Below are 115,343 nucleotides of genomic sequence, written 5' to 3'. Positions count from 1 at the left end.
GATGATTTTACTGAAGGGGAATTTACTGAAGATCAAGTAGGTGAAAATTTTGTATTTGAGTTATGTACAAGGTATTTTGGAAAGCAATTGGATTTAGATGATGAGCTATTATTTGATACTAATTTTGAAGGGTATAGTTTTTCAAAAACACCTACTAGCGTAAGAAAAATTTCTTCTCCTCTTGATAACTTAAATAAAAACACTCAACTAAATACAAAATTTCTAAAGTATCTATTATTTATAGTTGCAATAATCATTATACGCCTAATTCTAAAAAACACATAAAAAATCCCGCTATTAGCGGGATTTTTTATTTTTTATCGCTCAACGATTTAAAAACTATATTCTGATAATGGCTTTGGAAAATCTTCTGGATTTGCTGCTAAATGATAACGAGGGTCATCTACCGCCTCTTCAATAACATCTGCAAAAATCGGGCTTGCTTTATAAAGTAATACCTTACAATCTTCACTTAAATGTTTTAAGGTTACCTTTTTCCCTGCCTTTTGATATTTTTCTACTAATATAAAAATAGCTTCAATAGCTGAGTGATCAGAAATACGTGATTCTACAAAGTCAATCTCCACATTATCTGGGTCATTCTTAATATCAAATTTTTCGTTAAAAGCAGTAATACTTCCGAAAAATAAAGGACCCCAAATTTCGTAAACCTTAGTTCCATCTTGTTTAAAACGTTTTCTCGCTCTAATTTTTTTAGCATTTTCCCAAGCAAAAACTAATGCTGAAATAATTACTCCAACAAATACAGCAATTGCTAAATCAAAAATCACGGTTACCGCTGATACTATAATTAATACAATCGCATCTGATTTTGGTATCTTGTTCATAATTCTAAAGCTCGACCATGCAAATGTGTCAATTACCATCATAAACATTACTCCTACTAAAGCTGCAATAGGTACTTGTTCAATATATTTATCTGCAAAAAGGATAAAAATTAATAAAGTAACCGCCATCATAACTCCTGATAAACGTCCTCTACCACCTGCGTTAATGTTAATTACTGTTTGACCAATCATACCACAACCACCAGTTCCTCCAAACAATCCACTCAACATATTTCCAGCTCCCTGAGCTACACATTCTTTATTACCATCACCTCTTGAATCTGTTAACTCATCCACTAAATTCATCGTCATCAACGTTTCAATCAATCCAACTGAAGCAGCTAAAAAGGCATACGGTGCTATAAACTTTAAAGTATCTAAGTTGAATGGTAAATTACTCCAAAGTTCTGCTAAATTCATTTTTTTAGAAATTTCATCAAAACCATTTAAACCTGCTCCTCCACCATCTCTAATAAAATCTCCAACATTGATAGACTCTAATCCTCCAAAAATAGACACAAACGTAACAATTAAAATAGCTGTTAACGCTGCTGGTACTTTTGTTGTTAATTTAGGAAGCAACCATATAATTAGCATTGTTAACAATACTAACCCAATCATAGTATATAGTTTTGTTCCTTGTAAAGTAGATTTTACTACTCCACTATCTTTTACTGAATAGAATCCGTCATTTTCTATATTAAAAACAACCTTTTTTGTTTTAGCATCAAAAACTTGTGTATCTGATTTTACAAAAACTTCTTGATTTGTTTGATTGTTAATTACTGAATTTCCTTTGATTGAAAATAATGCAGCATTTGATACTAGATCTTGTACTTCATTATCTGCTATTTTATAAACCAGTTCTTTCGATTCGGTTTTACGCATGTTTTGCCCGAAAATATCTTTCTTATTTTCTTTAAACATTCCTAATTGCGCTATAAAAATAACTACTGCTAAACCGTTTACGAATCCCATCATTACTGGATGTGGAATTAACCTAACTAATTTACCTAGTTTAAAAACTCCTGCTAACACTTGAATAACTCCCATTAAAACTACAGCTGCTAGTAAATAGAAGTAACCCATATTTTCTACAGGTGTATCAAACAACAGTCCTTTTGCGTGTCCTTCTTGTATCATGTTTACAAAAATTACAGCCACAGCTCCTGCTGCTCCTGAAATCAAACCTGGTCTTCCACCAAAAATTGCTGAAACAATTCCTACAACGAAAGCTCCAAACAGTGCTACAATAGGACTAATTTGAGCCACAAAAGCAAAAGCTACCACTTCTGGTATCATCGCTAACGATACTGTAATACCTGCTAAAGAATCGTCTTTTATGTTAATCTTCTTACTTTTAATGTATTTCATCATAATTTCTAAGAGTCTTTTGTAAAAGTGCGCAAATGTAAAGATAATTTTATAGACCTAGTTTTACGTTTCATTAAGTTTAATTTTGTCAGCGTAAATTTTTGCCTTAATTTTGAACGTTGAACTATCAAACCAATTTGGTAGCAACAAATGAGCAGAAAAACACTACTTACTTCGAAAGAAATTGAAATCATTCTGCATCGATTAGCGTGCCAGTTAATCGAGAATCACAACGATTTTTCTAACACCGTTTTAATAGGATTACAACCTAGAGGTTCTTATTTAGCAAATCGATTGGCTAAATTATTAAGAGAGGAATATCATATTAAAGACTTAAAATTAGGTTTGTTAGATATTACTTTTTATCGTGATGATTTTCGCAGAAGAGAAGAACCATTAGAAGCCACTTCCACACAAATTGACTTTTTAATTGAAGGAAAACAGGTGGTTATTATTGATGATGTATTATTTTCAGGAAGAAGCGTTAGAAGTGCTTTAACAGCACTACAATCGTACGGAAGACCTGATAATATTGAGTTATTAGTATTAATTGATCGTCGTTTTAGCCGTCATTTACCAATTCAACCTAATTATAGAGGAAGACAAGTAGATGCCATCAATGAAGAAAAAGTAGTTGTTAACTGGCAAGAAACTCATAAAGAAGATACAATTTACCTTGAACCCAAGCCCTCAAAGCTTGATTAGTTATGATTAAAAAAACAAACTAAAATGAAGCAGTTAAGTGTTGAACATTTATTAGGAATCAAATACCTTAACAAAAATGACCTTGAGCTTATTTTTGAAACTGCTGCTCATTTTAAAGAAGTCATTAACCGACCTATAAAAAAGGTTCCTTCATTACGTGATATTACAATTGCTAATTTATTTTTTGAAAATAGCACACGTACAAAACTTTCTTTTGAATTAGCTGAAAAGCGTTTATCTGCAGATGTTATTAATTTTTCTGCAGGACAATCTTCAGTAAAAAAAGGAGAAACTTTAATTGATACTGTAAACAACATTTTATCAATGAAAGTTGATATTGTTGTAATGCGTCATTCAAATGTAGGAGCAGGAATTTTCTTATCAAACCATGTAGATGCTAAAATTATTAATGCTGGTGATGGTACACATGAACACCCAACCCAAGCATTATTAGATAGTTTTTCTATGAGAGAAGCTTTAAATAGCGACTTAAAAGGAAAGAAAATTGTAATTGTTGGTGATGTCTTACATTCACGTGTAGCTTTATCAAACATATTCGCTTTACAACTACAAGGCGCTAAAGTAAAAGTTTGTGGACCAAGTACTTTAATTCCTAGATACATTTCTAGTTTAGGCGTTGAAGTAGAAACAAACCTTAAAAAAGCTTTAGAGTGGTGTGATGTTGCTAATGTATTACGTGTACAACATGAACGTATGGATATTAAATATTTTCCATCAACTAGAGAATACACACAACTTTTTGGTATTAACAAAGAAATATTAGACAATCTTGGTAAAAAAATTGTCATTATGCACCCTGGACCTATTAATAGAGGTGTAGAACTAACAAGTGATGTTGCCGACAGTGATCAATCAATTATTCTAAATCAAGTAGAAAATGGAGTTGCTGTTCGTATGGCAGTTATTTATTTGTTAGCACAACAAATAAAAAGATAGTCATGAACATAGTAGATAAAACTGATTACACTTTAATTACTTCTGATGAGAAAACATTTTCTAGTTTCTTAGAAAACTTTGATAATGAATATGTAAACCTTACAGGAAAAAACCTGATTATTGTAATTTCAGAAGAATTTAATGCCCCTAACAAAAATATTTTGCTATTTTTGAGATACGCGGAACAACATCAGAACAATGGCACATCTTTTGTAGTTGTGTCTAAAGATGTTACTATTGATGATTTTCCTGATACCTTTAACATTGTTCCTACATTAGTAGAGGCAGAAGATGTTATAGAAATGGAAAACATTCAACGTGATTTAGGTTTTTAACCTTATATTTTTAAATAATTATCCATCCCCTAAATGATAATTTATGGTAAAAAAAATACTATTTATAACTTTTTTCTTAGCTATTTCCGTTGGTTTTTCTCAAGAAAAATCAATTGAGAAGTTAGTAGCATCCCCTAACCCTTTTACTAATAATACTACTATTTATTTTAATGCAAAACACGATCAAACAGTTATCTTAACTGTTAGAAATGTATTAGGTAAAACTGTTTATAATAAAGAGCTTAAAGTGGTTAAGGGACGTAACTCTTTTCCGTTTCAACGTAACGACTTAAACTCTGGAATGTACATTTATGCAATACAAAGTAATAAAGAGATAATTTCAAAACGCTTTGTAATTAAATAAATGAGTTTACACTTAACTGTTTTAGGTTGTCATTCTGCTACACCAAGAGCTAATGCCTACCCAACCTCTCAATACCTAGAAATTAACAATCGTCATTTTTTAATTGATTGCGGTGAGGGTACACAACGTCAAATGAGAAAGTATAAAGTTGGTTTTTCAAAAATCAACCATATTTTCATTTCTCATTTACATGGTGATCACTTTTTTGGTTTGGTTGGACTTATTGCCACTTTTGGCATTCTAAACAGAGAGAAAGAACTACATATTTACGGACCAAAAGGTATTAAAGAAGTTACTACACTTCAATTAAAGGTTTCTAAATCGTGGACTAAATATCCTATTATTTTTCACGAATTAGAATCTAAAGAAAGTGAACTCATTTTTGAAGATGATAAAGTTTCTGTTAGAACTATCCCTTTAAATCATAGAGTGTATACTAATGGTTTTTTATTTACCGAAAAACCAAAACTTAGAAAATTACATATTGAAAATATTCAGCAATACAATGAAATAGAGACTTGTGATTTTCATAATATTAAAGCTGGTAAAGACTTTACACTCTCTACGGGAGAAGTGGTTCCTAATAAAGAATTAACCATTGACCCTCCTAAACCTTTAAGTTTTGCCTTTTGTAGTGATACTGCCTATAAGCCAGATATTATTCCTATAATTAAAGAGGTAGACTTATTATATCATGAAGCTACATTTTTAAAAGATAGAGAAGATTTGTGCGATAAAACAAAACACTCTACTGCTGAACAAGCTGCTTCTATTGCTAATCAAGCAAACGTAAATAAGTTAATTATTGGACATTATTCTAGCAGATATAAAAACATTAATGATTTTAAAATTGAAGCTCAAACAGTTTTCAAAAACACTGAATTAGCAGAGGCAGGAAAAAGATATAGTACTAATTCTTTTCCTGTTGAAGTTCTAAATTAATACTGCTTTGTTGATAGGAGTACTAAAGTACAAGCTATTTCGCTCTCAATCTCATTTTCTTTTAACAACTCTATAAACTCAATATTTTCAGTTCCAGGATTAAAAATTACTCTGCGAGGTTGTAGATTAATTATATACTCATAATACAATTTCTGACGCTCTGGATTTAAGTATAATGTTACAGTATCAATATTTTTTAAAAAAATATTTTCTGTTTCAATGGCTACATCTCCAACATTTCCTTTTTGTAACCCAATTGCTACAGTTTCTATATCATTATCTCTTAACTTTTTAATAGCAATATTAGAGTATCTAGAAGGCTTTAAAGAGGCTCCTAGCACCAAAGTACGTTTTTTCATTTTCTGTTAATAATACGTTAAACTCTCTTAAACTGAGTAACAAAGTTAGACAATTAAGAGTCTATTAAGCACCAAAACAATTCAAAAACAACAAAAATGAAAAACATATTACTAATACTTTTAGCTGTATTTACTACAAGTATTTATGCACAAATGCCTAAAAGTAGCCTACCTAAACCAGGAATTATTACTGGTAAAGTAGTCGACCAAGCAACCAAGCAACCTCTTCCCTATGTTAATATAATAATCAAAGATGCTGCCAAAAAAATTATTACTGGTGGAATTACTGATGACAACGGATTATTTTCTATAAAAAATATTCCTGAAGGAAATAGTATTGTAGAAGTCCAGTTTATAGGGTATAAAACTTTTTCAAAGCCAGTTACTGTAAGTCGTAAATCAAGTAAAGTTAATTTAGGAATCATCTCTCTTGAAGAGGATAGTACTACTCTAGATGAAGTAGAAATTCGTGCAGAAACTTCTTCTGTTACTCAAAAAGTAGATAGAAAAGTAATAAATGTTGGTAAAGATTTAACCTCAGCAGGCGCTACTGCTTCTGAGTTGCTAAACAATGTACAATCTGTAAGTGTTGATAGCCAATCTGGAAACATTAGCTTGCGTGGTAATGAGAACGTACGTGTATTAGTTGACGGAAAACCTACAAACATTCCTGCTTCTGAATTATTAAAACAAATCCCTTCTACATCAATTAAAAGTGTTGAGTTAATTACCAACCCTTCTGCTAAATATAATCCTGAAGGAATGAGTGGTATTATCAATATAATTCTTAATAAAAATGCCAACATGGGTTTTAATGGTTCTATAAATACAGGTGTTGAAGCTGGACATTATGTTCGTTACAACGCTTCAACAAATATGAACTATAAAACAGGAAAAGTTAACTTCTTTGGAAACTATGGATTCAATGGTGGAGATCGCTATAACTTTGGTTATGTAAATAGACCTGGAGTTAACAACCAAGACTTTGTTTTTATTAATGACAATGAATCTCATTTATTTAAAATTGGAGCAGACATTTATTTAGATGATAAAAACACCTTATCTCTTTACACTACTCAAAACTGGTTTGACAGTAATGCTAGCGGACGTGCTATAATTACAGATAATAATGGTGATTTAATAGAACATTCTCCTAACACACAAACAAATGAAAGTCATAATCAAGCTTATAATGTAAACTTTAAACATGATTTTGAAAAAGAAGGGCACAATATAGAGTTTGAAGCTAATTTCTCTAAAAATGACACACCTAGCTTTTTAGAAAATCGTTTCTTAGAAAACTCACAACCAGATTATTTCAATGACATCAATAATAAAAGAAAAAGCACTCTATTAAACTTAGACTATACAAATCCTATTTCTAAAAATGGAAAATTAGAATTAGGCTTAGAGTATAGAGTTAATAATACTGACAATACTAACTTAACAACACAAGCTAATTTTAATAACTCTTCTTTTAGTTACGATAGAGACATTTACTCTGCTTATGCTAACTACGGGCATAAATTTGGTAAGCTTACTATGCAGTTAGGTGCACGTTTAGAGCAGTATAAAATAAAAGGAGTGTTTAATCAAGAAGGTGAGCCTACAGAAACTGTTACAGATGATATCTTTAGTGTATATCCATCAGCTTTTCTTACCTATAATCCTTCTGAAAAGAATCAATTTCAATTAAGTTATAGTAAAAGAGTTGATAGACCAGGAATACAACAAGTAAACCCTATTAGAGAATGGAGTACTCCATTAATTACTTCGGTAGGTAACCCTGATCTTGTTCCTCAATTTACAAACTCAGTAGAATTTAACTATACAAGAAAAATAAAAGGCGGGTCGATAACTCTAGGTAGTTTTTACAGAAATATTAACGATGTAATTAATAGAGCTACATATAAAGATCCAAGTGATGCTAATGATGTGAGACAAATATTAACTTTTGCTAATTTCGATGACACAGATGCTTATGGTTTAGAATTCTCTGTAAACTATAAAATAGCTAAATGGTGGAGAGCTAATGCTAGTATGGACTACTATTCTCAAAAACAATTTGGAACCACTGATTTTAGCGACCCTAACGCTTCTACTACCGAAGTTAAAACAGACATTTTTAACGCACGTATAAGTAATAGTTTTACAGTATCTAAAAAGTTACGTTTACAATTATTTGCAATGTACAGAGGCCCAAGAGAAGACATTCAATGGAACGTAGATCCTATGAAAATGGTTAACATTGGTGCTAACTATAGTATTCTTAAAGGGAAAGGAAATATTACCCTTAGAGTAAATGATATCTTTAACGATATGAGATTTAAATTTAACTCTGAAAGACCTTTTGTTCAAAATGGACGTTTTAAATGGGAAAGCAGAACAGCTTATATTGGATTTAACTATAGGTTTGGTGGAGGAAAAAACAAAGCCCGCTCTCGTAAACAACGTGATAATAATGAAAAACAAGGAGGCGGAGGTTTCTTATAAAATAAGTTTTTAATTAATTATTTGAAAAAAACGAAGTATTTAACTTCGTTTTTTTATTTTAGCGCAATTTCATTCCCTTCAATATATGAAAAGATTGCTAATATTAATTTTATTTCTAGGCACTTATTTTTGTCAAGCACAAAATTTACGGCTTACCGGAATCGTTTTAGATAAAAAAAATAATCAACCACTACCTTTTGTCACAATTACTTGTAAAAATACTTCTAACCAAATACTAACAGGTAGCATTTCTGATGAAAAAGGTAATTTTAAAATTGAAAAACTTTCTAAAGAGAGTTTGCTCTTAACTTTTCAATTTATTGGTTACAAAACTTTTGAAAAGAAAATTGACTTAAAAAAGAATAGTAAAATAGGAACAATTTTTCTTGAAGAAAATACTACTCAATTAGATGAAGTTGAAATACAAGGAGAAACTTCAACTATTATTCAAAAAATTGATAGAAAAGTTATTAATGTAGGTAATGACTTAACTACTGCTGGAGCTACTTCATTAGAAATGCTTGAAAACATTCCTTCAGTAGATGTTAATCAACTTTCGGGAACTGTAAGTCTACGTGGTAATGAAAATGTTAGAGTTTTAGTGAATGGAAAACCTTCCAACATAAATACAGCTCAATTATTAAAACAAATACCATCTAACTCTGTAAAAAGTGTTGAAATAATTACAAACCCTTCAGCTAAATTTACACCAGAAGGCATGAGTGGTATCATCAATTTAATTCTTAAAAAGAATACAAAAATTGGTTTTAACGGAAGTTTATCAGCCGGAGCAACTCAAAGTAGAAATCTAAGACCCGAACTTTCCTTAAACACAAACTATAAAACAGGTATAACTAATTTTTACCTAAACTATAATACAAGTTGGGGAGATTATGAAACCTTTAACGATTTAAAAAGATCCGACATCAACTTAACCCAAGATATTGACTTTTTGAGTAACTCAAAGAATCACAATATTAAATTTGGTGTAGACATAGATGTTACTCCTAAAAGTATATTATCTATGTATACTTCTCTAAATTTTGATAATAATAGTTTAGCTACCAATACTCTTGTCCATGAAAACAACTCACTAGTTTTTAATAACAAAAGTTTTTCTGATTATGACCAAAAGGACAAAACTTATAACATTGATTATGTCTACAATTTTGATGATAAGGGTCAGAATTTAGAAATTGAACTCAACCATTCTCTCACAAGAAATCCTGAAAAAACTATTAATGAAGAACTTATCAATCCTAATTCAAAAGAATATAATTACACAAACAACATTAAAGATACACGAAAGTTATGGTTATTAAATATTGATTATGTAAAACCTATAAAATCTGGAAAATTAGAACTAGGATTTGAATTTAGAAAACAAGATTTTTATAATTTAATACTTACTGATAGAGAACACATAAATAATTCTACTGCTCTTGAACCCGTAGGAAATACAACTCTAAATTATGACAAAAATATTTATTCAGGATATCTAAATTTTAACAAGGAGTTCAAAAAAATTTCAATTCAAGCAGGTATAAGATTAGAACAATTTAATTTAGATGCTCTTTTTTCGAATACTGAACAAGGAAACACCATTTTAAAAAATAATATTTTTAATTGGTATCCTTCAGCATCAGTTCTATACAGCTTTACTGAAAAAGATAAGTTACAATTTGCTTATAGTAGAAGAATTGACAGACCTTCAGCTTACCAAGTAACTCCTATTCAAGAATGGTTTTCGCCTCTAACTATATCAAGAGGAAACCTTAATTTACAGCCTCAATTTACAAACTCTCTAGAGCTTAATTATACCAAAACAATTACAAAGGGCTATATATCGTTCGGAACATTTTATCGAAGAACAAATGATAAAATTGGTCGATTATTACAACAAGATGAACAAACTCCAGACAGAATCATTACTTCATTTACCAATTACGATTATGCCGATAGTTATGGTATTGAACTTTCTGCTAGTCTTAAACCAACCAAATGGTGGACGTTAAATCCTTCTTTCGAAACTTACATTCAAGACTCTCAAGGTGTTTTAAACGGTAACTTTGAAACGGTAAAAAACACCTTAGTAAAAGGACGTATAAGTAACTCTTTTAAAGCTTCAAAAAAACTGAGTTTCCAATTATCAGGTATTTTTAGAGGTAAAAGTGAAAATATTCAATACACAGTACAACCATATACAATGATTAATGCTGCAGCTAGATTAAAGATATTAAACGGTAAAGGAAGTATTACCTTGAGAGGTTCTGATATTTTTAATAATGTAAACTTTGATTACACATCAAATAATCCATTTATGCAAAAAGGAAAATACATCTTAGAATACAACTCAGTTTACCTAGGTTTTTCTTATAATTTTGGAAGTGGAAAAAATAAGAGTAAAAGTAGAAAGTACAGAGACGATAATGAATCTCAAGGAGGTATGTTTTAATAAAACATCTAGAACATTAATTATATACCTAAAACACTTAGCATTGGCACTTCTATCAAATATTGAATCTACCTCATAAATATTCTATTATTAACATAACATTTGGTTTTAGTAAACAAAATTACTATTTTGGTCAATAAATAAAATTAAAAAATGATGAAAAAAAAAGTAACAACTTTAGGGAGACAACTAAGTATTAATGAAAAAAAACAGGTTAGAGGAGCATACACCGATGATATTTGTTGCAAAAAACCAAGACTTGTTGTTTGTGAATGCAAAGATGACAATGATTTTGATAGAATTCAATAAGGATTAATCATTAATTAAATACAAAAAAATAGCTCTTATAAAATCAAAAAACTATTTTTAATAAAAATACCTAAACCCGAAGTCATAAAACTTCGGGCTTTTTATTTTATATACAGTAAGTAAAATTACCAACGAATCACTACTGATCCCCAAGTAAATCCACTACCAAAAGCAGCCAACACTACTAAATCACCTTCATTTATTTTTCCTTTTTCCCAAGCTTCTGTCAATGCTATGATAACTGAAGCAGCAGTAGTATTACCATACTTCATAATATTATTATATACTTTATCATCAGACAACTGGAATTTCTTCTGAATAAATTGTGCAATACGTAAGTTTGCTTGATGAGGAATTAACATATCAATGTCTTCTTTTTGCAAACCGTTAGCTTCTAAACCTTCCATAATAGCTTCTGAAAAACGAACTACTGCATGTTTAAATACAAATTGTCCATTCATATATGGATAATATGAAGTATCATCAGGGTCGTTTTCTTCAATAATAGTATCAACCCATCTTCCTGTTGATGGTCCTATTAATGCCAATTCTTTAGCATGCTTTCCTTCCGAATGTAAATGAGACGATAGAATTCCTTTTCCTTCTTCTTCACTACGAGATAAAACTGCTGCTCCAGCACCATCACCAAAAATTACAGTCACTCCCCTACCTCTAGTAGATTTTTCTAAACCTCCAGAATGATTTTCAGATCCAATTACCAAGATATTCTTATACATTCCAGTCTTAATAAACTGATCAGCAACAGACATTGCATAAATAAACCCAGAACATTGATTACGAACATCTAATGCTCCAATAGTAGGCATATCTAACAAGTCTTGAATTTGTACTCCTCCTCCAGGGAAATATAATTCAGGACTCAACGTAGCAAAAACAATAAAATCTATATCATCTTTTGTTAAACCAGCACGCTCTATAGCTATTTTAGCTGCTTTGGCACCCATAACTGATGTAGAGTCATCAGATGTTTTTGGATCAATCCAACGACGTTCTTTAATACCAGTTCTTTCTTGAATCCATTCATCACTCGTCTCCATGAACTGAGTCAAGTCATCGTTAGTCACTACGTTCTCAGGAACATAATAACCTAATCCTGTAATTTTTGAGTTATACATATTTTTTTATGTTGATTATTTTGTTGTTAACAAATTAAAAGCCTGTAAAAGTATGAATTTTATATAATTCGTACAAAAAGTGTCATCTTGTCACTATTTTTTATTTGGTATTTTTTTTGACTATTCATTCAACAGAAAATAATATCAATTAAAAATATATACTTATGAGTAAAGGAAACATTAATGTATCGGTAGAAAATATATTTCCACTGATTAAAAAATTCTTGTATTCTGATCACGAAATCTTCTTACGTGAGTTAATTTCTAACGGAACAGATGCTACTACTAAATTAAAACACCTTATTTCAATTGGTGAAGCAAAAACTGAATTAGGTGATGCTAAAATTGAAATTAGTATTGATAAAGAAGCAAAAACCTTAACTATAAAAGACCAAGGTATTGGTATGACAATGGATGAGGTTGAAAAATACATTAATCAAATTGCCTTTTCTGGAGCTGAAGAGTTCTTAGAAAAGTATAAAGATGATAAAAACGAGACAGGCGTTATTGGTCATTTCGGGTTAGGTTTCTACTCTGCATTTATGGTTGCTGATAAAGTTGAAATCTTTACCAAATCATTCAAAGATGAGCCTGCTGCTCACTGGGTTTGTGATGGTTCTCCTGAATATACTTTAGTTGAACATGACAAAGCTGACAGAGGTACAGAAATCGTATTACACATTGCTGAAGATTCTACAGAGTTTTTAGAAGAAGGTAAAATTCGTGGATTACTAACTAAGTACAATCGTTTTAACCAAGTACCAATTAAGTTTGGAACCAAGAAAATAAACGATCCTGACTTCACTCCTCAAACTACAAAAGACGAAGATGGTAAAGAAGTAACGGAACCTCACAAACAAATTGAAGTTGATAACATCATCAACAATACTGAGCCAGCATGGACTAAAAAACCAGCAGATTTAGAAGATGAAGATTATAAAAACTTCTACCGTGAGTTATATCCAATGCAATTTGAAGAGTCTTTATTCCACATTCACTTAAATGTAGATTATCCATTCAACTTAACAGGAATTTTATACTTCCCTAAGTTGACACAGAATTTGGATATGCAAAAAGACAAGATTCAATTATACCAAAACCAAGTATTTGTAACAGATAATGTAGAAGGAATTGTTCCTGATTTCTTACAAATGTTAAAAGGTGTAATTGACTCACCAGATATTCCTTTAAATGTTTCTCGTTCTTATTTACAAGCTGACGGAGCTGTTAAAAAGATTTCTGGATATATCACCAAAAAAGTAGCTGATAAACTTTCTTCTTTATTCAAAAACAACCGTGAAGACTTTGAGCAAAAATGGAACGATATCAAGGTTATTATTGAATACGGAATGTTATCAGAAGAAAAATTCTTTGATAAAGCAAAGAAGTTTGCCTTATATCCAACTGTTGATGGTAAATTCTTTACGTTTGATGAATTAGTTGAGAAAACTAAAGATACTCAAACTGATAAAGACGGAAATCACGTTGTTTTATATGCTGCACACAAAGATGCTCAACACAGTTATATTGAAGAAGCAAAAGCTAAAGGATATGAAGTATTATTATTAGATTCTCCTATTGTTCCGCATTTAATGCAGAAGTTAGAAACTGAATCTGGTGATGCCAAAGTACAGTTTAAACGTGTAGATGCTGACCATGTTGATAATTTAATTAAGAAAGATGACACTGTAATTTCTAAACTTTCTGACGAAGAAAAAGAGAAATTAAAACCAGTTATCGAAGGCGCTGTAAACAACTCTAGCTACACAGTACAATTAGAAGCTATGGACTCTAGTGCTTCTCCTTTCTTAATTACCGTACCAGAATTTATGCGTCGTATGAAAGAAATGAGTGCTACTGGTGGTGGAATGATGGGAATGGGTAACATGCCAGAAATGTACAACTTGGTAGTTAACACCAACCACGAGTTAGTATCAGAAATTTTAAATGCTGATGAAGACAAGCAAAAACAATTAGTATCACAAGCTTTTGATTTAGCTAAACTATCTCAAAACCTATTACATGGTGAAGAGTTAACAAACTTTATTAAACGTTCTTACGAATTAATTAAATAATGACGAATCGTCATAGATAAATTAGAACCCTCTTTCTAAAAAAAGGAGGGTTCTTTTTTTATAGTTGTCACCACAATGTTTATCCTACAACTAATAAATCATTTTACTACACCATTTAAATGCTATAAAAATTACAGGTAATTAACATTTAAAATCCCTTAATCATAAGCAAAGACTTTTGTTTTACAGTAAAATAAAAAAACGGAAGTTTCGTTTTAAACTGAATTAATTACTAATACCAATTAATAAAATCAATTATAGTTTACTATCTAACTAAAAAGGTATCTTCAACAAACTCAAAAAAAAGAAAACCACCATACTTATTACTTATATATACTTTTTTATAGTAATTTCCTTGGATATTAAACACCTTAAAAATAACACTAATTATAAAATTGTTTTTAACAAAAAAGAAAAAACCAAATGCTAGTATATCGAAAATCAACTATATCTCTACTTCTATTTTTATCTCAATTTTTATTTACCATTAGCTGTATATCAAATGACTCTATACATGTTAAGCTTATAAAAGAAATAAAAAAGAACAATGCTGATATCAGCGTAATTAAAAAGATAATTAAAAACGGGGCTAACGTAAATTATGAAGACGATTTACAAAATACTTCTTTGCATTGGGCATCATATAAAGGTCATTTAGAAATTGCTGAATACCTAATTAAATCTGGAGCTTTAATAAACAAAGTGAATAAAAATAATTTTACTCCATTAACAAATGCCATAAAAAATAAACATAAAGAGCTTGCTAAGATGCTTATTTTAAAAGGATCAAACGTAAATGAACCTAAAGAAAGCTTTTTAAAACCATTATCCTTAGCCATTGATAAAGGTTATATTGAACTTGTTGGTTTAATACTTTCAAAAGGTGCAGAAATTAATCATATTGATAAAAACAACTATACTCCTCTTTTATTGGCCGTTGAATCCAATCAATTAAATATAGTTGAACTATTAATTAATGCTGGAGCAGATATTAACTTAGTTGCTAAAATTTCGCCACTTTCTATGGCAGCTAGACAAAATTATAAATCTATAGTTAAATTATTACTTTCAAAAGGTGCTTCAGTAAATTTAACTGGCAAACTTGGTTTATCTCCCCTTTATATGGCTGTGTATAACAATAATTCAGAAATTATAAAAATATTGATTGAGGCTGGAGCAGATCTCAATTTATTAGATAGATTAGGTGAATCTGTTCTATACAGAACCGTTTCTCAAAACCAAAAAGAAATTGTAAAATTATTACTTGAAAAAGGTGCAAACGTTTTATTGAAATATAAGTCAAATAAAGATACAGCATTAATGATCGCTGCAGAAAATGGTTATTTAGATATTGTAAAACTCTTGGTTTTACATAAAGCCCCCATAAGAACAATTAATTTGATGGACAACACAGCTTTATTTTTAGCAACTCAAAATAATCACTTAGAGATCGTTCAGTTTTTAACTAAACAATCAGCAGATATAAACAAACAAAATATGTTTGGTGAAACTCCTATTTCTAAAGCAGCAGAAAAAGGTTATTTAGAAATTGTAAAATACTTGATTAAATCTGGCGCCGATATAAATATACCAAGGTTAGACAAACAAACGCCCTTACATTTAGCAATAAGAAAAGGCCATGATAAAGTAGCTAGTTATTTAATTAACAACAATGCTAATATAGAAGCTGTTAGTAATGATGGAGAAACTCCTTTATATCTTGCTATAAATAATTCGAGATTAAAAATTGCAGAACAACTTATAACTGCTAAAGCCAATGTAGACACATCAACTACTGAAGGTCAACCTCTTATACATACTGCTGCATACAAAGGAAATTTACAGATTTTAATACAATTAGTTAATGCCGGAGCTGATGTACACTCAGTTGAAGAATACTTTAAGATGACTACACTCCACTCTGCTATATTTTCAACAAAAATAGAAGTAGTGAAATACCTTCATAAAGCTGGAGTAAATCTAGATAAAACTAGTAAAAATGGAAGAACAGCTCTTCATTTTGCTTGTATTACAAACCAAAAAGAAATCGTAAAATATTTACTTTCTGTTGGTGCAGACACTACTATTAAAGATGATACAAAAAAACTAGCTATAGATTTAACAAATGATTCAGAAATAAAAAAACTCTTTAAATAAATTATTCAAAAACCTCTTTGTAAAAACAGAGAGGTTTTTTACTTTTCAATTATCTACAAAAAACATTAGCTTCGTTTCACTTAAAAAACTAATATCAATTTAAAACTATGACACATATTATTTGCTTTGGAGATAGTATTACCAGAGGTGAAAATGATAATGAAAAAGGTGGCTGGACAGATCGTTTGAAAGCTTACTGCATGGAACTTTTTCTAAAAAACAGAAAAGATGAAATTTGTGTTTTTAACATGGGAATTGGTGGAGAGACAACAGAAGGTCTAATTAAACGATTTGTAAATGAATTCGATACAAGGCTTTTAAAAGACGGAAATAATATTGTTACTCTAGCTTATGGTGCCAATGATATAGCTTCTTTAAATGGTAAAAACGCTGTTTCGATAGAAAAGTTTCGTGATAATCTCAACTTGTGTATTGACCATGCCTTAAAACACAATGCTACGGTATATTTAATCAATATACTTCCAGTCATAGAAGATGATAATAATACTAAAAAGAGGTCTTTAAAAGACATTTTAAGATACAACGATGCATTGTTATTAATAGCACAAAAACAAAACATTAATCTTATTGATGTACATAGCAAATTTGATATTACTAAAGAGAATTTACTCACCTACGATGGTGTTCACCCTAACGCTGAGGGACATGAAAAAATATCCAATATAATTAAAGAATCTATTTTACCTAATCACGATTAACAATCTACCCCTCTCTTTTTCTTTTTGGTATATTTGTTCACATTCAAAAATATAACCATGAAGAAAATCCTCTTAACCATAGTAGCTACAGCTACTTTCCTAGTTTCTTGTAAGCAAGAAAAAAAGGAAGTAGTAAGCATTCCTACTACAGAAAATACTGAATTCAATCAGTTATTAAAAGATTACAACGAAGGTAAACTACGATTAAATCCTGTAAGTGCGACTTTTGCAGGTGATAATCGTTTTAACGACCAGTTTCCTAATACGTTGTCTGATAAATATCAAGCAAAAAGTAATGAGTTTTTCAAAAATTATAAAGAAAAACTTAACAACTTTAAAGACGCTGACTTAAACGAAAGTCAACAAATGAGCAAAGCTGTTCTTGATTGGGATTGTGATATGGCATTGGCACAAGCTAGCTATAAAAATGATTTACTAATGCCAATCAACCAAATGTGGACAATTAACCTTACCATGGGACAATTAGCAAGTGGTAGTAGCGCACAACCTTTTAAAACAGTTGAAGATTACGACAATTGGTTAAGCAGATTAGACAAATACAATACTTGGTTACAATCGGCTAAAGAACGTATGCAGCAAGGAATGAATGAAGGGTATGTGTTACCTAAATCATTGATTAAAAAAGTAATTCCACAGTTTGAAAGCTTAACAATTGTAAAAACTTCTCCTGAAGGAATTACAGATTTTTCAGAGCATTTATTTTATTCTCCAATAAACACTTTACCAGCTGATTTTTCTGATGCTGATAAAACAAGGTTGACAGAAGCCTATAGCAACATGTTGAATGATAAATTAATTCCGTCATTCAAAGCCATGTATGAGTTTTTAAACTCAGACTATTTAGCTGCTGGTAGAGAAAGTAGTGGTATTTCTGATATTCCTAATGGAAAAGCATACTACCAACATGCTATTAAAAATTATACCACTACCAATATGAATGCTGATGAAATTCATGAATTAGGGTTGAAAGAAGTTGCTAGAATTTTGGCAGAAATGGAAAAAGTAAAAGCACAAGTAGGTTTTGAAGGAAGTTTAAAAGAATTCTTTGATTTTGTTCGTAACAACAAGGAGTTAATGCCATATACTGAGCCACAACAAATCATTGATAATTTTAATGCGATTCACGAAAAAATGAAGCCACAATTAGAAAAGTTATTTGGTAACAAACCAAAAACTCCTTTTGTGGTAAAACAAACTGAAAAATTCAGAGAAGCTTCTGCAAGTGCTGAATACAACCCTGGTTCATTAGATGGAACACGTCCTGGAGTTTTCTACACCCCTATTCCTGATGCAACTAAATACAATGTATTTTCTGATGAAGCGTTGTTTTTACACGAAGCTATCCCTGGTCATCACTATCAAATTTCATTAACACAAGAAAATGAAGATTTACCCGATTTTAGAAAAACGTTATGGTACAGCGCTTATGGTGAAGGTTGGGCGTTATATACTGAGAATTTAGGTAAAGAATTAGGTTTATACACAGACCCATATCAATACTTCGGAATGTTAGGTATGGAAATGCACCGAGCTATTCGTTTGGTAGTTGATACAGGAATCCATGCTAAAGGTTGGAGTCGCGAAAAAGCAATTCAATATTCATTAGATAACGAAGCTGAAGGTGAAGCTAGTATTATCTCTGAAATTGAGCGTTATATGGCGAATCCTGGACAAGCGTTATCTTATAAAATAGGGCAATTGAAAATCCGTGAATTACGTGCAAAAGCCAAAAAGGAATTAGGCGATAAATTCGATATTAAAGAATTCCATAATCAGGTTTTAGAGACAGGATGTATTCCTTTAGCGCTATTAGAAAACAAAATTGACAAGTGGATTGCTTCTCAAAAGTAATCTCATTACTTTAATAAAAAATAAAAATCCGCTTTGATAACTCAAAGCGGATTTTTTTATCAGTTAAATTTTCTAGTAAAATGGTTTTTCAAATAATAGATTTGTACAAATACCATTACGGTAAAAAAGAAGCAAGCACTTAGCATTAAATTTGATACTGTGATATTTTCAAATAAATTTGGCAATTGAATATTCGATAAATAATCCATTTTTATCTCGGGTATTTGAAGCCAACTTGATGAAGCTCCTTTCGATACAAACAAAATACTAACAGCTAATATACCTGCTAATACAAACCATACTCTTTTGGATATTAATGGTGCTGCTTTATAAATAGAAGATTGCTCTTCTTTTAAAATCGCATCCATAATATTAGCTGTAAAATCAATAGATGGTGTCTCTGCTTCTATTTCGTTGATATACTTTTTTGTAAAAGTATCCAACTCTTTAATATCTTTATTTTCTCCCATAATGTTTTATCAATTCAGGTTCTACTTTTTTCTCTACTATACTCAGTAAACTCTTTCTAGCTCTATGTAATTTCACTTTAACATTCGCTTCAGAAAAATCGGTTACTTCTACTATTTCCTTCAAACTTAATTCTTCAAAATAAAACATCCACAAAATTGTACGTTCTTCTTCAGGTAAACTTAACAAACAGTTATTAATCACTTGTGCTCGTTCTTTTCGTTCAATACCCTCTAAAATACTATCAGCAGATTTAATTCTATTGATAGTTACCTCATCAATTATATCAGTATTATACCTTTCTTTATTCTTCTTTAAGCTATCTAAGCAAGTTCTGTATGTTATTTTATATAACCAAGTAGAAAACTTAGACTCTCCTTTAAACTTGCTCAAATTCTTATAAGCTTTTATAAAAGTATCTTGTGATATTTCTTCAGCCTCTTCTCTACTCTTTACCATTTTTAACGCCAACGAAAACACCATTACTTTATACTTTTCAACTAAAAAAGCATAAGCATTAGCATCTCCTCTAAGGATCTTATCTATATAAGTTTGATCGTTAATAATAGTCGTTTTATACTATGACTGTACTTAGTTAAAAAAGGTTACAACTATTCATTAAAAAAATTAAAAATATTCTGTAACCTTTTTTTAAATGTAGCTGTCATACTTGTAAACACATTAAAAATAATCATTTTAAACTCAAAAATATGGAAGTAGCAATTGTATTTATGTTCTTGTTTGCAGTAATATTCGGAATCTTTTATTTATTCTATTCAACAAGAAATAAGGAACGTTTAGCTTTAATTGAAAAAGGTGTAGATGCCAAAATTTTTATGCAAGGCGAAAAAAAGCGTTCTACATTAACAGGTAGGGTAATTATCTTAAACTTAGCTTTATTAGCTATGGGAATAGGTGTTGGTGTTTTATTAGGTGCTATTTTAAGTTCTTTATTTGGATATAGTGGTTCTTGGGCAGATAGACCATCAAATGCTATTGACTCAGAAGTTTTCTTTATCTCATCTATTTTTCTTTGTGCAGGTGGGGCCTTATTAATCGGTTTTAATCAAACTAAAAAATTAGACAACGAATAAAGTTTGTTTAAATAATAAACTACTTTAATAAATATGTTAAAAGAGAATAAAGCTGATTTTATTCTCTTTTTTGTTTTGTAATTTAGTAAGCTAAATTCCTTAACATGAGAAAATTCACAGTACTATTCTTACTAATTTCTACAACAATATCAGCGCAAACCGACACTAAAATATACGATATTATTAATGCTGTTTCAGCAGATAGAATCAAAACTGATATTACTACTCTAACAAATTTCGGAACACGCCATACACTAAGTGATACAATTTCAAATACTCGTGGAATTGGAGCGGCACGTCGTTGGATTAAATCTGAATTTGATAAAATATCTTCTGATTGCAACAACTGTTTAGAGGTATTTTACCAAAAAGACTTTGTAAAAAAAGGAACCAATAGCAGAATCACCAAAGATGTTTGGGTCGTTAATGTTGTTGCTATTCAAAAAGGGACAAAATATCCTAACAATTACATTGTAATGAGTGGTGATATTGACTCAAGAATTTCCGATCCTAATAATTTTACCGATGATGCACCTGGAGCTAATGATAATGCTTCTGGAATGGCAGGAACAATTGAAGTTGCTCGTGTTTTGAGTAACTATAATTTTGAAAACAGTATTATTTATGTTGGTTTGTCTGGTGAAGAACAAGGTCTATTTGGTGGAAAAGGATTAGCTACATATGCAAAAGAAAAAAACTGGAATATTGTTGGTGTAATGAATAATGACATGATAGGAAATATTAAAGGTGTTGACGGCGTAATTGATAATCGTACGTTTAGAATCTTTTCTGAACCTGTGCCTCCAACAGAAGCAGAACGCCAACGAAAAGCACGTCGTTTTTATGGTGGTGAGGTCGATGGTATTTCACGTCAGCTAGCTCGCTATATATACAAAACTACCAAAACGTATATGCCAGAAATGAATCCGAAAATGATTTATCGTTTAGATAGATTTGGTCGTGGTGGACATCACAGACCTTTTAACGATGCTGGTTTTGCTGGTATTAGAATTATGGAAGCTCATGAGAATTACACACAACAACACCAAGATATTAGAACAGAAAACGGAATTGAATATGGTGATAGACTTAAGTTTGTAAACTTCGATTACGCTAAAAAATTAACAGCTGTAAACGCTATTAACATAGCTAGTATTGCTGCTGCACCACCTTCTCCTAAAAATGTAGGAATTGGAGGTATTGTTGAAGCTTCTGCTAAACTTCAATGGGATAAAGTTGATGGTGCTAAAGGATATAAAATCTACTGGAGAGACACTACTTCTCCTACTTGGGATCATTTCAAATATGTGGAAAATACTACTGAGTTTACTTTAGACGGAATTGTTTTAGACAATTACTTCTTCGGTGTAAGTGCTGTTGGCAAAAACGGACATGAAAGTATAGTTTCATTCCCTTCAAAAATTATACGTTAATAAATGCATAATAAACCTCATTTATATTTTAAAACTCATATTGAATGGCGAACTTGGTTGTTAGACAACCATAATGAAAGTGACGGTGTTCATCTAATTTTATACAAAGTTGATGTTGACATACCTAGCATGCGATGGGAAGAAGCCGTAAAAGTAGCTTTATGCTTTGGTTGGATTGATAGCACTGTAAAAAGTTTAGGAGATGGAAAAAGGAGACAATATTTCTGCCCTAGAAAACCTAAAAGTGTTTGGAGTGCTTTGAACAAGAAATATATCAAGGAACTAACTGCTTCCGAATTAATGCATCCATCCGGAATTGCTTCTGTTGAAATTGCTAAAAAAAATGGTTCTTGGAATGCTTTAGACCCTGTAGAAAAATTAATTGTTCCTGAAGACCTACAAATTGAGTTTGATAAAAATCCAACTGCTTTTAACAACTATCAAAACTTTGCACCATCTTATCGTAAAAGTTATTTGTACTGGATACATCAAGCTAAAAGAGAAGCCACAAGAACAAAACGAATTAATGAAATTATTCGTTTGTGTGAGGCCAATATAAAATCTAAATAAACTGTTAAATTTTATAATTTAATTAACAATAATAAACAATAATAAAAGTAAATTGGTTGCCTTATTTATCAACTCAAACAATTTATTATGTTTACAAAACAATTAAAATTAGTTTGTTTACTTTTTTTAACCATTTCAATAACGGGCATTCAAGACATAAGCGCTCAAAAAAAGAAAAAGAGAAAGAACAAAGCTAAAACAGAAGTTTCTTCTAAAACTAAAAAAAAGAAACCAAAAAAAACAATTAAAAACTTAACTAAAAGTAGTAAAAAATTAGACGGTTTATTTACCATCTTCCAAGATACTGTTACTGGAGACGTTAAGTTACTATTGAAAAAAGATCAACTAGACAAAGATTTTATCTATTTCTCGCAAATAGCTGATGGTGTTCTAGAAGCTGGTGCATTTAGAGGATCTTATAGAGGCTCTAGTGTTTTCAACATAAAAAAACACTTTAATAAAATTGAATTTGTAGCTCCAAATACTTCTTTTTATTTCGATGAAAATAACGCTATTTCTAAATCAGCAAAAGCAAATATTAGTGATGCCATTATAGCTAGCACTAAAATTTTAGCTTCTGATGAAAAAAAAGGAGAGTATTTAATAGACGCTAATCCTTTATTTATTTCTGAAGCTTTTACTAGAATTAAAGCTCCAAACTTTCCTAAAAGCTCACCTTTTGCTTTCAAGCTAGGTAGGTTTGACAAGAAAAAGTCAAAAATAAATACCATAAAAAACTATCCTGAAAATACTAATATTAAAACTGAGTATGTATATAACAATCCTTCAGTTTTAAATCAAGGATCAAGAGCTATTAAAGATGGTAGATATGTTTCTATAAAGGTTTTTCACACGTTTATGAATCTTCCTGAAAACAACTATCAAACTAGGATGGATGACCCGAGAGTAGGTTATTTCTTAACTAATACTAACGATATGACCTCTACGGAAGCTGTTAACTATAGAGATTTTATTCATCGTTGGAAACTTGTTAAGAAAAATCCTGAATTAGCTATTTCAGAGCCTGTAAAACCAATTACTTGGTGGATTGAAAACTCAACACCTAAAGAATTTATTGAAACTATAAAAGAGGGAGTTTTAGCTTGGAACGAGGCTTTTGAAAAAGCTGGGTTTAAAAATGCTATGGTTGTAAAAGTTCAACCAGATGATGCTACATAGGATGCTGGTGATGTTCGTTACAATGTATTACGATGGACTTCTTCTCCTAACCCTCCTTTTGGTGGTTACGGACCAAGTTTTGTTAACCCAAAAACAGGAGAAATCTTAGGGGCAGATATCATGCTTGAATATGTTCACTTTACCAATCGTGTGATATATAATAAAATATTTGGTGATGTTTCAAAAGCATCTTCAGAAGAAGAAACTCGTGCTATTTTAAACAATGAAAAGAACCTTATGTATTGTTCAGCAGGTCATTTAATGCATGAAAACACAATGTTTGGTAAAACAGTTTTAGCAGCAACAGGTGCATCTGATTTAGAGATGAAAGGTATGAAAAGAGAAGCTATGAAATCATTAATCATGCACGAAGTTGGTCATACATTAGGTTTAAACCACAATATGAAAGCAAGTCAGTTATTTTCACCTGAACAATTAGCTGATGCTGATTTTATAAAAGGAAAATGTTTAACTAGTTCTGTAATGGATTATGCTGCTATTAACCTAACACTTGATAGAAGTAAACAAGGCCAATATTACGATACTGCCTTAGGGCCTTATGATATTTGGGCTATTCAATTTGGTTATACTCCTTTTAAAAATAGAGCTGAAATGGATGCTTTATTATCACAATCAACAAAACCAGAATTGATTTTTGGTAACGACGCTGATGATATGCGTTCTCCTGGTAAGGCAATCGACCCTCGTGTTATGACAGGTGATTTATCAAACGATCAAATTAAGTATTCTATTGATCGTATTAAATTGTCTAATAAGATAATGAAAGACATTAAACAACGTTTTTCAAAAGATGGAGAAACCTACGAAGAGCTTAGAAATGCTTATTACATCTTAAACGGTCAAGCTGCTAGAGCTGGTGATGTAATTTCTAGATTTATAGGTGGTGTTTATGTTGACAGAGCTGTATCTGGTCAAGAAGGAGCAACAAAACCTTACACCCCAGTTAGTTTAGCTGATCAAAAAAGAGCTATGGAAGCTTTAAAAACTTATGTTTTTGCTCCTAATGCTTTTAAAGCACCTAAAGACTTGTATAATTATCTAGCCAGACAAAGACGTGGCTATAACTTTTTCTCAGGTCCAGAAGATCCAAAAATCCACGCGCAAGTTTTAAGTTACCAAAAAAGGGTCTTAAACCATATTTTACATAGAAATACTTTACAAAGAATTTCTGATTCTGAATTATATGGAAACCAATATAAACTGTCTACTTTTATGACTGATCTTAATAACGCAATTTTTAGAGCTGATGTAAATACCAATATAAATTCTTTCCGTCAGAACTTACAAACTGAGTATACTAAGATGTTATTAAAAATGGTTAATGGTAAAAGTAAATATACAAATGCCTCTAAAGCTATGGCTTTATACAACTTAAACAGAATTAAATCATGGGTAAGTAATGGTGTTGGTAATATTGCTACAAAAGCTCATAAGAGTCAATTAAAACTCTTAATTAATAATAATCTTAAAGATATAAAGTAACATTATTTAAGAGTTATAATACAGCCCCATCATTATATAATGATGGGGTTTCTTTTTTACTTTACACTTATAACTTTTAATCACAAAGCTATAAACCTAATAGAAAAGATATTTAGGTATATTTTAAATGATTTTTAGTATTTTGTACTCCAATCAATCAACTATATGCAACTAGAATCCCTCGTTAAAAATTTTAAAAACAAAGATGTAAAAGCTTTTGAAAGCCTCTACGAGATGTACAAACAAAGTGTTACTGGTGTAGTTTACAATATTGTTAGAGATCAAACAATAGCAGAAGAAATAACACAAGATGTTTTTATAAAAGCTTGGAATAATGCAAGTACATATTCCGAAAAAAAAGGACGTTTTTTCACATGGATTATAAATATTGCTAGAAATGCAGCTATTGATAAAACAAGATCTAAAAACTTTAAGAACAGTTCTAAAAACCTTGATGCCGAAATTTTCGTAGATATATTAGAGAACCACGACAGTTTAGACTCTAAAACTGATGCAATTGGTATAAAAAACTTTGTAAACAAGTTAAAAGATACTTGTATTAAGGTTATAGAGCTTCTTTACTTTAAAGGCTTTACACAAAAAGAGGTTTCTGAAAGTTTAAAAATGCCTCTTGGCACTGTAAAAACTAGAAGCCGAAATTGTATTAACGAATTAAGACTTATGCTTAAATAATGGCTACAAATAAACACATAGAATCTGGAATACTAGAACTGTACATAGCTGGAGCTCTTTCTGATAAAGAAAATGAGCAGGTATATAGCTTGATGATGGAACATCCTGAGATTTTAGAAGAAGTAAAAGAGATTGAAAAATCTATTTCTATTCTTACTTCTCATGTTGCTCCTAAAGATGCTAAAAATTCTTTTAAAAATGTTTTAATAAAAATGTTACAAGAAAAAGAAGATTCAGCAAAGACAATTCCTTTACGAACATCAAAGAATAATTGGGTAACTTATACTGGATGGGCTGCTGCCTTAGTTGTTGGGAGTACTTTAATTTTATCTTTAAATAAGAGTGCTAATTTACAAGGTCAAATAGACACTATTAATGAGGCTAAAGAGCAATATGAAATTCAGTTAGACAAAACAAATACCGATTTAGCTGAAAACAAAAAACTTTTAGCAGTAATAAGAAGTAAAGACATAGTTACGGTTCCTTTACAAGGACAAAAAGTATATCCAGAAGCTTATGCAAAAGTATACTGGAACAAAAACTCTAAAAACATTTACTTAGATGTTCAAGGTTTACCTGATCCACCAAAAGGAAAGGTATACCAAGTATGGTCTTTAAAACTTGATCCGTTATCTCCAACCAGTTTAGGTACTATAGATAACTTTACTGCTAGTGATAATAAAATATTTACTATTAATAACCCTAATGATTCACAAGCTTTCGGTATTACTTTAGAGCCTGCAGGTGGAAGCGAAACACCTACTTTAGAACAATTATATACTCTAGGTGCAGTATAAATAATAATTACTTATAAATTAATATAGCCGCTTAAAGCGGCTATATTTTTGTTGACATTAATCCTTCTAAAAAAATGACAACTTATCAAGTCCCCCCGGACTATCATAATTTCTAAAAAGAATATCGTATTGTAGCTTTTGCAGAAAATGGAGTTCCTGGTGTAAAGTGAATTTCCTCTACTGGGTTTGGCTCATTTTGCAACCTCGATTCCGTAGCAAACTGTGTTTCATTCCAAGCAACATCAAAAATATTTTCTAACGATACGCCTAATGTTATGTTGTTTATTTTATAACTAATATTTACATCGGTAACAAAATAACCTTCTGCTACTATTGAGTTATCTTCATTCGCAGGTCTATCTCCCAAGTATCTGTAATTTATACCTCCTGAAAAATTCTTATAATTATTTACTGATAGTCCTCCTGTTACTGTCACTTTAGGAGCTAAAGGAATATTGTTTTCTCCAGACGGATCGTCAACACTTTCTGCTTTTGTAAAAGTAGCATCACTATCAAAATATAACCAATCTGTTAATTGATATCTAATCCCTAAATCAATACCATAACGTTGTGCTTCTCCTGAAGGCTCTACAATACCAGCATCTCCAACATATACTAATTCATCTTCTGAAAGTAAATACCATAATGCTGTATTTATAGCTACTTTTGAAGTAGGCTTCCAAACAGTTCCTAAATCAACACCATAAGCTCTTGGTAATGTTTTCCTATTAGGTTGTGTAGCCACTACCCTAGTATCATTTGAGTGAAAACCTATTCCTGATTTTAAAAACCATTGAATTTTAGTATTTGGAGTATAGGTTACATTTATTTTAGGGTTTACTACTACTTGTGATTTAGAAAATGTTTTGTACTCATCTAATAAGTAATCATTGTAGTTAAATTTTAAATAATCTAAACGTAACGCCGGTGCTACCATAAACTTTCCAAACTCAAATTCACTATTTACAAAGGCATAATAATTCGTTTGATTTACCTTTCCTAATTGAATTTGATCTAATACTTCTTTTCTTTGAAGCGTATGCGATAACTCTAAATTATCTACAATATCAGCACGTAAACCTGTTCCGAAAGTTAACTCTACAGGTGTATTTGATAATTGTGTTTTCTTTTTAAACTGTGTGTTAAACCCGAAAACATCTCTGTTTTCAGTTTGCTTTATTTGATCTCCGTTTACAGGGTCTTCTAAGAAGAAAGTAAAGTTTGAAAATAAATTGAAATTATAATTTGAATAGAAAACGTTTGAAGTTACACTAACATCATTCTTTAAAACTTTTGAATGTTCTAAGTTTATGTTCGTTCGTGAAGTTGTTCCTCCTTCAGTATCATCAATTGAACCAAAACGAGTAATATTTCCATTGTCTACTTCTCTCTGTGGTATTTGTCCTGAAGCATCCCACTTACTCGTAAAATGCGAAGCTGATAATGACAAACTACTATTATCTTTTAAAAAAGTTCTATACTTTGTAAAAATATTAATTCGACTAAAATTTTGTGGAGACTCTACAAAACCATCTGTTTCTAAATATTCAATAGCAACATAAGCATTATCTGTACTGTTTTTATCTAACAAATTAAACATACCTAATGTTCTAAATGTATTGAATTGTCCAATACCTACTTCTACTCTACTGTTTTCTAAATATGTTTTTGTTTTAAAGTCTACATATCCAGCTGTATTAAAATCTCCTTTACTAGCATAATAAGGTCCTTTTCCGAAGTTAATTTTTTCAATAGTTTCAGGAATAATGAAATGTAAATCACTATATCCTTGTCCATGAGCATGAGAAACCATATTTACAGGTGTTCCGTCTACCGACAATGCTATATCAGTACCGTGATCAATATCAAAACCTCTTAAAAATATTTGTTCAGCTTTTCCTCCTCCAGCGTGTTGACCTATAAAAAGCCCCGGTACTCGTTGTAAAATTTGTTGAGATGAGTTTACTGGTTTTTTATCTAAATCAACTCTAACAATTGTTTGTAATGGATCTCTTTTATTAGACAATACCATTTCATCTAACAAAAAACTTTTCATCTCTAAAAGAACTGTCTTAGGAGATTTTAAATCACTTTTCTTTAATTGTAAATTGATTTTTTTATACCCTAAAATCCCAAACTCAATAATATCTCCTGCTTTTGAATTATCTAAGATAAATTCTCCATTAACTTTCGTATGTGTGTGGCTATTACTGGTAGTATTATATACATATACATTCTCTAAAGGCTTTTTATTGGTATTAAATACCTTTCCTTTAAATTCTTGTGAAAATACATGGCAACTACCTAGCAGTAATGCTAAAAATAAAATCTTTGCTTTCAAAATACTGGGGTTTAATTATATACTTAAAATTTTTTCTGTCATCAACGGACCTAATTCAAAAGAGCTTTCTAATAACTCATCTTTTAAAGCCATAGCTTTATCATTAATTCCATTTGCTTTGTAAATTTCAGCTATATGATACTGTATTTCGGGCTCGAAAGTTTTATCTACTACATGTGTATTAATTACTTCTAAAGCTTTTTTAAAGTCTTTATTTTTGTAATAATACCAGGCTAGTAAATCGTAAGATTGTGGCGTAGGCCTACTTTCTATTTCTTTTTCGATGTATGATAATGCACTAGATGTGTCATTAAATTCTTCTAAATATAATTTAGCTAGATGCTGATTATACATTACACCATATGAGCTATTTTTTACAGCCGATAAATATACCTCTATATTACTTTCTTTCATTGTTAAATTATTCTTAAACTCGGCTATTTCTGCCTTTAACAAATAGTAATCTGGAGAAGAATGTTCGTTGCTTATAATATCTAAAATTCGTAGTGCTTCATCTGCTTTTTTATCATGAGAATATACAATCCAAGCAATACCTTTTTTTGCATACGCATTACTGTTATCTAGTTCTAATGCTTTTAAGTATAAATTATAAGAATCCTTTATTTGACCGTTATGCCCATAAAAGTCAGCTAAATTGGTATAACTCCATGCTTTTAAATCTTTATTATTAGCTTCTTCTGCTTTTTTCATAGCCTTTTCCATAAATCGAATTGCTGAAGACAAATCTCCTTTATAATCATGCCATTTAGAAACTCTTATTAGATAATCAAAGTCAGCATAGTTTTCAATTTTAGCTAAGTATTTAGAAGCTTTATTAGGTTCACCTAACTCTAAATAAACATCAAATAACATTTTTTGAGTAGCATTTAAGTTCTCTCCATTTACCTCGGCTTTTTTTAGTAGTTCTAACGATTCTTTAAATCGATGTTGAGAGATATAGTTTCTTGCTAGAGATCGTAAATGTGAAGCTTTGTTATAATTCGTTTTTTGATTAATTTTTAACAGCTTCTTTTCCGCTTCTATCAAGTAAGAAATATTTCCTTTTTCTGAGAAAAGTAATGTATTAGCCTTTGCTATTTTACTTAAATATGGATACTGTGTTGGCTGATTGTTTAATTTTTTCTGCCAAAAATCTAGTTCTTTTTGAGCTAACGATTCTGAAGTAACTACTGTTTTTTGTAAGTACTTATTATACTCTTCTTGGCTAGCTACTTTTGTTGTTTTTGAAGTTGTACAACTCAATATACTACTACTTAGAATAGCACATATAATTATTTTAATAGTTTTCATTTTAGAAGGATTTTTAGTTAATAGTTTGTTTAAAAATTGGTTGCTAAAAAGCAACCAATTTTAATTATAGGAGGTTTTGTCATCCTGTTTTACCAAGGACTTGCCAAATATGGAAAAGAGCTTAAAAAGTCTTTATCATTTGCATCTACATGATCATCTGATAATGTTGGATTTTCAGAAAAGTCTTCTCCTCCAAAAATCAATAATAGCTCAACGGTAATCACATCATCTGCTAAAGCTCTACCTGTTAACACATTGGTTCCATCGTAAAAAGTTGTTGTACCATCCAATGAAACGGTTAATACATCGGTAGCTAAAACACTCGCAAAAGTTGCAGCGTCTAAACCTAATGCATTCGTATCTCCAGCATTTGCATATGCAGGGCTTAACGCTTTTAAATTCGTTTCAAACATTGCTGCAAAATTTGCTCCTTGCTCAGATGGTATTGTTACATTAAATGCATCTTTCATATCGCTATTTACAAAAACAGTATTCACTGCTGGTCTACCCATTTGGTCTTTTTGCATGTAACTTCCCGAGAAGTCAATAGAAGCCATTGGTGGTACATTATTATCATCATCACTACAACTTGCTAAGGCAAAAATTGATAGGATTGAAATTGCTAAGATTTTTATATTGTTAAGTTTCATGTCTTTGAATTTTAAAGTTGATTGTTTTTTACTGCTTCGTTTTTGTTTCTACCCAAGTATTAATAGTACCTGAGCCTCCAATCATAGATTTTGGTACCTCTACTACTACTGATAATACATTAGTACCTGCAAAAGTATCTGCTCCTGGATCATTAAAACCACCTGCATTTCCTGCAATAATTTCACCGTATTGAGCAAAATCCATAAAGAAAGGATCGTCTCTAGGTCCTGCAAAAAATTGCATTCCTCCTTTACTACCAACTATGGCACTAGATCCATAAGGAGTTATAGAAACACCATACTCTGACCCATCTTGTGGTAACATACTAGTTAAACCAGTTGTTGATGGACTATATGGACCAAAAAAGTACATTTTTCCATCTCTTGGAATTGCTTGAATTACTAAATCTTCAACTTTGTCATCATTGTTATCGATATTAAATTCAATCAATACATTTTCATCAAAACTTGCTGACGCTGTAGCTGAAGGGCTTAATAATCCCTGAATATTTGCTACAAAAACAAGATTGCTTGTATTATCTCCTTGGAAAGCATAAAAGTCTGTAATATCACTTGAGCCTCCTGTTACGTTTGGAGCATCAATGTGATCGGCTGCTAATAAGACTAAACCTATTAATGCTAAAGCACCGGCTCCAATAATTAATTTCATTTTTTTCATGGTTGTAAATTTTAAAGTTAATTACTCATTCAACCATACTTACGAGAAAATAGTAATGACGGTTTTTATTTTTTTAACTTTTTTTTATAAAAACATGAAACCCTCCTATTTTAAAGGGATTACAGGTGATTTTTTTTATACTCTTCTTTTATCTATTCATTTCTTTAAAAATGAATGTTTATTTTTGAGTACTATGGCTACAATATTAATTACAGGCGGAACAGGGTTAATTGGAAAAGAGTTAACCAAAAAATTAACTAGTAAAGGGCATGTGGTAAACATTCTTACCCGAACACCTAAAAAGAATAATGAGTTTCGCTGGAATGTAAAAGAAAGTTTTATTGATAAGGATGCTTTTAACAATGTTAGCCATATTATTCACTTAGCTGGAGCAGGTATAGCAGATAAACGATGGACTAATGAAAGAAAGAAAGAATTGATAAATAGCCGTGTAAAAACAGCTAATTTACTGTTCAATAAAGTACAAGAATACCAAGTACCTCTTGAAAAATTTATTTCTGCTTCTGGTATAGGATATTATGGAGCTGTTACTTCTGACAAAGTATTTACAGAAAAAGATAAACCTGAAAATGATTTTATCTCTAAAATTTGTGTAAAATGGGAGAATGCTGCTCTTCAATTTGAACAAATAGATATTCCTGTAACCATTTTACGAACTGGTGTCGTTCTTTCAAAAAATGGAGGGGCTTTACAAAAAATGAATACTCCTTTATTTTTATCTGCCTTAGGAAACGGTAAACAATATATGCCTTGGATTCATATTGATGATTTATGTGAACTCTATTCAAAAGCAATAGAAGACAAAGACTTTAATGGTATTTTTAACGCTGTTGCTCCTGAACATCAAACCAACGAAAGTTTTACAAAATTACTTGGAAAAAGTATTAATAAACCAGTACTTCCAATGAACGCTCCTTCATTTATTTTAAAAACTGCTTTAGGAGAAATGGCTTATATCTTATTAAAAGGAAGTAGAGTTTCTTCTAAAAAAACAAATAATAATTATACTTTTATTTTTCCAACCTTAAAAACTGCTTTAACTAATATTTATAATGAATAATAAGCTTGAAAATCCTGTTTGGCATTCGTTGTGTGAAACACATCAAAAATTTGCTATCAATTATGATAGTGTGAAATTTTATAATCCTACAGTTTGTCCTTTCGGTGCTTTTACTGATGCTTCAAAAACTACTGAAGCTTTAAATGAATATTCGAAACTTACAGATCAATTCTTTTTGGTTTCTGAAAATAAAACTCCTACTTACGACAAAGATAAAATTCTTCTGTACAAAAAGATTGATGGCTGTCAAATGGTTTTAGAAAACATAACAGATGTTGACATTACCGAAGAGATTATACCATTAACTGAAAAACATGTTGATGAAATTTATAACCTAGTATGGTTAGTAATGCCTGGTTATTACAGAAAAAGAACATTTGATATGGGAAAGTATTTTGGAATTTTTAAGAATAATAAACTTGTTGCTGTAACTGGACAACGCATGCAAACTGACAATTTTATTGAACTTAGTGCTGTAGTCACTCACCCTGAGCATACCAGAAAAGGATTAGCTAAACAACTTTCTCAACATGTTACTAAAGAAATTTTAAAAGATGGAAAACATCCTATTTTACATACCAATAAAGGAAATCCAGCAATACAACTTTATGAAAAGTTGGGATATAAACTAACAAGAGATATGAATTGGTGGTTTTTTCATAAAAAATAAGAGCTCAGAAATTTCTGAGCTCTTTTCTTTTTATTTAGTTAATTCTGGTACTGATGTATAAATATAATCACCATGTTTACCTGTAAAATACTTACTCATTTTCTTTCCAAACTCTTTTCTTTTTGCTTCGTCAGACCAATGTTCTCTATAAAGTTCATTGCTTCTTTTTCCCATTTTATCTAAATCTCCCATTGACTCTATTACATAAGCTCTGGTATACTCTGTTCTATCAGATCCCCAAGCGTGTCCGTGTTGATAAAATCCTTTTATAAATTCATTTTTTTGAATAACATTATCTAAATATTGTTTAGATAATTCATCAAATTCTTTCATTGAGCCATCTTCTGGAAATGCAAAATGTCCTTTTACTACTAACCAAATCATTTCTTTATTTGTGGGTTGTAACATCTTTGCTCCCCCAATTGGTGCATAAATTTCATCTGAATGATGGTGTGTGTAGTAAGCATCCTTTTTCTTAAAATATGCAGCTCTTTCATCTTTATCTGGCCAAGCCTCTTTTGCTAACTCACCACTTCTTTTGTAAGCTTTGTCAATATTATCCCAAGAAGAATACGTGTTTACAAAAATTATCTCTGTATTATCTGGTGTAAAACGATGTAAAAAAACAAAAGATCTTAAAATAAATTCATTCTTTTTTACAACTTTGTCTAAAAATTCTTTTTCTACAGCAATCCATTCTCCTTTATCAAAGTTTTCATAATTAAGGTTCCAGTGCCCCGTCGTGACAGTTATATACTCAGGACGTTGATTCTCTTCTTGTGAAAAGATAGTTGATGGAATAACCATGAGTAATAGAAATCCCATTAATAGCTTAAGTTTAACCGTTTTCATAATAGTTAAGTTTTAGTTATGATTGAAAAATGTAATTATGGGTTTGCTTAAGAAATATATTATAAACTAGCCCCTTATTGAGAAGTATAATGAGAGTTTTACAAAATTAACAAATTATAACACATTATGAGTAAGTGTTTTAACTGTATTTATCATAAAAAAAGCTCAGAATAAATTCTGAGCTTTCAAATAAGTATATGATTAATATGTTTTTAACCTTTGGTAAACTTAGCAGTCATGTTAGTTGTTGCATCTTGTCCTTGAATCTTCATTGTCATATTTATGTTTGACTCTAAAGGCATACCAGAACCTCTATCTATATCCATCGCTCCTGTAATATCTCCATCAGCAGCTCCTGTAACTTTTCCTGAAATATCTATTAAAACATTTTTAGAAGATATTGATTTTACTTTGTAGGTAAAGCTGAAGTTCATTGCTCCGTCATTCTTAGTTTTTGTCCAAGTATCTCCTACAGCAACTGCCTCTTTAGGATAAATTACACTACCTGATTGTTTTGTTAAATCTCCTACTCCTTGAACATTACTAGGCTCAATCTTTGTTTCTAAAATATTACCTAAATTATCTCCTTTGGTTATAATTGTCGCTTCCAAGTATGGTTTCATTTTAGTTTTCATCATTTTTCCTGTCTCATCTAATTCTTCATCCTTTTTAGATGAGTCATATGATATATTCACTGCTCCTTGCTTCATATCCATTACCATTTTGGTAATTTTAGAACTACTTTCATATGTATCGCCTGAAACACCTGCTATATTATATTTCATTTGAATATGCATATTATTTGTCATTATTCCAGTACCTATAACTTGAGCCATTTTCATATCCATAGTATACTTTTGTCCTTTCTCATAGTTTAAACGAAGTAACACCTTTTCTTGTGCAAAACTCACCATTGTTACACCTAAAAAAAGTGCTATTAAAATTTTTCTCATCTTTTTTTGATTTCTATTAGTAGTTAAAGTAGCTAATATAGTTAAAAATAAAAAAGGCTTAGGTGAAATACCTAAGCCTTTTAAAATATTATATCGCTTTTTTAAAAATCTTGATTTACATCCCAAGATTCTAAAATTTCTTTTAATGTTTTAATAAACATACCTCCTAAAGCTCCATTTACCACTCTATGATCATAAGAATGTGATACAATCATTTTGTGACGTATTCCTATAAAATCTCCTTCTGGAGTTTCAATAACAGCTGGCTTTTTAACAATAGCTCCTAAAGCTAAAATTGCAACTTGAGGTTGGTTAATTATTGGTGTACCTGTAATACTTCCAAAACTACCAACATTCGTTACTGTATAAGTTCCTCCCTGAATTTCGTCTGGTTTTAACTTATTAGCACGAGCTCTACCTGCTAAATCGTTTACTTGCTTAGTCATACCAACTAAATTTAACATATCAGCGTTTTTAATTACTGGTACAATTAAATTTCCATCAGGTAAAGCTGCTGCCATTCCTAAGTTTACATTTCCTCTTTTAATGATTTTATCTCCATCAACAGAAATGTTTATCATTGGATGCTTCTTAATTGTAGAAGCTACCGCTTGCATAAATATTGGTGTAAATGTTAACTTCTCCCCTTCTCTTTGTTGGTAAGCATTTTTAACTTTATTTCTCCAATTAACAATATTTGTTACGTCAATTTCAATAAACGATTGTACATGAGCTGATGTTTGAATAGAGTCAACCATATGTTTAGAGATTAATTTCCCCATACGGCTCATTTCTATAATTTCATCTTGACCACTTAACGAAACTGGAGTTGGTGCTGGTGCCGATTGAGGTACCGACTTCTTCTCTGTTGAAGCTGGCGCTGCAACTGTTGGTTGACTTCCTCTATTTTCTAAATATGATAAAATATCATTTTTAGTAACTCTTCCTTCTTTACCAGTTCCTTTTATAGTTTCTAACTCTTCTACAGATATTCCTTCTGTTTGCGCAATACTTTTTACTAATGGTGAATAAAAACGATCGCTTGATGAAGTATCAATCGTAGTCGCTACTGTCTCTTTAGCTACTTCAACTGTTTTTTCTACTGCTGCAACAGTTTCTGGTTTAACCTCTTCTTTCTTAGGTGCGTCTACTGTAGCTCCTTCTTCTCCTTCTGTTTCTATAATTGCAATAGTTTCACCTACTTGTACAACAGCATCTTTTTCAAATAAGATTTCAACTAAGGTTCCTTCTACTTCACTAGGTACTTCACTATCTACTTTATCTGTAGCTACTTCAACAACGGTATCATCTATATCAATAGTTTCTCCAACTTCTTTTACCCAAGAAGTTATTGTTGCTTCTGCAACGCTTTCGCCCATTTTAGGCAACTTCAATTCGTATCTAGCCATAGTGTATAATTTTAAACGCTTGCGAAGTTACTAAAAAGCAACGATTTTTTCATGATTTTATCCGTTAAATATTTTTGATTTCTTCTTTACTGATTAAATTATCCTCAATTCAACTCTAAAAAACAACAAATAGATTATTGTTATCTCTATAAAAAACAAATATCATTACGAATAATCTAATATCTAATTAAACTTTTGTTTGTTCGCTCAAAATTCTATTTTTGAACTCCTTAACCTAATTAAAAATTGTTGAACGAAGCTATTACCAAACTTAACTTCTTATTTGACTGGAGACCTTATCAAACAAAAGTGCTTCAAAATTTTTCAGTTCATATACAGGATGATCATTTTCATATAGTTGCTCCACCTGGTTCTGGGAAAACAATTTTAGGAATCGAAATTATTAAAAGAATAGGTAAAAAAACATTGATTCTAGCTCCCACTTTAACCATTAGAAATCAATGGGAAGATCGTTTACAAAACTTTTTTACTACCGATTGTAATTTTTCTCAGGTTTCATTTGATATTAAACAACCTTCTGATATTACTTTTTCTACATATCAGGCTTTACACAGTTTTTATAAGTCTTTTGATACTAAGGAAGCCTATTATAATTTCTTTAAAAAACATCAAATAGAAGTTTTGTTATTAGATGAAGCTCATCACTTAAAAAACGCTTGGTGGAAATGTTTATTTGACTTAAAAGAACAACACATGCAAACTGTTGTTGCCTTAACCGCTACTCCACCGTATGACAGTGACAATACTGAAATTCAAAAATATTTTAAACTGTGTGGTGAAATTGATGATGAAATTGTAGTTCCTGATTTAGTGAAAGAGCAAAATCTTTGTCCACATCAAGATTTAGTTTTTCTATCCGAACCTGAAGATCAAGAAATTAATTTTATTACTGATTTTAGGCTTAAAATTTCTCAGTTTGTTACTGACATCTTAAAAGATAAAGAGTTTATTTCTTTTCTAAAACAACACAGATTTTATGCTAAAACAGAGGAAAACTTAGAAGAACTCTACAAGTATTCTGATTTCTTTTCTTCTATGTTAATCTTCTTACACGAAGCAGGAAAAACTATTCCTTTTGAAAAACTACGTGTATTAGGTTTTGATAAAGATGAAGAGATTGATTTTCCTTCAATTACAAATGAATGGATTCAAATTTTGTTTCAACACTTATTAGTAACTGATCGTAAAAATCTTATTGAAGATGAAGTTTATTTAGATTTTTTAGAAAAAAAACTTCGAAAATTGGCAGTTTTTAGTAAAAACAAAGTCAATTTAGTAGGAAATGAACTTTTGTATAAATCACTCAGTAATAGTCCTAGTAAATTAAAAAGTATTACAACTATTGTTCAACAAGAACAACAAAATTTACAAGACGATTTACGTTGTGTTATTTTATCAGATTATATTAGAAAAGAATACCTAAACTGTTCTTTACCTGAAATAAAAGAAATTAAAAAACTAGGAGTTATTCCTATTTTTCATCATGTTAGAACAACTACTAAAAACAAAAATAGTTTAGCTGTTCTTACAGGTAGTTTAGTAATTATTCATAGTAGTAATATTGCTAAACTTGGTTTGGTTGATGCTATTGATAACTACAATTACACTCCTTTAAAATCGGATACCGAGTTTGTAATTCTTACAACTAAAAATTCATCTAAACATAGTATTGTTGAAGCCATTACTCAGCTTTTTGAATTCGGACATGTCAAAATTTTAGTGGGTACAAAATCGTTATTAGGTGAAGGTTGGGACGCCCCATCCATCAATAGCTTAATTTTAGCTTCTGTTGTAGGCTCATTTGTTACTTCAAATCAAATGCGTGGACGTGCAATTCGAGTAGATAGCAAAAACCCTAATAAAGTTGGTTTAATTTGGCATTTGGCTTGTATTGATACTTCGGATGAGTTTGGAGGACGAGACTTTGAAATTCTTACTCGTCGTTTTAATGCTTTCTTAGGTATTTCCAATGGTAAAAAAGCTGTTATAACTAGCGGAATTGAACGTCTGCAGCTTCCTGCTAATTTTATTGATGATGATATTCAACAACAAAATAAAAAGACTTTAGAGCTTTCTAAAAACAGAAATTTAATTTCTCAACGATGGACAAATGCCATTAGCAATGGAAAAGGAATTATTAAAGAACTTACCTTTTTTAATGAAAAGAATAAACAATATCCTAAACAGAAAAAGTTGTATTATCAAGATATTGTAAAATACACGATTGGTGAAATTATTATTGGTTTATCCTTTTTTCTTCCTGAATTTATCATCAAAAACTTTAATGTTTTATTACAAAAGGGTATTATTTACTTCCTATTTGCTTTGTCTTCTGCCTTAGGACTAACTTTTGGTTATAAAATTTATAAGTCTGTTCAATTGTATGTATACTTCGGATTGATTCATAAAAAAATAGATAAAATCGCATTGGCTATTTTGGAATCTCTTTATGAGCTAAACCTTTTAACAACACCATTAAACGGTATACTAGTTCAAACTCAATTATTAGCTAAAGGAAATGTTTCTTGCACCATTCACGGAGCAAACAGGTATGAAAGCACACTATTCATAAAGGCTTTGGATGAGTTGTTACAACCTATCGATAACCCCAAATATTTACTGATAAAAACGAGTTGGTTCCGCAGAAAATTAAAATTAAATAATTTCTTTCCTGTTCCAGAAATTTTTGGTGTTCGCAAAAAAGAATGTCAAGTTTTTCAATCTCACTGGAACAAACATCTTGGTAAATCTAAGTTAGTATACACACGAACTTTGGATGGAAGAAAACTGTTACTAAAGGCACGTCTTTTCCATATTCATAATGTGAATAGTGAACTTACTAAGAAAAATGTTGTTTGGAAATAGGTTTTAAATTATACCCAGTTTTTAGGTTTAGCCAATACCTTTAATAATTTTGCTTCTTCAGAACCTTTTGCTGGATGGTGATTGTATTTCCACTGTACCGTTGGTGGTAAACTCATTAAAATACTTTCTATACGTCCGTTCGTTTTTAAACCAAATAAGGTTCCTCTATCGTGTACTAAATTAAATTCTACATAACGACCACGACGTACTTCTTGCCAGTCTTTATGTTCTTGAGTGTACGCTATATCTTTTCTTCTCTCAACAATTGGTACATATGAGTTTAAAAAGCTATTTCCTACTTCGGTAACAAAATCATATCGATCTTGCATAGAGAACTCCTCTGTTTCTTTTAAATAGTCAAAGAACAAACCTCCTAAACCACGTGCTTCATTTCTGTGTGCATTCCAAAAGTAGTTATCACAAGTTTCTTTAAATTTTGGATAAAAGTCTGGGTGGTGCTTATCACAAGCTTCTTTACAAACAGTGTGAAAATGTTTTGCATCTTCTTCAAATAAATAATATGGAGTTAAATCTTGCCCACCACCAAACCATTGTGTAACAATGTTTCCATCACTATCATACATTTCAAAATAACGCCAGTTAGCGTGTACTGTAGGTACAAATGGATTCTTTGGATGGATTACTAAACTTAATCCACAAGCGAAAAAGTCGCCACTCTCCACTCCAAATTGCTTTCTTAATGCTTCAGGCAACTCACCAAAAACTTTAGATATATTTACACCTCCTTTTTCAAAAATATTTCCATTTTCAATCACACGAGTTCTACCTCCTCCACCTTCAGCACGCTTCCATAAATCTTCTTGAAACTTAGCTTTCCCATCTATAGCTTCTAATTTAGATGTTATGGTATCTTGTAATTCTTGAATGTAGGCGTAAAATTGTTCTTTCATGTGTTTGTTTCTGTTGAAGTGCAAAAGTACTTATTCTGGTAATTTTTTAAGCTGTATTTTCTTAATAGTTTCTGTAGTAGCTGCGGTTACTGATAATGGTAATACCAGAATTACTCCAATAACAGGAATTAATAAAAATAACATAAATACAACTCCATTTCCTATAGCTAACCCCTTGTTTTCTTTTACAAAATTGATACTTTCTCTGTATTTAAAATGACGTTCAAGCGTATAGTCCATATTACCAAAACCTGCATAATATGCTTGCATTAAAAATAGTAACACAGTTGAAACAATACCTATCACAGGAATCAATCCTAATAATAAGATAGGAATTGTCAATAAGAGTTCTCTGGTTAAATTTCTAAGGTTTATTCGTATACCTCTAATTAATTGTTCTTGAAAAGAAGTTATTCTATGTGTATGATCTTCTCCTCTAAGATGATCTTCAATTTTTTCTGAAACTGGACTCATAAAAGGCGCCGATAATGCCATTACAATATGTTTGTATAATACCAAACCTATTACCACAATAAGTAATCCACTTAAAAAAGTACTAATTACTTCAAAGGTTTCTTTACCAAATTCCCATTTCCAAAAATTTGCTACATAATGACCTATGTTATCTGAAAATGTATATGCCATAAAGCCAACAAATGTTGCTGTTAATAGGCTTATAAACATTGGAATGATAAAATACTTCCATAGTTTTAACTTTGAAATCATTCCAAAAGCTCCAAAATAAGCTTGAATTCCTTTTACTATATTTTGTATCATATTTTTTTATGTGAAAATAAAAAACCTCTTTCAATAAAGAAAGAGGTCTGTAAAATATTGTTGAATCTATTTACTTTAAAATTGGTGCTAAAAAGTCTTCAAAATTCTTTGTATTAATTTCGTTTACTTTATCCCAACCTACTTCTTTTGTTGGTGTTGCTGCTCCTCTTTTAACGTTTACAAATTGTTTGTCTTTGTTAATTAAATAAGCTGTAGGGTAATCTAGTTTGTGAACAAATCCACTAATATCTAAATAACCTTTTTTAACTTTATCTATTTCTCTTGCAGGTACTAGTTTGATTCTTTTGTCTAGTTTTTCAGCCATTCTTTTAACTTTAGCTTCTTTGTCCCAAAAAATCATAACAAACTCTAATTGGTCATTATATTTTTCAACCATTTTGTTTAAAGCTGGTACATCTCCCCAACATGGAGCTGACCAAGTTGCATTGGCTATAAGCACAATTGGCTTGTTAATTTTGTCAGTACTTACCGTTTTACTATCCATCGTAGTAAAATTATAATTTAACAAATAAGAGCCTTTAATGCACTTATCAATCAAACCTTCAGCACTTTCTTCTACACAATTGTTTACTGCAAAATTGTAATACGTTTTATTTTGTGCGAAAATAACGGTTGTTAAAAAACACATCAAAACAAAATATAAATTCTTCATTTTTAATTATTTAAAGGGGGTTATCTGTCGGCTTTATACTCTTTAACCGCGTCAATAAATGCCTTTGCATTATCTAGCGGGATGTTCGGTAAAATTCCGTGCCCCAAGTTAACAATATATTTGTCTTTACCAAACTCATTTATCATTTGGTGTACCATCTTTTTTATTTCAGCTGGTGGAGACAACAATCTTGAAGGATCAAAGTTACCTTGTAAGGTAATATTTCCTCCTGTTAAATAACGAGCATTTCTTGCAGAACATGTCCAATCTACTCCTAAAGCTGAGGCGTTTGATTGTGCCATTTCATGTAAGGCAAACCAACACCCTTTACCAAAAGCAATAACTGGAGCATCATCTTTCAATGCTTCTATTATTTGATTGATGTACTGCCATGAAAATTCTTGATAATCTGTTGGAGATAACATTCCTCCCCAAGAATCAAAAACTTGTACAGCGTTTACACCTGCTTTTACCTTTTCTTTTAAATATGCAATTGTGGTATCTGTAATCTTCTGAAGCAATTCGTGTGCCAAAATTGGTTGAGTGAAACAAAATTCTTTTGCTTTGTCGAAATTTTTAGACCCTTGTCCTTGTACAACGTAACATAAAATTGTCCATGGAGACCCCGCAAAACCTATTAATGGTATTTCATCGTTTAGCTTTTCTTTGGTTGCTTTAATAGCATCCATCACATATCCTAATTCTTCATGAATATCAGGTATAATTACGTTGTCTAACCCTTTTTTATCTCTTACAGGATTTGGCAAATAAGGTCCAAAGTTAGGTTTCATTTCCACTTCAATATTCATTGCTTGTGGAATTACTAAAATATCTGAGAATAATATCGCAGCATCCATTCCGTATCTACGAATTGGTTGTACTGTAATTTCTGAAGCTAATTCTGGAGTTCTACAACGTGTAAAGAAATCGTACTTTTCTCGAATTTCCATAAACTCTGGCAAATACCTTCCTGCTTGACGCATCATCCATACTGGTGGACGGTCAACTGTTTCTCCTTTTAAAGCTCTTAAAAATAAATCGTTTTTTATCATGTCTATCTTTATGTCATCCTTCCTCGTAATGACAATTATTTATTCTACATTTTTGATACTGCTTCCATCGACTTATCAATGGCGTTCGCTATCTCTTGAATATCTTTTTCTGTTAAAGCTGATGATAAGAACCAAGCTTCAAACTGACTTGGAGGTAAAAACACACCATTTCTAGTCATCTCCCAAAAGAAAGTAGCATATTTCTTTGTATCTGAAGTTTGTGCTTCTTCAAAGTTAGTTACTTTTTTATTGGTAAAGAATGGATTTATCATCGAACCAAATCGGTTAACTGTAATTTCAACTCCATGTTTTTTTGCTGATTCTAACAAAAATACTTCAATGATCTGAGCAATCTCGTTAAACTTTTCGTACGGATTTTGTTTCTTTAATTCTGTTAAAGTTGAAATTCCCGCTGCCATCGCAATTGGATTTCCTGATAAAGTTCCTGCTTGGTACATTCCTCCTAATGGAGCTACTGTTTCCATGATTTCATTACGTGCTCCATACGCTCCTACTGGAAAACCTCCCCCAATTACTTTTCCTAAACAAGTAATGTCAGCTTCAACACCTAATACTTCTTGTGCTCCTCCGAACTTAGAACGGAAACCTGTCATTACCTCATCAATAATCAACAAGGCTCCTTTTGAGTTTACATACTCTTTTAATTCTTTTAAGAAATCATTTTGTGGAGTTACTACTCCCATATTTCCTGCAATAGGTTCTAAAATAACTCCTGCAATATCATCATGAGCTTCAAAATGTGCTTTTACACTTTCTAAGTCATTGTAGTTTGCAATCAACGTATTTTTCACAGCTCCTTCTGGCACTCCTTTACTTCCTGGTAAACTCAACGTAGCTAAACCTGAACCTGCTGCCACTAATAAGGCATCTTGGTGTCCGTGGTAGCAACCAGCAAACTTTATAATTTTGTCTTTTCCAGTAAACGCTCTCGCTAAACGAATTCCGCTTAATACCGCCTCAGTACCAGAATTTACAAAACGAACTTTGTCCATTCCTGGGAAAGCATCACAAACAATTTTTGCTAATTTAATTTCACCTTTTGTTGATGCTCCAAAAGAATATCCTTTTTTCAAAGCTTTTCTAATGGCTTTTTCTACTTTTTTATGACGGTGTCCTAAAATCATTGGACCATAAGACAATACTAAATCGATGTATGAATTGTTATCTACATCAGTAATCTTGCTTCCTTTCGCTTTTTTTATGAATAAAGGATTCCCTCCTACAGAAGCAAATGCACGTACTGGTGAATTTACTGCTCCTACTAAGTTTTCTAATCCTTTGTTATATAATTCTTGTGATTTTTTAAAGCTCATTCTTCGCTAATTATTAGTTGTTAATTATGAGTTTTTAGTTGATAAACTCATTTTTAAATTATCTCATTAAAACTCTAGCAGCTTCTTTGGCAAAATAAGTTATGATAATATCTGCTCCCGCTCTTTTCATAGAAAGTAAGCTCTCCATCATTACTTTTTCACCATCAATCCATCCTTTTTCAGCGGCTGCTTTTATCATTGAGTATTCTCCACTTACATTATAGCAAGCGATTGGTCTATCGAAATTATTTTTTAAATCTCTAATGATGTCTAAGTATGATAAGGCTGGTTTTACCATTAAAATATCTGCTCCTTCTTCATCATCAAAAGTTGCCTCACGTAATCCTTCATCTCTATTAGAAGGATCCATTTGATAAGTTCTTCTATCTCCAAATGATGGTGCTGAATCTACCGCTTCTCTGAAAGGACCGTAAAATCCTGATGCGTATTTTACAGAATATCCCATGATTGGTAAGTTCGTAAAACCAGTATTATCTAATGATTCACGCATCATAGCGATTGCTCCGTCCATCATTCCTGATGGTGCTACCATATCTGCCCCTGCTTTTGCATGCGAAACTGTTTGTTTTGCTAAGTTTACTAAGGTAGCATCATTGTCTACATCGTTATCGTGTATAACTCCACAGTGACCATGTGAGGTGTATTCACAGAAACATACATCTGTAATTACATATAAGCTTGGATAGTTCTTTTTAATGAATCGGATTGCTTGTTGCATAATTCCGTTGTCGTTCCAAGTTTCGGTGCCTTCATCATCTTTTTTAGATGGTATTCCAAATAGTAAAACTGCTGGAATTTTTAAGGCTACAACTTCGTCTAATTCTTTAGAAATGGTATCTAATGAATAACGATTGATTCCTGGCATAGAAGGAATTTCTGTTTCAATACCTGTTCCTTCTTCAATAAATAATGGGTATATAAAATCATCTACCGATAGTTTGTTTTCTCGAACTAAACGACGGATATTTTCTGTTTTTCTTAGTCTGCGTGTTCTAAACATAGTTTATTCTTTTACAAAGTGAAGGTTTACCAACTCTAGTACACTTTCTACGGTTGGCATCTTTGCTATTTGTACTTCTTTAAAATGTTTTTTTGCTTCATTAGCAGTACTATCTCCAATACAAAAAGCTATTTTATCAGCAGTGTTTTTTTCCATGTAGCTTTCAACTGTTGATGGACTGTAAAATAATACTCCGTTTACTTTTTCATCAACTTTTGCTGGACTGTACATTGTTTTATAAGCTTCGACTTCGTTTACAACAATATCGTTCGCCTTAAGAATAAGTGGTAACGTATCTAATCTCAAATTACTACAGAAGTAAGTTACCTCTTGTCCTTTTAATTCTTTAGATAAATACTCTGATAGTTTTTTAGCATTTCTTTCTGAGTGTGTTACTTTACCAATGCGTTGTTCAATTAACTTTTTAGTTCTTCTTCCAACACAATAAATATTTTTAAATTGCAATTCATCTGAAGTAAAAGAGTTTAAAAGTGCTTCTACCCCATTTTTACTTGTAATAATTACATTTTCTATTTCTTCTTTTACTACTTTAGGAGCAATTCTGTTAAAACGAATTTTGATAAAATCACTATCCTGAACACTCATGTGTGTTGGTAATAATTTCTTTTGCGCTTCAGATAGTTTTTTTGTCGAATAGATTGAAAACTCTTTTTCAATTCCTTCGTCTTCCATCATAATTAACTTCCCTCCTTTATCAATCACATAATTAGCGCAATCTTTTGCTACATATTTATGCTTTCCTACTTTTACTTTTTTACTAACTTCAATTTTCTTTTTACCGTCTCTACTTAGTAAAATTCCTTTAAAGTTAATTTCTTCTTCTTTTTCATTTATAAAAGCTAACGCTCCAATAGGTGCTGTACATCCACCTTCTAAACGATTTAAGAACTCACGCTCTATACCTGTACAAATCTCGGTGTCTTTGTCATTTAACTCTGCACAAATCTCTTTGATTTCTTCATCTTTATCTAAAGCTGTAATCATAATCGCACCTTGAGCTGGTGCTGGAATCATCCACGTTAAATTAACTGCTCCTTTAGGTCGTAAACCAACTCTTTCTAGTCCAGCCGCTGCAAAAATAGCTCCGTTCCAATCGTTATCTTCTAACTTTTGTAAACGTGTATTTACGTTTCCACGTAAGCCTTCTACGGTATGTGTTGGGTAACGATTTAACCACTGAGCTTTTCTACGTAAACTACCTGTAGCAATTACTCCATTAGGTTGTGCCATGAACTCTTCATTGTCTTTTAACAACAAAATATCGTTATAATTCGCACGTTTTAATACAGCTGCTTGTATAATACCTTCTGGCAATACTGTAGGAACATCTTTCATGGAATGTACTGCAATATCAATATCGTCATTCAACATGGCGATATCTAAATTTTTAGTAAAAATTCCTGTGATTCCTAATTCGTAAAGGGGTTTATCTAAAACTAAATCACCCGTTGCTTTAACGGGGATTAATTGAGTTTGATGACCTAATTCTTCTAAAAGTTTTTGAACTTTTTTTGCTTGCCACATAGCCAATTGGCTATCGCGTGTACCTATTCTAATTATCTTCTGCATGGATGGATTCTAAATTTGCTCCGAACACTTTAGCCATTACTTCAATACTTGTATTTACTGAAGTTTCTTCGTCTTTTAAGTGTTTAACAAATTGTGTGGTTATTTTTTGAATAAATCTTGATGTTAATATTTCTGCTTGTTCTTCATCAAAATTTTTAATTTTCTTCTTATGGAAGGCTATTTCTCCTTGTTGAATGTTTTGTAATGATTCTTTTAAAGCGGTAATTGCTGGGGTAAATCTTCTGTGATTTAACCATTCTTGAAATTCTTGGTTATGAGTTTCAATAATCGCTTCGGCTACCGGTACTTCTTGTTGACGTATTGCTAATGTTTCATCTGTAATTTTCGAAAGATCATCTACATTCACCATCGTTACATTATCTAAATCAGCAACTTCTTTTGATACATTCGCTGGCATTGATAAATCTAAAATCAACAATTCTTTATCTGCAGGAACATGTTCTTTTGTTATTGTTGGAAAACTAGCTCCAGTAGAAACAATTAGTACATCACTTTTATAAACTTCTTCTGCTAAATTTGCATATGATGCTTTTATTATGGAACTATGCTCTTTTACAAACGCTGAAGTTTTTTCTTCGGTTCTATTAATTAAACTTACCGATTTATTTTGAGTATACTCTGCTAAGTTTTTACAGGTATGTTTTCCCATTTTACCTAAACCGAATACTAAAATGTTTTTTGAATTATAATCTGGTAAATTATTAATTAAATACTGAACAGCTGCATACGATACAGAAGTTGTACCTGAACTTAATTTAGTTTCATTTTTAACTCGCTTACTTGCTTGCATTACATGATTCAATAAACGTTCAAAATATGCATTTGTAGTTCCTACTTCTTTAGCTTGCTTAAATGCTTGACGTAACTGCCCAACTATTTCGTAGTCTCCTAAAATTTGGCTATCCAACCCTGTTCCCATTCTAAACAAATGGTTAATGGCTTCTTTATTTTTATATACGTTTGATACGTTGGCAAATTCTTCTACAGAACCATTTGAGTATTTACACAACATACTTATTAACTGAAAAGGGTGTTCTGCAAAACCACAAATCTCTGTTCTATTACAAGTAGACAATACAAAAATTCCGTCTACTCCTTTTTGTTTTGCTTCTTCTAAAAGTTGTTTTTGATTTTCTTTAGAAATACTAAATTTCCCCCTAATCGCAGCATCAGCTTTTTTATAACTAACGCCTATGTTGTATAAATTACTATGATGTTTATTTTCTACTGTCATTGAGTCTTCTTCAAAAAAGTCGGTCAAAAATATAAATATTGAACAAAAAAAAGTATCGCTAAAAGAACTTTTAATGTCGCTATTCGTTTTTTCACTCAAAAACACCTTAAAAACTTACACAAAAGTGTATTTTTGCAGTAAAATAGACTAGGAGAAACATTTTATTTTAGAATCATTCTAAATAGTAAGTTTTATAAAAACCACTGAATCCATGTCAAAAAACATCGCAGAAAGTACATTTAGGGAAGTTCCTATAGAACAGGGCTTTTTTGTACTAAAATTTCAGAATAACTCTGACGAAACAGAGTTTTTCAAAAGAGATATTGACAACTCTTACATACAACTACACTACTGTGTTAAAGGTAATTGTAAATTTCATTTTAACAATAACAGTTACACTTTTAATGTTTTAGACAAGCATTCAATTTTCTTATATAATCCACAACAAGATTTACCAATTAACTTAGAAATATTACCAAAAACCTCTTTGGTATCCGTGCTAATTTCTATTGAAAAATTTCATACATTTTTTTCAAAAGAAGCTAGCTATATCCCTTTTTTAAGTGAAAACAATAAAAACAAGAAATATTACGACAATGCAGAAATAAACGCTAATGTTTTATTAGTGCTTCAACAAATTTTAACTGCAAAAAACCAGAGTTCAATGCGAGACCTTTATATAAAAGGTAAAACATATGAATTATTGAGTTTACATTTTGACAGTGGCGAAAACACCAATGAAGAATACTGTCCTTTCTTAGTTGATGATCGTGAGGTTTTAAAAATTAGAAAAGCAAAAGATATTATTATTTCTAGAATGAGTGAACCACCAAGCTTACAAGACTTGGCAAATGAAGTAGGCTTGAATTTAAAAAAACTAAAAGAAGGTTTTAAGCAAATTTACGGTGATACAGTGTACAGCTTTTTATTTGATTATAAAATGGAACATGCTCGTAAACTATTAGAAAGCAATCAGTACAATGTAAATGAGGTTGGGTTACAAGTTGGTTATAGTACTTCTAGCCACTTTATTTCTGCCTTTAAAAAGAAATTTGGAACTACACCTAAACAATATGTAATGAGTTTGCAGTAGACAGTAGACAGTAGACAGTAGACAGTAGACAGTAGACAGTAGACAGTAGACAAAATTAAAAACTTACAAAATGAAACAACTAACTCATTACGATATAGAAAACAATCGGCAAGATTTTCCAGTAACTATTGTATGTGATGCTATCCGTACTCCTGAAAATATAGGAATGTGCTTTCGTATTTCTGAAAGTTTTGGAGTGTCTAAAATCTATTTACATGAAAGTTCTCCTTCTATTGATAACAGAATTGTTAAGAAAACTGCTAGAAATACTATTCAACAAATACCATATGATACCTATGGGAATTTTGAACAACTTATCCATCAATTAAAAGAAGATGGAAACACTATTATTGGTATTGAAATTACCGATGAAAGTATAAACATTAGCGATTACGATTTTACTTCACATTCTAAAATTGTGTTACTTTTGGGTAGCGAAAGAAATGGTATAGAAAACGTTAACTTAGTAGATGCAACTGTAGCTATACCAATGTATGGGCGTAACTCTAGCATGAATGTAATTCATAGCTTAGCTATTGCTCTATACGAAACAACAAACCAATTAAATAAAAAGATTCTGAAATAAATTCAGCCAAAATATGAAAGGAGTTTTATTAGTAAACCTTGGATCACCAGAAAGTACAAACCCGAAAGACGTAAAAAAATACTTAGGAGAATTTTTAATGGATGAACGTGTTATTGACGTTCCTTATTGGTTAAGAACATTTATTGTTAAAGGTATTATTTTAAATACTCGTCCTAAAAAATCGGCAGAAGCCTATCAAAAAATTTGGTGGGAAGAAGGCTCTCCTTTAATTGTACTATCAGAACGTTTACAAAACAAAGTACAAGCAAAAACAGAACTCCCTGTTGCTTTAGCAATGCGTTATGGAAATCCATCAATTAAAAGTGGATTACAAGAGTTACATGATAAGGGGGTTACTGAAGTTTTATTAGTTCCGTTATATCCTCAGTTTGCCATGGCAACTACTGAAACTATTTTGGTATTAGCTGAAGAGTTAAGAAAAGAATTCTTTCCTAACATGAAAATTACCGATGTGCCTGCTTTTTATAACAAACCAGAATACATCAAAGCATTATCTAATAGCATAAAAGATTATTTATCTGATAAAGATTACGACCATATTTTATTCTCTTATCATGGAGTACCTGAGCGACACATCAGAAAATCTGACATTACAAAATCGCATTGTAATCCTGAGGCAGGAAATTTAAGTTGTTGTAACACTTCTTCTGAAGCTCATAAATATTGCTACCGTCACCAATGTTATCAAACTACCAAAAATGTGATTTCTGAATTAGGTCTAAACGAAAATAAAGTATCAACTTCATTTCAATCACGTTTAGGTGTCGATCCATGGTTACAGCCATACACAGACAGAACTATTGTTAACAAAGCTGAAAAAGAAGGCATAAAAAAACTAGCGATAGTAACTCCCGCTTTTGTTTCTGATTGTTTAGAAACTTTAGAAGAAATAGCAATGGAGGGTAAACATGAATTTTTGGAAGCTGGTGGTGAAGAGTTTTACACTGTTCCTTGTATTAATGATAATGATGAATGGGTAGATGTTTTAGCTGGATGGATTAACGATTTCAATAAGAATTAATTATGGACTTTTTATACGTAAAAGCATTACACATCATATTTGTAGTAACTTGGTTTGCTGGATTATTTTACATAGGTCGTCTGTTTATTTACCATGTAGAGGCAGAAAAAAAAGACGAGCCAGCCAAGTCTATATTACAAACCCAATACAAGTTAATGTCTAAACGTTTATGGTACATTATTACTTGGCCTTCTTTATTTTTAGCAAGTTTTTTTGCTTTTTGGATGCTGTATAAAAATCCTTATTATTTAAAAATGCCGTGGATGCATGTTAAACTAGCCTTTGTATTAGCGCTGTATTTTTACCACGGATTTTGTCATAAAATCTACAAAGAACTACAACGTGATGAGATTAAATACACACCTAATAAACTTCGAATGTTTAATGAAATTCCAACTGTAATTTTATTTGCTGTTGTATTTTTAGTAGTTTTAAAAAGTGCTATTAACTGGATTTGGGGCGTTGTAGGAATTATCTTATTTGGAGTATTATTGATGATTGGTATCCGTTACTATAAAAAAGTAAGAGCTAAAAAATCTTGGGATAAATACGAACAAGAGTTGATTGAAGAAGATGAAAAGTTAGATGAATAATTTCTCTTTCTATAAAACTATTTAGTTTACTTTCGCTTCGAATTATAAATCTTAATATTTTAAACTATGAAAAAAATTTTAGTTTTAACAATTGCTATGTTTAGCTTATTAGCATGTTCTTCTGACGATGAAAACAATTTAGATCCTATAGTGGGTACTTGGTATAAGTTTTCTGAAGAAGGCATAGAAGCAAGTGACTGTGAAAAAAAATCTTCTGTTACTTTTAACGAAAACGGAACCTTTAACTCAATATCATATGAGTCTATTGAGGAAAAATGTATTATAGAGGATGAATTTTCTGCTACATGGACAAACAAAGGAAATGGAGTTTATTCAAGAATCCATAATGGTGAATCATCTGATTCAAGCATTACTTTTTCTGATAATGGTAACACTATGACATCTGTATACAAACAAGAATATAATGGTGAAACTCTTACAGACATAACTGTTTTTAAGAGAAAATAATCTATTTACATTTAACAACAAAACACGGCTTTGAAGTAATTTCAAAGCTGTGTTTTTTATCCTTTTAATGATTGAGTAAACGGTATTCTATTTACAATACTACGCCCCAACGTAACCTCATCTGCATACTCTAACTCGTCTCCTACCGAAATTCCTCTAGCAATGGTTGATGTAGTTACTCCGTATTGTTCTATTTGCTTATAAATATAAAAATTGGTGGTATCACCTTCCATCGTAGAACTCAGAGCAAAAATCAACTCTTTAATTTCTCCTTCTTTTACCTTTTCTACTAATGATTCAATCTGTAAATTTTGAGGACCAATTCCTTCAATAGGAGAAATCTTCCCTCCTAACACATGGTACAAACCTCTGTATTGCGCTGTATTTTCAATCGCCATCACATCACGAATATCTTCTACCACGCATACAATCTCAGCATTTCGCTTCGGATTACTACAAATATCACATAACACTGTATCTGAAATATTATGACATTTTTTACACGATTTTACATCGTTACGTAAATGCGTTAAAGCCTCTGTTAAATACTTCGTATTTTCTTTCGGTTGTTTTAATAAGTGTAACACCAAACGAAGTGCTGTACGCTTACCAATTCCTGGTAACCGACTTACTTCATTTACTGCATTTTCTAATAATTTCGACGAAAAATCCATGTTGCGAATTTACAATTTTTCGATAAGGATTAAGTATCTTCGTAGCTTTAAAATTAAAACTTCAATTCACATGAATTCAGAGATAAGAAACCTAGAACCAAAAGCTGTTTGGAAAAATTTTGCCGACTTAAACGCTGTACCTCGCCCTTCTAAAAAAGAAGAAAGAGTAATTCAGTTTATGGTAGATTTCGGTAAGAAATTAAATCTTGAAACCATGGTTGATAAAGTTGGGAATGTAATTATTCGCAAGCCTGCTTCAACTGGAATGGAAGACAGAAAAACAGTCGTTATGCAAAGTCATTTAGACATGGTACACCAAAAAAATGCTGATACTGTTTTTGATTTTGACACTGAAGGGATCAAAATGTTTGTAGATGGTGATTGGGTAAAAGCTGACGGAACTACGTTAGGAGCTGACAACGGTTTAGGTGTTGCTGCTATTATGGGAGTTTTAGAGTCTACTGATATTGCTCACCCAGCTATCGAAGCTTTATTCACAATTGATGAGGAAACAGGTATGACTGGTGCCATGGGGCTTGAAGGTGGATTATTAGAAGGTGAAATTTTATTGAACCTTGACACTGAGGAAGATGATGAAATAGGAATGGGATGCGCTGGTGGTGTAGATGTTACTGCTACTAGAAGTTATAATGAAGAGACTACTCCTGAAAATACAATCGCCTATGAAATTTCTGTTACAGGATTAAATGGTGGTCACTCAGGAATGGATATTATTAAAGGTTTAGGAAACGCAAATAAAATTATGAACCGTTTATTATTTGACGGTTTTACTAACTTCGGATTACGTGTTGCAGAAATTAATGGAGGTAGTTTACGTAATGCTATCCCTCGTGAAAGCTTTTCTACTGTAGTTATTGATGCTGTTTCTAAAGAACCTTTCTTATTTGAAATACATGAGCTTATTAACAATATTAAAGCTGAGTTTTCAACATTAGAACCTAACCTTACTATTGAATTAAAAGAAGTTGACACTCCAGAAAACGTAATGGACTTAGGTGTTCAAGAAGGATTAATTAAAGCTGTTTACGCTGCTTTAAATGGTGTATATCGTATGAGTCCTGATATTGAAGGATTAGTAGAAACTTCAAATAATATTGCTCGTATCATTGTAAAAGACGGAGCTATTAAAATTGGATGTTTAACACGTTCTTCTTCTGAAACTAATAAATGGGATTTAGCCAACTCGTTACGTTCTTCTTTTGAATTAGCTGGTTTTGATGTAGAATTTTCAGGTTCTTACCCAGGATGGTTACCAAACGTAAATTCTGAAATATTAAAAACTGTAACTGACTTATACGAAGAATTACACAACGAAAAACCTATCGTAGCTGCATGTCACGCAGGATTAGAATGTGGTATTTTAGGTCAAAACTACCCAGAAATGGACATGGTTTCTTTCGGACCAAATATTAAAGGTGCTCATTCACCTGATGAGCGCGCACAAATATCATCAACACAAAAATTCTGGAAGTTTTTATTAGAAATTTTAAAGAACACTCCTGTAAAGAATTAAAGACTTACACATAAACTTTAAAACCACAACGCTTCAGTTGTGGTTTTTTGTTTACATTTATAAAATGAATTTTTTAGCGCATTTATACCTTTCTGAAAGCAACACCAATATTATGATTGGTAACTTCATAGCTGACCATATAAAAGGCAATAAGTTTTCTCACTTTCATGAAGACATTCAAAAAGGTATATTACTACATCGAGAAATTGACACCTATACAGATGCGCACAAAATTGTTAGAATTAGCAAACGAAGATTACACGAACGTTACCGACACTATGATGGTGTAATTATTGATATTTTTTACGATCATTATTTAGCAAAAAACTGGAGAAATTACTCAGAAATTCCATTAAACATTTATGTAAACTCAGTTTATAAATTGCTTCAAGAAAACATTGATATTCTTCCTGAGAAAACTCAGAAAATACTTCCTTATATGGTACAATACAATTGGTTATATAACTACCAATTTGCTAAGGGAATTCAAGAAGTCTTAAACGGAATGAATAAGCGCACTAATGGTAAATCAAAAATGAATTTGGCTACTGGAGATTTATTAGAGCATTATCAAATTTTTGAAAATGATTTTACTACCTTTTTTGAAGATTTACGCGAATTTTCTCATCAAAAACTAAAAGAATTAAGCTAAAAACATATGAAAAAAACATTCTTATTTCTTTCAGCATTAATATTACTATGCAACTGTAAAAAAGAAAAAACTGTAGGTCTAATTACTGAAAAAGCTATGGTAGTTTCTGCCCGTAAAGAAGCTTCAAAAATTGGGTCCGATATTCTACAAAAAGGAGGAAATGCTTTTGACGCTATGGTTGCCACTGAATTAGCGTTGGCTGTAGCATATCCATATGCTGGAAACCTTGGTGGTGGTGGATTTATGGTATACCGAAAAAACACAGGAGAAATTGGCGCATTAGATTATCGTGAAAAAGCACCTCTTGCTTCTCATAAAGATATGTATTTAGATAGCTTAGGAAATGTAATTAAAAACAAAAGTACATTAGGGGCTATGGCAGTTGGAGTGCCAGGGACAGTTGCTGGTGTTTTTGCTACACATAAAAAATTCGGTTCACTACCTATTCAAGAAATCTTAAAACCAGTCATTGCCTTAGCTAAAAAAGGAGTTATTGTTACTCAAAAACAAGAAGACCGTATAAAAAAATACCAACATTATTTTTTAGAAGTAAACAAAAACCCTATTCTTTTTGATAAACCTTGGAAAAAGGGTGACACTATAAAATATCCTGCTTTAGCCAAAACTTTAGAGCGTATTTCACAAAATGGTAGAGACGAATTTTATAAAGGTGAAACAGCAAAACGTCTCGTTACTTTTATGCAGGCAAATGGCGGAATTATAACTGAAGAAGATTTAGCTAAATACGAAGCTAAATGGAGAACCCCAATTACCTTTACCTACGACAATTTACGTATCATTTCTATGTCCCCACCTGCCAGTGGCGGAATTTGTTTAGCACAAATTATGAATGGAATTGAACCTTTTGACTTAGACAAGTTTGGGCATAACTCAACAAAGTCCATACAAGTTATCACAGAAGCAGAACGTAGAGCCTACGCAGATAGAAGTTTTTATTTAGGTGATCCAGACTTTGTAAAAATTCCAATTGAAACTCTCAAAAGTAAAGAATACACAAAAAATCGAATGAATGATTTTTCTTTTAAAAAAGCAACTTCTTCTACCGATGTCTCTCATGGAAGTATTACTATGACTGAGAGTGATGAAACCACCCACTACTCTATTGTTGATCAATTTGGAAATGCTGTTTCTGCTACCACAACAATTAACGGTGCTTATGGTTCTAAGCTATATTGCGCTGACTTAGGGTTCTTCTTAAACAACGAAATGGATGATTTTTCAAGCAAACCAGGTGTACCAAACATGTTCGGTTTAGTTGGAGCTGAAGCTAATAAAATAGAACCTGAAAAACGTATGTTGAGTTCTATGACTCCTACTATTGTAGAGAAAAATGGTCAACTACATATGGTTGTAGGAACTCCTGGAGGCTCAACAATTATTACTTCCGTATTACAAACCATTTTAAATGTTCATGAATTTGACATGGGAATGCAAGAAGCCGTGAATCAAACACGTTTCCATCACCAATGGCTACCTGATGTTATTAAAATGGAGCCCAAAGGTTTTAACAAACAAGTAAAAAAAGACTTACAACAATTAGGATACAAATTAGATGAAACAAACTCACCTGTTATCGGAAAAGTGGATGCTATTTTAGTACTTCCTAACGGAAAATTAGAAGGTGGTGCAGATCCTAGAGGTGATGATACCGCTATTGGTTTTTAGTTTTTTTTAGACTTTCATGTTTTAACAAATTTTTCACTTCCTTTAATAGCTAATTAAGTAGCTTTAAAGTTTAAAATTTCAAAAAACATGAAAAAAATACTAACCTTACTTACTTTAACAGTTTGTTATACTGGTTTCTCTCAAGGAACACGTTTATTAAGACAACCTACGATATCTAATTCTGAGGTTGTTTTTGTTTATGCAAACGACCTTTGGAAGGCTCCGATTAAAGGCGGAGATGCCATACGACTTACCAGCGATGATGGCTATGAGTCAAACCCGCATTTCTCTAATGATGGCACTATGATCGCGTTTACCGCACAGTACGATGGGAATACTGATGTATATGTAATTCCTGCTACTGGTGGTGAACCCAAACGTTTAACTTATCATCCAAGTGGTGACTTTGTACAAGGCTGGACACCTGACAACAAAATTGTATTCCGTTCTTCTAGAAAAAGCAGACCTACTCAAACAAATAAGTTTTATACCGTTTCATTAAAGGGAGGCTTACCTGAAGCTGTAAAAGTTCCAAGAGCTGCTTATGGAGAATTTTCAAAAAATGGTAAATATCTCGCCTATACTCCTATTACTAGTTGGGATGCAGAATGGAGAAACTATCGTGGTGGTCAAGCAATGCCTATTTGGATTTTGAATATGCAAAATCAAAAACTAGTTAAAACTCCTCAAAAAAATAAAGAAAGGCATTTAGATCCTGTTTGGTATAACGGTAGTGTTTACTACATTTCTGAAAGAGACTACACTAGTAATATTTGGTCATATAATTTAACAACGAAACAAGAAAAACAACTTACATTTCATAAAAAATTCGACGTAAAAAGTCTGGATGCTAATTCAAACGGGATTGTTTATGAACAAGGAGGGTACATCCACTTTTTAAACCCTAGCACCTCAGCTACCAAGCAAATCCCCATAACAGTTCATGGTGATTTAAACTATGCGAGAACGCGTTGGATGGATGTAAAAGGAAGAAATTTAACGAACCCTAATATTTCTCCTAAAGGAAAAAGAGCCATTTTTGAATACCGCGGTGAAATTTTTACTATCCCTAAAGAAAATGGTACTTGGAGAAACTTAACCAACTCTTCAGGTGTTGCTGATAGGTACCCTATTTGGTCTCCAAAAGGAGATAAAGTAGCTTGGTTTTCTGACAAAAATGGAGAATACGAGTTGGTAATTGCCGACCAAAATGGAGATAATAAATCATATATTAAAATTCCTAATCCTACTTTTTATTTCAAACCTGATTGGTCTCCTAATGGAAAATATGTATCGTTTACCGATACGCATTTTAATATTTGGGTTTTAAATTTAGAAACCCAAAAAGCCGAAAAAGTAGCGACTGATAATTTTGCACACCCAAATAGAACTATGAATCCTAAATGGTCACCTGATAGTGATTGGATTGCTTATGCTAAACAAAACGAAAATCATTTTAAGTCTATTTATGCATACCAAATCAGTTCTAAAAAAACAGTTCAAATTACAGATCCTTTAGCAGATGCTATTTCTCCTGTATGGGATGCTTCAGGAAAATATATTTACACCTTGGCTAGCACCAACTACGGGTTAGCATCTGGATGGCTAGACATGAGTTCTTACGACCCTTCAGTAACACGTAGTTTATATGCAATTGTTCTGAACAGCAAAGACAAAGCTCCTAACCTACCTAAAACTGACGAAGAGAAAGCTGAAAAAAAAGATTCTGAAGAAAAGAGCAAAGAAGAAGAAGAAGAAGAAGAAAAAAACGATAAAAAAACATCAAAAGAAGCTGATCAAATAAAAGTTGTGATTGATGAAGAAGGCATTTTCAATAGAGCTATTGCTTTAAAATTGCCTGCTAAAAATTATACAGCTTTATACAAAGCTCCAAAAAATCATGTTTTTGTAGCAGAAGCAAATGAAAACAGCCCAAGTACTACTATTCACGACTATGATATTTCAAAAGAAAAAGCGACTGAATTTACCAAAGAAGCTCGTTCAATAACAGTTTCAGAAGATAGAGAATCTGTATTACTATCAAGTAAAGGAAACTGGAGTATTGTTAGTAGTAAATCTCCAGTAAAACCTGGTAAAGGCTCTATAAAAACCAATTTAAAAATTAAGGTCGATCCAAAAGCTGAAGCTCATCAAATCTTTAAAGAAGGTTGGCGCTATATGAGAGATTTTTTATATGTTGACAATGTACACGGTGCCCCATGGGATAAAATCTACCAATGGTACGCTCCATGGATTGATCATGTAAGACACAGAACTGACTTAAACTATGTTGTAGACATTATGAGCGGTGAAGTTGCTATTGGTCATTCATACGTTTACGGAGGTGATACTCCTAAAACCAACTATGTTCCTGTTGGATTATTAGGTTGTGATTTTGAAAAAGCAAATGGTTTATACAAGTTTTCTAAAATATACAAAGGAGAGCGTTGGAATCCTTCTATTAAGGCCCCATTAGGGCTTCCTGGAATTGATGTTAAAGAAGGAGATTATTTATTAGAAGTTAATGGAGTTACCCTTACTTCAGAAGACAATCTATATAAAGCCTTAGAGCAAACAGCTGGAAGAGAAATTTATATTAAGGTAAATTCTAAACCTACAGTTAAGGGAGCAAAAACCATTTTGGTAAAACCTGTTGCCAGCGAAAGAAGTTTACGTTCTATAGGCTGGGTAGAAGAAAACAGAAGAAAAGTAGATGAACTGTCTGGTGGAAAATTAGCGTATGTATATGTTCCGAACACATCAAACAACGGATTCACTTCTTTTAACCGTTACTACTTTTCTCAACAAGATAAAAAAGGAGTTATCATAGATGAAAGAAATAATGGTGGTGGTAGTGCAGCTGATTATATGATTGATATTTTATCGAGAAAACCTTTTGGTTACTTTAATAGTAAAGCTAATAAAAGAAAACCATGGACAACTCCAATTGCTGGTATTTGGGGACCAAAAGTGATGATCATTAATGAACGTGCTGGCTCTGGAGGAGACCTTTTCCCTTACATGTTTAAAGAAAGAAAAATAGGGCCTTTAGTAGGAACTCGCACGTGGGGAGGTTTAGTAGGAACTTGGGATACACCTGCTTTTATTGATGGTGGTAGAATGGTTGCTCCTCGTGGTGGTTTTTTTGATTTAGATGGTAATTGGGCTGTTGAAGGTGAAGGTGTAGCTCCTGATATTGAAGTACACCAAGAGCCAAGTAAAGTTTTAAAAGGAAAAGACCCTCAACTCGAAAAGGCTGTTAATGAAGCTTTACGCTTACTAAAAACTAATGAATTCATTCCTAAACCTGAGCCTGCTCCACCTGTTCGATGGAAAAGACCTGATGGGTATTAAAAATAAAAAAAGGATAGTTAATTAACTATCCTTTTTTTATCATACAACTAGTTACCAAGTTAAACTATACTTAGCTTCATAATTTTTACTTTGAGAATTATATCCATAAACTCCCCAATGTTGCTCAAAAAGACCAGCACCAGTTGGCTTCTTATCTTCATCATACATTTCAAAAATAAAACAAGGAATTCTAACATTAGGGTTACGTGGTGTTCCGTTTCCACTTTTACAATGATTAATTAAATTTTGATTAAATGTTCGTGCATTTGCTTTTGTTGCTGTAGAGTAAGTAGCTGTAGGTCCTGTAGGCCATCCTGCTTCACCAATAACAATAGGTAAGCTTCCATATCCATTATTTCCTAATGCTACATATAATGCATCATACATTGCATCAAAAATATTTTTATATGTATAACTTCCATCATGAACCCAATGCTTTTCACCTGCAGTAAACAAACAATAATCTAAATGAACATTATTTGGCTGATTATTTTGAGTAATAAATGGATATACATTAACCATAAACACTGAATTATCTTCTTTTAAAATAGCACAAACATCTAAAATTGTATTCTTAAGACTACTATTGAAAGCTCCTGCTGAAGGCGGATATGAATTCCCCATAATAGCATAATTAAAAGGAACAGTTACTTTGGCAGATAATCCTTTTGCTTTTATAGCTGTTTTAATATTTGTTATAGCTTCTACAAGATATGGGGCGTATGCATTATTCCACCAACTTCCTAAAGGTTCGTTTCCAACACAAATCATAGGAATGGAGCTAGCGTTGTTAGATAACACATCTACAATTGTATTAATAGTAGTTGAATCATTTTTAGCACAAGCTTTTAAATCTCCATTTGGCACATCAACTAAAACTTGCAATCCTTCCTTAGCAAAAGCACTAATACAATCTGCCTGATTGTACGTAAACATCTTAACCGTTTTAACGCCCGTTGCTTTTATTTGCGCAGCTGCTTTTGTTGCACTTACTTGTTTTCCTGCACTTTGAAAAGTATTACTAAAATTAACTCCTATAATTGATTTAAATATTGAATGATTCATTATTAATTAGTTTTTGTTGTTTGATTATTAAAATTACTACATCTTTAATATCTTTTTTTAAAAACATCTTTAAACGTATAAAAATGAGGTAAGAGAGTTCTTTTATAAAACAAAAAAAGGTAGTTCCTAATTCCTCATCAATCTTTCAAGTATGTCCTTTATACTTCCAACATACAACTTGAAAACAATTGTTTTTACCTTATTATTTAATCACATTTGTCACCATTCGTAACTATTTTCTCTTTTTATGGCTATAAATAACATCTCATTTTAATTTTATTGACTAGTTTTGAACAAAACAAAGTCCTTCTTTTTTGAAAATTTCTGAAACTCATAACGTAAAAAATATAGTAACCCCTATTCGACTACAAGAGTATGCTGTTGGAATTTTCAAAACTATTCCTACAAAATCTGGCATAAAAAAAGCCATTAAAAAAGGATTCGTAAATGTTAATGGTAAAACAGCTACAACAGCTTTATATATTAAAGGAGGAGAAACTATTGACTTATTTCAAACAGAAGAAACTCTTAAGAAAAAACAATTTAATTTTCCTTTAGAAATTCTTTATGAAGATGACTATTTAGCTATTATTTATAAACCTTCAGGAATCTTAGTAAGTGGAAATTCTTTTGCTACAATTGACAATGCTCTTACACAAAACCTGCAAAAAAGCACACTAGCTGATGCTACTCGTCCTCGACCAATTCATCGACTGGACTATCCAACAAGCGGGTTATTACTCATCGGAAAAACAACCGCCAGTATCATTTCGTTAAACCAACTATTTGAAAAGAAAGAAATTCATAAAATATATCATGCTATTTGTATTGGTAAAATGAAACTAAATGGAGAAATAGATTCTCCTATAAGTGATAAAAATGCTTTTACTTCGTTTGAAGTTATTGAAACTGTTAAATCACCTAGATTTGATTTTTTGAACTTAGTTAAATTAACTCCTAAAACTGGAAGAAAACACCAATTACGCAAACATTTGTTTACTATCGGTAATCCAATTTTAGGTGATAAAGAATACTTTATAGAAGATTTGGTTTTAAACGGAAAGGGATTATTCTTACATGCATCTACCCTATCCTTTACACATCCATTTACTAAAGAAACAATCAATATTACAAAAGAACTTCCTAAGAAATTCAAAAAAATATTCCCACAATAAATCTCCTTTAAATCATCTATCTTTGCCGCATGCGAATAGATATTATTACGGTTGAACCCGACTTAATAAAAAGCCCATTTGAAAACTCGATGATGAAGAGGGCTATTGACAAAGGACTCGCTGAAGTTCATTTTCATAACCTACGAGAATATGGTTTTGGCAACTATCGTCAAATAGACGATTACCAATTTGGCGGAGGTGCTGGAATGGTTTTAATGATTGAGCCCATTGCAAAATGTATTGAAAAACTTCAATCAGAAAGAACATATGATGAAATCATATATATGACTCCTGATGCTAAAACCCTAAATCAAGCTACAGCAAACACTCTTTCATTAAAGGAAAATATTATTATTTTAACTGGGCATTATAAAGGTGTCGACCAACGTGTGCGTGATAAATTTGTTACCAAAGAAATTTCTATTGGAGATTATGTATTAACTGGAGGAGAATTGGCTGCAGCAGTTTTATGTGATGCTGTTATCCGTTTAATTCCTGGGGTTTTAGGTGATGAAACTTCTGCTTTAACAGATAGTTTTCAAGATAACCTACTATCACCTCCTGTATACACGAGACCTTCTGAATATGAGGGAATGAAAGTACCTGAAGTATTATTATCGGGTAATTTTCCTAAAATTGAAGAGTGGCGCTCTGAACAAGCATACAAACGAACTAAAGAAATACGTCCTGATTTGTTAGATTAACTAATAATCAACAATTTATTTATTTTTTTTATCAAAAGAAAAGTTTTAAATTTGCAGCCACAAAATCAACCTCTGACGAAAATCGTGAATGTTGCTTTTATACAACCATAAATAACAAGGAAATGGATTTAGTAAAATTTGTTCAAGACGAATTTGTAACAAAAAACGAATTACCAGAATTCGCAGCTGGAGATACTATTACAGTATACTACGAAATTAGAGAAGGAGACAAAGTTCGTACTCAGTTCTTTAGAGGAGTTGTTATCCAAAAAAGAGGAAGCGGTGCTTCAGAAACATTTACCATCAGAAAAATGTCTGGTACTGTAGGTGTTGAGCGTATCTTCCCTATCAACTTACCATCTATCCAAAAGATTGAGATTAATAAAACAGGTAAAGTACGTAGAGCTCGTATTTACTACTTTAGAGGTCTTACTGGTAAAAAAGCAAAAATTAAAGAAAGAAGACGTTAAAAGCTTCTTATCAAGAAAACTAAAAAACACCATGATAATCATGGTGTTTTTTTTTATTCCCATTTGTTAATAACACACTTATTTAAACTGTTGATAACAAAATACTTAAACCCAAAAAAAAGAGATAATTATTTCTTATCTTTGGAAAAGAGTTTACAAAGTAAGTGACGTCAGAGTTATAGTTAGCTATATTAATCACCAAAAGTAAACCTTTAAAGTAACGTTCTTTATATATTTTGTTTTTAAACAGAATCAAGACTAAATACAATCATCATAATTTTTTGATTAATTGTAAGTTATTAATAATTTATAGTTTTCTAGTTATAAGTTTATAAGTATTATTGGTTTATATTTAGCTTAACTAACCTGTTTAAAAACACTGAAGCTTTTATTTTATGAATGGTATAATTTATAAAGTGGAGTTTCTTTTTGAGATGGTAACGTAGCTTTTTCTAAGGAAAAAGCATAAACACTGTTTTATTTGATTATGTAGTAATACAAATCAGTACCTCTTACTATTTCAAGAAAGCCATGTCAATTACAAGAAATTGTTTGATATGGCTTTTGTTTTTAATAACAAAATCTCCATTTCTCTTCTCTAAATTATCATATTCACAACAAAACACCCTAATTAATAATAATTTACTATCAAAAAACTCACCCGTAATTCTTAAATTTGCATCACTTCAAAATATAATTTAATTTATTACTTATAAATATGAATAAGACTGCTAAAATTATGTACACAAAAACGGATGAAGCTCCAGCATTAGCTACTCGTTCGTTTTTACCAATCGTAAAAGCTTTTACAAAATCATCTAACATAGAAGTAGAAACCAAAGATATTTCTCTTGCTGGTCGTATTCTTGCTAATTTTTCAGACTTTTTACCTAAAGAACAACAAGTTGAAGACGCTTTAGCTTTTTTAGGAGATTTAGCAAAAAAACCAGAAGCTAACATTATTAAACTTCCTAACATTTCAGCTTCTGTTCCTCAATTAAAAGCGGCTATAAAAGAGCTACAAGCTTTAGGATATGCTTTACCTGATTATCCTGAAGAAGCTACTACTGATGAAGAAAAAGCAATTTTAGCACGTTATAATAAAGTAAAAGGATCTGCAGTAAACCCTGTTTTACGTGAAGGTAACTCTGACCGTAGAGCTCCAAAAGCTGTAAAAAACTACGCAAAAAAGAATCCTCATTCAATGGGAGCTTGGAGTTCCGACTCTAAAACTCACGTTTCAACAATGACAGAAGGTGATTTTGCACACAGTGAAAAATCAGTTACTGTACCAAATGCAACTAATGTACAAATTGTACATACAGATGATAATGGAAACAAAACTATATTAAAAGATAACTTATCATTATTAGCGAAAGAAGTTATTGATGCTTCTGTAATGAGTAAAAAAGCATTATTAACTTTCTTAGAAGAACAAGTTAAAGATGCTAACGACAAAGGAGTATTATTCTCTTTACATATGAAAGCAACTATGATGAAGGTTTCTGACCCTATTATTTTTGGTCATGCTGTTCGTGTTTTCTTTAAAGATTTATTTGCTAAGCATGGTAATACCTTTAAAGAAATTGGTGTAGATGTAAATAACGGTTTTGGTAACTTACTAAGTAACCTTGAAGAGTTATCTGCTGATAAAAAAGCAGAAATTCTAGCAGATATTGAAGCTATTTACACTAGTAACCCTGATGTTGCAATGGTAAATTCTGACAAAGGAATTACCAATTTACACGTTCCTTCTGACGTAATTATTGATGCTTCTATGCCGGCAATGATTCGTACTTCAGGTCAAATGTGGAATAAAGAAGGAAAGCCTCAAGATGCTAAAGCTGTAATTCCTGATAGTTCTTATGCTGGTTTATACCAAGAAACTATTGATTTCTGTAAAAAGAATGGTGCTTTTGATCCTACTACAATGGGTACAGTTCCTAATGTAGGCTTAATGGCTCAAAAAGCTGAAGAATACGGTTCTCATGATAAAACATTTGAAATTACTTCTAATGGAAAAGTTGAAGTGATTGATGCCAACGGAACTACTTTATTAGAGCATACTGTTGAAGCTGGCGATATTTGGAGAATGTGTCAAACAAAAGACGCACCTATTCAAGATTGGGTAAAATTAGCTGTTACTCGTGCAAGAGCTACAGGAGCACCTGCAGTTTTTTGGCTAGGTGAAGAAAGAGCTCATGATAGAGAGATTATTAAAAAAGTAGAAAAGTACTTACAAGATCACGATACTACTGGGTTAGAAATTAAAATCTTATCTCAAGTAGAAGCTACTAAATATACTTTAGAGAGAGTTAAAGCAGGTAAAGAAACTATTTCAGTAACAGGAAATGTATTACGTGACTACTTAACTGACTTATTCCCTATTTTAGAATTAGGAACTTCAGCTAAAATGTTATCTATCGTACCATTAATGAATGGTGGTGGATTGTTTGAAACGGGTGCTGGAGGATCTGCCCCAAAGCATGTTCAACAATTAGTTGAAGAAAACCACTTACGCTGGGATTCTTTAGGTGAATTTTTAGCTTTAGCTGTTTCTTTAGAGCACTTAGGTGAAACAAATGATAATAGTAAAGCAAAAGTATTAGCTGAAACTTTAGATGATGCTACAGATAAGTTATTAGACAACAAAAAAGGACCTTCAAGAAAAACTGGAGAATTAGACAATAGAGGTTCTCATTTTTATTTAGCTATGTATTGGGCACAAGCTTTAGCTTCTCAAGATAAAGATGCTGATTTAAAAGCTCAATTCGCTCCTATCGCGGAAAAAATGGCTGCGAATGAGACTACTATTGTTGAAGAATTAAATTCTGTACAAGGTAAAGCTGTTAACATTGGAGGATATTATGAACCTAATGATACTTTAGCTAATGAGGTAATGCAGCCAAGCAAAACTCTTAATAGCATTATACAAAACATATAATTAAACAATTATATAAAATTCAAAAGCAGGTGATTTTATCACCTGCTTTTTTGTTTAAACAATTAAACCAAACAAATTATTAAACAATAATGTCCCCCGAATTACTATTTACTTCTCATAACATTGTTTGGCACATAGTTATGACACGACAAAATTATAATCGTCACATTCTAATTTCTTGAAACTTTTAATTAGTAAATTTGAAGCATGAAGTTTACAAAAACAACCGAACAAGACTCTAACTACAATGATTTAGAAAAAATGAGTATTTCTGAATTATTGCTTAACATAAATAAAGAAGATAAAACAGTTCCTTTAGCTGTAGAAAAAGCACTCCCACAAATAGAAAAACTTACTGAACAAATTGTTCTAAAACTAAAAGAAGGTGGACGGTTATTTTACATAGGTGCTGGTACTAGCGGACGATTAGGAATTGTAGATGCTAGTGAGTGCCCCCCAACATTTGGTGTTCCTCACGAATTAGTTGTTGGACTTATTGCAGGTGGCGATTACGCTATTAGAAAAGCTGTTGAATTTGCTGAAGATTCAACGAACCAAGGATGGAAAGATTTACAAGAATATAAAATATCATCAAAAGATGTTGTTGTAGGAATTGCTGCATCAGGTACTACCCCTTATGTTATATCTGCCTTAGAAAAATGCAATGATAATAATATTGTAACAGGCTGTATAACTTGTAATCAAGGAAGCCCCTTAGCATTAACTGCTCAGTTCCCTATTGAAGTCGTTGTAGGCCCTGAATTTGTAACAGGAAGTTCCCGAATGAAAGCTGGAACAGCACAAAAACTGGTATTAAATATGCTTTCTACAGCTAGTATGATTCAATTAGGAAGAGTTAAAGGAAATAAAATGGTTGACATGCAACTATCCAACAACAAATTAGTAGATAGAGGAGAAAAAATGTTAGCTTCTGAATTAAATATCGACCAAAAAACCGCTAGCGATTTATTAAAAAAATACGGAAATGTTCGTGAAGCTATAAAAAACTTTACTAATGAATAAACCTACTACTTTTGAAACTGGAATAAAAAAACTATTAGTTTTCTTAGGGTTACTTATTATTTCTCCCTTAGTTTTAAGTATTGCTTTTAAAGCTTTACGAGCTTTTAAAGAATCTCCTAAAGTTTTTATTGCTTACGGATTGCTTGTAATTGGTGTTTTGTTAATACTTTTTACCGTATATTATGGCTTTAAAACATTTAAAACCATATTGGATCACCTTTTCAGCAAATAACTTTTGATTAGAAGCAATTCCATAAAAAAAATAACAGATTGGGAACATTGGCCATCCGCTATGTTTTATCTTCCTAATGTTCCATATGCTTTTTATTTAGCTTATAAAGCAAAACATTTGGCTTTTTTTAGTGCGGCTAACCCATGTATAAAAAGCTCTGGAAATGGCACTGAAAGCAAATATGAAACTATATTATTGGTTCCTGAAAAACACCGCCCAAAATCAGTTTTAATTAAACCTAATACTGATTTTGAAATAGTTTGTAAAAATATTCAAGAACAAAAAATCAACTTTCCTTTAATTGCGAAACCTGATATAGGTTTTCGTGGGTTACTGGTTGAGAAAATAATTTCAAAAGACGCCTTAAAAAACTATCTTAAAAAATATACTATTGATATTATTATTCAAGAATTTTTAGATTATGAAAACGAATGTGGTATATTTTATCATAGAAACCCCAAAAATGATTCTGGTAAAATTTCTTCATTAACTTTAAAACGTTTTTTATCTGTTACAGGAGACGGAACTTCTACATTAAAAGAACTTATTCTAGCTGATGAAAGAGCTAAATTATACATAGAGTTATTTTCTAAAATCCATCAAGATAAACTTACAGAAATCCCTATTAAAAACAAGGTTATTAAACTTACGGCTATAGGTAATCATTCAAAAGGAACACAGTTTATTAACGGTAATCATTTAATAAGTGATAAATTAACTACAACCTTTGACAAACTAAGTAAATCAATACCTGGTTGGTACTATGGTCGAATTGATTTAAAATACAATACTTTTGAAGAATTAGAAGAAGGAATCGATTTTAAGATACTAGAAATAAACGGAATAATAGCAGAGCCTACTCACATTTACGATTCGCAAAATTACACCTACTTAAAAGCCTTAAAAGCTATAAGAACGCATTGGAAGTCACTCTTTACTATTGCTATTACAAACCACAGAAACTTTAACACCCCATACAAAGATTCTATAAGCTTTCTTAATGAGATCATTTTATTAAAAAAATATACAAAAAAAATTAAACGTCTATCTAAATAGAAAATCTTTTCTATCTTTGTAAGCGAATACATGTTCATGTATTGTTAAGAATCCCCCCGAGTCTTAAAACCAATTAACTACTCAACTGAATGGAAAGAAGATTACTTTTTTCATTGGTTCTTTTCTGTGCAATAATTCCAACTTTCTCTCAAGTTAAAGTTGGGGAGAATCCTTCTTCTATACATTCAAGCTCTATTTTAGAATTGGAAAGTTCAGACAAGGTATTAGTTATTAGTAGAATGACAGATACTCAAATGAACACTATCCAACCTTTACGAGGTGCCTTAGTTTTCAATACTGATCAAAACTGTGTTTTTATGTATGATGGAACTTCGTGGATAAGCTTATGTGATGGTGATTCTGGAAACACAAGAGAATCTATTAAAGTTACAACCTCTTCTACTGCTCCAACTGACAATAACGTAGGTGATTTTTGGATTAACGATACTCTAAACAATACTACTAGTATTTGGGATGGAACCAATTGGATTTCTATAGATAACAACCCAAGAAAAGGTAACGGAAGTCCTAATGCTAGCACAGCTCCTAACCCAACACCTGGAGATGTTTATGTAGATACAACTACTGGTATAATTTATGCCTACGACGGTACAACATGGGTAACATCAAACTCTACAGCATCTGCTAATAATGGGCTTTTGATAAACGCAAGTAACACTATTCAATTAGGTGGTGTATTAATTCAACCTACTACTATTGAAACCAATACTACAAACACGCTAGCTGTTACAGGTTTAGAAAATGGAGACACTACATCTGACGATATAGTTACAGTAGACAGAACCACTGGGGTTTTGAAAAAAGTAACCAGTTCTAATTTACTTAGAGAGGAAATTACAGAAATTACAGCTACAGACGGACAAGTAACTTTTACGGGACTTACATTATATACAACTGATAAAATTAACGTATACAGAAACGGAGTACGAATAGATTTTACAGTTAATAACACTACAACAATTACAATAGAACCTGATGCTGTATGCTATGCAGGTGATGAAATACGAATAGTTCAATTATATTAATAAATAACCAATAAAAAAGTTTAATAACGCAATCAATACTCAAATTATGAAAAAAATTACAAACAAATTAAAAGTCGCTTTAGTAGCCATTGGTTTCTTAACTGTTGGTACTGTTAGTGCACAAACTACCTCTGGTGATATTGCTGTACAAGCAGCTACTACATTAGGTAACAATGGTGGTGTAGTAAAATTAGTAGACAATAAGGGTACTATTAAATATTTACAAGCTGAAAATGGTTTAACTTCTTTTACCAACACAACACCTAGTGGTGGTGTAGTTACTACTTGGCAATTAGGTGGTACGTTAACTGAAAACACATATATTACAGCTGGAACAGGAACAGAATTTGCTTTAGATGGATTAGAGTTAGTCACTGCGGGTACTGCTTCTACAAACGCTGTTGATCGTGAATCTCATGACGGAGATGCTGCTGCTGGCGGAACTGGTTTTACAGTATTAATCAGAGATGAAGATTCTGGAGCTATCCAAAAAATACAATTAGCTGACTTATTCCAAGTTACAGCTATAAGAAGAGAAGCTACCCCTCCAACTAATACTACTGGACCTACAGAAAGTATTCTTGTAGCTGGTTTACCTGTTATTGACGCTACAAATGAAGCTAAGTTATTTGTATTTAGAAATGGAGTAAAATTACGTTGGAATACTGATTTCACTGCAACTACAGCTGGATCTATTGATATAAATATCTCTGCTGATTTACCTTTATATCTAGGAGATGTTATTGAAGTACACTACATCAATTAATATTAATGTTCAAAAACATTAAACATATAAAAATATTTATACTAACTTTTGCATTGATACTATTTACTTTTAGTATCAATGCACAAGAAGTTAGGGTTATTGATAACAAAGGAACTATACAAACAGTTAATAACAATACTGTAACCACCTCTACAACTGCACCAACCCTTCCTCTTGAAAATGATGTTTGGTTCGATACAACCAACAATCAAATAAAAATATATGATACTGTGGACGGTTGGAAATTAATCACCTCTACATTAGCTTCTCAAAACATCTATACATCCGATGGTGCTTTAACAGCAAATCGTAAATTAACCGGTATCAATAATTTTGGATTAACTTTTGAAAACTTAACTTACTTTCAATTATTTAGTAATAATAGTATTCAAGTATTTAGTGACAATACTATTCAAATGAATGCTATCAACAATATGCAAATAAGCTCTACAGGAATTGGTAGCACTATTCAGCTTTCATCTGCTAGTACTATACAACTTTCTGCTCCTAGTAACATTATGTTACAAAGCCCTACTGAGTTTAATAATACACTATTAGATGTTAATAATTCTGCTGGAACTTCTGGTCAAATATTAACCTCAACAAGTACAGGTGTAGAATGGGTTAATAACCAACAAAATACTGTAACAAAAACATCAAACTCTTCAACAAGCACACCTGCTACATATTCTTTCCCTGTAGGTTACACCCCTATAGAAAATGATTTTTTTATTTATGAATTAACCTCAGGTGAACACAGTACCATATATATATACAACAATGGTGCTTGGGAGCAAATAGCCCCAACTAAAGCTTCTAGAATATTCTATCCTCCATCAATTGCAATAGATGCTAGTACAACTGGTTCGGGTAGAACTATCAATTTATACACACAATATACAGCTCAATTTAATAGTCCTGCTATTGGTAGTACTAGTGCTCCTGCTACAATACCTACTTATAATGCTGATGAATTATACTACTACGTTACCGATTATGACACGTCTATCCTTACTATTAACAGTATAGATGATAGCGGGTTAATGACTTATAGTGTAGACAACATACCTACGGATGATAACACGATAATTAATGTTGTTTTTGTAGTTAAATAATTCAAAAAAATAAACCTTATGAAGTGGTTACAAACATTGTTCTTTTTCCTTTTTACAGGGGTAGTAAGTACTTCCTTCTCTCAATCTTTAAATGATTATAGGACTATAACTTCGGGCAACTGGACAACTATTAGTATTTGGGAAGTTTACAATGGTGTTACTTGGGTTCCTGCAACAACGTATCCTGGTCAAGTAGCAGGCACAAACGATGTTACTATTTCTAATGGAGCTACTGTAACAATTAATAGTACTATTAGTAATACTATTAATTCAGTAACCATAGGTGATCGAACTGGAACACCCGTTATTGAAACATTATCCATCACTGGTACCTCTAGCATTAATACACTTGAGTTTAACATAGCCTATGACGGCCTTTTAAGATGGGATGCTAATGTGTCTTTGTCTTTAACTGCAAATGCTTCATTGTTTATTGAAAACTCCAATCCAGATGGTTTAACTCTAGGTACCGATCACGGCATTTATATAAACCCAGCTGGCTGTAATGTTCAAAAAATTTTATACATCGGTGCAACAAGATATACAAACTGTAATGGTGGAGGTCCAAACCCTAAACCCTTAACGTTTAACGAAGCAAATAATAATGGGGGTAACTTGGGCGTAACCCCTACTTCTAACTCTCCTGTTTGTTCTGGTCAAACAGTAAATTTATTCGCTAACCCATCAGGTACCGATGCTGGTAGTGCCTCATACACTTGGACAGTCACTTCCTCTCCTGTTGCTTATACATTTTCCTCTACAAATGAAAACCCAACAGATTCTCCTACTATAGTAGGAAATTATATTTATGAAGTTACAGCCACAAGTGGAACCGTCTCAAACACAAATACTGTTTCAGTTGAGATTATATCATGTAATAAAAGAATAATTACCAACCGTCGTATAACTTACAGAGTAAATAAATGATGTTATATAAAAAACACATATCGTTTATTTTTTTTATTAGTAGTATTACTCTAACTATAGCACAAAATGCATTTCAAAATTCGGGTAATGTACAGTTACACGATGGTGCTCAAATTGGTTTCCATACCAACTTGGTAAACAACGGTACCTTAAACAATTATATTGGTTTTGCTGGTTTTTATGCTGATAACGAAACCAGAACTATTTCTGGCACTAACAAAATCATCTTTTTTAATGTAGAAATTGATGCGCTACAAAACCTAGAACTTTACAATTCTTTAGGTGTACGTAATCAGTTAAGCTTTATCAATGGACAAGTAATTACATCAAGGAATAATACGGATATTTCATTCGATTTCATTGATTATGATTTCTATGCAGGTGAAGATAATGAACGACATATAGACGGCTACGCCTCTTTAAAGCAAGGAAATAAAAACACATCAAACTTTACATTTCCTATAGGAGATGGAGCAATGTTACGTCCTATGAGTTTACCTCACACCAATAAATACTACTTTTTTAAAGGAGCTTATTTTTATGAGGATCCGAATTTCCCTACTAATTTTACTGCTAATTTTTTAACAGACCAAAAGCAAGCTATAATTGAAAATATTAGCAATATTGAATTTTGGGATTTAGACGGAAAAAATGAAACCCAAATTACATTAACATGGAATAGTCGTAGTGATATAGCTTCATTAGCTAATCAAATTTCACAATTAATTGTAGTAGGTTGGAGTAAAACTGAAAATCAATGGGTAAATTTAGATGTATTAGAAGTTACTGGAGACTTGTTTGAAGGAACAATTACATCTGCCTCATTTGTCCCTAACGAGTACGAAGTAATTACAATTGGCTCACTATTAGATGATGAGATTAACACAAATAATAACAATATTTTAATCTCTCCAAATGGAGATAACCTTAACGACTTCTTAATTTTTGATGAAGTAAATGAATACGCTCACAATAAATTGGTAATTTATAATCGCTGGGGAAATATTGTTTATCAAACTGAAGATTACAAAAACAACTGGGATGGTACTTCTAACGGAAGATCAACTATTAACAGAGAAGACAAACTTCCTGCAGCTACTTACTTTTACTACCTAGAATTAGGTGACGAACCAAACGCGTATCAGAAACTAAAAAAAGGTTGGGTATACATTAACCGATAATTATTTTACTAGTTCTTTTTTTGGGGTAGTAGGATTGTAACCAAAATCTGCATCTGGTAATTCTATCCCTAATTGATTTATGATAAAACCTATACTAGCAAAATGATGTATTGCATGACTATGTGCTTGTATTAAGGCACTACCCAAGGTATAATTTGCTGTTACTTTTCCTGTCCCTAAATCATCTGTAACAGAAATAATTGTATCAAAATCTTCTGCTTCTAAACAATATAATTGCTCAATAACTTCATTAAAATATGCAATACCAGACTCAGTTTTTTGCTCTGCTAATTGATTACGTTCTCTATCAGAAAAATCAACACATTTTCTATTCAATCCATTAAAAATACAGGCAAAAACATCTAGAATATGCCTCATATTTGCTCCTATACTCGAATAATAAGGTGGAATTGATGTATCACTGTATTGTTCATCACTAATCGCTTCTAATAGTTTAATTCCTCTTTGTAAATTTTTATCAATAGCTGCTATCATTCGTAAGTGTAAGTTTTCAAGTAAGTCGTATAAATATAGAACTTTTTACTTGGAGAAATAAATTATTTTTTAAAACCAAATTAAAACACTAAAAACCAAAAACATAAACCAAAAAAAAGAATTAAAGTACAACTTAAAATTAATATTAAAATATTTTTTGGCACGCTCTTTGAAAATTATACATCAACTGCGGAAGCCGAAAAGCATATAGAGTAAGCATAACCCTAAAATTAGCAATTATGAGAACAGGGATACTATTATTATTAGCAATGATGTCATTAACAACTGTAAATGCCGACAACATTGAAAAATCAACTAGCAAAATTGGGGTTACAAACCGTTATAATGACGCTGTTACCTTTGTGGAAAGAGGAATTCAATTTCACGTATTTTTAAACGGAGATTTCGACTTCAATACCCACTATGATAGATACTCAGATTATGGTGTTCGTATTAAACGTGATAGAAGAGGTCGTGTTAGAAGTGTAGGAAACGTTTACATAAACTACGATGCTAGAGGAAATGTAAAAAGAATTGGTAGTGTATTTATGAGGTATAAGTTTGGAAACTTATTTAAAGTAGGAAACTTACATATTCAATATGATAGATGGGGTAATCCAAGATTCAGAGGATTTGTAAAACCAGGACACCGCCATCACCATGACGATGATCATTATTATTACGATGATGGATTTGATGTAAATATCGATATAAACATAGGTGATATTTTTGATTATGATGACGTTTATTTTTACAGAAAAGATTTTGGAAGAAAATATCGTCAGTTTAGAGAAGATAATAATTTTTACTACTACAGAGCGTTACCAAATGCAAAAATTGGAAAGCGTAGTAAAATTATAAAAAGACGTAAACACAAAGCTTTCAAAAACAAAAAATATAAAAATAAATACAGAAAAGGAAAGCCTGAACAAAAAGGTAAATCAAGAAGAAACCATGATTAAACAAAAAATCCCTCATCAAATTTGATGAGGGATTTTTTTTATTATATTATTTTAATAATTATTTCGCTACGTTTACTGCTCTTGTCTCTCTAATTACAGTAACTTTTACCTGTCCCGGATAGGTCATATCATTCTGAATTTTTTGAGAAATATTAAATGATAATTCGGCTGCTTTAGTATCGTTTACTTTAGCACTTTCTACCATAACTCTTAATTCACGTCCTGCCTGAATAGCGTAAGCCTTTTGTACTCCATTAAATCCAAAAGCAATATCTTCTAAATCTTTTAAACGTTGAATATAAGAATCTAATACTTGACGACGTGCACCTGGTCTTGCTCCTGAAATCGCATCACAAACTTGTACAATAGGAGCTAACATCGTTTTCATTTCTATTTCATCGTGGTGCGCACCGATGGCATTACACACATCTGGTTTTTCTCCATACTTTTCAGCCCATTGCATTCCTAATAATGCGTGTGGTAATTCACTTTCTGTTTCAGGTACTTTACCTATATCATGTAATAAACCTGCACGTTTAGCAGCTTTTGCATTTAAGCCCATTTCAGCAGCCATAATACCACAAAGGTTTGCTACTTCACGTGAGTGTTGTAATAAGTTTTGACCGTAAGAAGAACGATACTTCATACGTCCAACTGTTTTAATCAATTCAGGATGTAAACCGTGAATTCCTAAATCAATTACAGTACGTTTACCTACTTCAATAATTTCTTGAGTAATTTGTTTTTCGGTCTTTTTTACAATTTCTTCAATTCTTGCTGGGTGAATTCTTCCGTCTGTTACTAGTTTATGCATTGATAAACGAGCAATTTCACGACGAACAGGATCAAAACACGATAAGATAATTGCTTCAGGTGTATCATCTACAATAATCTCAACTCCAGTTGCTGATTCTAAAGCACGGATGTTTCTTCCTTCTCTACCAATAATTCTTCCCTTAACGTCATCCGACTCCAAGTTAAATACAGATACACAGTTTTCTACAGCTTGCTCCACTCCTACTCTTTGTATAGTATTTAAAACTACCTTACGAGCTTCTTGTTGCGCTGTCATTTTTGCTTCTTCAATAGTATCTTGAATGAAAGACATAGCATCAGATTTTGCTTCGTCTTTTAATGACGCTACCAATTCGGTTTTGGCTTCATCAGCAGATAATCCAGAAATCTGCTCAAGCATATCTACATGTCGCTTGTGCATTTTTTCTAATTCTGACTCTTTCTTTTCTAAGAATTCTAATTTATAATCAAAATCAGCTTCTTTTTTTTCTAATTGTTTATTAAGTTTTTTGGTTTTATCTAGCTCTGATGATACTTGACTTTCTTTATCTCTTACTCTTTTTTCTACATCAGAAACTTTCTTTTCTCTTGACAGGATTACTTTTTCATGCTCAGACTTAAGTTCTATAAACTTTTCTTTTGCTTGTAAAATCTTATCCTTCTTTATTGCTTCGGCTTCTACTTTAGCTTCTTTAAGTATGCTATTAGCCTCTTTCTTCGTTTCTTGTATTAATTTATTTGCACTAGATTTCTCTAACATTTTAGCAATAAAAAAACCTATTGCTACACCTATAATTCCTGCTAAAACAGGAAATAATATTCCCTCCATAATTTTGATTTGATTGTATAAAAAAAGCCTACATTAATAGGGTTTTAAAAACTCCAAAATAACAAGTTTAGGATTAACTGATTGATCAAGGATCCGAGGTAAAATCGGCTTGCTTTACTAACCACGACTCATCCTTTATAATTGAATAACGTTGAGTTTAACAAACAATGTACTAATGTAGGCAGTATATTAAATAATATATTTTAAAGAACGTTTTATAAATGATCTTCTAGCAAGTTAGTCAATTCATTTATCTTTTGCAATACTTCGGCTTTTTCTTTAGTATTTTTTAACGATACTATTTCTGCTTTTGACGCAAACTGTAAAGCACTCATTGCTAAAACATCTTGCTTATCTGCTACCGCATAACTCTGTTCAAACTTGGCGATCAATTCATTAATACTTTTCGCTGCCTTTCGTAATCCTTCCTCTTCATCGGTACTATTTACACTTAACGGATACGTTCTACCAGCAATTACCACATTAACTTTTATTTTTGCCATGCAAAGAACTTTGTATTATGTGTTCAAAAGAGTAATACATTTATCAATCTCTCGAACTAAAGCATTTATTTTGAGTTTTGTTTCTCTTGTATTTTCGTTACTGCCCTCAATAGTTTTTGCAACTTTAAGCAAATTAAATTGTTTTTGCTGTTTTTCTAATTGCCTCTCTTTTTCTTGTAATAAAACTTGTAACTCCGCGTTATTTTGAAGTAAAACTTTATTTTCTTCTTTCAAAAACTCATAGTTCGAAAGTAAGTTCTTTAACTTATCTTCCAGTAAATGAATTGCTTTTAAAGGGTTACTCATTTATTTTTGAGAATAAAACTATGTTCACAAAGTTATTAATATAACTTATAATTAGCAACTCTTTTATTGTTTTTTACCAAAACACTGATTCTGAACCTTTAAGGTTTTTGTTAGAATTTTACTAGTTTTGCTTTAAAACTATTGCATTTTGAAATTTTATTTTTCTATTATTTTATTAGTCTTTTGTATTAGTGGAAATGCCCAAAACAAATATCCACAAAATTATTTTTCAAATCCTTTAAAAATTCCAGTAGTACTTGCTGGTACTTTTGGAGAATTGAGAAGTAATCACTTTCATTCTGGAGTAGATATTAAAACCCAAGGAAAAGAAGGTATTCCTATTTATGCTCCTGCAGATGGATATGTTTCTCGTATAAAAGTACAGCAATATGGTTTTGGAAAAGCATTGTATATAACACACCCTAATGGTTACACTACCGTATATGCTCATTTAAAACGATTTGAACCAAATATTCAACGATACGTAAAAAATATCCAGTATAAAAAAGAAAAATATAGTACAGGAAATCTTTTCTTAAAATCAGATAAATTTCCTGTAAAAAAAGGACAACTTATTGGTTACACTGGTGATACTGGTAGTTCTGGAGGCCCTCACCTACATTATGAAATTAGAAATACTGAAACAGAACATATTATTAACCCAATGCATTTTGGTTTAACAGCTAAAGATGATAAACACCCAACAGTTCAAAAATTAATAGCATATCCTTTAAGTGACGACGCAAGAATTAATAATTCTGCATTAGAATCTGTTATTTCTTTTAAAAACAACGGTAATGGTAATTATGTAGCTGAAAAAATTACCGCTAGTGGTACTATTGGTTTTGGTATTAGTGTATTTGACCGATTAAATGGAGCATTGAATAAAAATGGAATTTATAGTTTAGAAATGAAGGTTAATGGCAAGCGTGTGTATTATCATGATGTTGAAACCTTTTCTTTTGCTGAAAGTAAATATATTAACTTATTAATAGATTATAAGCACTATAAAAAGTATAGAAACAGAGTACAAAGAACACATAAAGTAAGAGCTAACAGACTTAGTTTATATGAAAATTTAGTAAACAATGGAAAGATTCATATAGAAAACGGAGCTAATTACAATATTGAAATCATAGCCAAAGATTTTAAACACAACACCTCTAAAGTAAGAATACCTGTTAGAGGAACTACAAGTAATTTGGTTTTTAAACAAAAAGACACTACTAACTACAAAATTATAGCAACTGAATTTAATAAATTCCATCAAAAGAATGTAACTGTCGCTTTTCCTAAAAACACCTTTTATGAAGATTGTTTTATCGACTTTAAGGTTGAAAATGGTACTGCTAAAATTCACGAACCTATAATTCCTTTAGACAAACGTTATACACTAACTTTTGAAACTTCATTTTTAACAGAAGATCAAAAACAACATGTATACATTGCTAATGTTACAAATCCTAGATACCCAAGATATACATCTACTAAAAAGAAAATAGACAAAGTATATACCACTACTAAACGTTTAGGTAGTTATGCCTTACGTTTTGACACTGAAAAACCGACCATTCAACTATATAATTTTAGCAATAACCAGTGGATTTCTAAAAATAAAACACTTAAAGTTAAAATTGGAGATAAAGAAACTGGTATTAAAAATTACCGTGCTACTATTGATGGTGAATGGATTTTAATGGAGTATAACCATAAAAAAAGAATACTTACGTACGATTTTAATGATAAAAAGTTGGTAGGTAGCAAACATATTTTTAAACTTGTAGTCTCTGATAATGTGGGTAATACTGAAACAGTTTCAGCAACATTTTTCAGAAAAGTAAACTAAACAAGCTTGAAAAAATTTATTCTTTTATTACTGTTCCCTTCACTAGTTTTTGCACAAAAAACAGCTACAGTAAAAGGAATCATTACCAATAAATTCAATACACCAATTGAAGGAGTTGCGATTTCTTATTTATCAAAAGGAACTACTACCGATGCTAACGGAATGTATCAATTTACCATTCCTATCCGCAAAACAGTTACCGTTACATTTACACATGTTTCTTATAAAACTTTAGTAAAAAAATTCACTTCCAGAGGAAAAAGAAACTTTAACTTCTCACCTATTTTAAAAATTAAGAGTGAAGAATTAGAAGAAGTTATCGTTAAAAACCAACAAAAAGAAGCCCAAGGAATTACCAAAATAAAAACTAAAAAAGTAAAAAACATACTTGGCGCCAATGCTGGTGTTGAAAATATATTGATGACACTACCTGGAGTTAGTAACAACAATGAATTAAGTACTCAGTATAATGTTCGTGGTGGTAACTTTGATGAAAACTTGGTATATGTTAACGGAATTGAAGTATATCGCCCATTCTTAATTCGTTCTGGTCAACAAGAAGGATTGAGTTTTACCAATCCTCATATGATTCAGAATATCAATTTTTCTGCGGGTGGATTTCAAGCTAAATACGGTGATAAGTTATCTTCTGTACTAGATATTACCTATAGAAAGCCGACCAACTTTGGTGTTCAACTAGATTTAAGTTTGTTAGGAGGTAGTTTTACTATTGAAGATACTTTTGCTAACAATAAGCTAAGTGCAATTGTTGGTGTTCGTTATCGTGATAATAGCTTATTTGTAAACAGTAAACAAACTGAAATAAACTTTAGACCTCAATTTACAGATATTCAATCATTTTTAAGCTACCAAGCAACCAGTAAACTTACATTAAATTTCTTAGGAAATTTTTCTCTTAACAACTATAATTACAAACCATTAACTCGCAAAACTCGATTTGGAACTTTAACGAATCCGCTAGAGTTAATCGTTTTTTATCAAGGACAAGAAAAAGATCGTTTTCAAACCTTATTTGGAGCTTTTTCTGCTGATTATCAAGTTAGCAATAACCTAAAACTTACTGGTACAGTCTCATCTTTTAATACTCAAGAAGAAGAATACTTTGATATTGCTGCTGCCTATGCAATAGGAGAAGTAAATAGTAATATTGGTTCTGAAGATTTTGGTGAAGTTGAATTTTCTCAAGGTATTGGTTCACAAATTAATCATGCACGTAACGACTTGGATGCTTTAATCAGTAACATTCAACTAAAAGCTACTTTAAAAGACAGTAACAATGAATGGAAAGCCGGTATCAAATACCAAAAAGAAAATATTAAAGATCGTATTCGTGAATGGGAAGTGATAGACTCTTTAGGTTTTTCTGTTCGCCCACCACACCACACCACAAATAATCAACCATACGAACCTTTTACAGGTCCTATTGAGCCTTACAGAAATGTGAGGGCAGAAAATGAAACAGACATTAACCGTATTACTAGTTTTTTACAATTTAGTAGAAAAGCAATGTGGAACGATCACCAAGTTTGGATGAATATTGGAGTTCGTTCTCATTATTGGTCTATAAAAACAGTTTCTACTAATAATTATTCTCAAACAATCTTTAGTCCTAGAGCGCAATTTGCTATAAAACCTGATTGGGAGAGCGATATGCTATTTAGAATATCTGGTGGATGGTATTCACAACCTCCTTTTTATAAAGAATTACGTGATTATGACGGACAAGTACATCCCGAAGTAAAAGCACAAAAATCAATTCACTTAGTTGCTGGGAATGAATATAGTTTCAACTTATGGGAACGTCCTTTTAAATTAGTTACTGAACTTTATTATAAAGACTTATCTGATGTAAATGCTTACTCTGTAGATAATGTCCGTATTCGTTATCGCGCAGACAATGTTACTGATGCCTATGCTTATGGTTTAGATGTTCGCTTAAATGGTGAGTTTGTTCCGGGTAACGATAGTTGGGTAAGCTTTGGATATTTAAAAACTGAAGAAAATATTAACAATAGAGGTTACATAGCTAGACCAACCGATCAACGTTTAAAGTTTGGAGTACTATTTCAAGATTATGTACCTAACTTACCTGATTTAAAGGCCTACTTAAACTTAGTTTACAATACAGGTTTGCCAGGTGGAGCTCCTGCTTATTCAGATGTATATCAATTTCAAAACCGTTTAAACGATTATAAACGTGCTGATGTAGGAATTTCTTATGTTTTTGCAGATGCAAACAAACAACATAAAACAGGCTTCTTAAGAAGTTTTAAAGAGCTTACTGCTGGTTTAGAACTTTTTAACATTTTTGACATTCGTAATTCCAACACAAACACGTGGGTACGTGATGCATACAGTAAAAATCAATATGGTATTCCTAATTATATGACAGGTAGAGTCCTGAACTTTAAACTAGGAATGCAGTTTTAATATGAAAACAACACCAAAGCACGACGAAAGAATTGCTAACATGACTTTTGCTTCTGTTTATCCACACTATGTTACGAAAGTTGAGAAAAAAGGTAGAACTAAAGAAGAGTTACACCAAGTAATTGAATGGTTAACTGGTTTTGATAACGAGATGTTAAACAAATTAATTGATCAAAAAGTAACTTTTGAAACCTTCTTCAAGGAAGCCAACTTAAATTCAAACGCTCATTTAATTACAGGAGTTATTTGTGGTTATCGAATAGAAGAAATCGAAACTCCCTTAACAAAGCAAGTTCGTTATTTAGACAAGCTTGTAGATGAATTGGCTAAAGGTCGTAAAATGGAAAAAATTTACGCTAACCATACTTAGTTCTAATCTATTTAAAAATCTAGAAATTATATTTTATAAGTTTTAGAGACTTTTTAAGTCTCTAAAACTATTTAACCTCACTTATTTCCTTGCTATCTTATAAATTACTATAATTTCAATTATTATAGTAGGTATTAACAAGAACAATCCTAAGCTAGCCAAAACTGTAGTAGACAATAAAACTCCTGTTATTATTTCTAAAACACCACATACTTGTACTAAAGTTCCTAACCTACTCTTTAACTGTAATAAGCCAATACCAAAAATTATTTGAACGACTCCAAAAACAAGTAGCTCTACTATAAGAGATACTCCAACAACCTCTTCACTAAAGTTTATTAAAAATATATCATAGAACTCAAATAGTACATAAGCTATCATAAAGACATAAACTATTATCTCTAATAATTTATGAGCATAAATTTTAGCTATTCTTAAAAACCCCATAAAGAATAATACAAAAGCCATAGAAGAAATTACTTTAATACTAGTATATAGCAATCCATTAAAAATTGATTCATCCTTTGTAAACTGATATACATCAGCAATAGTTTCAACAAAACCAAAAACAAAATAAATAACTCCAAAAATCCAAGCTAAGTTTAATTTCTTTTTATCTTGATTTGTAAGTACAACCTCGTTTGTAAATTCTTCTAAATTAATAGTTGCATCCAATGCTTCTAATATAGTTTTAATCGTAAAACTTCTTGGCATAGTTTCCCCTGCCTCTATACGTTGTATTGTACGAACATTAATATTACATTTTTCAACAAGCTCTTCTTGAGTTAATCCTTTTTGTTTTCTTAATTCAAGAATCTTTTTTCCTAAATCTGGTTGTTTCATGGTAAGTAAATTTTTATTTCTCATACAATATTACTTTTGATTCTAAATTTGATAAAACTATTTAATGGTTTTTAACCCGACTTTTACACGACATCTCTTTATTTACAATGCTTTCAAGACGAATTCATTTTTTATAAAAAATAAAAACACCAGCAAAGATGATAAAAATTGAATACATTTGCTTTTGTTAATTTTCAACACATGAAACTAGTTTTTGCTACCAATAATCTAAATAAACTTGCTGAAGTACAAAAAATGCTACCTAGCTCTATTGAGTTACTTTCTTTAAAAGATATCAACTGTCTTGATGATATTGAAGAAACTGCAACAACTTTAGAAGGAAATGCTAAAATTAAAGCAAATTACATTACCGAAAAGTTTGGATACAATTGTTTTGCTGATGATACAGGTTTAGAAGTTGAAGCTATAAACGGAGAACCAGGTGTTTATTCAGCTCGCTATGCAGGTGAACCTGCTAATGCAGAAAACAACATGCAAAAACTATTAACAGAATTAAATCATAAAACCAATAGAAATGCTCAGTTTAGGACTTCTATTTGTTTAAATTTAGACGAAAAACAATTTTTATTTGATGGAGTTTGTAAAGGAACTATTTTAACATCTAAACAAGGTGAAAAAGGTTTTGGATATGATCCTATTTTTCAGCCTGAAGGATACAACAAATCATTTGCAGAAATGACTTCAGAAGAAAAAAACAAAATAAGTCATAGAGGATTAGCTATTCAACAATTAGTAGCTTTTTTAAAATCAATTAGCTAATTGAATTTATCAAAAACATATACAGTTCACTTCTTACTTTTATCGGTTTTACTGATAGTTTTTTTACTACTAAACATTAGTTTTGGTTCCGTATCAATTCCTCTAAAAGAAATTTTCAATTCCTTATTTGGTAATCCTGTAGCAAAAGATAGTTGGGAAACCATTATCATAAATTACCGATTACCAAAAGCTATTACTGCTATTTTAGTAGGATCAGGTTTAGCTATAAGTGGATTGTTAATGCAAACATTATTTAGAAATCCGCTTGCTGGTCCTTTTGTGTTAGGAATATCTTCTGGTGCAAGCCTTGGTGTAGCATTGCTCATTTTAGGCTCTAGTGTTTTTGGAGGATTCTTTCTTGTAGCTATATACTCTAACTGGGCATTAGCCATTGCTGCTAGCGCAGGATCTTTTTTAGTATTATCAGCTGTTATTATAGCTGCAAATAGAGTTCGTAATACGATGTCTATTTTAATTATTGGATTAATGTTTGGCTCTTTAACATCAGCAGTTATTAGTGTTTTAGCTTTTTTTAGTGAAGCTGAACAAATACAACAATATTTATTTTGGAGCTTTGGAAGCTTGGGGAATTTAACTTGGACAGAACTTTCAGTTTTTGGAATTATTTACCTGGTAGGAATTCTTGGAACATTTTCAGTTATTAAACCTTTAAACAGCTTTTTATTGGGTGAAAACTATGCAAAAAGCTTAGGAATCAACATCAAAAAAAGTAGAAATATTATTTTACTAATCACAAGTATTCTTACAGGGGTAATTACTGCTTTTTCAGGTCCTATTGCTTTTGTTGGACTAGCTGTTCCACATATTGCTAAAATGATTTTCTCTACTTCAAACCATAAAATATTATTACCCGCAGTTGCTTTAATTGGAGCAATTATTCTGTTAATTTGCGACAGTATAGCGCAGTTACCTACAAGCGAGTTTACCTTACCTATTAACGCAATAACATCATTATTTGGGGCACCTGTAGTTATATGGTTATTAATTAGGAAGAAGAAAATATACGTATAAAACTAAAAACATAAACAGTTAAACATCAAGCAACAACAAAAACATATTGTCTTACAAACAGAAAACCTTTCAATAGGTTACAAATCAAAAAAGCAAGAAACTCTCATTGCTTCAAATATTGATTTAACTATTGAAAAAGGGAAGTTTGTTGCTTTGTTAGGTAAAAACGGGATTGGAAAATCAACCTTGCTTCGTACTATTTCTAAAGTTCAAAAACCCTTAAAAGGTGTTGTAAAAATCAAACAAAAAGAACTTTTATCTTACACTAATCAAGAATTATCTACCACGCTGAGTTTAGTATTAACCGAACGTTTACCTTTAAGTCAGTTAACTGTTTTTGAATTAGTTGCTTTAGGACGTCAACCCTACACCAACTGGATTGACAAACTCACACAAGACCACTTAAAGAAAATTCTCTGGGCAATTGAACAAACAGAAATTACACATTTAAAAGACAAACGATTTTATGAATTAAGCGATGGTCAATTACAACGTGTACTTATTGCCCGTGCTTTAGCTCAAGATACCGAAATCATTATTTTAGATGAACCTACAGCACATCTAGATATACATCACACATTTAAAGTATTTTCTTTATTAAAAAAGCTTGTAGAAAACACAGGAAAAACTATTATTATTTCCACTCACGAAGTAAATATAGCAATTCAACTAGCTGATGAATTCATATTACTTTCTGAAAAACAATTATATACTGGTACCTCACAAGAATTAATTGCTAAAAATGCTTTTGATGAACTTTTTCCTAAAGAATTAATAAGTTTTAACAAAACATTAGAACAATTCGTTATCAAGAAAAATTAAATTTGGACGATTGTAACATTTTGTTACTTTTGAAGCTAATCAAACTAAACAAACCTTAATTATTGATGAGAAAATTACTTTATATGGCTAGTGCAGTTGCACTGGTAGCATGTGGTTCAAGCAAAGAGACTGCAAATACAGATAATGATGTAACCACAGACCAAGCTGCAAAATATGCAAAAACCATTACTGCAAAAGATTTAGGAAAACATCTATTTATCTATGCTTCTGATGAATTTGAAGGAAGAAACACTGGTGAACCTGGACAAAAGAAAGCGGTAAAGTATTTAAAAGATTTTTATGTTAGTCAAGGAATAGCATCTCCTTTAGGAGGAAATGATTACTTTCAAGAAGTACCTTCTGAATACTTAAGTAACAACCGTAGAGGAATGACTTTAAAAGATTCTGAAAATGTTGTTGCTTTTATCAAAGGAACAGAAAAACCAGATGAAATAGTGGTTATTTCTGCTCACTTAGACCACGAAGGAGTTAAAAATGCAGAAATATACAATGGTGCAGATGATGACGGATCAGGAACTGTAGCCATTTTAGAAATTGCTGAAGCTTTTAAACAAGCTGCTGATGCTGGAAAAGGCCCTAAGCGTTCTATTTTATTCTTACATGTTACTGGTGAAGAAAAAGGCTTATTAGGATCTAAATATTATACAGAAAACCCTATTTTCCCATTAGCTAATACTGTTGCTGATTTAAATATTGATATGATTGGTAGAGTTGACGACCGTCATAAAGGAAATCCAAATTACGTATACTTAATTGGTTCTGATAAATTAAGTACTGAATTACACAATATCTCTGAAGCGATGAATAAAAAATATACAAACATCGATTTAGATTATAAATACAACGACGATAACGACCCTAACCGTTTTTATTATCGTTCTGACCATTATAATTTTGCTAAGCACAACATTCCTATTATTTTTTATTTTAATGGAACACATGCCGACTATCACCGACCAACTGATACTCCTGACAAAATCAATTACGAAATGTTAGAAAATAGAGCCCGTTTGGTTTTCCATACTGCTTGGGAAGTTGCGAATCGTGAGAATCGTGTTGTGGTTGATAAAGCCGCAAAATAAGGTCTAATCAAATTTAAATTATAAAGTTTAAAAGCTCATCTAAATTAGATGGGCTTTTTATTTACTTTTAACTTAAATACCATTCCTAAAATATATCCCCTTTTCTTACCATAACCAACCTTAAATAGATTATTTATCTATAAAATATTTTAAATTAGAAAAATAATCCAAAGATTAGTTTTTTAACTGATAAATAACATTGCTTCGTTTACATTTGCCCGCTTAAATTTTAATACTATGGTTAACGAAGGGAAATTATCATTAGAAAATCAACAAAAACTAGATAAGTTACAAGAAGAATTAGCTTCTGCTCGTGATACTTTTTTAGGGTATCCTGTATCAAAAGATTTTGATTATTCAGAATTAAATAAGTTTTTTCAATATCCAATTAACAACCTTGGTGATCCTTTTGAACAAGGTACTTATCGTGTACGAACCCATGAAATGGAACGTGAGGTTATTGCCTTTTTTGCAAAACTATTTAGAGCTAACCCAAAAGATTTTTGGGGATATGTAACCAATGGTGGTTCAGAAAGTAACCTATATGGTTTATATATAGCTCGTGAGCTGTTTCCAAAAGCTATGGTATATTATTCTGAATCTACTCATTACAGTGTACGTAAAAACATCCATTTATTAAATATTCCAAGTATTGTAATTAAATCGCAAGAAAATGGTGAAATGGATTATGAAGATTTTGAAAATACTGTTCGTATGAATCGTCATAAACCTGTAATAGTATTAGCAACTTTTGGTACTACTATGAAAGAAGCTAAAGACGACATAGGTAAAATTAAAGGCATCTTACATAACCTAGCTATTCAAGATCATTATATTCACTGCGATGCTGCTTTAGCAGGATCATTTGGACCCTTTATGCAACCCCGTCTTCCTTTTGATTTTATGGATGGGGCTGACAGTATTTCTATCAGCGGACATAAATTTATCGGTTCACCAATACCGACTGGGGTATTAATGGCAAAGCGATCGAACAGAGACAGAATTGCTAAAGGAATTTCGTACATCGGTTCTTTTGATACTACTATTACAGGCTCTCGTAACGGACATTCTCCTTTATTCTTATGGTATGCCTTAAAGCAATTAGGTGTTGAGGGTTTACAGCAACGTTACCAACATAGTTTAGCTGTAGCTGAATATTGCGAAGCTGAGTTACAAAAAATTGGAGTAAATGCTTGGAGAAATCCTAATGCAATTACTGTGGTATTACCAAAAACTCCACAAAGTATTAAAGATAAATGGCAGTTAGCTACTGAAGGGAACATTTCTCATGTTATTTGTATGCCTAACGTAACAAAGACTCAAATTGATGAATTTGTAAACGATTTAAAAAATTGTACAGAACAGATTATTGAAGAGGAATTTTCCTATGATTTTTCATTAAGCTAACCTTTTATTAATCTAAGACAAGTACTTTTGATTGCTTTAAAAGAAAATTTAATTATGAAGAAATTATTATTAAGTACAATGCTACTTGCATTGTCATTTGCTTATGGGCAAGAAAAAAAAGAAAAATTAACTATTGAAAAAGGTACATGGTATACTAGTGCAAATTTTTCTATAGGACATAATAGTAATGAATTTGAAGGTTCTCCTGAAACTTCTAAATATTTTAACTTTAACTTCTCTCCTAAGGTAGGATACACTATTAACGACAACTTAATTATAGGTTTAGGTGTAGGATATGGATATTCAAAAAGTGAATCAGGGAGTCAAATTGGAAAAGGTAATTCCTACCAAATCTTTCCTTATGTTAAAAAACACTTTCCACTTGGAAAGAAATTAACTATTTCGTTACAAGGAGAATTTAGTTATAGTTATGCTGATTATTCAAGCAATATTAATTCTACTCCATACGAAAGAAGCACCAACCAATATTTTGTAGGGATAAGACCTGGACTTACTTATTTTTTAAATAAAAACATCGCTTTAGAAGCTAATATAGGTAGCTTAGGTTATTCTAAAACAGACCAAGATGAAAGTAGTTTTCCTGACAGAGAATCTGATTCATTTCAGTTTAATATAAACTCAACTGATTTAATGTTCGGTTTATCATATTATTGGTAGTATTAAACTTTACAAATCAAACAAAAAACGCTAAGAAAATTCTTAGCGTTTTTTTATACATTCTATTATTTGAAACTTTTTATTTTGTTGTAACACACTTACCGAAGTAAAAAGTTTTGTTAGGTGCGTACTATAATTCAAATGTGAATTAGCAACTAACAAAAACCTTCCGTTGTTTTTCAAACAATTTTCTATTCCTTTAAAAAGATTTAGTGCTATCTCAATATTATTCTCATGTTCAAAGTGAAAAGGTGGGTTCGATACTACTAAGTCAAAAGAATTTTCTTTTAACTCCTCTAGGGTATCATCGCATAAAAATTCTGCTTTTTTTCCTTCTAAGTTAATTTTAGATGACTCAATAGCTAAATTAAAATCATCTAACAAAGTTACTTCTGCTTGTGGATTTTGCTCGGTAACTTCATAAGCTATAACTCCATTACCAGAAGCTACATCTAACACTTTTAACTCCTCTGTTTTAACTTCTAAATTTTCTAAAAAAAATTGCGTTCCTATATCTACACTTCCAGAGGAAAACACACCATAATATTGCTGTAAAGTTTTGTCTTCCCTCTGAATAGTATTAATTAGATTTTTCTTTTGAAATTCTTTTTTAGGTGCTTTTAAAATTAACAAACGTGCTTTTTTCCAAGCTTTTGACTGAGTAACTTCTTCAAAATATTGTTCAGCAACCTTTATGTAAGAAGGAGAAAAATACTTAGTCATAAACCCACAAATAACCTCAGTTTTTTCTTGTGAAGCTTTATGGATTTGTTGTAAAAATAACTCAAATAACTCTAAAGACTTAGGAATTTTAATCAAGGCCACTTCTACGTGCTGCAAATCATCAATTGGAGTTTTAAAATCAACTTCCGTAGAAAAATTATTCAATTTCAAATTTTTACAAATTGCTTTTTGCTGACTAGCATACGTCCAAACAGTAGTTACTTTTTTATTCTGTAAAGCACAATTCCACACCCCAAAACGATCATTAAAAAGGTGTAAGTGCTCTATATTCTTTTCAGCTATATAATCTAATACTAATAATTCAGCACTACTCCAAGCTCGTAAACTTTTGTCGGAAGTCTTGGGATAACGCTCTAATTGATATGTTTTTGAATGTATTTTTACTGTAGTATCCAATTAATATCCTACGTTTAATTTACTAAAGTCTTTTCTTTAGCGTAGTAGATCTCATCTAACGAAGTTATTTCCCCTGCTCTATTTCTTCTAAAAATATGTTTTGGCTCCACATCTTCTATTGACTCTTTACCCATAGCTGCAACCATTTCTTTAATTGCACTAATTGTTTTGTTATGGTAATTCTTTACACGCATATTTTTATACTTTACCACTAACGCCTTAACCAAATCTTTTTCTTGTGTTGCAACACCTACAGGACAGGTATCTAAGTTACATTCACGTGCCTGAATACATCCTAAACTTAACATAAAACTACGAGCCATTCCAATTGCATCAGCTCCTAAGGCTAAGTATTTAATCACATCAAAAGCATCAATAGCTTTTCCACTTGCAATAATTTTTATTTGATCTTTTAGTCCGTATTTTTTCAACATCTTATTCACAAAAGACAATCCTTCTAGCAACGGTGTACCAATGTAGTTTGAAAACTCTAAAGGAGCTGAGCCTGTACCTCCTTCTCCTCCATCAACAGCTATATAATCAGGATAATTATTAGCATCTGCAAAAGCTTTAATCATCGCTTCAATTTCATCATTGTCTCCAACACAAAATTTAATTCCTATTGGCTTCCCTCCAGATAGATCTCTTACTTGTTGAATGAACGCAACCATTTCATCAAAATTTGAAAATGCATCATGTGCCGGTGGTGAATCTACTCTTGTAAAAGGCTCTACAGAACGAATTTCAGCAATTTCTTTTGTATTCTTTTTTGCAGGAAGAATTCCACCATGACCTGGTTTAGCTCCTTGTGAAAGCTTTATTTCAACCATCTTCACCTCTTCTCTGTTTGCATTCTTCTTAAAAACCTCAGCATCAAAAGTACGTTTTCCGTTTACACTTTTTCCCGCTCCAAAATACCCTGTACCAACCTGAAAAATTAAATCTCCACCTTGCAAATGATAAGGAGAAATACCTCCTTCACCTGTATTATGTGCGAAGCCTCCCATTTTTGCCCCTTGATTCAATGCCATTATTGCATTTTTACTCAACGAACCAAAAGACATAGCTGAAATATTGATTATAGAAGAATTATATTTTTGTGTACACTTATCTGAACCTATAAGTACTCTTTCACCATTAATATGATGATGATCTTTAGGAAACAACGAATGTTTTACAAACTCATATCCTTTTGCATATACATTGTGTTGTGTACCGAAAGGAACTGTTTCTATTTCTTTTTTCGATCGCTGATAAACAATACTTCTTTTCTCACGGTTAATAGGTTTCCCGCTTAAATCATCTTCAATAAAATATTGCTGAATTTTTTCTCGTTCTTCTTCAAATACCCAACGCAAACGAGCAATTACAGGAAAAGCACGCATTAGTGAGTGTTTTTTTTGAATAAAGGCATCATATATTGCTAATAATGTTACCGCAGAAGCAACAGTTAACAAAATATAATTTCCCATATCTGGCATGAAATAAACCAACACACCACATAATATATTAATTACAATAATAACAGATAAAATGGTATCTCTCATCTCTTTTGTTTTTCTGGCAAAAATACAATTTTAGCATAAAAAAAGCTCTGACATATAGCCAGAGCTTTCTTTTATATTTAAAATACTTAAAATTACTTTTTGAATTTCGCGTATTTATTTTTGAACTTATCAATACGCCCTGCAGTATCTACTAACTTAGACTTACCAGTGTAGAAAGGATGTGAAGTTCTTGAAATTTCTAATTTGATTAATGGATACTCAACTCCTTCTACTTCTAAAGTTTCTTTTGTGTTAGCAGTTGAACGTGTTAAAAAAACATCTCCGTTAGACATGTCTTTAAATGCTACCATTCTATAATTTTCTGGATGTATACCTTTTTTCATCTCTTGTAAATTTAAAATCTTTTATTTTTGTTGAAAAAATTATAAAGTTGGTAAAGCTTTATAGTTGTTTCATATATCAAAAACCTGCAATGGCTATTTGAGGGTGCAAATTTAACCCTTTTTTTTAATTTGCAAACAAATAATTTGCTTTAATTTGTACAACATCTTTATAAACTACAGAAAATAACATTTTATATATGCGTTTTTATAAACTTTTAACTTTAGGATTAACTACTTTACTTATAACTTCTTGTAGCGAAACTAATTACAAATTTAAACTAGACACTACTAAAAAAACTACCCTAGGTAAAAAAGCTGCTATTAAGTTTGAACAATTAAAGGGTGAACAGATAGATTCTGTACAACTTTATGTAAACAACAAGCGTGTAAATACTAACGAAACAAGTGTTACTATTAACACTGCTGATTTTGGTGTAGGAAAACATGCTGTTACTGCTTTAGCTTTTTACCCTAACAAATCAAAAAAGCTAAACAACTCTATTGAGGTATTAGCCAAAGAAGCTCCTGCTGTATATTCTTATAAAATTGCAAATATTTATCCGCACGATAAAGGAGCATACACTCAAGGGTTAGAATACAAAAACGGTTATTTGTATGAAAGTACAGGTCGTAATGGTGAATCTACTTTAAGAAAAGTTGAATTAGAAACTGGAAAAGTTTTACAAAAAACTGATTTGGATGAAAAGTACTTTGGTGAAGGAATGACCATTTTTAACAATAAAATTTATTGGTTAACATGGCATGCTCGAAAAGGATTTATCTACGATTTTGAAACATTTAAACAACTTGGTAGCTTTAACTATACAAATAGTAATCAAGGATGGGGTTTAACGCACAACGGTTCTGAACTTATTAAAACAGATGGTAGTAACAAGGTTTGGTTTTTAGATGCAAACACCCAAGAAGAAAAAAGAAGTGTACAAGTATACACTAACAAATACCCTGTTGATAATTTAAATGAAATTGAACTTATCAACGGAAAAATTTACGCAAATAAATGGCAACAAAACTCAATAGTTATTATCAATCCAGAAACAGGTGTTGTTGAAGGTGTAGCTAACTTAAATGGGTTAAGAGATATTGTTGCTAAAGATCAAACTTTAGAACCTCAAGATGATGTATTAAACGGAATTGCTTATGATGCTGAAAACAACCGTTTATTTGTTACAGGAAAACATTGGGGAAAATTATTTGAAATAGAATTAATCAAACAATAATCTACTACCTAAAATCATGAAAAATACCCTTCCCATACTAGCGCTTATTTTATCTATTATTGTAATGTCTTGTAGAAAAGACTTCACTACAGTACCTAGTTATGGGAAGCTACAATTTTCAAAAGACACAGTATTTCTAGATACTATTTTTAGTAATATAGGCTCTGCAACCTATAACTTAAAAGTATATAATAAGAGTAACAAAACCATTACTATTCCAGAGATTAAACTAGAGAATGGAAGTACTTCAAATTACCGATTAAATGTAGATGGTTTAGCTGGTGATAACTTTAATAACATCGATATTTTAGCAAATGATAGTATCTATGTATTTATAGAAACTACTATTGATGTTAACACCGTTACCGATCCTTTATATACTGATAAAATATTGTTTGATAATGGAGAAAATCAACAAGATGTAGATTTAGTTACTTTAGTACAAGACGCTCATTTTATTTTTCCTACTAAAAACAGTTCGGGTATTGAGACATTAACTATTGATGGTAAAGAAACTGAGATTCAAGGTCGCTTTTTAACTGATGAAGAACTCACTTTTAGCAATGAAAAGCCCTATGTTATTTACGGTTATGCAGCAGTACCTTCTAATAAAACATTAACAATTGAGGCAGGAGCTAAAATTCACTTTCACAACAATTCTGGATTAATTATTGATAAAGGCGCTAGCTTAAAAACCAATGGAACTTTAGATGAAAAAATTGTTTTTGAAGGTGACCGACTAGAACATCAGTTTAGTGAAATTCCAGGACAATGGGGAGCTATTTGGATACGTGAAGGTAGTTATAACAACGAACTAAATCATACTCAAATTAAAAATGGAACTGTTGGACTTCTTGTTGACGGACAAAATACTTCCTCTCCTACGCTAACTATAAAAAACACTGAGATATATAACAGCTCAAATTATGGTGTTTTAGGTAGAAATACTCATATTGAAGGAGAGAACTTAGTAATAGGTAGTGCAGGACAATCTGCATTAGCTTGTACTTTTGGAGGAAAGTATAATTTTACCCATGCCACTTTTGCTAATTTTTGGAATAATAGTATCCGTCAGTTACCTTCAGTTTTAGTAAATAACCATATCACTTATATCAATGATAGTAACCAAGAAGTTACTGAAGTTAATGATTTAGTTAGCGCTAATTTTACAAACTGCATTATTGAAGGAAATAACAATATAGAGTTTATACTTGATAAAATTGATGGAACAACTTTTAACTACATGGTTGAAAATTGCTTAATCAAATTTGATGATTTTAATAATTCATTTGTAGATAATAATGAATTAAATTTTGATGACACTTCACATTATCAAAACAACATTTTAAACGGAGAACCTAACTTCAAAGATGTTACTAAAAATGAATTTATCATTGGTAAAAATAGTGGTGCTATTAATAAAGCAAAACCTTCCACTGTTTCTGAAGATATTTTAGGTACTCCTCGAAACTCTATGCCAGATATTGGCGCTTATCAACACACTGAATTTTAAGCTAATAAGGTTTATCTACAAAAACACTTCCATTTAACGATTAAAACAATCCATTCGTCGAATTATAATAAAGTACACTACTAAGTAAATATATATTTGTAGTGTATTTGTTTCATTCATAGTAATAAAATAAATAGATTAATTAGTTTGGTTAGTTGAGAGCTATTCTTCTTAACTGCAATGAATAGCTCTTTTTTTTAGAAGAAAAATAATATATATAAAAATATTTGTCGGGGGGCAATACTAATAGATTGAGGAATCTATACAGGGTAAAAGAGGAATACTTAAGTATTCCTTTTTTGCTACTTATAATTAAGGCTTTCTTCCGCTAATTATTTCATTTTATATACTTCTCCATTTTTCATTACAAAAACCACGTTTTCCATCGTATGGATGTTTTGAGTAGGGTCTTCATCTACTGCGACGATATCTGCAAAAAAACCTTTTTTAACCTGACCTAACTCATTTTTCATATCTAACAATGCTGCATTAGTTACTGTAGCAGATTGAATGGTTTCCATAGCTGGCATTCCTGCTTCTACCATATATCCAAATTCTTTTCCATTCTTACCGTGTTTAAATACTCCAGCATCAGTACCAAAAGCTATTTTTACTCCTCTTTTGTAAGCTCTACTAAAAGTTCCTTGTATTTGCGGACCAACAGCCAATGCTTTAGGCACTACAATTTCTGGGTAAAATCCTTTTACTTTTGCTTTCTCTTCAACCTCTTTTCCTGCTGTAATAGTTGGTACTAAATATGCATCATGTTTTTTCATCAACTCCATGGTAATATCACTCATATAGGTTCCATGCTCTATAGTTTTTACACCTCCAATAATAGCTCGCTGCATTCCTTCGTCTCCATGAGCATGAGCTGCCACGTGCATCCCGTAATCTTTTGCAGTTTCACAAATCGCTTTTATTTCATCAATATTAAATTGTGGATTATCGCCACTTTTAGCCACACTTAACACGCCTCCTGTTGCTGTAATTTTTATACAGTCAGCTCCATTTTTATAACGTTGACGTACTGCTTTTTTAGCATCTTCAATCGAATTCACAACCCCTTCTTTCGGACCTGGATTACCTATTAATTCTCTACTACTACCGTTTGTTGGATCAGCATGCCCACCTGTAGTAGCTAAAGATTTCCCAGCTGTAAACACTCGTGGACCAGTTATTTTTCCAGCTTTAATTGCTTTTGCTAATGATATATTCACTCCAGTTCCTCCCAAGTCTCTTACTGTCGTAAAACCATTTAATAAGGTTGTTTCTGCAAACCTTACAGAATTATACGCTCTATCAGCTTCATTCAAAATATATTTTTCCAACCTTGATTTCGGACTATGTTCACTTTCAATATGCACGTGCATATCAATTAACCCTGGCATTACTACCTTATCTTTTAAGTCTATAACAACATCCTCTGAATTTTCAGGACTCACATATCCTTTTAATACATCAATAATTTTATTTCCATTTACTACAATGGTTTGCTCTTTATTTATTTTACCTTTTTCTGTATCAATTAACTTTCCGCAGAATATATAGGTATTCTGAGCAAATGAAACAATCGACATCGTTAAAAACAGTACTAAAAAAAATCTTTTTTTCATGATAATTTAAGAATGATTAAGCAATAAATGTAGTGATTTTTATGTAGCTTGCCTTTTTAAATTTTAACAGTTACATGAAGAACGTTGTTATTACAGGAACCAGTAGAGGTATTGGTTTTGAATTAGCACAGCAGTTTGCTAATCAAGGACATCAAGTATTAGCTTTATCTAGAAATACAAAACCTTTAGAGCAAATAAATCATTCAAACATCACAACTATTTCTGTTGATTTATCTAACGAAATAGATATAGAAAAAGCGGTTAGTTTTGTTACTACCGAATGGAAAAAGGTAGATATTCTCATCAATAACGCAGGAAAATTGATTAATAAACCTTTTGAACAATTAACAACACAAGATTTTGAAGAGGTATATAGAGTAAATGTTTTTGCAGTTGCTGAATTAACTAGAAACCTTTTACCGTTTATGCAAAAAGGAAGTCATGTAATAACTGTAAGTAGCATGGGTGGAATTCAAGGAAGTATGAAGTTCCCAGGATTAGCTGCCTACAGCTCTGCCAAAGGTGCAGTAATTACTTTATCTGAATTACTAGCCGAAGAATATAAAGAACAACAAATAGCTTTTAACGTCTTAGCCTTAGGTGCTGTACAAACAGAAATGCTGGAGGAAGCTTTCCCTGGTTATGAAGCTCCATTATCGGCTAAAGAAATGGCTAACTACATTTTTGATTTTGCTTTAACAGGTAATAAGTATTACAACGGTAAAGTTTTACAAGTTTCTAGTTCTACCCCTTAAATTCAAGTATTACATTTGAAAAAGACATTGATTAAATACATTCCTGAAGAAGCAATTCCGTTAGTTGAATATTTAATTATTGAGCATAAAATCAATTTGAAAATAGTAAGTGAACGTCAAACTAAACACGGTGATTTTCGTCGCTTACCAAATGGACACATGCAAATTACGGTCAACAATAATTTGAATCCGTATCAGTTTTTACTAACACTAATTCATGAAATTGCACACCATGTAACGTATCAAAAATTTGGAAGAGTACAACCCCACGGTAAAGAATGGAAAACAGTATTTCAACATTTAATGCTCCCTTTTTTACAACCCGAAATTTATCCAAAAAACATTCTACCATATTTAGCCAACTACTTAAAAAACCCAAAAGCCAGTACCGATGCTGATGTAAATTTATCACTGGCATTGCGAGGTGGAAAATCAGAAGACGGAAAGAACTTTATCTTTGAAATACCTAATGGAAGCGTTTTTCAATTCAAGGAAAAACTATACAAAAGAGGTGATAAACGAAGAACACGCTATGAATGTTTAAATTTAGAAAACAAGCGTGTATATTTATTCAACCAAAATGCAGAAGTGAAACTAGTAGCTTTAAACAAATAATACTTGTATGAACACTAATTATTACGCAGTAATTATGGCGGGTGGCGTAGGTTCTCGCCTTTGGCCTGTAAGTACTGAAAAGTACCCTAAGCAATTTCATGATTTATTAGGAACTGGAGAGTCTTTGTTACAAAAAACCTTCAACAGAATTAATCAATTAATTCCAGCAGAAAATATTTTAATTGCCACTAATAAACGTTACGAAGAATTAGTATTAGAACAACTTCCTGAAATTAACAACAAACAGCTATTACTTGAACCTGCAATGCGTAATACTGCTCCTTGTATTTTATATGCTGCTTTAAAAATTCATCAGCAAAATAAAAATGCAGTGATGTTAGTTGCTCCATCGGATCATTGGATAGAAAACGAAACAGAATTTATTAAGAATATTGAAACTTCTTTTAACGCTTGCACTACAGAAGATATCTTAATGACTCTAGGAATACAACCAAATCATCCAAATACAGGTTATGGCTATATCCAGTTTGAAGAAAATGCTTCTGAGATAAAAAAGGTAAAAACATTTACCGAAAAACCTAACCTAGAAAAAGCTACGCAGTTTTTAGCAAGTGGTGATTATCTATGGAATGCAGGTATTTTTGTTTGGTCTGTTTCAAGTATTTTAAATTCCTTCAAAAAACATCTTCCTGAAATGGTTAACATTTTAGATACTGGAAATAATGTTTACAACACCAATTCTGAAAACGATTTTATTAAGAATAACTACGAAAAATGTGAAAACATTTCTATTGACTTCGGAATTATGGAACGTTCAGAAAAAGTACATGTACTCCCTGTAAATTTTGGTTGGGACGATCTAGGTACTTGGGGATCTTTATACAATAAATTAAGTAAAGACAATCATCAGAATACAACAGTCGGAGCTAATACTATTTTTAAAGATGCTAACGGAAATATGGTTAGTACTAAAAATGGAAAAAAAATAGTAATTCAAGGGTTGCAAGATTTTATTATTGTAGAAAAAGACGATGTCTTGGTTATTTGTCCGCGTAAAGAAGAACAAAATATTAAGCAACTACGAACAGAAGCTAAAGATACTTTTGGTGAAGAATAAATGTAAATCATTTTAACCAAAAACTTTGAAAGAAATAATCGAACATAATAAAATAAAACTATCCTTTTCAGATAAACTTAGATACTATAGACTCTCTCTAATTTTGTTAGTCCTTACGATAGTATGTTTTACAAATGGTTTTACAAAGTATTCTTTTGATGATTTTAATACTTTAGAAAAAATAAGCCTTGCTTTTCTTACATTTACATTAGTCTCTTTTTATTTCTTTTACCTCAATTTAACTGTAAAAATCCATGATTTCCCTTTTAATAAAAGAGAACTTATAAATAAAATTGAAAATATCATTGCTTCGAACCATGATTGGGAATTATTAGAGAAATCTAACAATCATTTCATAATTAAAACAAAAGAAAGTTTAGAAACTCTTGGAGCAACTAGAAATCTTATTATTTCCCCTAATACGGGTAATAGAATTTATATTGGACTAAAAAACAATCAATATTTTGTGAAATCTATATTTAATTTATCTGATAAAAACCTCTTAGTTTTGAATAACGGAGAAAGTAAGCGAAACGAAAAAATAATAATCGATTTAATAAAACTATCTTCAAAAGAATAAGACGTTTTAATTTATTTCTTAAACGTTTATTACATTCAAAAATAAATACTGTAGAAATGGATTGAAATTATGTTAACGGTATTCTTATTGCTTTTATAAAATTAATTGCAATTATACCTTTAGGCACTACATATTTCGTTCTGACTTGTTATATTGAAGTTCAAAACCATATGCTCGAATATTTTATCTTTGCCTTTTTCTATAGACTATCCTCTTCTATTTTAATTAAACACATATTATTGATTAATGGAATATTCCAACATTCTTAACATAGGTATTTTAGCACATGTTGATGCTGGTAAAACTACCTTGACAGAACATTTACTATATCATACAGGAGCCATAAGAAATATAGGAAGTGTAGATAAAGGTTCTACTGTTACTGACAGTTTAGCACTAGAAAAAGAACGTGGAATTTCCATAAAAGCAGCAACCACTTCTTTTGTTTGGAATAACACCAAAGTTAACTTAATTGATACTCCCGGGCACGTAGATTTTTCGAGTGAAGTTGCAAGAACTTTATGTGTTGTAGATGCAGTTGTTTTAGTTATTTCGGCTGTTGAAGGCGTGCAAGCACATACCCTAACCATTACAGATGCTTTACAAAAGCTAAAAATTCCTACGATAATTTTTATCAATAAAATTGACCGACAAGGTGCAGATACCGAAAGTGTTTTAGAGCAAATAAAAAATGAACTTCAATTTAAAACTGTATCCATTTATACTGCTCATAATGAAGGGTTAGACACTACATCCATCAGTCCTGTTTTTAATAACAATTCAGTTACCAAAGAACAAAAAGAAGCTCTTGTAGAAGAATTAATTGAAACTGATGAAGACTTGTTTGAACAATACTTAAATGGCAATACCATTACTGATGAAACTTACATAAAAACTATTATAAAAAACACTTCTAAAGCTTTAATTTCCCCAGTATTTACAGGAATTGCTAAAAACAATATTGGTGTAAAAGAACTACTTGATGGATTGACAAATTTTATCAAACCCAACAAAAATAACACTTCACAAGAGGCTTCTGCTTATGTTTATAAAATAGAGCACCATAAAGTTCATGGTGTTATGGCATATGTAAAAGTATTTTCTGGTGAGTTATCCTCTAAATCGGTTATTTACAACCACACCCAAGCCTTAGAAACTAAAATAAACCAATCAAAAGTTTTTCATCATACCAAACATATTGACGCAACTATTAAAAAAGGTGATATTGGAATTATTACAGGTGTCGTTGATACAAAAACTGGAGATATTTTGGGTAATCCCGAAGGAATTCCAAAATTACCCGAATTAAACATGCCTGTTTTAAGTGTTCAAGTGTTACCTGACAATGATAAAGATTATAATGCCTTAGCACAAGCGTTGCAGATCATCGACAAAGAAGATCCTACTCTTCAATTCAAATGGCATAAACCTGAAAAGGAACTCTTATTATTGCTAATGGGAGATATGCAAATTGAAGTACTAACCCACGCATTACTAGAACGGTTTTCAATCCCTGTTCGTTTTACCGAACCTCAAATTGTATACAAAGAAACCATAAGCAAAGCAGCAGAAGGTTATGTTCGCTATTGGATGCCTAAACCTTGTTGGGCTATTATGACTTTTTTAATTGAACCTGCTCCCTTAAACTCTGGTGTTAGTTATCAATCTGTTGTATCTAAAAATGATATTCATAATAAATATCAAAACGAAATAGCTAGAACGATTCCAAAAGCTTTAGAACAAGGATTATTAGGTTGGGAAGTTACTGATATAAAAATAACATTGATTAAAGGAGAAGACCACAATGTACACTCTAGACCTGGTGATTTTAATTTAGCTACTCCAATGGGAATCATGAAAGGTTTACAAGCTGGTGGAACTCATTTGTTAGAACCCTTAGTTCGCTTTGAAATAAAAACCAATGAAGAGTTTTTAAGTAAAATTATTTCTGAACTTACAACTAGAAGAGCAACAATCAACTCTCCTACTTTTCAAAATGAAATGATGCATCTTACAGGAACAATTCCAGTAGCTACTTCTTTAGACCTAAGCATTAAATTAAATACACTTTGTAGTGGTCGTATACGTTTGCGAATGGTTTTTCATGGCTATGACACATGTCCTGAAGGAGAAGGTAAATCCAGAGATTTTAAAGGAGTGAACCCATTAGACGAAGCCCAATGGATATTGCACCGTCGTGGCGCTTATAAAGCTGACGAACGAGTAATTTAATTCTTCTTTTTTATTTCTTCTAAAACCAAAGAATTAAAAACTTTCTCTTCGTTTAGAAAATCACTTTTTATAGAAATATAATTTAGTTGATCAATCTTCCCCTCCAATCGCATATAATCCTTTTCAGTAGTTAAAATGATTTTTTGTTCAGATGGTAACTCATCAAAACTCTTCTTAATAGTTGAAATGTCTTGCTGAGTAAAATTGTGATGGTCTGGGAAATTTAGGTGTTTAAAACTTACTTCCTTTTCCTTTAAAAAGTTCAATAATGGTTTGGGGTTCGCAATTCCCGTTACTAACAAGACTTCTTTATCTTTCAAGTCTGAAATTGCTAGTTCTTCTGTTCCTTTTAAATTTTCATCGTAAGCAATCGTTGTAAAGAACACTTTTTGATACGACTTCGGATTGAGTTTTCGTACTATCTTTTCTTGCTCTGCCTTCGATAAATTCTCAGGACATTTAGTAACCACAATCACACTCGCTCGTTTAGCTCCTCTCCTACTTTCACGTAAATTCCCTGTTGGCAACACAAAATCGTCAACATATAAGTCATTATATTTAGTCAGTAAAATATAACTACTTGCAGTTACTTTTCTGTGCTGATAAGCATCATCCAACAATACTACTTCTGGTGGGTTATGAGTCTGTAATAACTGCTGAATTCCATTTGTTCTATCAGCATCCACAGCCACCGTAATATCATTTTTAAATTTCTTATAAAACTGCAGCGGTTCATCTCCAACATCTTCAGCTGTGTGTGTATCGTTTACCAGTTGAAACCCTTCTGTTTTACGTTTATAACCACGACTTAACACCGCTATTTTATAATTATCCTTCAATAAACGTATCAAATATTCAATCTGCGGAGATTTTCCCGTTCCACCAACACTTAAATTTCCAACAGCAATCACTGGGATATCAAAAGAAGTTGATTTTAAAACACCTAGATTAAAAAACCAATTACGAATTCTCGTAATAGCATCGTACAAAACAGCAAACGGAAATAATAAAAATCGAAGTAGCTTCATTACACCAAAAGTAATAATTTAAGCATTAATGTACAGGATACTTTTATTTTCATTTTTCTACTTTGTAACTTTGCTATAGTAATATTTTGAAAACGTACCCAAATGCAAATAAAAGACGTCACCAACTATATTGAACAACTGGCACCACTCTCGTATGCCGAAGATTTTGACAATGTTGGTTTATTAATAGGTAATTACAGTACTAAAGTTACAGGAGTTTTAGTTACACTAGATACCCTTGAAGAAACTGTAGATGAAGCAATTGCTAATAACTGTAATCTTATTGTAAGTTTTCATCCCATTGTATTTAGCGGATTAAAAAAGATTAACGGCAACAATTATGTAGAACGTGTCGTATTAAAAGCTATTCAAAATAACATTGCTATTTATGCTACTCATACTGCATTAGACAATGTAAATAATGGTGTCTCAGCAAAAATGGGAGAAGTTTTAGGATTGGAAAACATGAAAACACTCATTCCTAAAAAAGGAATCATCAAAAAACTAACAACGTATGTTCCTTATCAAAATGCTGATAACCTTCGTAACAAATTATTTGAAGCAGGTGCAGGAAACATTGGTAATTATGACAACTGCTCTTTTAATACAGAAGGAAAAGGAAGCTACAAAGGAAATGAGAACTCTAACCCTACTATAGGTGAAAAAGGGGAACTCATGTTTGAAAAAGAAACCTGTATTACGGTTACTTTCGATTCTTTTTTAGAAGGAAAAATACTCTCAGCATTGTTTAAGAATCATCCGTATGAAGAAGTTGCCTATGAAGTTATAACCTTAGACAATCAAAATCAACATGTGGGTATGGGCATGATTGGAGAACTTCCATCAGCAATGAATGAAAAAGATTTTTTATTATTTGTAAAAAAAACATTTAAAACAGGCTGTGTTAGACATTCTGAACTACTTGACAAACCTATTAAAAAGGTAGCTGTATTAGGAGGTTCAGGAAGTTTTGCTATTAAAAACGCGATGCGAGCAGGAGCAGATGCTTACATTAGTGCAGATTTTAAATATCATGAATTTTTTAAAGCAGAAAAAAGAATATTACTTGCAGATGTAGGACATTATGAAAGCGAGCAGTTTACAAAAAACCTTTTAGTTGATTATCTTAGCAAAAAAATTAGTACTTTTGCAATTATTTTAAGCGAAAAGAGTACAAATCCAATACACTATATTTAACAGATGGCAAAAAAAGAAGTAACGGTAGAAGAAAAATTAAGAGCGTTATACGATTTACAGTTAATCGATTCTAGAATTGACGAGATTAGAAACGTTCGCGGTGAATTACCTTTAGAAGTTGAAGATTTAGAAGATGAAGTTGCCGGATTAAACAAAAGACTTTCTAATTTAGCTGAGGATGTTAAAAATTTAGAAACTGATATTAGTAACAAAAAGTTAGCTATTGAAGAATCTAAAAACTTAATTACTAAGTACGAAGAACAACAAAAAAATGTTCGTAATAACCGTGAGTTCGACTCTTTATCTAAAGAAATTGAGTATCAAGAATTAGAAATTCAATTATCTGAAAAGAGAATTAAAGAATACAAAGCTAAGATTTCTCAAAAGAAAGAGGTTATTGATAATACCAAAGAAAAATTAGCTCAACAAGAAGCACATTTAGCTCACAAAAAAGGTGAATTAGATGCTATCTTAAAGGAAACTGAAAAAGAAGAGCAATTATTAAAAGAAAAGTCTGAAGAATTTTCACAATCTATCGACAGACATTTATTGACTGCTTATAAAAGAATTAGAACTAAAGTAAGAAACGGATTAGCAGTTGTTGCTATTGAACGTGGAGCTGCTGGAGGTTCTTTCTTTACTATTCCTCCACAAGTGCAATTAGAAATTGCTAACCGTAAAAAAATTACAATTGATGAGCACAGTGGTCGTATTTTAGTCGATCCAGCTTTAGCACAAGAAGAAAAAGAAAAAATTGACAGCTTATTTGCTTAATATTTTTCTTAAAATATATACAAAGCCTCCAAATTGGAGGCTTTTTTATTGCTATAAGTTTTAATTCTAAAATTAGTAACAATTAAAAATCAAAGCCCCTCGCTTTTCACCTAACGTTACATTTTCGTATCTTGCATTCTGCTTATGATACAATTTATATTAAATAATCAGGTAATAAAAACTACAGCAAACGCTGGTATTACCTTACTCGACTTTATTCGAGAACATCAACAATTAAAAGGCACAAAAATAGGATGTCGTGAAGGCGATTGTGGAGCTTGTACTGTTTTAATTGGTGAATTAAAAGATAATAAACTTAGTTACCAAAGTATAACTTCTTGTATTTCTCCCTTAGGAAATGCTAACGGAAAGCATATTGTTACGGTAGAAGGAATTAATTTACCCAAAGAACTAAACACTGTTCAAAAAGCGATGACTGACAATTATGCTACTCAGTGTGGGTTTTGTACCCCTGGTTTTGTAGTTTCTATGACTGGTTATGCTCTTGACGACAAGCAAACAACCTCATGTAACGATGCTATTAGTGGAAATATTTGTCGTTGTACAGGTTATAAATCAATTGAAAAAGCAGGTTTTGAAATAGAACAAAAACTGCAACAAAAAGATAACAACCAACAAATCGACTGGTTAATCAAGGAAGGTTTTATTCCTAATTATTTTGTAACTATTCCAGAAAAATTAGCTCAATTACAACCAAAAACCTTTGAAAAAACAGGTATAAAAGTAGCCAACGGAACCGATATATATGTACAGCATGCAGATAAAATGGCTGAAGAAGATGTACATTTATTAACCGATAAAAACGCTTTAAAAGAAATATCTTTTACTGAAGGATTTTGTACACTGGGTGCTAATACAACCGTTACCGAAATTGCAGAAAGTAAACAACTGCAAACCCTTTTCCCTAAACTCAAGCAATTTTTAAAACTTGTTTCTTCTGAGCAAATCAGAAATATGGGAACTATTGGAGGTAACTTTGTAAATGCCTCTCCTATTGGCGATATGTCTATTTTCTTTTTAGCATTAAACTCAACGTTAACCATTCAAAAAGAAGATGGAAACACGCGACAAATTCCGTTTCAAAAGTTTCATCAAGACTACAAAACATATGATTTACAAGAAGGCGAAATCTTACAGTCCATAACATTTAAAGTTCCTCAGGCAGAAGACAATTTTAATTTCGAAAAAGTAAGCAAGCGAACACATTTAGACATTGCTAGTGTAAATTCCGCAGGAAGAATTACACTAAAAAATAATATAATTACAGATGCACATTTTTCTTTAGGAGGTGTAGCTGCAATTCCGAAGTATTTATACAAAACCAATGCCTTTTTAGTAGGAAAAGTAATCAATTCTGAAATCATCAGAGAAGCAGAAGCTATTTTACAATCAGAAATTTCTCCTATCAGCGACGTTCGTGGAGCTGCTGACTATAAGCGATTGTTGGCAAGACAGTTATTTTTTGCTCACTTTTTAGAGCTATTCCCTAACCAAGTTGAACTTAAAAAACTAATTGCCTAATGAAAACGATGAAGAACATAGACAGTTTTACACATGTTAGAGGAGAATCGTTATTCGTTGACGATTTAATGCTACGCCAAGACACCTTATTCGGATTGGTTTTTGATTCGCCAAAAGCACACGGAAAAATCAAATCGGTAGACTACTCTAAAGCCGAAGCATTAGACGGAGTTGTAAAAATATTTACCTATAAAGATGTTTTAGGAGAAAATCAAATTGGTGGTATTATTCCTGATGAACCTTTATGGGCAGAAGATGAAGTACATTTTTGGGGACAACCTATTGCTTTTATCGTAGCTAAAAGTGAAGCGATTGCTAAAAAAGCTCGAGCTTTAATTACCATAGATATTGAAGAGCTTCCTGTTATTACAACTGCTAAAGAAGCCAAAGAAAAAGGAAGTTTTATCAATGCTCCTCGCTCATTTAACTTAGGAAATACTCAAAACGCATTTAGCGAATGTGAATATGTGTTTGAGGGCGAAACTTTTTCTAACGGACAAGAACATTTATATCTAGAAACACAAGGTTGTTATGCAGTTCCGCAAGAAAACGGAAATATAAAAATTACTTCCTCCACGCAAGGACCTACTGCTGTACAAAAAACAGCTTCGAAAGTGTTGGGTATCCCAATGCATAAAATTGAGGTAGATGTAATTCGTTTAGGTGGTGGTTTTGGTGGAAAAGAAGATCAAGCTACTCCATGGGCGGTAATGGCTGCTGTTGCAGTACAACATTTGAATCGTCCAGTAAAATATATGTTAAATCGACATGATGATTTACGTATGACAGGAAAACGCCATCCGTATTCATCATTCTATAAAATAGGGTTAACAAAAGACCTAAAAATAAAAGCTTTTGAGGCGGAGTTCTTGCAAAACTCTGGCGCTGCAGCTGATTTATCTCCTGCAATTGCAGAGAGAACTTTGTTTCATGCTACCAATAGTTACTTTGTTCCCAATGTACATACCACAGTGTATAGCTGTAAAACCAACTTACCACCTAACACGGCTTTTCGTGGATTTGGTGGTCCGCAAGGTATGTTTGTCATTGAAAGTGCTATTGCCGATGCCGCTGATAAAATAGGCATTAACAAAAGAGAAATTCAAGAAGCCAATCTATTAGCTGAAAATGATGAGTTTTCTTATGGGCAAATTGCTACCGAAGTACAAGCACAAAACTCATGGTTTAGTGCAAAAGAACAATATCAACTTGAAAAATTAGAGCAAGAAGTTGCCGATTTTAACAGTAAGAATGACCGTTACAAAAAAGGTATTTCATTAATGCCTATCGCTTTTGGTATTTCATTTACCAATACCCCAATGAATCATGCACGTGCATTGATACATATTTATCAAGATGGAAGTGTTGGCGTCTCTACAGCTGCCGTGGAAATGGGACAAAGTGTAAACACTAAAATGTTGCAAGTAGCACAAAGTGTTTTAGGAATTTCGGCAGATAAGGTGAAACTGGAAACAACTAACACTACGCGTGTTGCCAACACCTCACCTTCTGCTGCGAGTTCTACTGCCGACCTCAACGGAAAAGCAGTTGAAATGGCTTGTAATTCGTTAGTTGAACGACTAACAAAAGTTGCCGCTGATATGCTTTCTTCCGAAGAAAAAAACATCTCCTTCAAAGAGAATTTTGTTTTTACAAATGATCATAAGTCAGAGTTAACATGGGAAGCTTTAATTGCTGAAGCGATGCTGCGTCGTGTAGCATTGTCTGAAAATGCCCATTATGCTACTCCTGTAATTCATTTTGACAAGACCAAAGAAAAAGGACATCCGTTTGCCTACCATGTGTATGGTACTGCCATCACAACGGTTACTGTAGATTGTGTCCGTGGTAATTATGAAATTGACAGTGTAAAAATTGTACACGACTTTGGTAAAAGTATGAATATGGGAATTGATTTAGGGCAAGTTGAAGGTGCTTTAGCACAAGGAATTGGCTGGATGACCTTAGAGGAAATTGCCTATAACAATGATGGGCGCTTGCTTTCGAATGCGTTATCTACTTACAAGGTACCTGATATTTTTTCAGCTCCCAAAACAGTAGAAACCATTCCGTTAAAAACAGCAGGAAATCATATGGCTATTAAAAAGTCGAAAGCTGTTGGCGAACCTCCTTTAATGTATGGTATCGGAACATATTTTGCCATTCAACAAGCCGTTAAAACCTTTAACCCTAATTATAAATTAAAATTCCACGCTCCTTTTACACCCGAAAAAGTATTAATGGGATTGTATGAAAAATAAAATGACATACACAATAAATGAATGTGTTTTTGATACGTTTCCTGAATTAGAAAGTGACAGACTTTTATTTAGTGAATATACAAAGACAGATGCTTCAGAATTATTTAATATTAGAACTCACCCAAAAGTTTGTGAGTATTTAGATTCTGACACGCCTCAATCTCCACAAGACATTGAAAAAAGAATAGAACTCATTCAACAAGCTTTTAAAGATAAAAACGGAATTACTTGGGCTATCATCAACAAGGAAAATAACAAACTTATTGGTGATTTTGGAATTTGGAAATTAGACAAGCAAAATTTTAGAGGTGAAATAGGCTATGTGTTGAGCCCTGATTATTGGGGAAAAGGATATATGAAAGAAGCTATGAAAACCTTAATTCACTTTGCTTTTCATACCTTCAATCTTAATAGCTTAGAAGCTAATATAAATCCTAAAAACCAAAACTCAAGAAGTATTCTTTTAAAACTAGGGTTTCAAAAAGAAGCCTATTTTAGAGAGAACTATTTTTACAATGGAATGTTTTTAGATAGCGAGATTTATTCGCTATTAAAATCAGATTTTAATTCAAAATAAATAAGAAGAGTATCAAACTACAATACACCAAACAAAATATATTTAGGGGTGCCTTAATTTATAGCATTGGAGATACCATTGCATCCCTTTTACTAAACGAGTTTTCCTTATACAGACTCCTCGGAATGGTATTTATTGGGGCTACTGTTTATGCTCTTGAAATCCCTAATTATTTTAATTGGATAGAGAGAAAAACAGCTAACAATAGCGGACTAAGAAGAACACTCGCAAAAACAATATTAGCCATTGCTTACTTTAATCCGCTTTGGATTTTTAGACATTTGCTGTTTATCAAGTTATTTTCTGGAAATTTTGACCAAATAACTAGTAACTTATTCATTGTTGCTTGTTGGTCATTTTTGGTAAACATTCCTATTTCGTTTATCGCTAATTTTATCATTCAAAATAAAGTAAAACTCGATTGGCGTTTTTTAGCAAGTGCTATATTCTCAGCTCTTATGGCTATTTATTATGCACTAAGCGAAACCATTTTTAATTAGACTTTTATGGAATTTTGGCAACAGTTATATACAAAACTTCAAAATAGGCAAAAGGTATACCTACTAACGGTAATTGAAAACCTTGGTAGTTCTCCTGGTCGAAAAGGTTTTAAAATGTTAATTACTGAAGATGGTTTTATTTACGGTTCTATAGGTGGTGGTGTTATGGAATTTGCGCTTGTTGAAGAAGCCAAACAACTACTACAACAAGAGAATCCACCAACGTTTAGCAAAAAACAAATTCATAAAGGAAATATCAAACATGGTTCGGGTATGATTTGTTCTGGTGAACAAACGGTTGCCTTTCATTGCTTAGACACTAAGCATCGCTCAATAATATCAACCATTATTTCTTCTTTACAGCAGGGTAAAAAAGGAACTTTACACTTATCTTCTACCCTATTTGATTTTACTCCTGATATTCTAGAAAGTCAGTTTGAGTATGACATCAACTCGAAAGAAGATTGGTATTTTAAAGAACATATCGGTTTTAAAGAAACCTTGTACATTGTTGGTGGTGGACATGTAGGTGTTGCTGTTTCTGAACTTTTTGTAAAGCTAGGTTTCTATGTTATTGTTTTTGATAATAGAGAAAACCTCAACACATTAGAAAACAACCAAACTGCTCATAAAAAACAGGTTATTGATTATAATGATATTGAAAACTACATAGAAGAATCTTCTTCAAGCTATGTAGCTATTATGACCAATAAATATACTGATGACAAGTTGGTATTGAGTAAGCTCCTTAAAAATAACTATCACTTTTTAGGTGTTTTGGGTAGCAAAGCAAAGTTGCAAACGATGTGGGAAGTTCTGCAAAACGAAGGATTTACTCAAGAAGAATTGAGTAAAGTACATGCACCTATTGGACTTTCTATAAAAAGTGAAACCCCTGAGGAAATAGCGGTAAGTATTGCGGCCCAAATCATACAAATAAAAAACACTTAAACCGTATAAAGAGTAATGGATCAACCAAATGAATATAAAGCCTTTTTAGCAAGTGTTTTTAATCGTTATGCTACGGTGAGTGACGACTCTGTTTCTTCTTTGTTTTCAGCTGCAAAAGTGCACGATTTAAAAAAGGGAGCTTCTTTATTACCCTTCGGAAAGGTGTCAAAACACATACACGTGCTATACAAAGGCGCAGTAGTTTCTTGCTTTTTACATAAAAACGGTACGGTATATCATAAAAACATCTTTTTATCAGGTAGTTTTATAGGTTCTGTAGTATCATCACTTACCAACACACCTTCTCAATTTTCTCTAGAAGTTATAGAGGATTCTACAGTTATTAGCTTTCCGTATGATGTATACAGGCAACTTATTAGAGAAAACCAAGACTTGCAAAACTTCTATATTGCTTATCTTGAAAAAAACTGGGTAATTGACAAAGAGAAACGAGAAATTGACATTGTTTTAAAAGAAGCCAAAGAACGGTATCTTGATTTTGTAAACGCTAACCCTAATATAGAAAATAGAATACCATTACACTATATTGCCTCTCATTTAGGTATTACTCCCACTCAATTAAGCCGAATTCGTAAAAGCATTAAAAAAAGTATGTAGCAATCAACATATGTAAATAAAAAGGTTTTATTTCCTTTCCATCTTTGCAGTATGAAAATATTCTTTATATACTTTTTGGCCTTTATTGGTGGAGTATCACTAGCTATTCAAGCAGGATTTAACACGCAACTAGGTACTATTGTAAAACAACCTGTTATTGCTGTTATAGCCACTTCTATAGCCAGCGCTATTTTTGGATGCTTATTTATATTTCTATTCAAAGAAGAAAGTATTCAACTAACTATAGCGCAACAAGTACCTTGGTATTTATGGTTTATTGGCGGACTTTTTAGCATGATTGGTATTTCTCTTTATTTTTACACCATACCAAAGCTAGGTATTTCAAAAATGATTGCTTTTGGTCTATGTGGTCAATTGGTTTTTTCGTTATTCGCAGGAAAATTTGGTTGGTTAAACTTGCCTGTTGAACCTATAACTACCAAAAAGTGTATTGGAATTGTTTTCATGGCAATTAGTATTATTTTAATCAACTCAAAATGAAAAAAGTAGTATCAAACATAAACAACTTAACCTCTTTATGGAAGTCTGCTGCGGCTCCATACCAAGGTTACCATAAAGAAACATTTTTTGAAAGCGCTTATATACAAAACGCTCAATGGCCTAATAGAATTTGGACCAACCTATCTCCTTCTGAGAATCAGCTAAAGGAGATACAAAAGCAAATGATTAGTAAAGACAACCGTTATACATTTTCTTACTTTACACTTCCCAATCAAGAAAACAATATGGAGCTTGACGATAAACTCCAGTTAAAGTCAACTCAATACGGAATGAGTTTAGAACTAAAAGAAAAGTTTGAAACTCAAAGACACATCAATTTTAAAAGAGTAGAAAACACAGAAGAAGCTGATGTTTGGAGCAATGCCTTTTTTAAAGCTTTTGGTTACGAAATAAACACAGCAATCATTTTAAAAACCAAAGAAACCATACCCTACTATCTTGTTTCTTTTGAACAAGAACTTGTTGGAACCGTAATTTTATACACTACTAATACTGTTGCCGGCTTACATAGTTTGGGTATTATACCTGAAAAAAGAAAACAAGGTTTTGCTACCGAAATTATGCGCCAGACATTGAATAAAGCTATTGACAACAACTTATCCTTAGCTACATTACAAGCCTCTGAAATGGCAAAAGAAATGTATTTAAAATTAGGGTTTTCTTTAGACTTTTTAATGAAAAATTATGGTATTGTCAATCCTTCTTAAAAGTACAGCATATTAACACACATAACTTTTGAACTTGGTAAAAAAATAGTAGGTTTGAAGCTACTAATGAGAAAGGATGAATTATAAAGAAGTCTTTAAAACAATTGAGAAAACATACACTCCGCTATCTACTGAGTGTCAACAAGAATTAATTGCCAGTTCAAAAGTTTGTGTATATAAAAAAGGAGACATTGTTGTACGAGAAGGGCAATTCTCTAAAAAAGTCTTTTTCATTGTACAAGGATGTTCAAGAGCATATTACTTAAAAGATGGTAAAGACATTTCTGATTGGTTTACTTTCGAAAATCAGTTTATGGCTTCCATCGTTAGCTTTTTCAGCAATGAACCAAGTCCGCATTATGTTGAATTTATTGAAGATTCAACCGTTTTGGAATTTTCAAAAGATACGGTTGATAAGCTTTCTCAAAAGCATCACGACTTTGAACGCTTAATTAGTAAGATAGTCACTGAAACCATGTTAGGGCTTTGCGAACGATTATACACCATTCAATTCAACAAAGCAGAAGAAAGGTATAAACACCTGCTAAGTATTTATCCTTTTATAACCAACAGAATTCCCCTTACACATATTGCCTCTTATTTAGGAATAACTCTTGAAACGTTGAGCAGGATAAGAAACCCCAAAAAACGAATTTGATTTATATCAAATGATAAGCCTTCCATTTACAGCAATTTTGCTAACAAATACAATAACAATGGAAGATAACAACAAACAACAACTAAAGTCAATCTGGGGAAAATGGTGGGAACCTATTAGAAAGTGGTTTTATCCCGCTTGGTTAATCTACGAAACTTCAGTTCGGTTTTATGAGTATGCCTTGTCGGTTCATATTTACTTTAATAATCCGCAAAACAATATCGCTTCTTATATAGGAGAAGCTAGCACCCAAATTTTAGGCATTTTTTGTAGCCTCAGCACTTTTTTAATTTGCACAATCTTCTTAACAATACCTACCTGTTTTATACTGTATAAGTTTTTTAAAACAGAAAACTTAACAAGTTCTCAATTTGAAGCAACATTAAAACCTATTTTTTAAGATAAATGAAGAAAATACTCATTATAAACGGACACCCAGACAAGGAAAGTTTTAATTACGCCCTTTCTGAAGCTTATAAAACAGGTGCTAAGAAATCGACTGCTGAAATACAGGAAATCAACATCCGAGAATTAAACTTTAACCCTAACCTTCAATTTGGCTATCGAAAACGAACAGAACTTGAACCTGACTTATTAGAAACACAAGAAAAACTAAAGTGGGCAGACCACTTAGTATTGGTATACCCTATTTGGTGGGGTTCTGTACCTGCAATTATGAAAGGTTTTTTAGATCGGGTTTTACTCCCTGGCTTTGCTTTTAATAAAAAAGAAAACTCTTTATGGTGGGATAAATGTTTTACAGGAAAAACAGCCAGAATAATTTGTACGTTAGATCAACCTGCTTGGTACTATAAGTGGATATATAGAAGCCCGAGTCATAATGCGATTAAAAAACTAACATTAAACTATATAGGAATAAAAAAAGTGCGAATTACTACTATTGGTCCTATAAGACTCTCAAAAGAAAAGTTTAGAAGTAAATGGTTGAAAAAAGTAGCAACTCTTGGAACAATGAACAAATAAAAAATAACTGTTATTTTTTATAAACTGTAACAATTTCGAATCTCATCTGTCATTGAAAAAAACAGAACTAATGAAACTAATTTTACAACTATTACTAATTACTTGTTTAATAGGTAAATCTTATGCTCAAAAAAATGACAAAAGTGTTTATAGTAAAACTGATGCCTATTTAGAAAGCACCATAGATAGCCTAAATATTATTGGGTTAAACTATGTAATACTTATTGATAATAAAGTAGTACACAAAAAATCATTTGGTTTAGCACATGCGCAACTTAAAGTACCTATGACTATAGATAAGTCTTTCCCTGTTGCTTCAATATCCAAATTATTTAGTTCAATTGCACTTCATAAATTATTAAGCATTCATAAACGAGATGTAAATGAAACTTTAGAAGATTTTCTTCCTAATAGAAACGACTTACCTGAGTCTTGGAAAAAATTAACTCTCAAACAATTATTATCTCATACTTCTGGTATTCCAGACCAAATAGATTATCAAATCTATTTAGCTCCTGATAGTGAAAAAAGTGTTATTGATGCTCTTAGAGACAAACCATTTAGTTCTAAGCCAGGAACGGAGTCAAAATATAACGCAACAGGTTTTTTACTAGTTCGTGCTATAATTGAAAAATTAGTAAATCAGGATTTTGAATCCTATATGCAAACTGAATATTTCGACAAGTTCAATTTAAGTACAGCTAAGTACGGTGGGTTTAAAAAAGTTATTCCTAATAGGGTTACTTGCTACCAAAAAAGAAATGGAAGTTTAGAAATGTTTCCTCTAAATTATTCTTCTCCTATGTATGCTGGTGCTGGTTTAAATATCTCAATAGATGATTTAGTTAAATGGTTTCAAGCTATTCAGAAAGAAAAAATCATCACAAAAGAACAACTCGAAAAAGCTTGGACACCTGTAAAGTTAAAAAATGGAAAAGATGGCTATTTTGGATTAGGTTGGGAGTCTTACAGACTTCAAGATGGTTATAGAATGGTTGGACATGGAGGAGCTGGTATTTCCTCTTTCAGACATTACTGGAACGAAAAAACCAATCAAAATATTACAGTTATTTTATTAACTAACGGTGCTTTAAACTGGACTATTAGACCAAATCAGATTAACTCACAAATTGCAACTATAATACTTGAAAGTGAGTAAAATACTTTGTGTAGTACTATACATACTCTTGCTTCTTAAAACCAAGATTATACATTTAACATACTAACTAACATTTTTCTACACAATACGATATTTTATCTTTTTATTGTTTGGTATCACTCCCCTTAGGTGGGAAGCATCGTTCCCCTTAGGTGTATGGTATCACTTTCCTTAGGCTTCGTGTGTTGACCTGATTAGGCTTCGTGTGTTGACCTGATTAGGCTTCGTGTGTTGACCTGATTAGGCTTCGTGTGTTGACCTGATTAGGCTTCGTGTGTTGACCTGATTAGGCTTCGTGTGTTGACCTGATTAGGCTT

General features: G+C 31.7%; 107 protein-coding genes and 1 other RNA gene (1 of these 108 running past the window's edge). 75 read left to right on the top strand and 33 right to left on the bottom strand.

Features of this window, described 5'->3' with window-relative positions; genetic code table 11:
• On the top strand, positions 1-285 hold the end of the coding sequence (locus VBY68_RS00970; protein ID WP_415268579.1) for a DUF6928 family protein. Its footprint begins 462 nt before the window's first position; 285 of the gene's 747 nt are visible here — the last part of the coding sequence; its start codon lies off the left edge, out of view; its stop codon occupies positions 283-285.
• A 47-nt stretch (positions 286-332) separates the two neighbouring features.
• Here the strand turns inward: VBY68_RS00970 and VBY68_RS00965 are convergent, their stop codons facing one another.
• Positions 333-2,225 carry a SulP family inorganic anion transporter gene (locus tag VBY68_RS00965; protein WP_099213735.1) on the bottom strand — a complete coding sequence of 631 codons (1,893 nt, stop codon included), beginning with the start codon at positions 2,223-2,225 and terminating at the stop codon, positions 333-335.
• A gap of 147 nt (positions 2,226-2,372) precedes the next feature.
• On the opposite strand from VBY68_RS00965, the gene pyrR reads away from it, so the two are divergent.
• From pyrR to VBY68_RS00940, 5 genes are read left to right on the top strand one after another with little or no spacing between them, the layout of a single operon-like run.
• The gene (pyrR, locus tag VBY68_RS00960) at positions 2,373-2,927 is read left to right on the top strand and encodes a bifunctional pyr operon transcriptional regulator/uracil phosphoribosyltransferase PyrR (RefSeq protein WP_099213736.1); all 555 of its coding nucleotides are present in this window, start codon (positions 2,373-2,375) and stop codon (positions 2,925-2,927) included.
• 24 nt (positions 2,928-2,951) lie between these two features.
• On the top strand, positions 2,952-3,884 hold the full coding sequence (locus VBY68_RS00955; protein WP_099213737.1) for an aspartate carbamoyltransferase catalytic subunit: 933 nt from the start codon (positions 2,952-2,954) through the stop codon (positions 3,882-3,884).
• Positions 3,885-3,886: 2 nt separating this feature from the next.
• The gene (locus VBY68_RS00950; protein WP_099213738.1) at positions 3,887-4,219 is read left to right on the top strand and encodes a hypothetical protein; all 333 of its coding nucleotides are present in this window, start codon (positions 3,887-3,889) and stop codon (positions 4,217-4,219) included.
• Positions 4,220-4,262: 43 nt separating this feature from the next.
• The gene (locus tag VBY68_RS00945; protein WP_415268578.1) at positions 4,263-4,583 is read left to right on the top strand and encodes a T9SS type A sorting domain-containing protein; all 321 of its coding nucleotides are present in this window, start codon (positions 4,263-4,265) and stop codon (positions 4,581-4,583) included.
• Positions 4,584-5,525 (top strand): ribonuclease Z, encoded by a 942-nt coding sequence (locus VBY68_RS00940; RefSeq protein WP_099213740.1) that lies wholly within the window; start codon positions 4,584-4,586, stop codon positions 5,523-5,525. It begins immediately after the preceding gene.
• Here VBY68_RS00940 and VBY68_RS00935 read toward each other — a convergent pair.
• Positions 5,522-5,884 (bottom strand): CoA-binding protein, encoded by a 363-nt coding sequence (locus VBY68_RS00935; RefSeq protein WP_124590058.1) that lies wholly within the window; start codon positions 5,882-5,884, stop codon positions 5,522-5,524. The genes VBY68_RS00940 and VBY68_RS00935 overlap by 4 nt on opposite strands.
• Positions 5,885-5,980: 96 nt before the next feature.
• Here VBY68_RS00935 and VBY68_RS00930 point away from each other — a divergent pair, with 96 nt between their 5' ends.
• The 3 genes from VBY68_RS00930 (at position 5,981) to VBY68_RS00920 (ending at position 11,141) form a co-directional block, all read left to right on the top strand.
• Complete coding sequence (locus VBY68_RS00930; protein WP_415268577.1) at positions 5,981-8,377, top strand: TonB-dependent receptor domain-containing protein; 2,397 nt, start codon at positions 5,981-5,983, stop codon at positions 8,375-8,377.
• An 85-nt stretch (positions 8,378-8,462) separates the two neighbouring features.
• Positions 8,463-10,832 (top strand): TonB-dependent receptor domain-containing protein, encoded by a 2,370-nt coding sequence (locus tag VBY68_RS00925; protein ID WP_415268576.1) that lies wholly within the window; start codon positions 8,463-8,465, stop codon positions 10,830-10,832.
• 153 nt (positions 10,833-10,985) lie between these two features.
• Positions 10,986-11,141 (top strand): hypothetical protein, encoded by a 156-nt coding sequence (locus VBY68_RS00920; protein ID WP_167444753.1) that lies wholly within the window; start codon positions 10,986-10,988, stop codon positions 11,139-11,141.
• Between the two features lie 125 nt (positions 11,142-11,266).
• Here VBY68_RS00920 and VBY68_RS00915 read toward each other — a convergent pair whose 3' ends face one another.
• Positions 11,267-12,277, bottom strand: a complete 1,011-nt coding sequence (locus tag VBY68_RS00915; protein WP_099213744.1) for a 3-oxoacyl-ACP synthase III family protein — start codon at positions 12,275-12,277, stop codon at positions 11,267-11,269.
• Between the two features lie 164 nt (positions 12,278-12,441).
• Between VBY68_RS00915 and htpG the strand changes: the two genes are divergently transcribed.
• The 4 genes from htpG (at position 12,442) to VBY68_RS00895 (ending at position 19,100) form a co-directional block, all read left to right on the top strand.
• Positions 12,442-14,352 carry a molecular chaperone HtpG gene (gene htpG / locus VBY68_RS00910; RefSeq protein ID WP_124590074.1) on the top strand — a complete coding sequence of 637 codons (1,911 nt, stop codon included), beginning with the start codon at positions 12,442-12,444 and terminating at the stop codon, positions 14,350-14,352.
• A gap of 423 nt (positions 14,353-14,775) precedes the next feature.
• Positions 14,776-16,509 (top strand): ankyrin repeat domain-containing protein, encoded by a 1,734-nt coding sequence (locus VBY68_RS00905; RefSeq protein WP_415268575.1) that lies wholly within the window; start codon positions 14,776-14,778, stop codon positions 16,507-16,509.
• 107 nt (positions 16,510-16,616) lie between these two features.
• Positions 16,617-17,228 (top strand): SGNH/GDSL hydrolase family protein, encoded by a 612-nt coding sequence (locus VBY68_RS00900; protein WP_415268574.1) that lies wholly within the window; start codon positions 16,617-16,619, stop codon positions 17,226-17,228.
• Between the two features lie 57 nt (positions 17,229-17,285).
• Positions 17,286-19,100 (top strand): DUF885 domain-containing protein, encoded by a 1,815-nt coding sequence (locus tag VBY68_RS00895; protein ID WP_415268573.1) that lies wholly within the window; start codon positions 17,286-17,288, stop codon positions 19,098-19,100.
• 59 nt (positions 19,101-19,159) lie between these two features.
• On the opposite strand, the gene VBY68_RS00890 is transcribed toward VBY68_RS00895, so the two are convergent.
• Positions 19,160-19,570: a hypothetical protein gene (locus VBY68_RS00890; RefSeq protein WP_415268572.1), complete on the bottom strand. Its 411-nt coding sequence runs from the start codon at positions 19,568-19,570 to the stop codon at positions 19,160-19,162.
• A complete protein-coding gene (locus VBY68_RS00885; protein WP_415268696.1) occupies positions 19,557-20,105 on the bottom strand; it encodes an RNA polymerase sigma factor in 549 nt (182 codons plus the stop codon). The genes VBY68_RS00890 and VBY68_RS00885 overlap by 14 nt, the downstream gene beginning before the upstream one ends.
• A 173-nt stretch (positions 20,106-20,278) precedes the next feature.
• Between VBY68_RS00885 and VBY68_RS00880 the strand changes: the two genes are divergently transcribed.
• The 7 genes from VBY68_RS00880 to VBY68_RS00850 all read left to right on the top strand — a co-directional run bounded on the left by VBY68_RS00880 (position 20,279) and on the right by VBY68_RS00850 (position 26,837).
• Positions 20,279-20,662, top strand: coding sequence for a DUF6249 domain-containing protein (locus VBY68_RS00880; RefSeq protein WP_028890977.1), 384 nt, complete (start codon positions 20,279-20,281; stop codon positions 20,660-20,662).
• Between the two features lie 104 nt (positions 20,663-20,766).
• A complete protein-coding gene (locus tag VBY68_RS00875) occupies positions 20,767-22,095 on the top strand; it encodes a M28 family peptidase (protein WP_415268571.1) in 1,329 nt (442 codons plus the stop codon).
• A 3-nt stretch (positions 22,096-22,098) separates the two neighbouring features.
• Complete coding sequence (locus tag VBY68_RS00870) at positions 22,099-22,665, top strand: YdeI/OmpD-associated family protein (protein ID WP_099213753.1); 567 nt, start codon at positions 22,099-22,101, stop codon at positions 22,663-22,665.
• Between the two features lie 87 nt (positions 22,666-22,752).
• Positions 22,753-23,844: a DUF5117 domain-containing protein gene (locus tag VBY68_RS00865; RefSeq protein ID WP_415268570.1), complete on the top strand. Its 1,092-nt coding sequence runs from the start codon at positions 22,753-22,755 to the stop codon at positions 23,842-23,844.
• Between the two features lie 120 nt (positions 23,845-23,964).
• Complete coding sequence (locus VBY68_RS00860; protein ID WP_415268569.1) at positions 23,965-25,347, top strand: zinc-dependent metalloprotease; 1,383 nt, start codon at positions 23,965-23,967, stop codon at positions 25,345-25,347.
• 165 nt (positions 25,348-25,512) lie between these two features.
• Positions 25,513-26,040: an RNA polymerase sigma factor gene (locus VBY68_RS00855; protein ID WP_099213755.1), complete on the top strand. Its 528-nt coding sequence runs from the start codon at positions 25,513-25,515 to the stop codon at positions 26,038-26,040.
• Positions 26,040-26,837, top strand: a complete 798-nt coding sequence (locus VBY68_RS00850) for an anti-sigma factor (protein ID WP_415268568.1) — start codon at positions 26,040-26,042, stop codon at positions 26,835-26,837. The genes VBY68_RS00855 and VBY68_RS00850 overlap by 1 nt, the downstream gene beginning before the upstream one ends.
• 112 nt (positions 26,838-26,949) lie before the next feature.
• On the opposite strand, the gene VBY68_RS00845 is transcribed toward VBY68_RS00850, so the two are convergent.
• From VBY68_RS00845 to VBY68_RS00830, 4 genes are all read right to left on the bottom strand, one after another.
• A complete protein-coding gene (locus VBY68_RS00845; protein WP_415268567.1) occupies positions 26,950-29,178 on the bottom strand; it encodes a TonB-dependent receptor in 2,229 nt (742 codons plus the stop codon).
• Positions 29,179-29,193: 15 nt separating this feature from the next.
• The gene (locus VBY68_RS00840) at positions 29,194-30,489 is read right to left on the bottom strand and encodes a tetratricopeptide repeat protein (RefSeq protein WP_415268566.1); all 1,296 of its coding nucleotides are present in this window, start codon (positions 30,487-30,489) and stop codon (positions 29,194-29,196) included.
• An 89-nt stretch (positions 30,490-30,578) separates the two neighbouring features.
• On the bottom strand, positions 30,579-31,139 hold the full coding sequence (locus VBY68_RS00835) for a DUF4331 family protein (protein ID WP_415268565.1): 561 nt from the start codon (positions 31,137-31,139) through the stop codon (positions 30,579-30,581).
• 28 nt (positions 31,140-31,167) lie between these two features.
• Positions 31,168-31,818, bottom strand: coding sequence for a DUF4331 family protein (locus VBY68_RS00830; RefSeq protein ID WP_415268564.1), 651 nt, complete (start codon positions 31,816-31,818; stop codon positions 31,168-31,170).
• 193 nt (positions 31,819-32,011) lie between these two features.
• Between VBY68_RS00830 and VBY68_RS00825 the strand changes: the two genes are divergently transcribed.
• Positions 32,012-32,899 carry a TIGR01777 family oxidoreductase gene (locus VBY68_RS00825; protein ID WP_273693792.1) on the top strand — a complete coding sequence of 296 codons (888 nt, stop codon included), beginning with the start codon at positions 32,012-32,014 and terminating at the stop codon, positions 32,897-32,899.
• Positions 32,892-33,569 carry a GNAT family N-acetyltransferase gene (locus VBY68_RS00820; RefSeq protein WP_415268563.1) on the top strand — a complete coding sequence of 226 codons (678 nt, stop codon included), beginning with the start codon at positions 32,892-32,894 and terminating at the stop codon, positions 33,567-33,569. The genes VBY68_RS00825 and VBY68_RS00820 overlap by 8 nt, the downstream gene beginning before the upstream one ends.
• A 30-nt stretch (positions 33,570-33,599) precedes the next feature.
• Here VBY68_RS00820 and VBY68_RS00815 read toward each other — a convergent pair whose 3' ends face one another.
• The 3 genes from VBY68_RS00815 to VBY68_RS00805 form a co-directional block, all read right to left on the bottom strand.
• Positions 33,600-34,421, bottom strand: coding sequence for a hypothetical protein (locus tag VBY68_RS00815; protein ID WP_121147518.1), 822 nt, complete (start codon positions 34,419-34,421; stop codon positions 33,600-33,602).
• 212 nt (positions 34,422-34,633) lie between these two features.
• Positions 34,634-35,374 carry a DUF6263 family protein gene (locus tag VBY68_RS00810; protein WP_099213763.1) on the bottom strand — a complete coding sequence of 247 codons (741 nt, stop codon included), beginning with the start codon at positions 35,372-35,374 and terminating at the stop codon, positions 34,634-34,636.
• Between the two features lie 101 nt (positions 35,375-35,475).
• Positions 35,476-36,783: a dihydrolipoamide acetyltransferase family protein gene (locus VBY68_RS00805; protein ID WP_415268562.1), complete on the bottom strand. Its 1,308-nt coding sequence runs from the start codon at positions 36,781-36,783 to the stop codon at positions 35,476-35,478.
• A 246-nt stretch (positions 36,784-37,029) separates the two neighbouring features.
• Here VBY68_RS00805 and VBY68_RS00800 point away from each other — a divergent pair, with 246 nt between their 5' ends.
• Positions 37,030-39,669, top strand: coding sequence for a DEAD/DEAH box helicase family protein (locus VBY68_RS00800; RefSeq protein WP_244174750.1), 2,640 nt, complete (start codon positions 37,030-37,032; stop codon positions 39,667-39,669).
• Positions 39,670-39,677: 8 nt separating this feature from the next.
• On the opposite strand, the gene hemF is transcribed toward VBY68_RS00800, so the two are convergent.
• The 8 genes from hemF to hemA all read right to left on the bottom strand — a co-directional run bounded on the left by hemF (position 39,678) and on the right by hemA (position 48,282).
• On the bottom strand, positions 39,678-40,580 hold the full coding sequence (gene hemF, locus VBY68_RS00795; RefSeq protein ID WP_121147521.1) for an oxygen-dependent coproporphyrinogen oxidase: 903 nt from the start codon (positions 40,578-40,580) through the stop codon (positions 39,678-39,680).
• Positions 40,581-40,610: 30 nt separating this feature from the next.
• Positions 40,611-41,357 carry an EI24 domain-containing protein gene (locus tag VBY68_RS00790; RefSeq protein ID WP_415268561.1) on the bottom strand — a complete coding sequence of 249 codons (747 nt, stop codon included), beginning with the start codon at positions 41,355-41,357 and terminating at the stop codon, positions 40,611-40,613.
• Positions 41,358-41,427: 70 nt separating this feature from the next.
• Positions 41,428-42,030: a TlpA family protein disulfide reductase gene (locus tag VBY68_RS00785; protein WP_121147523.1), complete on the bottom strand. Its 603-nt coding sequence runs from the start codon at positions 42,028-42,030 to the stop codon at positions 41,428-41,430.
• Positions 42,031-42,050: 20 nt separating this feature from the next.
• Positions 42,051-43,082: a uroporphyrinogen decarboxylase gene (hemE, locus tag VBY68_RS00780; RefSeq protein ID WP_121147524.1), complete on the bottom strand. Its 1,032-nt coding sequence runs from the start codon at positions 43,080-43,082 to the stop codon at positions 42,051-42,053.
• A gap of 44 nt (positions 43,083-43,126) precedes the next feature.
• Positions 43,127-44,416: a glutamate-1-semialdehyde 2,1-aminomutase gene (gene hemL, locus VBY68_RS00775; protein WP_121147525.1), complete on the bottom strand. Its 1,290-nt coding sequence runs from the start codon at positions 44,414-44,416 to the stop codon at positions 43,127-43,129.
• Positions 44,417-44,474: 58 nt separating this feature from the next.
• Positions 44,475-45,437, bottom strand: coding sequence for a porphobilinogen synthase (gene hemB, locus VBY68_RS00770; RefSeq protein WP_415268560.1), 963 nt, complete (start codon positions 45,435-45,437; stop codon positions 44,475-44,477).
• 3 nt (positions 45,438-45,440) lie between these two features.
• Positions 45,441-47,027: a hydroxymethylbilane synthase gene (gene hemC / locus VBY68_RS00765; protein WP_121147527.1), complete on the bottom strand. Its 1,587-nt coding sequence runs from the start codon at positions 47,025-47,027 to the stop codon at positions 45,441-45,443.
• Positions 47,011-48,282 carry a glutamyl-tRNA reductase gene (gene hemA / locus VBY68_RS00760; protein ID WP_124590342.1) on the bottom strand — a complete coding sequence of 424 codons (1,272 nt, stop codon included), beginning with the start codon at positions 48,280-48,282 and terminating at the stop codon, positions 47,011-47,013. Before hemA ends, hemC begins: the two co-directional genes overlap by 17 nt.
• Positions 48,283-48,493: 211 nt before the next feature.
• On the opposite strand from hemA, the gene VBY68_RS00755 reads away from it, so the two are divergent.
• The 5 genes from VBY68_RS00755 to VBY68_RS00735 all read left to right on the top strand — a co-directional run bounded on the left by VBY68_RS00755 (position 48,494) and on the right by VBY68_RS00735 (position 52,064).
• Complete coding sequence (locus tag VBY68_RS00755) at positions 48,494-49,375, top strand: helix-turn-helix transcriptional regulator (protein WP_099213772.1); 882 nt, start codon at positions 48,494-48,496, stop codon at positions 49,373-49,375.
• A 70-nt stretch (positions 49,376-49,445) separates the two neighbouring features.
• Complete coding sequence (locus VBY68_RS00750; protein WP_415268559.1) at positions 49,446-49,961, top strand: TrmH family RNA methyltransferase; 516 nt, start codon at positions 49,446-49,448, stop codon at positions 49,959-49,961.
• A gap of 13 nt (positions 49,962-49,974) precedes the next feature.
• The gene (gene hemH / locus VBY68_RS00745) at positions 49,975-51,003 is read left to right on the top strand and encodes a ferrochelatase (RefSeq protein WP_415268558.1); all 1,029 of its coding nucleotides are present in this window, start codon (positions 49,975-49,977) and stop codon (positions 51,001-51,003) included.
• A gap of 2 nt (positions 51,004-51,005) precedes the next feature.
• A complete protein-coding gene (locus tag VBY68_RS00740; protein WP_415268557.1) occupies positions 51,006-51,596 on the top strand; it encodes a CopD family protein in 591 nt (196 codons plus the stop codon).
• A gap of 66 nt (positions 51,597-51,662) precedes the next feature.
• Positions 51,663-52,064 (top strand): lipocalin-like domain-containing protein, encoded by a 402-nt coding sequence (locus tag VBY68_RS00735; RefSeq protein ID WP_415268556.1) that lies wholly within the window; start codon positions 51,663-51,665, stop codon positions 52,062-52,064.
• A gap of 56 nt (positions 52,065-52,120) precedes the next feature.
• On the opposite strand, the gene recR is transcribed toward VBY68_RS00735, so the two are convergent.
• The gene (gene recR, locus VBY68_RS00730; RefSeq protein ID WP_415268555.1) at positions 52,121-52,738 is read right to left on the bottom strand and encodes a recombination mediator RecR; all 618 of its coding nucleotides are present in this window, start codon (positions 52,736-52,738) and stop codon (positions 52,121-52,123) included.
• 70 nt (positions 52,739-52,808) lie between these two features.
• Between recR and VBY68_RS00725 the strand changes: the two genes are divergently transcribed.
• The 4 genes from VBY68_RS00725 to VBY68_RS00710 all read left to right on the top strand — a co-directional run bounded on the left by VBY68_RS00725 (position 52,809) and on the right by VBY68_RS00710 (position 59,964).
• Positions 52,809-54,272, top strand: coding sequence for an aminoacyl-histidine dipeptidase (locus VBY68_RS00725; protein WP_415268554.1), 1,464 nt, complete (start codon positions 52,809-52,811; stop codon positions 54,270-54,272).
• Positions 54,273-54,336: 64 nt separating this feature from the next.
• Positions 54,337-54,924: an acyl carrier protein phosphodiesterase gene (locus VBY68_RS00720; RefSeq protein WP_099213779.1), complete on the top strand. Its 588-nt coding sequence runs from the start codon at positions 54,337-54,339 to the stop codon at positions 54,922-54,924.
• A 6-nt stretch (positions 54,925-54,930) separates the two neighbouring features.
• Positions 54,931-56,610, top strand: coding sequence for a gamma-glutamyltransferase (gene ggt / locus VBY68_RS00715; protein ID WP_415268553.1), 1,680 nt, complete (start codon positions 54,931-54,933; stop codon positions 56,608-56,610).
• Positions 56,611-56,697: 87 nt separating this feature from the next.
• On the top strand, positions 56,698-59,964 hold the full coding sequence (locus VBY68_RS00710; RefSeq protein ID WP_415268552.1) for a S41 family peptidase: 3,267 nt from the start codon (positions 56,698-56,700) through the stop codon (positions 59,962-59,964).
• A 51-nt stretch (positions 59,965-60,015) separates the two neighbouring features.
• Here VBY68_RS00710 and VBY68_RS00705 read toward each other — a convergent pair whose 3' ends face one another.
• Complete coding sequence (locus VBY68_RS00705) at positions 60,016-61,029, bottom strand: glycosyl hydrolase family 17 protein (RefSeq protein ID WP_415268551.1); 1,014 nt, start codon at positions 61,027-61,029, stop codon at positions 60,016-60,018.
• Between the two features lie 314 nt (positions 61,030-61,343).
• Here VBY68_RS00705 and VBY68_RS00700 point away from each other — a divergent pair, with 314 nt between their 5' ends.
• The 12 genes from VBY68_RS00700 to VBY68_RS00645 all read left to right on the top strand — a co-directional run bounded on the left by VBY68_RS00700 (position 61,344) and on the right by VBY68_RS00645 (position 73,668).
• Positions 61,344-62,204 (top strand): RluA family pseudouridine synthase, encoded by an 861-nt coding sequence (locus VBY68_RS00700; protein ID WP_415268550.1) that lies wholly within the window; start codon positions 61,344-61,346, stop codon positions 62,202-62,204.
• Positions 62,205-62,233: 29 nt separating this feature from the next.
• Positions 62,234-62,908 (top strand): tRNA (guanosine(37)-N1)-methyltransferase TrmD, encoded by a 675-nt coding sequence (gene trmD, locus VBY68_RS00695; RefSeq protein ID WP_415268549.1) that lies wholly within the window; start codon positions 62,234-62,236, stop codon positions 62,906-62,908.
• Between the two features lie 122 nt (positions 62,909-63,030).
• Positions 63,031-63,378, top strand: a complete 348-nt coding sequence (rplS, locus tag VBY68_RS00690) for a 50S ribosomal protein L19 (protein ID WP_099213784.1) — start codon at positions 63,031-63,033, stop codon at positions 63,376-63,378.
• 718 nt (positions 63,379-64,096) lie between these two features.
• Positions 64,097-66,322: an NADP-dependent isocitrate dehydrogenase gene (locus VBY68_RS00685; protein WP_415268548.1), complete on the top strand. Its 2,226-nt coding sequence runs from the start codon at positions 64,097-64,099 to the stop codon at positions 66,320-66,322.
• 207 nt (positions 66,323-66,529) lie between these two features.
• On the top strand, positions 66,530-67,345 hold the full coding sequence (murQ, locus tag VBY68_RS00680; protein ID WP_273694741.1) for an N-acetylmuramic acid 6-phosphate etherase: 816 nt from the start codon (positions 66,530-66,532) through the stop codon (positions 67,343-67,345).
• On the top strand, positions 67,338-67,577 hold the full coding sequence (locus tag VBY68_RS00675) for a DUF6095 family protein (protein ID WP_415268547.1): 240 nt from the start codon (positions 67,338-67,340) through the stop codon (positions 67,575-67,577). Before murQ ends, VBY68_RS00675 begins: the two co-directional genes overlap by 8 nt.
• A gap of 3 nt (positions 67,578-67,580) precedes the next feature.
• Positions 67,581-68,633, top strand: a complete 1,053-nt coding sequence (locus VBY68_RS00670; protein WP_415268546.1) for an ATP-grasp domain-containing protein — start codon at positions 67,581-67,583, stop codon at positions 68,631-68,633.
• 89 nt (positions 68,634-68,722) lie between these two features.
• Positions 68,723-69,679: a hypothetical protein gene (locus tag VBY68_RS00665; RefSeq protein ID WP_415268545.1), complete on the top strand. Its 957-nt coding sequence runs from the start codon at positions 68,723-68,725 to the stop codon at positions 69,677-69,679.
• Positions 69,680-69,725: 46 nt separating this feature from the next.
• Positions 69,726-70,445 (top strand): hypothetical protein, encoded by a 720-nt coding sequence (locus tag VBY68_RS00660; protein WP_415268544.1) that lies wholly within the window; start codon positions 69,726-69,728, stop codon positions 70,443-70,445.
• 5 nt (positions 70,446-70,450) lie between these two features.
• Positions 70,451-71,560: a hypothetical protein gene (locus VBY68_RS00655; RefSeq protein WP_415268543.1), complete on the top strand. Its 1,110-nt coding sequence runs from the start codon at positions 70,451-70,453 to the stop codon at positions 71,558-71,560.
• An 18-nt stretch (positions 71,561-71,578) separates the two neighbouring features.
• Complete coding sequence (locus VBY68_RS00650; RefSeq protein ID WP_273694747.1) at positions 71,579-72,487, top strand: hypothetical protein; 909 nt, start codon at positions 71,579-71,581, stop codon at positions 72,485-72,487.
• A complete protein-coding gene (locus tag VBY68_RS00645) occupies positions 72,484-73,668 on the top strand; it encodes a gliding motility-associated C-terminal domain-containing protein (protein WP_415268542.1) in 1,185 nt (394 codons plus the stop codon). Before VBY68_RS00650 ends, VBY68_RS00645 begins: the two co-directional genes overlap by 4 nt.
• On the opposite strand, the gene VBY68_RS00640 is transcribed toward VBY68_RS00645, so the two are convergent.
• Positions 73,669-74,163 carry a DinB family protein gene (locus VBY68_RS00640; RefSeq protein WP_415268541.1) on the bottom strand — a complete coding sequence of 165 codons (495 nt, stop codon included), beginning with the start codon at positions 74,161-74,163 and terminating at the stop codon, positions 73,669-73,671.
• A 239-nt stretch (positions 74,164-74,402) separates the two neighbouring features.
• Between VBY68_RS00640 and VBY68_RS00635 the strand changes: the two genes are divergently transcribed.
• Complete coding sequence (locus VBY68_RS00635; protein WP_124590164.1) at positions 74,403-75,125, top strand: hypothetical protein; 723 nt, start codon at positions 74,403-74,405, stop codon at positions 75,123-75,125.
• A gap of 58 nt (positions 75,126-75,183) precedes the next feature.
• On the opposite strand, the gene rny is transcribed toward VBY68_RS00635, so the two are convergent.
• The 4 genes from rny to VBY68_RS00615 form a co-directional block, all read right to left on the bottom strand.
• Positions 75,184-76,749, bottom strand: coding sequence for a ribonuclease Y (gene rny / locus VBY68_RS00630; protein ID WP_121147543.1), 1,566 nt, complete (start codon positions 76,747-76,749; stop codon positions 75,184-75,186).
• 48 nt (positions 76,750-76,797) lie between these two features.
• Positions 76,798-76,906: non-coding RNA, 6S RNA (gene ssrS, locus VBY68_RS00625), on the bottom strand.
• Between the two features lie 58 nt (positions 76,907-76,964).
• On the bottom strand, positions 76,965-77,252 hold the full coding sequence (locus VBY68_RS00620) for a cell division protein ZapA (protein ID WP_099213796.1): 288 nt from the start codon (positions 77,250-77,252) through the stop codon (positions 76,965-76,967).
• Between the two features lie 15 nt (positions 77,253-77,267).
• On the bottom strand, positions 77,268-77,486 hold the full coding sequence (locus VBY68_RS00615; RefSeq protein WP_415268540.1) for a hypothetical protein: 219 nt from the start codon (positions 77,484-77,486) through the stop codon (positions 77,268-77,270).
• 220 nt (positions 77,487-77,706) lie between these two features.
• Between VBY68_RS00615 and VBY68_RS00610 the strand changes: the two genes are divergently transcribed.
• Genes VBY68_RS00610 through VBY68_RS00600 form a run of 3 tightly spaced genes read left to right on the top strand, consistent with a single transcriptional unit; the run spans position 77,707 to position 82,225 of the window.
• Complete coding sequence (locus tag VBY68_RS00610; RefSeq protein WP_415268539.1) at positions 77,707-79,404, top strand: M23 family metallopeptidase; 1,698 nt, start codon at positions 77,707-77,709, stop codon at positions 79,402-79,404.
• 6 nt (positions 79,405-79,410) lie between these two features.
• The gene (locus tag VBY68_RS00605) at positions 79,411-81,855 is read left to right on the top strand and encodes a carboxypeptidase-like regulatory domain-containing protein (RefSeq protein ID WP_415268538.1); all 2,445 of its coding nucleotides are present in this window, start codon (positions 79,411-79,413) and stop codon (positions 81,853-81,855) included.
• A 1-nt stretch (position 81,856) separates the two neighbouring features.
• Entirely contained in the window at positions 81,857-82,225 is a 369-nt protein-coding gene (locus VBY68_RS00600) for a DUF2200 domain-containing protein (protein ID WP_415268537.1), read from the top strand.
• A gap of 81 nt (positions 82,226-82,306) precedes the next feature.
• Here VBY68_RS00600 and VBY68_RS00595 read toward each other — a convergent pair whose 3' ends face one another.
• A complete protein-coding gene (locus VBY68_RS00595) occupies positions 82,307-83,092 on the bottom strand; it encodes a helix-turn-helix domain-containing protein (RefSeq protein WP_415268536.1) in 786 nt (261 codons plus the stop codon).
• 177 nt (positions 83,093-83,269) lie between these two features.
• Between VBY68_RS00595 and VBY68_RS00590 the strand changes: the two genes are divergently transcribed.
• The 6 genes from VBY68_RS00590 to VBY68_RS00565 all read left to right on the top strand — a co-directional run bounded on the left by VBY68_RS00590 (position 83,270) and on the right by VBY68_RS00565 (position 88,890).
• Positions 83,270-83,848, top strand: coding sequence for a non-canonical purine NTP diphosphatase (locus VBY68_RS00590; protein WP_121147547.1), 579 nt, complete (start codon positions 83,270-83,272; stop codon positions 83,846-83,848).
• Entirely contained in the window at positions 83,849-84,880 is a 1,032-nt protein-coding gene (locus VBY68_RS00585) for a FecCD family ABC transporter permease (RefSeq protein WP_415268535.1), read from the top strand. It begins immediately after the preceding gene.
• A gap of 24 nt (positions 84,881-84,904) precedes the next feature.
• Positions 84,905-85,702: an ABC transporter ATP-binding protein gene (locus tag VBY68_RS00580; protein WP_415268695.1), complete on the top strand. Its 798-nt coding sequence runs from the start codon at positions 84,905-84,907 to the stop codon at positions 85,700-85,702.
• Between the two features lie 65 nt (positions 85,703-85,767).
• Complete coding sequence (locus VBY68_RS00575; RefSeq protein ID WP_415268534.1) at positions 85,768-86,805, top strand: M28 family metallopeptidase; 1,038 nt, start codon at positions 85,768-85,770, stop codon at positions 86,803-86,805.
• Between the two features lie 237 nt (positions 86,806-87,042).
• Positions 87,043-88,212: a histidine decarboxylase gene (locus tag VBY68_RS00570; RefSeq protein WP_099213805.1), complete on the top strand. Its 1,170-nt coding sequence runs from the start codon at positions 87,043-87,045 to the stop codon at positions 88,210-88,212.
• 54 nt (positions 88,213-88,266) lie between these two features.
• The gene (locus tag VBY68_RS00565; RefSeq protein WP_099276244.1) at positions 88,267-88,890 is read left to right on the top strand and encodes an outer membrane beta-barrel protein; all 624 of its coding nucleotides are present in this window, start codon (positions 88,267-88,269) and stop codon (positions 88,888-88,890) included.
• 42 nt (positions 88,891-88,932) lie between these two features.
• On the opposite strand, the gene VBY68_RS00560 is transcribed toward VBY68_RS00565, so the two are convergent.
• The 3 genes from VBY68_RS00560 to VBY68_RS00550 form a co-directional block, all read right to left on the bottom strand.
• Entirely contained in the window at positions 88,933-90,030 is a 1,098-nt protein-coding gene (locus VBY68_RS00560) for a methyltransferase (RefSeq protein ID WP_415268533.1), read from the bottom strand.
• 14 nt (positions 90,031-90,044) lie between these two features.
• On the bottom strand, positions 90,045-91,577 hold the full coding sequence (locus tag VBY68_RS00555; protein WP_099213808.1) for an FMN-binding glutamate synthase family protein: 1,533 nt from the start codon (positions 91,575-91,577) through the stop codon (positions 90,045-90,047).
• Between the two features lie 92 nt (positions 91,578-91,669).
• The gene (locus tag VBY68_RS00550; protein ID WP_047789607.1) at positions 91,670-91,921 is read right to left on the bottom strand and encodes a type B 50S ribosomal protein L31; all 252 of its coding nucleotides are present in this window, start codon (positions 91,919-91,921) and stop codon (positions 91,670-91,672) included.
• Positions 91,922-92,118: 197 nt separating this feature from the next.
• Here VBY68_RS00550 and VBY68_RS00545 point away from each other — a divergent pair, with 197 nt between their 5' ends.
• Together VBY68_RS00545 and VBY68_RS00540 are read left to right on the top strand one after the other, a co-directional pair.
• Positions 92,119-93,159, top strand: a complete 1,041-nt coding sequence (locus tag VBY68_RS00545) for a glutaminyl-peptide cyclotransferase (RefSeq protein ID WP_099213809.1) — start codon at positions 92,119-92,121, stop codon at positions 93,157-93,159.
• A gap of 16 nt (positions 93,160-93,175) precedes the next feature.
• Positions 93,176-94,672, top strand: a complete 1,497-nt coding sequence (locus tag VBY68_RS00540) for a hypothetical protein (RefSeq protein WP_415268532.1) — start codon at positions 93,176-93,178, stop codon at positions 94,670-94,672.
• A gap of 332 nt (positions 94,673-95,004) precedes the next feature.
• Here the strand turns inward: VBY68_RS00540 and VBY68_RS00535 are convergent, their stop codons facing one another.
• On the bottom strand, positions 95,005-96,288 hold the full coding sequence (locus VBY68_RS00535; RefSeq protein WP_415268531.1) for a metal-dependent hydrolase family protein: 1,284 nt from the start codon (positions 96,286-96,288) through the stop codon (positions 95,005-95,007).
• Between the two features lie 74 nt (positions 96,289-96,362).
• On the opposite strand from VBY68_RS00535, the gene VBY68_RS00530 reads away from it, so the two are divergent.
• The 5 genes from VBY68_RS00530 to VBY68_RS00510 all read left to right on the top strand — a co-directional run bounded on the left by VBY68_RS00530 (position 96,363) and on the right by VBY68_RS00510 (position 101,548).
• On the top strand, positions 96,363-97,043 hold the full coding sequence (locus tag VBY68_RS00530; RefSeq protein ID WP_028892934.1) for an SDR family NAD(P)-dependent oxidoreductase: 681 nt from the start codon (positions 96,363-96,365) through the stop codon (positions 97,041-97,043).
• 15 nt (positions 97,044-97,058) lie between these two features.
• Entirely contained in the window at positions 97,059-97,658 is a 600-nt protein-coding gene (locus VBY68_RS00525) for a SprT-like domain-containing protein (RefSeq protein ID WP_125345307.1), read from the top strand.
• A 7-nt stretch (positions 97,659-97,665) separates the two neighbouring features.
• Positions 97,666-98,736: a mannose-1-phosphate guanylyltransferase gene (locus VBY68_RS00520; protein ID WP_415268530.1), complete on the top strand. Its 1,071-nt coding sequence runs from the start codon at positions 97,666-97,668 to the stop codon at positions 98,734-98,736.
• 25 nt (positions 98,737-98,761) lie between these two features.
• Entirely contained in the window at positions 98,762-99,316 is a 555-nt protein-coding gene (locus tag VBY68_RS00515; protein ID WP_415268529.1) for a hypothetical protein, read from the top strand.
• 246 nt (positions 99,317-99,562) lie between these two features.
• Entirely contained in the window at positions 99,563-101,548 is a 1,986-nt protein-coding gene (locus tag VBY68_RS00510) for a GTP-binding protein (RefSeq protein WP_415268528.1), read from the top strand.
• Here VBY68_RS00510 and lpxK read toward each other — a convergent pair.
• Positions 101,545-102,576: a tetraacyldisaccharide 4'-kinase gene (gene lpxK, locus VBY68_RS00505; RefSeq protein WP_415268527.1), complete on the bottom strand. Its 1,032-nt coding sequence runs from the start codon at positions 102,574-102,576 to the stop codon at positions 101,545-101,547. The two genes, VBY68_RS00510 and lpxK, sit on opposite strands and share 4 nt — an antisense overlap.
• A gap of 102 nt (positions 102,577-102,678) precedes the next feature.
• On the opposite strand from lpxK, the gene VBY68_RS00500 reads away from it, so the two are divergent.
• The 14 genes from VBY68_RS00500 to VBY68_RS00435 all read left to right on the top strand — a co-directional run bounded on the left by VBY68_RS00500 (position 102,679) and on the right by VBY68_RS00435 (position 115,026).
• A complete protein-coding gene (locus VBY68_RS00500; RefSeq protein WP_415268526.1) occupies positions 102,679-103,773 on the top strand; it encodes a Nif3-like dinuclear metal center hexameric protein in 1,095 nt (364 codons plus the stop codon).
• Between the two features lie 3 nt (positions 103,774-103,776).
• Positions 103,777-104,547: a zinc ribbon domain-containing protein gene (locus VBY68_RS00495; protein ID WP_099213818.1), complete on the top strand. Its 771-nt coding sequence runs from the start codon at positions 103,777-103,779 to the stop codon at positions 104,545-104,547.
• 144 nt (positions 104,548-104,691) lie between these two features.
• Positions 104,692-106,089 carry an FAD binding domain-containing protein gene (locus VBY68_RS00490; protein WP_415268525.1) on the top strand — a complete coding sequence of 466 codons (1,398 nt, stop codon included), beginning with the start codon at positions 104,692-104,694 and terminating at the stop codon, positions 106,087-106,089.
• A gap of 8 nt (positions 106,090-106,097) precedes the next feature.
• A complete protein-coding gene (locus VBY68_RS00485) occupies positions 106,098-108,350 on the top strand; it encodes a xanthine dehydrogenase molybdopterin binding subunit (RefSeq protein ID WP_415268524.1) in 2,253 nt (750 codons plus the stop codon).
• Between the two features lies 1 nt (position 108,351).
• Positions 108,352-108,927 carry a GNAT family N-acetyltransferase gene (locus tag VBY68_RS00480; protein WP_124590200.1) on the top strand — a complete coding sequence of 192 codons (576 nt, stop codon included), beginning with the start codon at positions 108,352-108,354 and terminating at the stop codon, positions 108,925-108,927.
• Between the two features lie 125 nt (positions 108,928-109,052).
• On the top strand, positions 109,053-109,427 hold the full coding sequence (locus tag VBY68_RS00475) for a hypothetical protein (protein WP_201796508.1): 375 nt from the start codon (positions 109,053-109,055) through the stop codon (positions 109,425-109,427).
• Between the two features lie 6 nt (positions 109,428-109,433).
• Positions 109,434-110,378: an XdhC family protein gene (locus tag VBY68_RS00470; protein WP_415268523.1), complete on the top strand. Its 945-nt coding sequence runs from the start codon at positions 109,434-109,436 to the stop codon at positions 110,376-110,378.
• Positions 110,379-110,393: 15 nt separating this feature from the next.
• Positions 110,394-110,996 (top strand): Crp/Fnr family transcriptional regulator, encoded by a 603-nt coding sequence (locus tag VBY68_RS00465; RefSeq protein WP_415268522.1) that lies wholly within the window; start codon positions 110,394-110,396, stop codon positions 110,994-110,996.
• Between the two features lie 51 nt (positions 110,997-111,047).
• The gene (locus tag VBY68_RS00460; RefSeq protein ID WP_121147563.1) at positions 111,048-111,497 is read left to right on the top strand and encodes a DMT family transporter; all 450 of its coding nucleotides are present in this window, start codon (positions 111,048-111,050) and stop codon (positions 111,495-111,497) included.
• The gene (locus VBY68_RS00455; protein WP_415268521.1) at positions 111,494-112,225 is read left to right on the top strand and encodes a GNAT family N-acetyltransferase; all 732 of its coding nucleotides are present in this window, start codon (positions 111,494-111,496) and stop codon (positions 112,223-112,225) included. The genes VBY68_RS00460 and VBY68_RS00455 overlap by 4 nt, the downstream gene beginning before the upstream one ends.
• A gap of 76 nt (positions 112,226-112,301) precedes the next feature.
• Positions 112,302-112,883 (top strand): Crp/Fnr family transcriptional regulator, encoded by a 582-nt coding sequence (locus VBY68_RS00450; protein WP_121147565.1) that lies wholly within the window; start codon positions 112,302-112,304, stop codon positions 112,881-112,883.
• A gap of 58 nt (positions 112,884-112,941) precedes the next feature.
• On the top strand, positions 112,942-113,283 hold the full coding sequence (locus VBY68_RS00445; RefSeq protein WP_415268520.1) for a hypothetical protein: 342 nt from the start codon (positions 112,942-112,944) through the stop codon (positions 113,281-113,283).
• A gap of 5 nt (positions 113,284-113,288) precedes the next feature.
• Positions 113,289-113,867, top strand: coding sequence for an NAD(P)H-dependent oxidoreductase (locus tag VBY68_RS00440; protein WP_415268519.1), 579 nt, complete (start codon positions 113,289-113,291; stop codon positions 113,865-113,867).
• Between the two features lie 70 nt (positions 113,868-113,937).
• The gene (locus tag VBY68_RS00435) at positions 113,938-115,026 is read left to right on the top strand and encodes a serine hydrolase domain-containing protein (RefSeq protein WP_415268518.1); all 1,089 of its coding nucleotides are present in this window, start codon (positions 113,938-113,940) and stop codon (positions 115,024-115,026) included.
• Positions 115,027-115,343 lie beyond the last annotated feature (317 nt).

The organism is Tenacibaculum ascidiaceicola (assembly GCF_047470925.1).
Classification (GTDB): Bacteria; Bacteroidota; Bacteroidia; order Flavobacteriales; family Flavobacteriaceae; genus Polaribacter; species Polaribacter discolor.
Note: the sequence above shows the minus strand (reverse complement) of the source record. Positions and strands in the feature narration are given on the sequence as shown.

What these genes read in the sequence shown, in the direction of transcription:
- VBY68_RS00755 (WP_099213772.1), top strand. Translation starts at nt 48,494, where the DNA reads ATGTCAAAAAACATCGCAGAAAGTACATTTAGGGAAGTTCCTATAGAA.
- VBY68_RS00545 (WP_099213809.1), top strand. Translation starts at nt 92,119, where the DNA reads ATGCGTTTTTATAAACTTTTAACTTTAGGATTAACTACTTTACTTATA.
- VBY68_RS00890 (WP_415268572.1), bottom strand. Translation starts at nt 19,570, where the DNA reads ATGGGAGAAAATAAAGATATTAAAGAGTTGGATACTTTTACAAAAAAG.
- VBY68_RS00555 (WP_099213808.1), bottom strand. Translation starts at nt 91,577, where the DNA reads ATGAGAGATACCATTTTATCTGTTATTATTGTAATTAATATATTATGT.
- VBY68_RS00595 (WP_415268536.1), bottom strand. Translation starts at nt 83,092, where the DNA reads ATGAGAAATAAAAATTTACTTACCATGAAACAACCAGATTTAGGAAAA.
- VBY68_RS00815 (WP_121147518.1), bottom strand. Translation starts at nt 34,421, where the DNA reads ATGAAAACGGTTAAACTTAAGCTATTAATGGGATTTCTATTACTCATG.
- rplS (WP_099213784.1), top strand. Translation starts at nt 63,031, where the DNA reads ATGGATTTAGTAAAATTTGTTCAAGACGAATTTGTAACAAAAAACGAA.
- VBY68_RS00810 (WP_099213763.1), bottom strand. Translation starts at nt 35,374, where the DNA reads ATGAGAAAAATTTTAATAGCACTTTTTTTAGGTGTAACAATGGTGAGT.
- hemF (WP_121147521.1), bottom strand. Translation starts at nt 40,580, where the DNA reads ATGAAAGAACAATTTTACGCCTACATTCAAGAATTACAAGATACCATA.
- VBY68_RS00820 (WP_415268563.1), top strand. Translation starts at nt 32,892, where the DNA reads ATGAATAATAAGCTTGAAAATCCTGTTTGGCATTCGTTGTGTGAAACA.
- VBY68_RS00665 (WP_415268545.1), top strand. Translation starts at nt 68,723, where the DNA reads ATGGAAAGAAGATTACTTTTTTCATTGGTTCTTTTCTGTGCAATAATT.
- VBY68_RS00535 (WP_415268531.1), bottom strand. Translation starts at nt 96,288, where the DNA reads ATGAAAAAAAGATTTTTTTTAGTACTGTTTTTAACGATGTCGATTGTT.
- VBY68_RS00930 (WP_415268577.1), top strand. Translation starts at nt 5,981, where the DNA reads ATGAAAAACATATTACTAATACTTTTAGCTGTATTTACTACAAGTATT.
- VBY68_RS00530 (WP_028892934.1), top strand. Translation starts at nt 96,363, where the DNA reads ATGAAGAACGTTGTTATTACAGGAACCAGTAGAGGTATTGGTTTTGAA.
- VBY68_RS00735 (WP_415268556.1), top strand. Translation starts at nt 51,663, where the DNA reads ATGAAAAAAATTTTAGTTTTAACAATTGCTATGTTTAGCTTATTAGCA.
- hemC (WP_121147527.1), bottom strand. Translation starts at nt 47,027, where the DNA reads ATGCAGAAGATAATTAGAATAGGTACACGCGATAGCCAATTGGCTATG.
- VBY68_RS00660 (WP_415268544.1), top strand. Translation starts at nt 69,726, where the DNA reads ATGAAAAAAATTACAAACAAATTAAAAGTCGCTTTAGTAGCCATTGGT.
- hemL (WP_121147525.1), bottom strand. Translation starts at nt 44,416, where the DNA reads ATGAGCTTTAAAAAATCACAAGAATTATATAACAAAGGATTAGAAAAC.
- VBY68_RS00835 (WP_415268565.1), bottom strand. Translation starts at nt 31,139, where the DNA reads ATGAAACTTAACAATATAAAAATCTTAGCAATTTCAATCCTATCAATT.
- VBY68_RS00935 (WP_124590058.1), bottom strand. Translation starts at nt 5,884, where the DNA reads ATGAAAAAACGTACTTTGGTGCTAGGAGCCTCTTTAAAGCCTTCTAGA.
- VBY68_RS00575 (WP_415268534.1), top strand. Translation starts at nt 85,768, where the DNA reads ATGAGAAAATTACTTTATATGGCTAGTGCAGTTGCACTGGTAGCATGT.
- VBY68_RS00920 (WP_167444753.1), top strand. Translation starts at nt 10,986, where the DNA reads ATGATGAAAAAAAAAGTAACAACTTTAGGGAGACAACTAAGTATTAAT.
- hemH (WP_415268558.1), top strand. Translation starts at nt 49,975, where the DNA reads ATGAAAGGAGTTTTATTAGTAAACCTTGGATCACCAGAAAGTACAAAC.
- VBY68_RS00640 (WP_415268541.1), bottom strand. Translation starts at nt 74,163, where the DNA reads ATGATAGCAGCTATTGATAAAAATTTACAAAGAGGAATTAAACTATTA.
- VBY68_RS00455 (WP_415268521.1), top strand. Translation starts at nt 111,494, where the DNA reads ATGAAAAAAGTAGTATCAAACATAAACAACTTAACCTCTTTATGGAAG.
- htpG (WP_124590074.1), top strand. Translation starts at nt 12,442, where the DNA reads ATGAGTAAAGGAAACATTAATGTATCGGTAGAAAATATATTTCCACTG.
- VBY68_RS00500 (WP_415268526.1), top strand. Translation starts at nt 102,679, where the DNA reads ATGCAAATAAAAGACGTCACCAACTATATTGAACAACTGGCACCACTC.
- VBY68_RS00895 (WP_415268573.1), top strand. Translation starts at nt 17,286, where the DNA reads ATGAAGAAAATCCTCTTAACCATAGTAGCTACAGCTACTTTCCTAGTT.
- VBY68_RS00645 (WP_415268542.1), top strand. Translation starts at nt 72,484, where the DNA reads ATGATGTTATATAAAAAACACATATCGTTTATTTTTTTTATTAGTAGT.
- lpxK (WP_415268527.1), bottom strand. Translation starts at nt 102,576, where the DNA reads ATGAAGCTACTTCGATTTTTATTATTTCCGTTTGCTGTTTTGTACGAT.
- VBY68_RS00675 (WP_415268547.1), top strand. Translation starts at nt 67,338, where the DNA reads ATGAATAAACCTACTACTTTTGAAACTGGAATAAAAAAACTATTAGTT.
- VBY68_RS00650 (WP_273694747.1), top strand. Translation starts at nt 71,579, where the DNA reads ATGAAGTGGTTACAAACATTGTTCTTTTTCCTTTTTACAGGGGTAGTA.
- VBY68_RS00550 (WP_047789607.1), bottom strand. Translation starts at nt 91,921, where the DNA reads ATGAAAAAAGGTATACATCCAGAAAATTATAGAATGGTAGCATTTAAA.
- VBY68_RS00955 (WP_099213737.1), top strand. Translation starts at nt 2,952, where the DNA reads ATGAAGCAGTTAAGTGTTGAACATTTATTAGGAATCAAATACCTTAAC.
- VBY68_RS00445 (WP_415268520.1), top strand. Translation starts at nt 112,942, where the DNA reads ATGGAAGATAACAACAAACAACAACTAAAGTCAATCTGGGGAAAATGG.
- VBY68_RS00440 (WP_415268519.1), top strand. Translation starts at nt 113,289, where the DNA reads ATGAAGAAAATACTCATTATAAACGGACACCCAGACAAGGAAAGTTTT.
- VBY68_RS00655 (WP_415268543.1), top strand. Translation starts at nt 70,451, where the DNA reads ATGTTCAAAAACATTAAACATATAAAAATATTTATACTAACTTTTGCA.
- VBY68_RS00965 (WP_099213735.1), bottom strand. Translation starts at nt 2,225, where the DNA reads ATGATGAAATACATTAAAAGTAAGAAGATTAACATAAAAGACGATTCT.
- VBY68_RS00855 (WP_099213755.1), top strand. Translation starts at nt 25,513, where the DNA reads ATGCAACTAGAATCCCTCGTTAAAAATTTTAAAAACAAAGATGTAAAA.
- VBY68_RS00925 (WP_415268576.1), top strand. Translation starts at nt 8,463, where the DNA reads ATGAAAAGATTGCTAATATTAATTTTATTTCTAGGCACTTATTTTTGT.
- VBY68_RS00705 (WP_415268551.1), bottom strand. Translation starts at nt 61,029, where the DNA reads ATGAATCATTCAATATTTAAATCAATTATAGGAGTTAATTTTAGTAAT.
- VBY68_RS00435 (WP_415268518.1), top strand. Translation starts at nt 113,938, where the DNA reads ATGAAACTAATTTTACAACTATTACTAATTACTTGTTTAATAGGTAAA.
- VBY68_RS00900 (WP_415268574.1), top strand. Translation starts at nt 16,617, where the DNA reads ATGACACATATTATTTGCTTTGGAGATAGTATTACCAGAGGTGAAAAT.
- VBY68_RS00495 (WP_099213818.1), top strand. Translation starts at nt 103,777, where the DNA reads ATGGCAAAAAAAGAAGTAACGGTAGAAGAAAAATTAAGAGCGTTATAC.
- VBY68_RS00465 (WP_415268522.1), top strand. Translation starts at nt 110,394, where the DNA reads ATGGATCAACCAAATGAATATAAAGCCTTTTTAGCAAGTGTTTTTAAT.
- VBY68_RS00725 (WP_415268554.1), top strand. Translation starts at nt 52,809, where the DNA reads ATGAATTCAGAGATAAGAAACCTAGAACCAAAAGCTGTTTGGAAAAAT.
- VBY68_RS00485 (WP_415268524.1), top strand. Translation starts at nt 106,098, where the DNA reads ATGAAGAACATAGACAGTTTTACACATGTTAGAGGAGAATCGTTATTC.
- ggt (WP_415268553.1), top strand. Translation starts at nt 54,931, where the DNA reads ATGAAAAAAACATTCTTATTTCTTTCAGCATTAATATTACTATGCAAC.
- hemA (WP_124590342.1), bottom strand. Translation starts at nt 48,282, where the DNA reads ATGACAGTAGAAAATAAACATCATAGTAATTTATACAACATAGGCGTT.
- VBY68_RS00825 (WP_273693792.1), top strand. Translation starts at nt 32,012, where the DNA reads ATGGCTACAATATTAATTACAGGCGGAACAGGGTTAATTGGAAAAGAG.
- VBY68_RS00620 (WP_099213796.1), bottom strand. Translation starts at nt 77,252, where the DNA reads ATGGCAAAAATAAAAGTTAATGTGGTAATTGCTGGTAGAACGTATCCG.
- VBY68_RS00685 (WP_415268548.1), top strand. Translation starts at nt 64,097, where the DNA reads ATGAATAAGACTGCTAAAATTATGTACACAAAAACGGATGAAGCTCCA.
- VBY68_RS00805 (WP_415268562.1), bottom strand. Translation starts at nt 36,783, where the DNA reads ATGGCTAGATACGAATTGAAGTTGCCTAAAATGGGCGAAAGCGTTGCA.
- pyrR (WP_099213736.1), top strand. Translation starts at nt 2,373, where the DNA reads ATGAGCAGAAAAACACTACTTACTTCGAAAGAAATTGAAATCATTCTG.
- VBY68_RS00510 (WP_415268528.1), top strand. Translation starts at nt 99,563, where the DNA reads ATGGAATATTCCAACATTCTTAACATAGGTATTTTAGCACATGTTGAT.
- VBY68_RS00840 (WP_415268566.1), bottom strand. Translation starts at nt 30,489, where the DNA reads ATGAAAACTATTAAAATAATTATATGTGCTATTCTAAGTAGTAGTATA.
- VBY68_RS00850 (WP_415268568.1), top strand. Translation starts at nt 26,040, where the DNA reads ATGGCTACAAATAAACACATAGAATCTGGAATACTAGAACTGTACATA.
- VBY68_RS00710 (WP_415268552.1), top strand. Translation starts at nt 56,698, where the DNA reads ATGAAAAAAATACTAACCTTACTTACTTTAACAGTTTGTTATACTGGT.
- VBY68_RS00940 (WP_099213740.1), top strand. Translation starts at nt 4,584, where the DNA reads ATGAGTTTACACTTAACTGTTTTAGGTTGTCATTCTGCTACACCAAGA.
- murQ (WP_273694741.1), top strand. Translation starts at nt 66,530, where the DNA reads ATGAAGTTTACAAAAACAACCGAACAAGACTCTAACTACAATGATTTA.
- VBY68_RS00475 (WP_201796508.1), top strand. Translation starts at nt 109,053, where the DNA reads ATGGTATTTATTGGGGCTACTGTTTATGCTCTTGAAATCCCTAATTAT.
- VBY68_RS00460 (WP_121147563.1), top strand. Translation starts at nt 111,048, where the DNA reads ATGAAAATATTCTTTATATACTTTTTGGCCTTTATTGGTGGAGTATCA.
- VBY68_RS00740 (WP_415268557.1), top strand. Translation starts at nt 51,006, where the DNA reads ATGGACTTTTTATACGTAAAAGCATTACACATCATATTTGTAGTAACT.
- VBY68_RS00480 (WP_124590200.1), top strand. Translation starts at nt 108,352, where the DNA reads ATGACATACACAATAAATGAATGTGTTTTTGATACGTTTCCTGAATTA.
- trmD (WP_415268549.1), top strand. Translation starts at nt 62,234, where the DNA reads ATGCGAATAGATATTATTACGGTTGAACCCGACTTAATAAAAAGCCCA.
- VBY68_RS00865 (WP_415268570.1), top strand. Translation starts at nt 22,753, where the DNA reads ATGTTTACAAAACAATTAAAATTAGTTTGTTTACTTTTTTTAACCATT.
- hemE (WP_121147524.1), bottom strand. Translation starts at nt 43,082, where the DNA reads ATGATAAAAAACGATTTATTTTTAAGAGCTTTAAAAGGAGAAACAGTT.
- hemB (WP_415268560.1), bottom strand. Translation starts at nt 45,437, where the DNA reads ATGTTTAGAACACGCAGACTAAGAAAAACAGAAAATATCCGTCGTTTA.
- VBY68_RS00540 (WP_415268532.1), top strand. Translation starts at nt 93,176, where the DNA reads ATGAAAAATACCCTTCCCATACTAGCGCTTATTTTATCTATTATTGTA.
- recR (WP_415268555.1), bottom strand. Translation starts at nt 52,738, where the DNA reads ATGGATTTTTCGTCGAAATTATTAGAAAATGCAGTAAATGAAGTAAGT.
- VBY68_RS00875 (WP_415268571.1), top strand. Translation starts at nt 20,767, where the DNA reads ATGAGAAAATTCACAGTACTATTCTTACTAATTTCTACAACAATATCA.
- VBY68_RS00570 (WP_099213805.1), top strand. Translation starts at nt 87,043, where the DNA reads ATGGTTAACGAAGGGAAATTATCATTAGAAAATCAACAAAAACTAGAT.
- VBY68_RS00470 (WP_415268523.1), top strand. Translation starts at nt 109,434, where the DNA reads ATGGAATTTTGGCAACAGTTATATACAAAACTTCAAAATAGGCAAAAG.
- VBY68_RS00945 (WP_415268578.1), top strand. Translation starts at nt 4,263, where the DNA reads ATGGTAAAAAAAATACTATTTATAACTTTTTTCTTAGCTATTTCCGTT.
- VBY68_RS00905 (WP_415268575.1), top strand. Translation starts at nt 14,776, where the DNA reads ATGCTAGTATATCGAAAATCAACTATATCTCTACTTCTATTTTTATCT.
- VBY68_RS00600 (WP_415268537.1), top strand. Translation starts at nt 81,857, where the DNA reads ATGAAAACAACACCAAAGCACGACGAAAGAATTGCTAACATGACTTTT.
- VBY68_RS00720 (WP_099213779.1), top strand. Translation starts at nt 54,337, where the DNA reads ATGAATTTTTTAGCGCATTTATACCTTTCTGAAAGCAACACCAATATT.
- VBY68_RS00520 (WP_415268530.1), top strand. Translation starts at nt 97,666, where the DNA reads ATGAACACTAATTATTACGCAGTAATTATGGCGGGTGGCGTAGGTTCT.
- VBY68_RS00750 (WP_415268559.1), top strand. Translation starts at nt 49,446, where the DNA reads ATGAAACAACTAACTCATTACGATATAGAAAACAATCGGCAAGATTTT.
- VBY68_RS00790 (WP_415268561.1), bottom strand. Translation starts at nt 41,357, where the DNA reads ATGATACAAAATATAGTAAAAGGAATTCAAGCTTATTTTGGAGCTTTT.
- VBY68_RS00950 (WP_099213738.1), top strand. Translation starts at nt 3,887, where the DNA reads ATGAACATAGTAGATAAAACTGATTACACTTTAATTACTTCTGATGAG.
- VBY68_RS00860 (WP_415268569.1), top strand. Translation starts at nt 23,965, where the DNA reads ATGCTTGAATATGTTCACTTTACCAATCGTGTGATATATAATAAAATA.
- VBY68_RS00490 (WP_415268525.1), top strand. Translation starts at nt 104,692, where the DNA reads ATGATACAATTTATATTAAATAATCAGGTAATAAAAACTACAGCAAAC.
- VBY68_RS00565 (WP_099276244.1), top strand. Translation starts at nt 88,267, where the DNA reads ATGAAGAAATTATTATTAAGTACAATGCTACTTGCATTGTCATTTGCT.
- VBY68_RS00450 (WP_121147565.1), top strand. Translation starts at nt 112,302, where the DNA reads ATGAATTATAAAGAAGTCTTTAAAACAATTGAGAAAACATACACTCCG.
- VBY68_RS00785 (WP_121147523.1), bottom strand. Translation starts at nt 42,030, where the DNA reads ATGAAGAATTTATATTTTGTTTTGATGTGTTTTTTAACAACCGTTATT.
- VBY68_RS00635 (WP_124590164.1), top strand. Translation starts at nt 74,403, where the DNA reads ATGAGAACAGGGATACTATTATTATTAGCAATGATGTCATTAACAACT.
- VBY68_RS00880 (WP_028890977.1), top strand. Translation starts at nt 20,279, where the DNA reads ATGGAAGTAGCAATTGTATTTATGTTCTTGTTTGCAGTAATATTCGGA.
- VBY68_RS00590 (WP_121147547.1), top strand. Translation starts at nt 83,270, where the DNA reads ATGAAACTAGTTTTTGCTACCAATAATCTAAATAAACTTGCTGAAGTA.
- rny (WP_121147543.1), bottom strand. Translation starts at nt 76,749, where the DNA reads ATGGAGGGAATATTATTTCCTGTTTTAGCAGGAATTATAGGTGTAGCA.
- VBY68_RS00870 (WP_099213753.1), top strand. Translation starts at nt 22,099, where the DNA reads ATGCATAATAAACCTCATTTATATTTTAAAACTCATATTGAATGGCGA.
- VBY68_RS00830 (WP_415268564.1), bottom strand. Translation starts at nt 31,818, where the DNA reads ATGAAAAAAATGAAATTAATTATTGGAGCCGGTGCTTTAGCATTAATA.
- VBY68_RS00915 (WP_099213744.1), bottom strand. Translation starts at nt 12,277, where the DNA reads ATGTATAACTCAAAAATTACAGGATTAGGTTATTATGTTCCTGAGAAC.